The sequence below is a fragment of the Psychrobacter arcticus 273-4 genome, from assembly GCF_000012305.1.
GTDB lineage: Bacteria > Pseudomonadota > Gammaproteobacteria > Pseudomonadales > Moraxellaceae > Psychrobacter > Psychrobacter arcticus.
In genome coordinates this window covers 519,045-634,387 of sequence record NC_007204.1, presented here as the reverse complement: position 1 = coordinate 634,387, position 115,343 = coordinate 519,045, and the positions used below count along the sequence as shown (strand labels likewise).

Sequence of the window (115,343 nt, the reverse complement as noted above, 5' to 3'; positions counted from 1 at the left end):
TGCTCGCGCTGACCATTACTGATAACGTGGTGATGTTTAGCTTAGACCCAGATACCAATGATTATGTCCTAATAGAAGAAAATGTCACAGTCGATGCCGATACCAGTGAATATGCTATCAATGCCTCAAACTATCGCTACTGGCGCGCGCCGATGCAACAGTATATCGATGAGCTTATCGCTGGTGAGATCGGTGTACGTGGTCGCGATTTTAATACTCGCTGGGTTGCCGCCATGGTTGGTGATGTGCATCGCATTCTATGCCGTGGTGGTTTATTCACTTATCCATTTGATACTAAGTATGCCAATAAAGCAGGCAAATTACGTCTCATGTATGAAGCCAATCCAATGAGCCTTCTAATTGAACGTGCTGGCGGCGGCGCAACCGATGCGGTCAATCGTATCTTAGATATAGAACCAACTGATATTCATCAGCGCGTGCCTGTGGTACTTGGCAGCAAAAATGAAGTCGATTATGTCAAAAACCTACATTTAAACTATGCCGAAAAATAAATAAATAATTTAATCAGCCTTTTATGATTCGTGTCGAGTCAAGTGAATAGCAACTTTATACGAGTCATCCATATTTTCTACATTTTTCTCTAAGCGATCTACTATGGTAGCAAATCCCACCGAGCTTATTACCTCAGATAAGAATACAACGGTCAAGCTCGTAAAGTCACTATTGACGCAAGCTCGCCAGCGTAAGAAACACGGTCTAACCGTCATTGAAGGCGTCCATCTTATCGATGCCGCTCTTCGTAGCGACTATCCATTTGATCAAATATTGGTTTCTGAATCTACACATAAGAACCCTGAAGTTCAGCAGATTCTAACCCGCCTGCCCACTTATACGCCTATTTTGACCTTGGCAGATGCACTATATGAAAGCATTCGTAGTTTAGGCACTGGGATTGATATTATGGCAATGATTAAAGTGCCGGCGCCAAGCTTGTCGATGATTAATGAGGACTGCTTGATTCTTAACGACGTGCAAGACAGTGGCAATGTCGGCACCTTACTCCGTACTGCAGCCGCTGTTGGTATCAAAAACATCCTCTGCACCAGTGCTACCGCTCAAGCGTGGTCACCGAAGACATTAAGGGCAGGCATGGGTGCGCAGTTTGCTTTGAATATATATGAGGGGTTGAGTGTACAAGAAGTTTTAGACCATGTAGAAACCCCTCTATTTGCCACCAGCTCGCATACGGATACCGTCATTTATCAACATGATCTAAAATCACCCATCGCTTGGATTATGGGACATGAAGGTCAAGGCGTTTGTGATGAGTTGATGCAGTGTGCCACACCTATCGCGTTACCGCAGCCTAATGGGCAAGAAAGCCTCAATGTCGCGATTGCAGGCTCGCTATGTTTGTATGAGACGTTACGTCAAAGAAATTACGCTTCAAACTTGGTTTAACAGCTAATACACGGCACATGCTTATTACGGTAAAGATATGCCGATTAGTTTTTATAAAAGCGTACTTCACGAGCTGTCACTGCGGGCATAGCCCTACGTCTTGCGTCACTAAAACAGTCTCCCAGACTGTTTCTTAACGTTCCTCATTGGCAAAGTACGCGGTGGCCTCATTCAAGCATAGCTCTCATCTTGCGTAGGGGCGAAGCAGTGCTTCGCTTTATCCCTCCTCATTTAATATCTCTCGTTCCTCTTCAGCCACTTTAAGCTGCCGCTTGAGCTGCTTTATTTCTTGAAGGGCTGTCATAAGCTCAGGATCATATTGTTCTGTGCCGACAAGTTTGCCTTGGTTGGCTTTGTTATGCCAATTAGATAAGGTCTGCATGGTGATGCCAAGTTGCTTTGCGGTCGCTGAAATGTTGCCGTTATTGTCTGCTATCTTCTTAACGGCTTCGGCTTTGAATTCTGTGCTATAAGTTCTGATTTTCTTGGTCATGGTAAACTCCTCATCGAGTCGTTAGTTTACCAAGTTTATCTCTACGGTTTCTTCAGCATAGCTCATTCTGATCAGGGATGGCATTATCAAATGAAGCCGTTTAGGGAGATGCTTAAAAAGCATCAGATAAAACAGAGTATGAGCAGGAAAGGCAACTGCTTGGATAATGCGTTAATGGAAGGGTTCTTCGGTACGCTAAAGTGTGAGACTATCTATATTGAGAAGCCTAAAACAATTGAAGTTTTAGAGAGACAGATTCATGAGTATATTCATTACTACAATCATGAACGTATTCAGCTTAAACTAAAAGGAGTGTAGTGGTCAACTAATTTAGGACAGCTGATAAGAGGTTTGGTTAAAATAACGTTTCTCTTTCTCTGCTGGTGATAAATAATCGTTAAACGCATGCGGTCTTATGGTTTGATAATAGCCCCAGATATAATCGACAATAGCAGTTTTAGCCTCAGTCATATTTTCATAGCCATTTTTTGGCATCCATTCGGTTTTAAAGCTTCTAAAGAAGCGCTCAGTCGGAGCGTTGTCCCAACAGTTGCCCTTTCGGCTCATACTATGCGTCATACCACTGCAATCGGCTACTGCTTTTGCAAACGCCTGGGAGCTATAATGGCTGCCCTGATCTGAATGAAACAACACGCCACTGGGTTTCATTCTGCTGTGATATGCCATTTGTAGCGCTTTGACGGTAAGCTTACTATCCGGTGAGCTTGATATGGCAAAGCCCACCAAACGACGGGCGTACAGGTCTAAAACGACGGCAAGATAACACCAACCGCCTTTGATGCGAATATACGTCACATCCCCCGTCCAGACCTGATTGGGTGCTTCTGGGCTAAAGTTTCGATCTAATATATTGTCATAAATGCTATGTTTTTCATCAGCTTGTCTGTAGTGATGTCGCTTTATCTGACAGCTTTTGAGTCCCAGTTTTGCCATAAGCTTTGCTACTTTATATCGGCTAAGGGTGATGCCATGCTCATTGTTTAAGATGGCACGAATCGTTCGAGCCCCTGCCGAGCCGTTTGATTGCTTAAATATTTGGCGAATTAAAGCTTTGATCCTAATTAAGACAAGGCTGATGGATTTGGGATTTTTGCCATAGTAATAGCTGCTCTTATTCATGCCAAACAGCTTGAATAGTTGGTTTTTGCTCACCCGTTTATCCTGCTCTGCCAGCTGGTTTATTAGCGATAGTCGTTTAGATTGTCCAACGCCAGCAGAGCGGAAGCCTTTTTTAAGATGTCGCGCTCCATCCTCAAGCGCTTATTCTCTTTACGCAGTTCTTGGAGCTCTCGCTGTTCATCCGTTAAAGCATTGCCGACTTTAGGTGCTTGGCCACTCATTTCTTGACGGTATTGACTCAGCCATTTCTGCAAGGTGGATTTGCCAATGCCAAGTGAGCTTGCCACGTCAGTTATGCTACGGTTGTGATCAATCACTAAGCTTATGGCTTCTAGCTTGAATTCTCGAGTATATTGGTTGCGTTTTTGGCTCATACGGTTTTCCTCTTTGGGTTAATATAAACCTCTTATGCGCTGTCCAGTTTTATTATGCCACTACAGACTGTAGAGGTAAGTCATAGACGTAAAAAAAAGCGATACGTAAATAAAGGCGTGCCGCTGGTAAAAATTTTCTAGCATTCTGTGTGCTTCGCCAGACGGAGGCTTCAAATATTTTTACCAGCCACACTGTATCTGTCTTAAAGTGAACCTACTATATCAAATTTATTGATATACATTAGCAGGGACGCGATTATAAGTGTCAGCAAAAAAAGAGCGTGTGGTTTCAGGGTGGTGGGTTCATGCTCGCCTATTGTCACGTTGAGGTATAGTAATTTTTTACAAAGCTGTATCTCAATTAAAAAGAAATATCAAATTCTACAATTTCTTCAATAAATTTAGCTTCGATAGGTGACAAAGCGCGTTGTTTGTGCCAAAAAATATGAACAGGTATGTCAGCAATACCTTCTTTTGGAGGCAGACGTCTGAGCTTAGATTCTAGATGGGTCGCCGCAATAAATTGGTCAGGTAAGGCACCAATACCATATCCAGTATAAATCAGCCGAACCGCTTCATCTAAATTATTAGTATAGGCGCTGATACGACCTGTTAGGTCGTGATTTTCTTTAAATACAGTAATTGGAGAGAGAATATCCCCAATATCTTCACTATTAAAAGCAATAAAATCCTCTTTTAATAAACTTTCAAAACTCAAATCGGACGATGAGAATAAAGGATGATGATAGCCGCAGTACAAATAATAGCGCTGATTGAATAATAATTGTTGATTGAATAATAATTGTTGATTGAGGGTTTCGGGGATATGTTTGGCCAAACAGATACCGACAGCAGGGGTTTTTTGTTTGAGGGCATTTAAAATATCCATGCTTGATTTCACGGTCAAATCTAAGGTGATATTTGGATATTTCTTTTTAAAATAGACTAGGAAATCATTATATTTTGGATTGTGGAGACGACTGGCCACCAAAAGCTTAATGTCGCCTTCTAAGAGATGCGAGTTGCTGCCTTTCATGGCTTCGATAGAAGTGATTTCTGTAAATATGGTTTGAGCGACTTGCAGACAGTAATGACCGATGGGTGTAAGCTCTAAAGGCTTGGTATTACGAGCCTTTCCCAAACTCTGTGTAACTGCTTATAATCCACCAACCGGAGAATAAGCAATGACTACTCAATCTGACATTAAAAAACTGGCCGAGCAAATGGCTAGTAGCATGAACAGCTTCGATGACATCAAAGACTTCCAAAAGCAGCTCATGCAATCCTTTATCGATACTGCCTTAGAAGCTGAGATGGAAGATCATCTAGGCTATCCTAAGCATGAGAAGGCAGACAAGCCTAATAAGCGCAATGGTCACACTAAAAAGACAGTCCGCAGTGATAGTGGCGTGCTTGAGATCTCCACCCCAAGAGACCGTGATGGTGACTTTGAACCTGCATTAGTGCGTAAGCACCAAACCCGTATTTCAGGTCTTGATGATAAGATCATTAGCTTTTATGCTAAGGGTCAGACAACGACTGAAATTGTCGAAACCATCAAAGACATCTACGACGTTGATATATCAAGCTCTCTTGTCTCAAGAGTCACTGACAACATCTTAGAGGATATTACCGCTTGGCAGAACAGGCCTTTAAGCAGCATCTATCCTATCGTCTATTTGGACTGCATTGTCGTCAAAGTACGTCAAGACAAGCAGATTATCAACAAGGCTATCTATCTGGCTCTAGGTGTCGCTCTTAACGGTAAAAAAGAGCTCTTAGGCATGTGGCTATCAGAGAACGAGGGCGCTAAGTTCTGGCTTGGCGTACTCACTGAACTACAAAACCGCGGGGTTCAAGATATCCTCATTGCCTGTGTCGATGGTCTAAAGGGCTTTCCTGATGCCATCAACACTGTCTACCCCAAGGCTGAGGTTCAGCTATGTATCGTACACATGGTGCGCTATTCCATGAAGTTTGTGCCGTGGACGGATAAGAAGGCAGTAGCGGCTGATCTAAAAGCCATCTATGGCGCTGATACCATAGAGCTTGCACAAGCCAACCTTGAGCACTTTGATGAGACTTGGGGTAAGAATTACCCACATGTGGTCAAGTCTTGGCGCAATAACTGGGAAGGCTTGACGGTGTTCTTTAATTACCCTAAAGATATCAGAAAAGCCATTTATACCACCAATGCTATAGAATCACTGAACAGTGTGATTCGTACGGCGGTGAATAAGCGTAAGGTGTTCCCATCTGATCAGGCAGCATTCAAAGTGGTGTACTTAGCCACCCAGCAAGCATCCAAGAAGTGGTCGATGCCCATTCGTAACTGGACGTCTGCTTTAAATCGCTTTATGATTATGTTTGATGACCGTATTTATTACCTTTAATCAGACTGAAGGGGTAATCACCCCAGTAAACTGATGCTCACAACGCAAAAAATCCTCCAGTTCGTTGAACCAGAGGATTGATGATAATATAAAAAATATTGGATTACGGGAATCCAATATTAGCTATGATGCTTTAGACTTTGCTAGTTAGCTCAGGTAAGGCTACAAACAAATCAGCTTCTAAGAAGTAATCAGCAACGCTAGCAATCGGTGCTTCTGGATCATTATTGATCGCAACGATAACCTTAGAATCTTTCATACCTGCTAAATGCTGAATGGCGCCTGAAATACCTGCTGCGATATATAAATCTGGTGCAACGATTTTACCCGTTTGACCGACCTGCATATCGTTTGGTACATAACCTGCATCAACTGCGGCACGTGATGCACCAACAGCAGCGCCAAGTTTATCAGCCAATGGCTCGATGTACTTAGTGAAGTTTTCACCGTTCGCTAGCGCACGACCACCAGAAACCACAATACTTGCTGAGGTCAATTCTGGACGGTCAGACTTCGCCATCTCTTCATTAACAAAACTTGCTTTACCAGTTTCTTGGACGTTGTCAAGCGTTTCAACAGAGGCTGAACCACCTTCATTTGCTACTGGATCAAAGGCAGTAGTACGTACGGTTAATACCACTTTATCTTCTGTAGTTTTAACCGTTGCTGTTGCGTTACCCGCATAGATAGGACGCTCAAACGTTTGTGCGTCTACTACAGCAGAGATTTCTGACAGCATGCTGACATCAAGTAATGCTGCAACGCGTGGCAAGAAATTTTTGCCAGTAGTCGTTGCTGGAGCTAGGATATGGCTATAATCAGCAGCAATATCAGCGACCAATAATGCGATGTTGCCTGCCAATTGGTGCTCGTAAGCTGCATTGTCTGCTAGCAATACTTTAGATACGCCCGCCGCTTTAGCCGCTTCATCAGCGACAGCTTGGTTACCACTACCAGCGACCAATACGTGGATATCTCCGCCAATTTGCTGAGCTGCAGCGATTGTATTCAAAGTTGCCTTTTTTAGACTGGCATTGTCGTGTTCTGCATATACCAAAATTGCCATTGTTTTTATCCTTTATTTATTCGTATCATCTATTCATGCGATTGTTGGTATACAAAGACATTTTATGTCCAATTTTAATAAAATTTATTTAGGACATCATGTCTTTGTATTAGATAGGCGCTCAAAAAGTATTAAATTACTTTCGCTTCATTTCTTAGCTTATCGACCAACTCGTCAACTGAACCCACCTTGATACCAGCTTTACGCTCAGCAGGTGGCACAACTTTAATGATTTCTTGCTTAGAGGCCATATCAACACCAAAATCAGCTGGCGTTTTTTCATCAAGCTGCTTCTTTTTGGCTTTCATGATGTTAGGCAATTTTGCATAACGTGGCTCATTCAAACGCAAGTCAGTAGTAATAACCGCTGGTAAATCAAGCGCAACCGTTTGCAAACCCCCATCGATTTCACGCGTTACATTGACTTTATCGCCTTCCACTTTTACTTCTGATGCAAACGTACCCTGACCGATACCCATCAATGCTGCTAGCATTTGACCCGTTTGGTTGTTGTCATCATCAATCGCTTGCTTTCCTAGTAGGATAATATCTGTAGACTCAGATTCAGCGATATTTTTCAGGATTTTAGCGATTTGTAGAGGATAAGGTTTTGCATCAGTCACGACCAAAATACCACGATCAGCACCCAATGCTAAAGCAGCACGAATCTGCTCTTGCGACTCTTTTGGACCAATTGATGCCACAATGATTTCATCAATCACGCCCGCTTCTTTTAGACGAACCGCTTCTTCTACGGCAATTTCATCAAAAGGGTTGATTGACATTTTAGTGTTAGATAAATCCACGCCAGAATTATCAGCTTTTACACGAACTTTTACGTTGTAATCAATGACACGCTTGACCGCTACTAATGCTTTCATACGTTCCTCGTTTATTAATGTTATGAATTAAAATTGCCAGTTAAGAACCAAAGGTTCATTTTTTTAAAATCGTCGTTCGAAATAGCACTCAAGGTTTATGGTTACGTCAGCACATATAAGGTAATAAAAAATATCAAGCCATAAAAAATATATTGGCATCACACTCTCTATCCATAAAATCTGCCAAAGCTAAGCCAACCGTTATTATCAGACCTATGTATCTTGCGTGAGCTCAGCCCTAAGGTCAAGACAACACCGTGAATAATGCGTCATAATTTTGTCACTATTCTACAATAAATAGTTTATAAACGCCTAGTGACGCCATTTTCTTATCGTTATTCTTATTATTTTCTAATTTTTGCAATCTATCTAAGATATCTATAACAGTTAGCCAAACTAACATTATCTTATGGTTATAAGAAATAACTCAAAAAAAGAGCATAAAAAAAGCAACCTGATCAGAGGTTGCTCTTTTTTAAAGTCTAAACAGTATTTTTATTGTTTTAACAAACAAAGGCATCAATGCATATTGATAATCTTACTGTCATTAAGCGCGCTGAAAAACAGCTTACTCAATGTCAAATGAGATTAGATAGCTTCGATTTGCTCAGCTTGTGGGCCTTTCTTGCCATCACCTAAGATGAAAGACACTTTTTGGCCTTCGGCTAGAGTTTTGAAACCACCGCCTTGGATAGCGCTGTAGTGAGCGAATACGTCTTGTCCACCGTTGTCTTGCGCGATAAAACCAAAACCTTTAGCTTCATTAAACCACTTTACAGTGCCTTCAACTTTATCTGACATAAATTTTCCTAACTCTTTAACTGTTGGCGAGACGTGTGTCATCACCGATTAATTGATATATACCCAAGTTTTTCTTGCAGAATGCATAGATAAAATTCATTAAAACATCTCATAGACGTCTTAATATTTTTACCCGAAATCCTTTGAGTACAAGCTGATTATAACAGCTTTTACTAAGTACAACAGCTTAAATTGATGATTTTTGTAACCTATTTGAATCACTTTTAGATAACGATTACTTTTACCTAATCAAGACTTAATATATTGATATAAAATACTTTTTTATCAATATATTCTATGATTTAAATGCAGTCGCACATCTGATTCAATCACTTAAACCGATAAAAATCATATTTGGTCATGTATTAAAAGAAAACTATAGAGTAATCGGTAGCCACGGCGAGCTTAATACCAATAAACATAGTGCAAAGAATATCAGTGAAAACGATTGACTATAAGCAATATATTTAGCGGGTATGACCAAGTCTTTGGGAGAGTCAGGAATGCCTTTACGCTTCAATAAACGTGCACCATAGATCCAGCCAAAGGTCGTATAAAGACCGTAAGCCACCGGAACAGCAACTGCTAGTGGCGTCAAATCAATCGTGTATAACATCACTACTGAGATAAAAAACCATGAGGTATCTAGAATTGAGCTGATTTGAAAGAACTTAGAGTTAGGTAGTTTGCCACCGGTTTTTTTCAGCATCTCTCCTTCGATCCAAATCAAAACTGCAACCACAGCGCTAAGAGTGATATATACGAATTGTGGCGTTAGCCAATCAGGATAAGATATTTGCACAACAGACAACCTGTAATCTAAAGAAAAATAAAGAAATCTCTGGCATTGATAGCGCAAAGATAAAAATAACGATACCTATTTAATCGAGTAAGTCGTTAATATAGTCGGTGAAAAGTAATATCGATACAACACGTACTACTGGTGCAAATTTTTCTTGCTTGCTGTGCCTACGCAGACAGAGGCTGCAAAAAATTTACACCAGCAATACGGTAGCGACTTTAAAGTATTTCAACGATAGATATAATAACGCTTGCCTATATTAGGCAGCTACGACAGATTTTCAACCAGCACAGACTGGCTAAGATGAAAATATTTTATAAAATAGCGCCTATTAAAAAGCCCATGCTATCACTGATAGCATGGGCTTTTTTAGACTAATTTCTTTACTAATTACTCATTAGCAAATTAGTTTTTGTCTTTATCGATGATTTTATTGCCGCCAATCCAAGGCATCATACCGCGTAGCTTAGCACCAGTAATTTCGATTTGATGCTCAGCATTGTTACGACGACGTGCTGTCATTGATGGATAGTTGGTTGCGCCTTCAGAGATGAACATCTTCGCGTACTCACCAGATTGAATGCGTTTTAGTGCATTACGCATGGCTTCGCGTGATTGCTCATTGATCACTTCAGGACCCGTCACATATTCGCCGTATTCAGCGTTGTTACTGATTGAGTAATTCATGTCAGCGATACCGCCTTCATACATCAAATCAACGATAAGCTTTAGCTCATGTAAGCACTCAAAGTAAGCCATTTCTGGTGCATAGCCGGCTTCAGTTAAGGTCTCAAAGCCCATTTTCACTAGCTCAACTGCGCCGCCACAAAGAACCGCTTGCTCACCAAATAGGTCAGTTTCAGTTTCATCTTTAAATGTCGTTTCAATAATACCTGAACGTCCACCACCAACACCAGCAGCATAAGATAGTGCTAGTTGCTTGGCTTGACCTGATGCATCTTGATAGATAGCGATAAGATCTGGGATACCACCGCCTTTAGCGAATTCCGAACGAACCGTATGACCTGGTGCTTTTGGCGCAACCATGATGACGTCAAGATCGCTACGTGGTATAACTTGGTTATAATGAATCGCAAAACCATGAGCAAAGGCCAGTGTCGCGCCCTGCTTGATGTTCGGCTCAATCACGTCGTTATAAAGCTCTTTTTGGAACTCATCAGGCGTCAAAATCATGATGATGTCAGCAGCTTTTACTGCTTCTTCTACTTCAGCGACTTTCAAACCAGCATTTTCTGCTTTTTTCCATGAGCCTGAGTCTGCACGTAGACCAACCGTCACATCGACGTTTGAATCTTGTAGGTTAAGCGCGTGCGCATGACCTTGTGAGCCATAACCAATAATGGCAACTTTTTTACCTTGGACGATTGATAGATCACAATCTTTATCATAATAAACGTTCATAAACAGAGTCCTTTTCCTAAATCATGGCGTACCATGGATAAATAAACACTTAAATTATAGTCACCTTATCGAAGTGATTGGTGAAATAAGCGCTATGTTGAATAAATAAGTTTGAAATACCGTATTTTAATGACCATAAACGCTTATTATAGACTTAGCGTTTTATCGCCGCGAGCGATACCAATGACGCCTGAGCGTACTACTTCCATGATACGTTCACGACCAATGACATCAATAAAACCATCGAGCTTAGCTTTATCACCAACGATTTGAATCGTATATAAACTGGCATTGACGTCAACGATTTGAGCACGAAAGATATCTGCACTGCGTTTGATTTCTTCACGTACACCGCCCGTCGCACGTACTTTGATTAGCATCAACTCGCGTTCGACGTGTACGGTATCTGAGAGATTAAGCACTTTAACCACTTCAATCAATTTATGCAATTGCTTGGTGATTTGTTCTATTTTTTCAGGTGACGTAATTGTCGTTACTGTGAGACGTGAAATACTTGGATCATCAGTAGGCGCGACGTTTAGCGTTTCGATATTGTAGCCACGTTGTGAGAACAAGCCGACTACACGCGACAACGAACCCGCTTCGTTTTCCATCAATACCGAAATCAGATGTTGTTGTTGCATTAGGTACGCTCCCCTTTTGTTAACCACATATCACGCATCGTTTGCCCAGCGATTTGCATCGGATACACATGCTCATTACGATCGACATAAACGTCAATAAATACCAATCTGTCTTTTATTGCCATGGCTTCAGCCAACTGTGCTTCCATAGTCGCAGGATCGGTAATCTTGATACCGACGTGACCATAGCTTTCAGCCAGTTTTACAAAGTCTGGTAAAGAATTCATGTAAGAATGCGCGTGACGACCTTCATACAGCATATCTTGCCACTGTTTCACCATACCCAACTGTGCATTATTTAAGTTTAGGATTTTAACTGGCAAATCATACTGCAAACAGGTTGACAGCTCTTGGATATTCATCTGAATAGAGCCTTCACCGGTAATACAGACCACATCACGATCAGGGTTAGCAAGTTTCGCCGCCATTGCATACGGCAAGCCAACGCCCATAGTACCAAGCCCACCTGAGTTCAGCCATTGACGCGGCTCATTATAAGTATAGTACAAAGCCGCAAACATCTGATGCTGACCAACGTCACTAGTGATAATCGCGTTACTATTAGTCACTTTATCTAAGGCTTGAACGACCGCTTGTGGCTTAATACCATTATCGGTACTGGTGTCATAGCGCAGACCATGACGCTTACGCCACTCATTAATCTGTGACCACCAATCCAATAGCGCCGGTTGGTCTAGCTCTTTATCTTCGCCTATAATATCTATCATGTCAGTAAGCACTGACTTGACATCACCAACAATAGGAATATGAGCAAAGATAGTTTTTGAGATAGACGTCGGGTCAATATCAATATGAATAATCGTCGCATTTGGACAGAATTTTTTGACGTTATTGGTCACACGGTCATCAAAACGTGCACCAACTGCCAATATAACGTCAGAATGATGCATGGTCATATTGGCTTCATAAGTGCCATGCATGCCAAGCATACCCAAGAACTGCTCATCAGAGCCAGGAAAGGCACCCAAGCCCATTAAAGTATTGGTGACTGGTAAGTTTAAACGATGCGCAAGAGCCGTTAACTCTTTATAGGCATTACCCAAAACAACACCACCACCGGAGTAAACAATCGGGCGTTTGGCAGCAAGTAGGGTTTCAACCGCTTTTTTGATTTGACCACTATGACCTTTTAATGACGGCTGATATGAGCGAATAAACACCTCTTTTGGATATTCATAAGCAAATTTCTCGCTAGGCGCAGTCATGTCTTTTGGCACATCGATTACAACAGGACCCGGACGTCCAGATTGTGCAATATAAAAGGCTTTTTTGACAATCATTGGAATTTCGCTGGCATGGCGAACTTGAAAGCTATGCTTCACGATGGGGCGTGACACACCGATCATATCTGTTTCTTGGAAGGCATCCTCACCGATTAAACTGCTAGGTACCTGACCTGCGATGATCACCATCGGTACAGAATCCATAAAAGCAGTGGCAATAGCCGTCACGGTGTTGGTAGCACCAGGACCTGAAGTCGCTAGCACCACACCAGTGTTGCCAGTTACTCGCGAATAAGCATCTGCCATGTGACCTGCGGCTTGTTCATGACGCACCAGAATATGCTCAACATTGTCTTGTTGAAACAAGGCATCATAAATATGAAGTACCGCACCGCCTGGATAGCCAAAAATGTATTTGACGCCCTCATCCGTTAGTGCTTGCACCAACATCTCAGCGCCAGATAGCATCACAGGCTCATTGCTACCTTCAGCAAGAGGTTGCTGCTTTTCTTCGAAGTTTTTGGCAGCATGACCCGTTTGGGTATGTCCAGTCATATTCGGACTTTGCGTGGTTTGCGTCACTGTCGTCACCTTTTTTTTGTGGCAAGAATATGTGCCCACTACGTCTAAGTTACGCTGTGCTATAAGACAGCATACTACTCACACATAGCAATATATTTAAGGTCAGCTTTGCGACAGGATTTTATCGATATACAGTGACAAGATGCGAGTGCATCTATAAAAGAAGCTTCTTATTTGCAATGCATACGAGCTTGCGCTAATGATGAATAGATGGGTACAGAATGATAAAACAAATCTCAAAGCTTATATTTTATAGCTTATATCACGTTATATGATTGCGAAATCTTATAACATGTTTGATGAGGAGATGTTAAGAACACACATGACACTCTATTTTTTATAACAGCAAAATCTTATGAGACACAGTAATAACAAGTTTATCTTAGTCATTGTAGACAGATAAGTCCGGAGACAATAAATATAGATTTGAATAGCATGGTTACAACCGCTATTTATTTTATATCATTGTCACAAAGATAATAAGGCTAAGCAAGCTACCGATAAGCAACCCTTAGTCCTTATTTTCAAGTGCCACGGCAATATCATAAAAGCCGCTCACTGACCAATCAACTGCTATTATATTCGATGGTTTGTGAGCTATTGTCAAGAAAAACTTCTAAACCCCATCCCCAACTATTAGTTATTAAACAATGTACATTCATAAGTATTATTTGCTAGAATCAAGCAATTATGTATTTATATTGTTATCGAGTATCTTAACCATTATCCTTAGCTTATCTATACCTGCGTTTTTTATTCATTAAGAGGGCTGTTACCATGGCACAAGCGTCTACGATAAGCACCGCTGCCAAACTACTTATCAGCGTTAGCACTGCGTGTATGTTCATGCTACCAATGAGCGCTACTCATGCCATTCAGGTATACAAATCTATTGGCGCACATGGTGAAGTCAAATACAGTCAATATGCGCCGCAAAATGGTAGAAATATCGAGGTTATTGAGTTTCGTAGTGACGGTAGGCAGAGCAATGCTGGACAGCTAGCAGGCAAAACCGAAGCCAATCAAAGTGCACCGCAAAGCGCAGAAGAACAGCGCGTCGCCCAGTTAGAAGCACGTATCAAAGAGCAAGAAGCTCAAGCGAATGCCCAGCGTTGCCAGTCGTTACGTAATAATCTAACCAATCTAAATGTTGGCGGACGTATCTACGAGATGGATGCCAATGGCAAACGTCAATATCTAGATGGTCGTGAGATTGAGCTTAAGCGTGAACGTGTCCAACAGGCCATTACCCAGTATTGTAGTTAATTTTCAACTTATAGTCGGTGAAAAGTAATATCGATACAACACCTACTACTGGTGCAAATTTTTCTTGCTTGCTGTGCCTACGCAGACAGAGGCTGCAAAAAATTTACACCAGCAATACGGTAGCGACTTTAAAGTATTTCAACTTAGTATTTAAAACTATTTCGAATAGCTAAAGACTGTCTGTTATGAGCTGCATCACATGACGGATAGCCGCTGGCATATCCTGAGCTTGCAGACCTCGCTGCCCTACCAATAATGAATTATCATCGTTACTGCTCGTCTGGTTGACTAAAATATCTCCCGTTAGACCATGAATAAGGACCGCTTGGTGTAAGCTGCGCAGTTCATGTTTTAAATCTTCCTGTGCCAATAGTCCAGCAATTACGCCTGCGAGTACATCACCCATACCAGCAGTCGCCATGCCAGCATTGCCCACACCGCACACATAAATATGCGCTTGCCCTGATTGTTGCTCCAGAACCAATGACCCTGCCCCTTTTAGCACCCAATCACCGCCATAAATCGCTGCACACTGCTTTATCGCGGCTAATCTATCATTTTCTATTTCGTTTATCTTTTTATTTAATAACCTAGCAGCTTCCCCACTATGCGGCGTTAAACACACTTGATGAGTGGCGCTGTGTGTTTTTAGCTCAGCTATCAGTTTGTGATTCTTACTATGCAATGATGCCAAATGATAGAGACCATCAGCATCAATTATTATCGGCTTACCTACGGCTATGGCAGCTTCAATACAACTTATAAATACTATTTTTGCCTTCTCATCACGGCCCAGTCCCATGCCGATAGCAATAACGCTGGCTTGCCCAATAAGACGGTTTATTCCATCTTTATCGTGTAAGTCGATAGTCATCGCATCTGGTAGCGAGGTTAATAAAGCGCCATGAAATACCTCATGACAAGCGACAGTGATTTTACCTGCACCTGTTGCCATCGCACTTGACGCAGACAGTATGGCTGCTCCGCCCATGCCTTGTGAGCCCTCAATGCGATTGCCGCCGATGACCAATACATGCCCATAGCTGCCTTTATAACTGTTTTGACGGCGTGGCTTTAAAGAATGAGCGGAAGTAATGAGTGTCGCAACGGGTATTAGCTTCTCATTATTTACCTGATAAGGTATCAGCGGTATGTCAATAACTGCGCCGCTATAGTCGAGTCCGTCTTTGGTATGCAAACCAAATTTGCGTGCTATCAAACATAATGTCGTATCTGCTACTATCGCTATACGCTCAAATACTTGACCAGTAGAGGCAACCAAGCCACTTGGGATATCAACCGCGATGACCAATGCTTGGGCATTCTCTGCTGCTGCGTTAAAAGCGCAAATTGCCTGTTGATACATATTGTTCGGTGCACGATTGAATCCAATGCCAAATAACGCATCGATATAGACATTGGCTTGCAAAGCCCTCACGCTTGTATCATTAGTATTATTGTCGCTACTTTTAAAACATTGATACTCACAATCAACAGATAGTGCTAACTGTAACGCCCTTGCCGCAGCAGTAATTGATTTTTTATTTTCGTCAGCAGAAATTTCTAAATTACCTTTTACAACAAAATCTTGTTTCTCAAAGCCAACGGCTATCACTTGTACTTGCCAGCCCCTTTGCTGTAAGTAATACGCGATAAGCCATCCATCGCCGCCATTACTGCCTATTCCGACCCAAATACTGGCGCGGCGTTGACTAGTATTAAAACGAGAGGTTATTCCCTGCTTAGTTAATTGCTTATTAAGACATTTTTTTTCATAAAGCGATTCAATATGCTGTGCCATTTGCCAAGCCGCTTGTTGCATTAGCCCAAAGCTACCATTGCCTTGTGCAAACCATGCTTGTTCCATCGCATAGAGCTGTTCACTACTATATAGTGCGATAGGCATCGTATTTTTCGAAAATAAATTAGTTTGCACGTCCATGGCTGACCCTCGGTGATTTTTATAAGATTGGGGTGAATTTTCAACTTATCGTTAGTACAAACTAAAACTGATGTAGGTACTTTCTGCCATCAGTTTTAAGGTCAATTTATTATATTTAATCCATATAAACATAGATTTATTCACTTTGACACTTGCGCTCTTCGCTCACTGGCTTATCATATCTATATTCACATTATCATTGATCGTCAGATATGAGCAACAACTCTCAAGCAACCTTGCCCGCGCAGCTGTCATCAGTACTTACTAGCACCTCTGCTAAGAAGATTGCTATCAATAACACGCATGATTTTGCCACGACGGCAGATATTAAACGCTGGATTAAAGCAGAAGCACAGTCCTTAGGGTTTGCAGATTGTGGCTTTTTATCTGTGCATCACCCTCTGTTTGTTAAGCAGACTGAACAATTAAAGCAGTGGTTAGCGAAAGGCTATGAAGCGCAATTACAGTTTATGCACAGCAATCATCATCTGCGTGCGCACCCTGAGCAACTGGTAGAAGGCGCAAAAACCATTATCAGTGTCCGTATGGATTATCTCACTCAAACCCCAACACCGCGGGCTGTGACTGATAACGATTATCCTAACCAAGGTATCATTGCCCGTTATGCCAGAGGGCGCGACTATCATAAAACCATGCGCAGTCGCCTTAAGCAGTTAGCACTAAAAATAGAAGCCATGCTTCCTGAATGGCGACATCTAGATATTGGCGCTGACACTGATTTTATTTTTAGACCTTTTAGTGACTCAGCACCTATTTTTGAGCGACCTATCGCTGATGCTGCTGGTCTTGGCTGGACTGGCAAGCATACACTACTGATAAACAAACAAGCAGGCTCGTTCTTTGTACTCGGAGAGCTGTTTATGAGCCTTGAATTACCCGATGACGAGCCAGTCAAAGAGCATTGTGGCAGCTGCAGTGCTTGTATTGATATCTGCCCTACTCAAGCCATCGTCGCGCCTTATGAGCTTAATGCGTCAGCCTGCATCTCTTATCTTACGATTGAACATGACGGCATCATTGATACTAAATACCGCCGTGCTATTGGCAATCGTATCTTTGGTTGTGATGATTGTCAGCTGATTTGCCCTTGGAACCGCTATGCCAACCTTACGCCAGTAGAGGATTTTGCGCCAAGGCATCGTCTGGATAGCAGCAGTTTGCTTGAATTGTGGCAATGGCAAGAAGCAGAGTTTATGAAAAAGACCGAAGGTAGCCCACTCAGACGCACCGGTTATGTGAATTTTCTGCGCAATATCGCCATCGGTCTTGGCAATGCCACTGGCAATAAAGAAATCATTGAAGCATTACAAGTAAAACTTGGGCTACATAACACTATGCTTGACGAGCATATAGATTGGGCAATAGCCGAACAGCATCATAAATTGGATATCTTATTTATTAGCAAATAGAAGCTTAATTTTTAATTCCCTAATTTTTAAATAAAAAAAACACCTCTTATCATGAGGTGTTTCTCGTAGGACATATGTTAATTATATAATAATTAAACGATATGCTTATTTAGGAATACGTAGTACTTGACCAGGATAAATCTTGTCTGGGTCAGACAGCATAGGCTTATTGGCTTCAAATATCTTCATATAATCGCCAGTTGAACCATAAACGTCTTTTGCAATTTTAGATAAGCTGTCACCAGTTTTTACAGTATACATGGTCGACTCAGGTGACTGCTCTTCAATATCGATATTATCAATGACTTTAGCGACGTTTTGTACGTTACCAATGGCAATGATTGCTTTTTCACGATCCGCTTGGGTCTTAGCTTTACCGCTAATCTCTGCAGTATCGGTTGACCCGTTGTACTTAACTTTTAAATCGCTGATATTTAGGTTTTGCTGCTGAATACGACGAAGTAAAATATTGGCTACTGATTGCGCTGAAGGCTCAGTACTCTGTACTGGCGTATTGGCATCTGCCTTGGTTTCTACTTTAGCATCATGCTTGACGTCATCACGATTAAAAATCTTATCACCAATGTCTTTCGCAAAACTGAACATACCCATATAACTGCTCCTTAAAATATTATTACTTATTATGCATCGTTATTGTTTATTACGATGATAGCCCATATCGGTTACCACCCTTTTTTGCTTACCATTATGAGTATAAGCAAAGGTATGAGCGATGAACAGTAAGAGTATGTTGAGTAATGTTGATTTGGCGTAGCCAATGTTAACACTACTGTTAACATTGGCTATGAGTGCGATAACGTCAAAGAGAAATAACAAACATAAAAAAACCGCCTATCTATTAAGATAAGCGGCTCTATCAGACTTACTGAGCAAGTGGCTAATTATAGCTGTGCTTGTACGTAGTCGATTGCTTTTTGAACAGTCGTTAATTCTGCTGAATCTTCGTCAGGAATCGTGATGCCAAAATCGCTTTCAAATGACATAACCAACTCAACTAAATCCAATGAATCAGCGCCTAAGTCTTCCATAAATGAGGCATCGTTATTGATGTCTTCAACATTCATACCTAATTGTTCAGCTACGGCAGCTTTAACTCTTTGCTCGGTATCATTACTCATGTAGATTTCTCCTTTTTGATCTATTATTTTGACAAACTACCATAGTCGTGTGGTTAACTACTATAGCATTGTATATAAATGGGATTTTCAGATCCATATGGCCATCTGAGTGTACTATAACAAGTGATATATCTTGACTAATATCTAGTAAAGTCTTGCTATCATACAGGGCTTTGACTTAAAAGTATTCGACATTATAGCACTCTTTATTAGAGTTTACACTCGTTCACACAGTTTTTTATTATAAGTATGTAACGCTTGAGATTCAGCACTGATTGATATCGTGCTTAGGCAAAATCTGATAGCAAACTGCTACATATACATGCCACCATTAACAGGCAGAACTGCACCAGTAATATAGCTGGCTTCATCACTTGCTAAAAACAGTACGGCTGCCGCGATATCTTCTGGCTGACCAAGACGGCTGATAGGCACGGCATCTAACATTGAATTCAATAAGCGCTCATCCAGCTCATCCGTCATATCGGTTTCAATCAAACCTGGCGCGACACAGTTAATTGTTACTTGGCGTGAGCCTATTTCGCGTGCTAGCGTACGGCTAAAACCTTCTACACCAGCTTTGGTCGCGGCATAGTTAGATTGACCAGCATTTCCCATTTGAGCAATCACAGAGGTAATATTAATGATACGACCGCGGCGTGCTTTCATCATGCCGCGAATAGCACGTTTGCTCATACGATACACAGAGGTCAGATTGGTATCAATCACATTATCCCAATCTTCATCTTTCATACGCATCAATAAGCCATCTTGGGTAATACCGGCATTATTGACCAATACTTGCACGGCGCCATAAACGCTTTCTATCTCTTCAAATAGCTTGTCGATTTGTGCGGTATCGCGTACATCTAACACTCGACCAATACCACCGCTATCGTTCAGATATTCATCAATCTGTGCCGCACCTTTTTCAGTGGTGGCAGTACCAATGACAAAGTGTCCTTCTTTAGCAAAACGTTTGGCGATGGCTTTGCCAATACCACGGCTTGCGCCTGTTACTAATGTGATTGTACGGCTCATGATAATACCTCCAGCAATTTATCTAGACGAGCGGGCTTGTCAGTCGGGTAGCTTATAATGGGATGCGCTTGACGCTTCGCCAAATTACTCAAGACGTTACCACTACCACACTCGATTAAAATATTAATTTGTTTATCTGCCAGCGCTTGCATCGTTTTTGACCACAGTACTGGCTGACTTAATTGTTCAGTTAACGCCTCTTTGATACCTATAGCACTGGTTTCAACGCGCGCATGACGGTTCTGAATCACAGGAATCGTCGCCTGATCAAACTTGATAGTGGCAAGCTCTGCTGCCAACGCTTTACTAGCAGGCTCCATCAAGGCACAGTGTGATGGCACACTTACCTTTAATGGAATGGCCTTTTTACCAGTATTTTGTACTTTATCGATGACCGCATTAACGCCTGCGGCATTACCAGAAACGACAACCTGCCCTGGGCTATTAAAATTTGCTGCGCCAACAATCGCATTATCTACATGCTCAGTGGCTTGCTCACACAAATTTTCGACTCGATGATCTTCCAAACCCAGTACTGCTGCCATAGCCGTATCAATACCCACTACAGCGTCTTGCATCAACTGACCACGCTTATGTACCAGTTTTACAGCATCAGCAAGTGACAGCACGCCAGCGGCGCATAGGGCACTATATTCACCAAGAGAATGACCTGCTAGGTAACAAGGCTTACTTTCTATTTTTTGTTGTAAGATGCGCCAAATAGCGATGCTAGCCGTTAGCAATGCGGGCTGCGTATATTGAGTTTGATTGAGCTTGTCTTCGTCCTGACAGATTGCCCATAAATCCTCCCCAAGTGCCGCACTTGCCTCAGTAAAAGTCTCAATAATTTCAGGATAGATCTCAGCAAGCTCGCTTGTCATACCGACGACTTGTGAGCCTTGTCCGGGAAACAAGATTGCAATACGGGTTGGTTGTTTTTTTATCATATCGGGTACAGAGCCCATAACCAATATTCCTTATTTGATTGGAAACACCCCTAGCATGAATGGGGTTCATTGTAGAGTTAAAGACTATATAGGATATTTTTATATAGCGCTCACTGTCACTAGTCCTTTAAGACAATGTGCGCTTATGAAACTATACACTGACATCGACCATTAGCATAGCTGCCAGAAACTTAATTATGCGTCTTACTCTCATAAGTCTTATAACGCGATTTATGATGAGCACATTAAATATGCCTTGCATGACAGATTAAGTATGACAAACATTTATCAAAAGCTATCGTTCAATAAACCGTATTAAAAAAAGAGCACTAGAAACTAGCTACTAGAAAACCAATAACAAAAAGCCAAGTTATCTAGCCACATAATATATGATAGCGAAATAACTTGGCTTTCGTTAGCTCAAACCAATGGCTGGATTATAGCTTTATAAAGAACTTCGACAGTCATAAAAACCATCATAATCTTTAGCAGCCATCAAACAACAATAAATTAAGCGTCTTGACTTACTTTAAACAACTGACGACCACGATAGAAACCATCTTTGGTCATGTGATGACGACGATGTTTTTCACCAGTAGTAGCATCAATGCTTATCTCAGCAATTTCCATACGATGGTGTGAACGGCGCATGTCACGACGAGAACGACTTTTACGACTTTTTTGAACGGCCATGATATAGCTCCTATACTTAAAAGGGGATAAGCTTAAAATTCAGCTTTAATCGACACTGACAGAGGCTATATAATCACAACAACCTAAGTCTTACGCATCATTAGTTAAATAGATTGCCACGTATTAAAGTGCTGATTACGTCTAAAATCTATAGTTAGTTTGCAAGATCAGCTTCTACCTGCCAGCAGTAGATTACTAGAATGCAATAAACGGGACATTATACGCATGTTTAGCGGATTAATAAAGCCCTGCTTTTCACTCTTCTGCATAAAGCTGGCAAAAAGACAGTAGAAACTATTCTAATATATCTTTTATTGATGCAATGTATAGCGTTACAAATTGCCTTTTAAAGAGGCTAAAGCAGCAAAAGGATTTTCAGTTTCTTCTTCTTCAGGTATCTCACCGAACTGCTCAACACTCATTTCACAGTCGTCATGCTTTGGTGCCATTGGCGTTTTGAGCAATATCTCATCTTCAATTAACTTCTTAAGCGGCAATAATCGCTCTGGTGATTGCTCAGTGACTATCTCTTCAAGCAATAAGTAATCTTGCTCTTCATTAATTAAACGTATTTGGCTCTCGTCATCAAGTAACGCAATATTGTAATCATCTGTTAGTTCGATAACCACTGGTTGCAAACAACGCTGGCAAGTTAACCAGACTTCACCTGTTAAGGTAAAAGCCAGATGTAATACGTTATTACGGCGATATAAGTTGATGTTGAGCAAGATATTGGATTGCTCATGCTCGGTGTTCAACACAGTAACAAGACGCTCAAAAGAGCTAGGGACTACTTCACCTTCCCACTCAAAACCTGTGTCTTCCCATTTATTTAAGGAGATATTATCAGGCATGCTGGTTGACGTAGGCACTTGCAATTTACTAGCCTGAAGCGCTAATGACTTGTTATCTTGGGTACTTGACATGCGCGGCCTCATTGATCGAAAACGGTGTATAATATTGCCTGCCATACTAACGGAAAGCGCCTTATTGCGCTAGCGCTAGTATGTTAAATTTTTTGGTATTGAATATATTTTACTTATTACTTGCTTAAATAGATAGAACACCCTGCTCTGCTATTCTTTATTGGTTAAACTTTCACTTATGATGTCGTCTATCACTCAGCCTGACTTTTCAAGCTTACTATCTAGTATTGAGCGCAAAAATTTATTATCGTATCTAGATGAACACCAAAGTAAAAAAATCAACCTCGTTGATGACAGTATCAATTTTGAAACAGATTCCCAATTAAAAAAACTGTCATCACAGTGGCAGTATCTGGTTAACCAGCAATCTACCCACACCTCTAAAGCATTCGTTACAGACGTCAAAAAACGTGGAGTGGCTCAACATAACTTAGCTGAGGTTGCTTTACACGGTAAACCTTCAGCTGAAGATATCGAACAAGCAATGACAGACTGGTTAATCTTATTATTCAATCATTTATTTATCGATAAACCAGTGATATTGGTTCGTGGTGTGGGCGAGCCAGAATACTTCCCGGCACAAGAGCATCGACCCGCAAGAATTGAGTTTGCCCATGGATTTTTTGCCAGTGCTTTGCACGAAGTCAGCCATTTTTGCGTGGCAGGTCCGCAGCGCAGACTACTCCCTGATTTTGGTTATTGGTATGCAGCCGATGGACGTTCAGCGCAGCAGCAGCAGCTGTTTGAGCGCGTTGAGATTAAGCCTCAAGCTCTAGAATGTTTATTTACATTAGCCTGTGGGCGCTCTTTTCAAGTGTCACAAGACAATCTCTTTGCAGATTTTGATACTAGTAATAGTGCTTTTTCTGAGGATGTTTACCAGCAAGCCCAAACCTATCTCAAAAAACCGGATACCCTACCACCTGACGCTAAAACCTTGCTGCACGCATTATTAAAAGTTTGCAAAATATCTTAGGCTATATGCCTATATTAACGATTCTCTACTCATAGTAACGCCTTGACCATAAACTTATATTTGCTTTGCGCTATACTACTCAATAAAGCAGCATTTTGAGCACCAGCAAAGCAAGTAAGATTTATGCTAATCAACTTCTTATCATCACGATTTCTAAAACAACCAAAATCTAATAATTATAAAATAAGGAACTGTCATGCAAGTATTTTATATTCATCCAGAAAATCCGCAGCCGAGGCTGATTGAACAAGTAGCAAACTTATTACGTAAGGATCAATTAATCATTTATCCGACTGACACTAGTTATGCTTTTGGCTGTCGCTTAGGCGCAAAAGACGCGTTAGAGAAGCTTAAACATATTCGTGAGCTTGATGATAAGCATCAATTTACCTTACTTTGTCGTGATTTAAGTGAGATTGCCAATTACGCTGCGGTAGACAATGTACAATTTAAACAGCTTAAAGCACATACACCCGCACCTATTACCTTTATTTTGAATGCTACCAAAGATGTACCAAAGAAACTGGCGCATGCGAAGAAAAAAACCATTGGTATTCGCGTACCAAGCAATGCTATAGCTCAAGCGTTATTAGAGGCGATGGATGAGCCTATTTTGACCAGCTCATTAATATTGCCAAACCGAGATAACATACTAGATGACCCTTTTGAGATCGAAGAATTATTGGGTAATCAGATAGATGGGCTAATCAATGCTGGCATCAAAACCACAAAGCTCACGACCATCGTTGATATGACCAGTAGCCAGCCTGAAGTAATCCGGCAAGGTGCCGCTGATGTGGATTCATTATTGTATAGTTGAAATACTTTAAAGTCGCTACCGTATTGCTGGTGTAAATTTTTTGCAGCCTCTGTCTGCGTAGGCACAGCAAGCAAGAAAAATTTGCACCAGTAGTACCTGTTGTATCGATATTACTTTTCACCGACTATAGCCAATCATACAAAAATTTTAGACGAAAAAAAGCTCCAATTGAATTGGAGCTTTTTTATGTACATATTTTGGTTACTATAAAATTAGTCACGATCAACCAATTCTACATAAGCCATAGGCGCATTGTCACCATCACGGTAACCGCATTTTACGATACGCAAATAACCACCTGGACGAGCTTGGTAACGAGGACCAAGAGTACCAAATAATTTGCCTACCATAGCTTTGCTACGCATACGGCTAAATGCCAAGCGACGGTTAGCAACGCTGTCTTCTTTAGCCATAGTGATCAATGGCTCAGCAACGCGACGTAACTCTTTTGCTTTTGGTAAAGTTGTTTTGATCAGTTCATGCTCAAATAATGAGTTAGTCATGTTCTGAAACATTGCCTTACGATGACTGCCGGTACGACCCAGCTTGACTCCACTCTTACGATGGCGCATAGTCAAAAATCCTTAAAGTTTAACGGCTACGATAAGAAAAGCGATCATCAACACGTAAATCAGCTGGTGGCCAGTTATCCAGGCGCATACCAAGCTCCAAATCTTTAGACGCTAGTACGTCTTTGATTTCTGTTAATGATTTCTTACCAAGATTTGGGGTTTTTAGAAGTTCAGTCTCTGAACGCTGTACCAAATCACCGATATAGTAAATGTTTTCAGCTTTTAAGCAGTTGGCTGAGCGAACCGTTAGTTCAAGATCGTCCACAGGGCGTAATAGCACCGGATCAACCTCTTCTTTTTCTTTCACAGGCTCAGGCGCTTCTTCAGCTTCTAGGTCAACAAAGATAGAAATCTGTTGTTGTAATATAGTGGCTGCTTTACGAATTGCTTCTTCTGGATCTATAGTGCCATTTGTTTCAAGCTCAATGATAAGACGATCAAGATCAGTACGTTGTTCTACACGTGCGTTCTCAACCTGATAAGCAACACGAAGCACAGGACTAAAACTTGCATCAAGCTTTAAGCGTCCAATAGCTTTAGTATCGCCATCTTCACGGCGTTGGTTTGCTGGCTCATATCCACGACCCATTACTACACGCAAACGCATCTTTAGATGACCACGGTCACTCAATGTACCCAATACCAATTCTGGATTGATGATGTCTACATTGTGCGGTAACGTGATGTCTGCAGCAGTAATAGTGCCTGGACCTTGTTTATCCAAGGTCAAAAATACTTCATTTTGGTCATGAAGGGTGATTGCTAAGCCTTTTAAGTTCAAAAGCAAATCAAGTACATCTTCTTGTAGTCCTTCAAGCGTTGAGTATTCATGGTCAACACCATCAATCTCAGCTTCAATGACTGCAGCACCAGGTAATGAAGATAATAAGATGCGACGTAAGGCATTACCCAAGGTATGCCCAAAGCCGCGTTCTAACGGTTCGAGCGTGACTTTCGCAATCGTTTCATTAACCGTATCCACGTTGATGGCGTTCGGCGTTAGAAACTCAGTTGCATTTAGCATCATGATGTCACCTCGATTTATTAAACTGGTTTAATTAACGCTAATTGCTCAATGCCATGTGAACAGCATCGAGCAGTACGTTACTTACTTAGAGTATAGCTCAACGATCAAGCTTTCGTTGATTTCAGCAGGTAGATCAATACGATCAGGCGCTTTTTTAAACGTGCCCTGTAATTTGCTGTGATCAACATCTAGCCATTCTGGAATACCACGTTGGGTAGCCAGCTCAATTGCGTTTTTAATACGTAATTGCTCGCGAGACTTCTCTTGAATAGCGATGACATCACCATCTTGCAACTGAATTGATGGAATGTTCACACGAACAAACTCATCACGGCCAGCTTTTTTCACCATAACAGTACGATGGCTAACTAACTGACGTGCTTCAGCGCGCGTTGAGCCAAAGCCCATACGGTATACTACGTTATCAAGGCGGCTTTCAAGCATTGCTAACAGGTTTTCACCAGTAGCGCCACGCTTACGAGCAGCTTCTTTATAGTAGTTTGCAAACTGACGCTCTAATACACCATAGATACGCTTAACTTTTTGCTTTTCACGTAACTGTAGAGAGTACTCTGAGCTTTTGTTACGACTGACACCATGTTGACCAGGTGGACGAGCCGATTTTTTCGTTTTTACGTCGTATGGCTTAACACCAGACTTAAGTCCTAAGTCAGTACCTTCACGACGTGATAATTTGAGTTTTGGTCCAATATAGCGGGCCATTGTTATGTCTCCTATAAGCTCTTATTATAAAAAGCTTCGTCTTTAATATTAGACGCGGCGCTTTTTCGGCGCACGGCAACCATTGTGTGGGATTGGGGTTACATCAGAGATGCTATTAACTTTATAACCCAATGCACCTAGTGCTCTTACCGCAGACTCACGACCCGGTCCTGGTCCTTTAACCAAAACATCGATATTCTTAACACCATATTCTTGAGCCGCTTTACCAGCGACTTCAGCTGCAACCTGAGCTGCAAATGGTGTAGATTTACGTGAACCACGGAAGCCTTGTCCACCTGAAGTGGCCCAAGCCAATGCATTACCTTGACGATCGGTAATCGTAACAATGGTGTTATTAAAAGACGCATGGATATGGGCAATGCCCTCCGATACTGAACGACGAGCCACCTTTTTGCGACTGCGAGTGTCTTTTGCCATCTTTTAGCTTCCTAAGTTAATTATCTTTTGAGAGGGCGTGTCGGACCCTTACGAGTACGAGCGTTGTTCTTGGTGTTCTGACCCCTAACTGGTAGGTTACGACGATGGCGGATGCCACGGTAACAACCAAGATCAACCAAGCGCTTGATATTCATTGACACTTCACGACGAAGATCACCTTCAGTCATGTATTCTGAAACTTGTGCACGGATAGCATCTAACTGTGTATCATCTAACTGACTGACTTTAGTACTAGGGGCAATGCCAACTGCTTCTAAGATTTTCTGAGCAGTGGTACGACCTACACCAAAGATGTAAGTTAGTGAAATAACAGCATGCTTATTATCCGGAATGTTTACGCCGGCAATACGAGCCATTGATTTCTCTCCATTAAAGAAAAATACCCTTATCAGTTAAAATAAGGTGTTATTTTTCAGATTTGTTGCTGTCAATACTAAAGCTTTTATAATTATAATCGCTGCTTCGAGTTGGTAAACCAATCTATTCATTGAGCATTTTATAAAAGATTTTGCATAAACTACGGCAAGTGGCGGATGATATCGCATCCGCCGTCATTTTTCAAGTATTAATTTAATTAGAAAGCCAGACACTTAAGTCTAACTTGCTTAAATCATTAACCTTGACGTTGCTTGTGGCGAGGTTCTGCGGTACAAATTACATGTACACGGCCTTTACGGCGCACAACTTTACAGCTACCACAAATCTTCTTAACTGATGCTTGAACTTTCATAGCATATTCCTTGAAATATCGTACCGCTCATTTAAAGTTGAGTGGGCGATTGAATTAACGTCTGATCATGATATTGATGGGTCATCAAATGCGCTTGGATTTGCGAAATGAAGTCCATCACCACAACCACCATAATCAGTAACGACGTACCACCAAGTTGAAACGGCACACCAAACGATGACTGAACGACCATTGGCATTAAACAAATAACCGTCATATACATCGCGCCAATAAAGGTCAATCGGTTTAATACATGATCGAGGTAACGCTGAGTTTGTTGTCCTGGGCGAATACCTGGGATATACGCACCACTACGTTTAAGGTTTTCAGCAACTTCACGCGGACTAAATACCAACGCCGTATAGAAGTAACAGAAAAAGATAATCATTGCACCAAATAGAACCAGATATAGCGGCTGTCCTGGGGACAACACCAATGCCATATTTTGCAATATCTTTTGCGTCAGAGTAGGATCGGTTGATTGACCAACCCACTGCCCCAAACTTGCAGGAAACAACAATAATGAACTGGCAAAAATAGCAGGAATAACCCCTGCCATATTTAGTTTCAACGGCAAATGTGATTGCTGCTGAGCGTAAATCTTGCGACCTTGCTGTTGTTTTTGCGCATAATTGACAGGAACACGGCGCTGGGCACGTTCAATATAAACGATACCCGCAGTAACCGCGACACCTAACAGTGCAAAGATAAAGAGGACAATCAAGTTCATTTGACCTTGGTTGACTTGCTCAATAGACTGCGAAATCATACCCGGCGTACCAGCCACAATACTCGCAAAAATGAGCATTGAGATACCATTACCCACGCCGCGTTCTGTAATCTGCTCACCAAGCCACATCAAGAACATAGCGCCGGCTACCAATGAAGTAACCGCTGGAATATAAAAAGTCAGACCAGAAGATAAAGTAAGATTTTGGCTGATTAAACCAGCACACATCCCTAATGACTGTACTAAAGCCAATGCAAGCGTCCCTTGACGGGTATACTTGTTTAGCTTGCGTCGTCCCGCCTCACCCTCTTTTTTGAGGGCTTCTAGCGATGGCAATACTGCAGACATCATCTGTACAATAATCGATGCTGAAATATATGGCATGATACCAAGTGCCATAATGGACATACGCTCTAGTGCACCACCTGAGAACAGGTTAAACATGCTCAGAATGGTATTTTCGTTGCGCGAAAACAGATCAGCCAAGTTAACCGGATTGATACCCGGTACCGGAATATGTGACCCTAAACGATAAACAATCAATGCGCCGATTAAGAATAACAAACGCGTCCATAGCTCGTCATACTTACGTATAAAGGCAAATGGATTGAGCGGTATACCAGTCGATGACATTGATTGCTTTGACACGTTACTACTCCTCGATGCTACCACCAGCAGCTTCGATTGCTTGCTTAGCGCCTTTAGTCACTTTGATACCTTTAAAGGTATAAGCTTTAGTGACTTCACCTGACAACATGACACGCGCACGTTTCATGTCACGACGGATAAGGTTGGCAGCTTTCAAAGTTTCAATGCTAACCACATCGCCTTCGATTTGGTTCAGTTCAGACAGACGAACTTCAGCAGTCGTCATTGCCATTTTACTGGTAAAACCAAATTTTGGTAGACGGCGATATAAAGGCGTTTGACCACCTTCAAATCCTGAGCGAACGCTAGAACCTGAACGAGATTTCTGACCTTTTACACCACGACCACCGGTTTTGCCAAGGCCTGAACCGATACCACGACCACGACGTTGGGCAGTTTTCTTTGCGCCAACACCTGGTGATAATTCATTTAATCTAAGACCCATTACGCTTCCTCCACTTTTACCAAGTAGTTAACGCGATTGACCATACCACGAGTTGAAGGAGTATCTTCCACTATAACAGTATGATTAATACGGCGTAAACCCAATCCTTTCAAGCTCGCTTTGTGGCTCTTGAGGCGATGGGCACCCGATTTGAATTGAGTGACTTTCATTTTTTTCATCGTAACTCACCTAGTCTAAGTTAACCCAAGATTTCGTCTACAGATTTACCACGTTTCGCTGCCATCTTTTCTGGAGTTGACATATCACGTAAACCGTTAAACGTTGCACGAACAACGTTAGCAGTGTTGGTAGAACCATAACATTTAGTCAAAACATCTTTGACACCAGCAACTTCTAATACAGCACGCATTGCGCCACCAGCGATTACGCCAGTACCTTCAGATGCAGGTTGCATATAGACTTTACTAGCACCATGACGTGCTTTGATCGGATGATACAAAGTTGCATCATTTAGCTCAACAGTAATCATATTACGTTTGGCAGCTTCTAGTGCTTTTTGAATAGCAGCTGGCACTTCACGTGCTTTACCACGACCAAAACCAACACGGCCATTGCCATCACCCACTACGGTCAACGCAGTGAAAGAGAAAATACGACCACCTTTAACAACTTTTGCAACGCGATCAACGGTAACTAAGCGTTCGACTAGACCGTCAGTCTGTTCATTTTTATCATTTTTATCATTTCTAGCCATGATTAAAACTCCAATCCGTTTTCGCGAGCAGCTTCAGCTAAAGCTTTTACTCGACCATGATATTTGAAACCACTACGGTCAAATGCAACTTTAGTGATGCCAGCTGCTTTTGCGCGTTCTGCGATCATTTGGCCTACAGACGTCGCTGCATCAGCGTTACCAGTCGCGCCTGAACGCAAGCTGCTGTCTAAGGTAGACGCCTGTGCAATCACTTCACCACCGTTCGGAGAGATAATCTGGGCATAGATGTGTCTTGGCGTACGATTAACCGTTAGACGATGAACGCCTAAAAAGCGGATATGCGCGCGGGTTTTCTTAGCTCGACGTAGACGAGCTGCTTTTTTATCAAACATTTCAACTCACCTTATTTTTTCTTGGCTTCTTTGCGAATCACATGCTCGTCACTATAACGAATACCTTTACCTTTATAAGGCTCAGGTGGGCGGAAACCGCGGATATTAGCCGCTGCTTGACCAAGCTGCTGCTTATCGTTTGATTTTAAAACGATTTCAGTTTGCGTTGGGGTTTCAGCTGATACACCTTCAGGTAACGTATATTCTACTGGGTGTGAGTAACCAACGTTTAGCGTTACTTTATTACCAGTAGCTTGTGCACGATAACCAACACCAATTAACAGAAGACGTTTTTCAAAGCCTTCGTTAACGCCTATTACTAAGTTGTTTAGTAAAGAGCGCATGGTGCCAGCATGCATCATAGCTTCTTTTGAATCGACTGTAGGTGAGAAAATGATTAGATCATCTTCCTGTTTCAGCTCGACCAATTCATGCAGGCGTAAAGACATATTGCCATTCTTGCCTTTAACTTCGACCTGCCGATCGTTCAAAGTAACGCTTACGCCGTTTGGCAGCGTCACTGGGGCTTTAGCCACACGAGACATAGGAGTATTCCTTAGAAAATTAACTTCTTTATATTAGCGAAAAAACTAACAGGCTAAAAAGCGTGTTAGCTTAGCATAGTTGAGCGCGTTAGACACCTACCAATGTTAAATAATTAATCATTATTAGGTTGATAGAGGTCTAACAAACGTCAAATAGACTTTATCGTCGTATAGCTTACGCTACAAATGCGACGATTTCACCACCGATACCAGCAGCGCGTGCAGCACGATCGCTCATGATACCTTGGCTGGTTGATACGATAGCAACACCCATACCTTGCTTAACAGTAGGGATAGCGTCTTTACCGCGATGCTGGCGTAAACCAGGACGGCTAAAACGTTGAATCGTTTCGATGACAGCTTTGCCTTCGAAGTATTTTAATACGATGGTTAAAGTTGCTTTATTGTTGTTTTCTTCAGTAACAACAGCGCTAGCAACGTAACCTTCGTTAACCAACAAATCAGCGATTGATTTGCGTAGCTTAGAGCTCGGCATTGCTACCGATACTTTATTAGCCATTTGTGCGTTACGAATACGGGTTAGCATATCCCCAACGGTATCTTGCATACTCATATAGTTACCCCTTACCAGCTTGCTTTACGAACACCAGGCACATCGCCTTGCATGACACGCTCACGCAGCATATTGCGTGATAAGCCAAACTTGCGGAAGTAACCGTGAGGACGACCCGTGATAGCACAACGATTGCGCAGACGTACTGGTGATGCGTTGCGTGGTAAAGCTTGTAGCTCTAGCATCGCTTCCATACGAGTTTCGTCACTTGCAGTCATATCACTGATAGTTTCTTTTAGCTTGATACGCTTATCAGCGTACTTAGCAACCATTTTTTCGCGCTTTAATTCGCGGTTAATCATGCTCTTCTTTGCCATAACGTCTTTACCTTATTTAAATGGGAAGCCGAAAGCTTTAAGCAACGCACGACCTTCTTCATCAGATTGAGCTGACGTGGTGATTGTGACATCCATACCACGGATACGATCAATCTTGTCAAAGTCTACTTCTGGGAATACGATTTGTTCTTTGATACCCAATGAGTAGTTACCACGTCCGTCAAAGGCTTTAGGAGAAAAACCACGGAAATCACGAATACGAGGAATTGCAATGGCAACGAGACGATCTAAAAATTCGTACATTTGCTCACCGCGTAGCGTTACTTTACAGCCAATTGGCCATTCTTCACGAATTTTAAAGCCAGCAACCGATTTACGCGCTTTGGTGACTACAGGTTTTTGACCAGCGATAGCGGTCATGTCAGCTACTGCACCTTCAAGCAATTTCTTGTCTTGAGACGCGCCGCCTACACCCATATTTAGTGTGATTTTAGTGATTTTAGGCACTTGCATCACATTCGCTAAACCAAGCTCTTCTTTGATTTGCTGTTTTAATTCTTCGTTATATAAAGATTTTAATCTTGCCATTACCATTACACCCTTAGTGTCTTACGCAGTCGCCACTACTTCACCGTTCGAACGATAGACGCGTTGTTTCTTGCCGTCTTCGCCGAATTGATAAGTAATACGATCAGCTTTTTGGGTTTGCGCATTTAAAATTGCGACATTTGAGATATGCAGAAAAGCTTCTTGCTTAAGAATGCCACCTTCAACGCCAGTTGCCTGATTTGGCTTCTGATGTTTAGTGACAATATTAATGCCTTCAACTTTAATACGATCGTTTTTTACAGCTTGTACAGTACCTTGCTTGCCTTTGTCTTTCCCAGCAATCACGATAACTGTATCGCCTTTACGTAATTTTGACATGGATTACCTCACAATACTTCTGGTGCTAGTGATACAATTTTCATAAACTGATCACCACGTAGTTCACGAGTTACCGGTCCAAAAATACGAGTTGCAATCGGCGCTTTGTTTTGGTTCAACAATACCGCAGCATTGTCGTCAAAACGTAATACCGAACCATCAGGACGACGAACGCCTTTTTTGGTACGTACAACTACCGCATTCATCACGTCGCCTTTTTTAACACGACCGCGAGGAATGGCTTCTTTAACCGTTACTTTAATAATGTCGCCAACTGATGCATAACGACGATGAGAGCCACCCAGTACTTTAATGCACTGAACTCGTCTTGCACCGCTATTATCTGCAACTTCCAGCATAGATTCAACCTGAATCATAGCGTTACTCCACACGTATGAGCAATAAAAACCAGTTGCTGCCGCTAGCACAGTATGAGTAGTCGGCATTTTAATATTAATAACCGCTGCTACTCTTAATGTGAGTGATATACGCTCGGCGCAATCAGTGTCCTTAAAAAGGCAGCTATTTTAACAGCTTCTGGCTTTTAATGCAATTTACTTAGATTTTTTCTACTTTTTCAACCACATCAACCAAAGTCCAAGACTTGGTTTTTGAGATTGGACGCGTTTCTTTGATGCGGACAAGGTCGCCTTGTTGGCAAACATTATTCTCATCATGTGCTTTGATCTTAGTAGAACGACGAAGCTGCTTGCCATATAAAGGATGACGAACCAGACGCTCAATCAAAACCGTGATGGACTTGTCCATCTTGTCACTGACAACTCGTCCTGTCAGAACACTAGCATTGCTCGTTGCTTGATTGTTATCGCTCATGAGTCGCCTCGTTGTTTCTCGTTAATCAAAGTCTGAAGCTGGGCAATCGCACGACGATTGACACGTACTTCATGGGTATTCCCCAACTGACCAGTTGCTTTAGCCATACGAATACGGAAAGCATCAAGTTGCTTTTCATCAAGTAACTGGGTCAGTTCTTCTAATGATTTATCACGTAATTCACTGATCTTCATTACATTATCGTCCGCTTAACAATGGTAGTTTTAAAGGGCAGTTTTGATGCAGCAAGCGTTAACGCTTCGCGAGCAAGCTCTTCTGAAATCCCTTCAAGTTCATATAGTATTTTACCAGGTTTGATTTCGCATACCCAATATTCTACAGGACCTTTACCTTTACCCATACGTACTTCTAATGGTTTATTGGTAATTGGTTTGTCTGGGAAAACACGAATCCAAATCTTACCACCACGCTTAATTTTACGAGTGATGGTACGACGTGCTGCTTCAATTTGACGGGCAGTCATACGACCACGAGTCAAAGATTTTAGACCAATTTGTCCGAATGCAACGGTGCTTCCACGATGAGCTAGCCCAGTGTTACGACCTTTGTGCATTTTACGAAACTTGGTACGTTTTGGCTGTAACATAGTTTAACCTCTGTCTGTGTTTCGACGGTTTCCGTTTCCACGACCACGGCGTTTTGGCGCACGAGTCTGCTCTTCTTTAACGGGGTTATAAACACTGTTCATACCGTCAAGAATTTCACCACGGAAAATCCAAACTTTTACACCGATAGTGCCGTAAGTGGTTTCTGCACGTACTGACGAATAGTCGATATCAGCGCGTAGTGTATGCAGTGGCACACGACCTTCACGGTACCATTCAGTACGAGCAATCTCAGCACCGCCAAGACGGCCAGACAGCTCAACTTTAATACCTTTAGCACCTGAACGCATACTGTTCTGTACGGCGCGCTTCATAGCACGACGGAACATAACACGACGCTCAAGCTGGCTTGCGATACCTTCCGCTACCAAATGAGCATCAAGATCAGGCGAGGTGATTTCTTCAATGTTGACCTGAGCAGGTACGCCCATCATTTTGGTCAATTCTTTTTGAAGTCTTTCAATATCTTCGCCTTTCTTACCGATAACGATACCAGGACGCGCAGTGGCGATGGTAATCTTAGCAGCACCAGTAGGACGCTCGATCATGATCTTGCTAATCATAGCACTATCTAGTTTCTTGCGCAGATATTCACGAACCTGAATGTCGTTGATTAGGTATTCTGAGTATTGTTTAGGGCTAGCATACCAGTTTGCGTTATGCTTTTTTACAACACCAAGACGAATTCCGATTGGATGTACTTTTTGTCCCATAACTTATTCCCCTACCTTTATAGTGATGTGACAGGTACGCTTGCTGATACGATCAGCGCGACCTTTAGCACGTGGTAGGATACGTTTTAGCGTAATGCCTTCATCAACGTAGATGGTTGATACTTTAAGGGTATCGATATCTAAACCGTTGTTGTTTTCAGCATTGGCGATGGCTGAGTTAAGACATTTCTTAACAAAAACCGCGCCTTTTTTATTGCTATACGTTAGGATATCCAAAGCACGCTCAATAGATTTGCCACGAACTTCATCAGCAACGAGTCTAACTTTTTGTGCCGATATGGCGGCACCGCGTAATTTTGCAGTTACTTCCATGGTAAGCACCTTATCTCTTAGCTTTCTTGTCAATGCCGTGACCACGATATGTACGAGTCGGGGCAAATTCACCTAGTTTATGACCAACCATCTGTTCACTCACGATAACCGGTACATGAGTACGGCCATTGTGAACAGATAAAGTTAGGCCAACCATTTGTGGCAGAATCATCGAGCGGCGCGACCAAGTTTTAATTGGTTTGCGTGAGTTGGTTTCTAATGCAGTTTCAACTTTAGCAAATAAATGCGCGTCTATGAATGGACCTTTTTTCAATGAACGAGGCATGAAATTCTTCCTTTATTTCTTCTTGGCGCGGCGGCGGATGATCATACTGTCAGTACGCTTATTGTTACGCGTTTTAAGTCCTTTAGACTTCTGACCCCAAGGGCTAGTAGGATGGCGACCTTTATTACGACCTTCACCACCACCGTGTGGGTGATCAACCGGGTTCATCGCGACACCACGAACAGAAGGACGAATACCTCTCCAACGTGAAGCACCGGCTTTACCAAGTGATTTCAAGTTGTTTTCAGTATTAGAAACTTCACCGATAACAGCACGGCAATTTACGTGTACGCGGCGAGTTTCGCCAGAACGCAAACGAAGAATTGCGTAAATACCGTCACGACCTAGTAGCTGAACGCTAGCACCCGCAGCACGAGCCATCTGTGCGCCTTTACCGATTTTAAGTTCGATATTATGGATCACAGTACCTAGTGGTATGTTTTTCAGCGGTAAACAGTTACCTGGACGAATTGGTGATAATTCACCTGACATTACAGTATCGCCAACTGCTTGCTTTTTAGCAGCGATAATATAACGACGTTCGCCGTCAGCGTACTTAAGCAAAGCAATATGAGCAGTACGGTTAGGATCGTATTCAATACGCTCTACCGTTGCTGGGATATTGTCTTTAGTACGTTTGAAATCGATAATACGATAATGTTGCTTATGACCACCGCCGATGTGACGAGTAGTGATACGACCATTATTGTTACGACCACCGGTCTTGCTTTTTGATTCTAGAAGCGCTGCAAACGGACGACCTTTATAAAGGTGTGGATGCACTACTTTTTCAACAAAACGACGGCCTGGTGATGTTGGCTTTGCTCTTACGATAGGCATGAGTGTAATCCTTATTCGTTATTCGCTGTTTCACTAGTAGAAGCAGTCGTATTTGCGACCTCTTCACCAGCATCAGCCATTTGTACATCTTGACCAGCTTTTAAGGTAACATAGGCTTTTTTATAGTCGTTACGACGGCCGATACTTTTACCAAAACGCTTTGTCTTACCTTTAACATTCAATGTGTTTACTTTTAAAACTTCAACACCTTCAAACATCATCTCAACTGCTTTCTTAACTTCAAGCTTAGTAGCCTTAGAGTCAATTTTAAATACCTGCACACCAAGTGAGTCGCCAAGCATTTGAGATTTCTCTGAGAATACAGGTCCTCTTAGGATCTGATAAAGTCTTGCGTTGTTCATGCTAGTGCTTCCTCAAATTGTTTCGCAGCTTCAACTGACATGATTACTTTGTCAAAAGCAATCAAGCTCACTGGATCCACTTCACTTGTATCAAGTACATTGACATGTGGGATGTTGCGAGCAGCTAAGTATAAGTTCTCGTCAACTTCTTTAGTGACGATCAATGCACGAGGTGCACCAAGCTCATTTAACTTTGCGATCAGCTCTTTGGTCTTAGGACCAGAAACGCTTATCTCTTCAACCAAAATCAGACGCTCTTGGCGAATCAATTCGGCTAGGATACACTGCATCGCACCGCGATACATCTTACGGTTAACTTTCTGTGACCAATCTTGTGGCTTAGCCGCGAATGCACGACCGCCCCCACGCCAGATTGGGCTACGAATAGAACCTGCACGAGCACGACCAGTACCTTTTTGGCGCCATGGCTTAATGCCACCACCAGAAACTTCGGCACGGGTTTTTTGAGCGCGTGTACCTTGGCGAGCACCAGCAAGATATGCGGTGACGACTTGATGCACTAGTGCTTCGTTGAATTCACGACCGAAAGCCGTATCAGAAAGCTCAACTGCCGCCCCTGTAACTGTTTTTAAATCCACGTTAATCCCCTTGCTTAGGCTTTGACTGACGGACGTACGATGACATCGCCACCGGTGGCACCTGGGATAGCACCCTTGATGACAAGTAACCCTTTTTCGGCATCAACCGAAATCACTTCTAGGCCTTGAACAGTAACACGCTTGTTACCCATCTGACCCGCCATCTTTTTGCCTTTGAATACTTTACCTGGTGACTGGTTTTGACCAGTTGAACCATGTGCACGATGAGATACTGAGTTACCATGAGTAGCATCTTGCATGCTAAAGTTATGACGTTTTACAGGACCTTGAAAACCTTTACCTTTACTGCTTCCTGTGACATCAACCATCTGACCTTGTTCGAACAAGTCAGCTAGGATCTCACCACCAATCTCACGACCTTCAAGATCGCTGTCATTGGCACGAAATTCCCAAACACCACGACCAGCGGCAACGCCAGCTTTAGCGAAGTGACCTTTTTGTGCGGCTGTTACGCGGCTGTCACGACGGGTACCTGTGGTAACTTGAATGGCTTGATAGCCATCTACATCAGTATTTTTTACTTGAGTAATACGGTTCGCACTGATCTCAACTACTGTTACAGGGATAGATGCGCCTGCTTCAGTGAAGACACGGGTCATGCCGCATTTTTTACCGACTAAACCGATCGCCATTTTAGACCTCTTTATATCTTATATTAATGGGTTGGGTGTTTATGTGCATTAACCCAAAGCAATTTGAACGTCAACACCCGCCGCCAAGTCAAGCTTCATTAGCGCATCCACAGTTTTGTCGGTAGGTTGAACGATGTCAACCATACGCTTATGAGTACGGATTTCGTACTGATCACGAGCGTCTTTGTTTACGTGTGGTGAAGTTAGAACGTTGAAGCGCTCAATACGAGTCGGCAACGGTACAGGACCACAAACTTGCGCACCGGTGCGCTTTGCAGTATCAACGATCTCTTGTGCAGATTGATCAATCAGACGATGATCAAAAGACTTAAGACGGATACGGATTCTCTGGTTAGCCATGCCAGCAAGCTCCTAATATGTGCTTTTGCCATTCTTGCTTTGCAAGGATATGAGCAAAAGCCGTTTGGTTAAATATTCACTTAAAGCGGCCTTCTGTTCTTAACCAGAATGAGTTCTTTAACGGAACTTATAGCGTGCCAAAAGCAAAATAGTTTAAAGCCCCGCCGACCCTTCCATTATAGGATGTCAGCAAAGGCATAATGAAATAGTGCTAGAAACGATGCTCTAGCTGTCATAGCGCCAGCTGTTTGATTGGCTGCGCATATATAATTCAGTGGTGTGTATTATACATAATAATCAGACGATTGCAAGAGGCTTATTTACAATGATATACAGAACTATTTACTATAAATATTGGTTTTTAAACCAAATTCTCTCAATTTTTAATCGATTGGCTTACTAACTAGCAACGCTAAACCATTCAACCAAATGCACTCAATTTCCATGATTCGATATCAAGTCTTAATATAAAATTCAGTCGAGAAGCTCAGTCCATAATGTCAGTCCAACACAATATCATATTGCTCTTGGGTATATAAATTTTCGACATCAAAGGTAATCACTCTACCGAGTAGATACTCTAAATCTGCTACGGTATCCGACTCTGAAGTCAGTAATAAATCAATCACAGCTGCATGGGCGACAACGGTAAACTTTTTGGGAGAGTTGTAAGTACGAGCGCAACGCATAATTTCACGGAATATCTCAAAGCAGACGGTTTCAGCTGTTTTGACAAAACCACGTCCTTGACAGGTCGAGCACGGCTCACATAGCTGCTGCCCAAGCGACTCACGGGTACGCTTACGAGTCATCTCAACCAAACCAAGCTCACTGACTTGGGTGATTTTGGTTTTGGCATAATCTTGTACCAGCTGTGACTGCAAGCTCTCAAGGATATCATCTTTATGCTGCTGCTCAAGCATGTCAATAAAGTCTAAGATGATGATACCACCCAGATTACGCAGGCGCAGCTGACGGGCAATCGCGTGCGTGGCTTCTAGATTAGTCTTATAGACGGTATCTTCTAGTGAACGTCCACCAACAAATGAGCCAGTATTAACATCTATAGTTGTCATCGCTTCGGTTTGATCAATAATCAGATAGCCACCAGACTTTAAATCAACGCGGCGTTTGAGCGCATCACGTAAATCATCTTCGACACGGTGAACATCAAATAGCGACTGCTCAGCTGTGTAATGCACAATTCTATCATAAACAAAAGGGACAAATTCTTTGGCAAAGTATCTAACCTGCTCATATATCTGCGCATTATCAATAATCACTTTTTCGGTATCGGCATGTACCAAATCACGAATAGAGCGTAGCGGTAGTGACAATTCTTGATAAATAAGCTCAGAGCTTTGATGTTGTTTCATCTCTTGGTGACGGGCACAAATCGTCCGCCATAATTGCAAAAGATAGTAAATATCTTCTTCGAGCTTATCGACAGGTACCCGTTCAGCTGCCGTACGCGCAATCAGTCCACCTTTAAGATTGACGGTTTGCATAAGACTATTCAGCTCAGTCTTGAGGCGAGTACGCTCATCTTCACCATCAATACGCTGCGAGATGCCGATATGATCACTCGATGGCAAATAGACCAGATAGCGTGATGGTAGCGATATATTGGTGGTTAAGCGCGCGCCTTTACTGCCCAGCTGATCTTTGGTCACTTGTACCAAAATACGTTGGCTTTCATGCAGACGATGCTGGATAAGGGTTTTCGAAATCAGTACGGCTTCTGTACTTTGCGTACTTACTACAGGCGGCGTGACGGCTAGATCATCAGCAGTCGCCTCTATAATTGTGCGCTCATCATCAGTCTTTTCAATCTTGCTGCTTTTTGCGACTGGACGTGGTTCGCGCTGCATATCATTAACGTGTAAGAATGCGGTACGTGATTGACCAATATCGACAAAGGCTGCTTGCATACCCGGCAGAACACGCACCACTGTGCCCAAGTAAATATTACCAACCAAACCCAGCTTATGATGACGCTCAATATAAATCTCGCCCAAGATACCGTTATCTAATACGGCGACACGGGATTCCATGGGACTAATATTAATCAGCAGCTCTTCGGACATAGTGTTTTCTCTTATCACTTAGCTTTCTGGTGAAGCATTCATAGTTTGGTAGCCTGACAGTGTAACAAATGCCACTTGCTTTTGCCCATGACACAACCGTGTCATTATGTGCAGTGGAATTAATACTCAACTAAATATTAAGCAGAGCTGAATCAATAAATACCCCTACTCTAGCTTTTTGAGCATTTAAGCTTTATTAAGTATCTTTTATTTAGGCATCAAAGTTTTCAAGCATAGCAGTGTTGGTCATCTCTTTAATCAATGCCAGTGTTTGTGCAAGCGGCAAGCCCACCACATTGGTATAGCTGCCATTGATACGGCTAACCCAAGCCGCACCCAGTCCTTGTATACCATAGCCACCTGCTTTATCAGCAGGCTCGCCACCGTCCCAATAATCACTCATCATCTCTGGGGTAAGCGCTATAAAAGTTACTTCTGTACGTTCAATGATTTGTTTCTGATTGATGATTTGCCATACTGGCTCAGTATCGAATTCATCCGTATGTTTAGAATGCAATGAGAGTTGCGTCGCTTGTACAGCCGTCCATACCTCATGAGTGCTATCAGACATTTGCTGCCACATATGATAAGCATCTTCGCGATTGCTTGGTTTGATCAAGACTGTTTTGCCATCTGGTAATACGCCAATCGTATCAGAGGTCAATAAAATAATGGGCTGAGATAGGAGTGACTTAGATGAGTGAGCTTCATTATTCTTTAACTGTATATTTAGCTGCGTGGCTGCTGCCTCTGCTTTAGCGGCGACCATACGGACAATATAGTCTTTGGGCAACTCATCCTGATAAGGCGTTTCATCGATATCGACGCTGATAATAGTAAACTCTAGTTGCGCTCTACTTAGTAACTCGCGACGACGCGGCGAGCCAGATGCTAAGATGATATCCATGGCTACTCTCTTATTGTATAAAAATTGGGTATTGATAGGCTTAGCCCAAAGTAAACGAGCGTCGTTTATAGTAGATGCTTGTAAAAATCATTTTTAATTAAAATACTTGTGTTGATAATCGCTGCAATAACTACCCTGATTAGCGTACAAATTTTCGTAACGTCAAAAGCACCAATGGCCAACTGATGATGCTCATCAATAAAGAAAAAGTAGATTGGGCAACAAAGACATTTTGCACAAACATCTGTAGCATCCATAAACTCGCTTGAAACACAAACAATCCCAAACTGGCTATTATCCATGCACTAACCGTGTTTAGCTGTCTGATATAAATACTGGTGACCTTTATCATGAGCGCCACTACCACAGCAGAAAAAGCTTGTTGTCCTAAATGAGTATCCATCAGTAAATCAGCAATAAGGCCAATGGTAAAGGCGCTAAAAATGCCCACATAACGTGGCTGAAATAATAACCAATAAATCAGTATCATGATCATGATCATAGGACGCAATGTGGCCATACTAGGGCTTAATGGATAAACACTGAGCGATGAGGCAATAATAAAACTCAGTACAATCACGGCATGCAGCAGCCCATTTGCATGATCAGAATCAGGATATGCCATGAATACTTACCTTTGGCGGATGTTTAGCAGCTACTTAATGATAAATTGAGCATTGCAGGGAATAAAAAACGAGGCGTAAAACAAAACAGCGCGCTTAAATGAGATGACGGCTAAATATCGGACAATTATTATTTCGAATAATTATTATTAAGGCTCAGTGATGCCAATATTATCTTTATTAGCCAGCTTGTCTTGCAATATCAGCACATAAGCATTATTAACAAAGTTTGCCGCAGGAGTGACTTTAATACTTCTAAAATTATCTGCTTGCGTGTCTTCAATATGCGCGATACGACCAACGCGATAGCCTGCAGGGATACGCTCACCTAATCCAGATGATACCAGTTCATCACCGACACGCACATCTGAGGTTTTAAAAACATACTCAAGGCTCAATGAGGTAGGTATGCCTTGACCAGTGACAATAGCGCGCTGACCAGTCCGCTTGACAGTAACGGCGACGGACTGCCGCTCATCAGTAATTAGTAATAAACGGCTGGTATTAGGATAGACATTAATAATCTGCCCTAAGATGCCGTCTTCATCGATGACTGTTTGTCCAACTTGCACCCCATCTTGAGCACCTTTATTCAATACCACAATTTGACGCAAAAGATTGGTGTCGGTACCAATCACTTGTGCCAAGTTTAAATCAAATTGCTCTGGACTCGTGGTCGATAGAATACCTTGCAAACGGGCGTTTTGCGCCAAGATATAATCTTGCTGCTGTAATTTGGCTTGGGCGTGAATAAGCTGCGATTTGAGCTGCATATTTTCGCGGCGCAGCGCTTCTTTTGATTGCAGACTACCGCTTGACCAGTGTTTGGCATAACTGGGTAGCAATGACAGCTCATAAATAGGCTGCATCGCGGCGTGGCTGCTTGAGCGTATAGGATTGAACCATTCTGGATTTTTGCTATCAAACCACATCAGTATCAATGCCACTATCAATAAAACAGCAGTCATACGAAGCACGAGTGGCTGGCGAGCAAAAATACTTGGAGTCATAGTTCGTCTAATGTAGAGGTTTTAATGTGAGCAGTTGCCAGCACTGAATAGCACTATATAAAAGATGATTGTATCAAAAAATGCTAAGTATCTATTAGCGATAGATAGCTTTTATTAACAACATTAAAGGCAACCTTATTGGCTACCTTTAATGTTATTCATCCACCTTTTTTCATACCTATTTATCTTTAACTTCAGCCTTATCTAACATTGCCGATATAACAATGCTTGATAAACAATGCTTGATAAACAATGATTTATACAAAAATCATATTTAGGCTTTTGTTATTGATAAAATCAAGCGCAATGCCGCCGCCACGACTCACACAAGTCAATGGATCTTCAGCGACTGTCACTGGCAGACCTGTTTCTCTTGAAATAAGTTTGTCCAAATCACGGAGCAATGCGCCACCACCGGTCAAGACAATACCACGCTCAGCGATGTCTGATGATAGCTCAGGTGGCGTCTGCTCAAGTGCCGCTTTGACCGCGCTGACGATACCACTTAACGGATCACTCAAAGCTTTTTGTACTTCTTCTGAATTGACAGTAAAGCTCTTTGGCACCCCTTCTGCCATGCTGCGTCCACGCACTTCTACTTCTAACTGGCTATCTTCATTTAGAGCAGATCCTACTTCTTTTTTAATACGCTCAGCCGTGGTTTCACCAATCACGCAGCCATGAGTACGGCGCACATGAGTAATGATGGCTTCATCAAACATATCGCCACCGATACGGATAGATTCAGCATAGACACAGCCTGACAAGGCGATAACGGCAATCTCAGTAGTGCCACCACCGATATCAACGACCATTGAACCACTAGCTTCATGAACCGGCATGCCAGCACCAATCGCTGCTGCCATTGGCTCTTCTAATAGCAATACCTTGCTAGCACCCGCTGACGATACTGCTTCACGAATCGCTTTACGCTCAACAAGGGTGGATTTACAAGGAACGCAAACCACCACGTTAGGCTGTGCCATAAAACGCTTGGCTTTTACCTTGGCGATAAAATACTTAAGCATTTTTTGCGTCACTTCAAAGTCAGCAATTACACCGTCTTTTAATGGGCGGATAGCAGTAATATTGGCAGGTGTACGACCCAGCATCTGCTTGGCATCAATACCAACAGCAGCAACGGTAGGGTTCTGTGTGCGATTACTTCGAAGCGCGACCACCGTAGGCTCATCGAGCACCACGCCTTTACCAGGAATAAAAATAAGGGTGTTCGCAGTACCGAGGTCGATTGCGATATTATTTGATAAAAATCCAAACAGGTTCATGACTAATATTTCCAGCGCATTACAAATGAGGCGAATGAGAGTGACTGAGGGGTTACTGGTCAGTGTTGAGCAGGTCGTCTTTAGACATTACCTGTGGCGAGAGTTTATCATCGTAACAAGTCAAACCGAAGCTATAATGATGAAATGAAAAAACTGAGCTAAATTATACCGATTTGGCTCAAAAAAAACACAGATATTTGCATCAGTACGCTAGGATTTCACTCTTATTCGCTAAAAGTTGTTACAAAGTTTGAAATCACAGACCATACCAGCCGCTTTAATGAAACACCCTTTAATTCAATCATTAACAAGCAGCTAGCGTCTTATAATATTTACTAAGTACTTTGCTTGATGATTTGCTTAGCAGCAGCTACCCACTGTAACGTATTTCGTCATTGAATGGGGTGTAATTGACAGTCAATTTTTTACTATCCGGTCAACTTTACGAAATCGGTTATCTGGTTAATCCTTTTTTAATAAAGGAGTACTTAGTAAAGGAGTACTTAGTAAAGGAGTACTTAGTAAAGCCGCTTTGAGTAACGATCTGAGTAAAGATTGTGCCGCAATCAAGTGTCCTGCTCTGTAAACTTCGGTCAGATGCTTTATAATAAACCCACTGTATACCTACATCTTTATATAAGTCGCTTATTTTAGCGCTTATCTGTTTTAGTCATATTCTACTTTAACAAAAACTGTCCGTAACTGGAGACACTATGTCACAGCAACCATTAACGTCTGACAACACTGTCAGCCGTGAAGAAATCTTAGAAGTTGCCAACCTTGCCCGTTTAGGTGTCGATGAAAATACTGCCGATAGCTACGCTGCTGATATTACCAAAATATTAAAGCTGATGAATACGCTTGGCAATGTTGATACCACTGACATCAAACCTTTATCGAATATTCATGAAGCCTGTCAAGACCTGCGTGCTGATGTCGCCAAACACGATATTAACCGCGAGCGCAATCAATCGGTCGCCCCTGCCGTGGAAGATGGCTTGTATTTGGTACCGCAAGTGATTGAATAGGCGGCTGTCGCTCTCTGAATTCTTATCTTATTTTATGCTATTAACATTTTGACGGACGACACCTTATGTCTGAACTTCATCTCTTAAGTACCCAGCAGCTCATTACTGGTCTGCAAGACAAACAATTTAGCAGCCTTGAGCTGACTGACCACTATATCAAACGTATCAACGCCCTTGATAGTAAGATTAACAGTTTTATCACTCATACCTCTGAGACAGCACGCACACAAGCAAAAGCGGCGGACGAGATGCGCGTGCAAGGTGATAAGCGACCATTACTTGGCGTGCCAATGGCGCATAAAGACATTTTTTGTACCCAAGGCGTATTGACCACCTGCGGTTCTAAGATGCTGCACAACTTTATCTCTCCTTATGATGCGACCATCGTCACTAACATCGATAAAGCGGGCATGATCAGTCTTGGTAAGCTCAATATGGATGAGTTTGCCATGGGCTCGGACAACGAAAGCTCATATTACGGTGCTGTGCACAACCCTTGGAACATAGGACACGTGCCTGGTGGCTCATCAGGCGGTAGTGCAGCAGCAGTGGCGGCGGGATTTGTACCAGTCGCTACGGGCAGTGATACTGGTGGCTCAATTCGTCAGCCTGCCTCATTTTGCGGCTTAACCGGTATCAAACCTACTTATGGTCGCGTCTCTCGCTTCGGTATGATTGCTTATGCCTCCAGTCTTGATCAAGCCGGTAGTATGGGACGTAGTGCCATGGACTGTGCCTATCTGTTACAACCAATGATTGGTCATGACCCACGCGATGCCACTTCTATCAAATACGACATGCCTGATTATGTACAAGATTTAAATGACGCTGCTGCCAGCGCTGGTGATAAACCGTTTGCCGGCTTGCGTATTGGTGTTGCTAAAGAATACTTTAGTAAAGGACTTGATACTGAAGTCGAACAAGCGGCTCGTGCAGCGTTAAAGAAATACGAAGAGCTTGGCGCGACCATTGTAGAGGTGACTATCACTGATCCAGAGATTACTCTTGCCACTTACTATATGCTGGCACCGGCTGAAGCATCATCGAACCTATCACGCTTCGATGGTGTACGCTTTGGGTATCGCTGTGAAAACCCAAAAGACTTGATTGACTTATACACGCGTTCGCGTTCTGAAGGCTTTGGTCCTGAAGTACAGCGCCGTATTTTGTCAGGTACTTATGCGCTATCCGCTGGTTACTTTGACGCTTATTACATCAAAGCACAAAAAGTTCGCCGCCTCATCGTCAAAGACTTCGAAGATGCCTTTGCCAATTGTGATGTGATCGCCAGTCCAACCGCACCAACAGCGGCTTATAAACTTGGTGAAGACCTCGATCCTGCAACGATGTATTTGGGTGATGTTTATACCATTGGTGTCAACTTAGCGGGTCTACCTGCGCTTAGTCAGCCGGTTGGTTTAACCTCAGCAGGCTTACCTATTGGTTTGCAATTGATTGGACAATATTGGCAAGAAAGCAAATTGCTCTCTACTGCTCATTTATTCCAGCAGCATACAGATCATCATTTGCAACACTCTACCATCGCGAAGGAGACGGTATAATGAACACAGCACCTACTACTGACAACAATGCCGTTCGCAAACACGATGTTCGTCCAGAGCTATTCGTTGATGGTTATGAAGTGGTCATCGGTATCGAGATTCACTGCCAGCTTAATACTGAAAGTAAGATATTCTCTAGCGCACCGACTGACTTTGGTCACGAACCAAACACCCAAGCCAGTATCGTTGACTTGGGTTTGCCGGGTGTCTTGCCAGTACTAAATGCTGGTGTGGTCGATCGTGCGCTAAAATTCGGTATCGGTGTTAACGCTGAGCTTGGTTTATTCAATACTTTTGACCGCAAAAACTATTTTTACCCTGATTTGCCAAAAGGCTATCAAATCACCCAGATGGCAAACCCTATCGTTGGCGAGGGTTATATTGATGTCGTTGTCAATGAAGGTGAAAAGAACGAATACCCTAAACGCATGGGGATTACCCGCGCGCATCTAGAAGAAGATGCTGGAAAATCCGTTCATGATGCCGTCGATGGTATGACTGGCGTCGATTTAAACCGTGCTGGTACGCCGCTGATTGAAATTGTCTCTGAGCCTGATATGCGCTCAGCTCATGAAGCGCTTGCTTATATCAAAGCCATTCATCAGCTGGTGACTTGGCTAGGCATCTCAGATGCCATCATGGCAGAAGGCTCATTCCGCTGTGATTGTAACGTCTCTATTCGTAAGCCTGGTGCAGAATTGGGGACTCGTACTGAGCTGAAGAATTTAAACTCATTTCGCTTTATCGAGCGTGCTATTAATCGTGAAATCGAACGTCAAATCGATATCTTAGAGGATGGTGGCAAGGTCGTGCAAGCAACGATGCTTTATGATCCCGAGCGCGATGAAACTCGTGTTATGCGTACTAAAGAAGACGCCAACGACTATCGCTATTTCCCTGATCCTGACTTGCTACCTGTGCGCATTGAGCAGCTCACGGTTGATAGCATTCGTGCAGCGATGCCAGAGCTACCGGTTGCCCGTCGCGCGCGTTTTGAAGAGGCGCTTGGTCTCTCGGAATATGACGCTCGTATCTTGACTGGTAGTCGTCAAATTGCTGATTACTTTGAAGATGTCGTTGCTGAGATTGATCAGCAAGATGCTAAGATGGCTGCTAACTGGGTCATGGGCGACCTACTTGGTGCACTGAATAAAGATGACAAAGATATCATCGACTCCCCTATCAGCGCCAAGCAATTGGCTGGCATGCTAGCACGTATTAAAGACGATACCTTATCTGGTAAATTGGCTAAAAAAGTATTTGGCGCCTTGTATGAACGCGCGGGCGGCGATGCTGATGACGCGGCAGATAAAATCATCGAAGAAAAAGGTCTTAAGCAAGAAACCGATACAGGTGCTATCAAAGCCATCGTTGAAGAGGTCATTGCTAAGAATACAGCAATGGTTGAAGAGTATCGCGGCGGCAAAGAAAAAGCCTTTAACGGCCTGGTTGGTCAAGTCATGAAAGCCAGTCGCGGTAGTGCTAACCCGCAGCAAGTCAACCAAATCCTAAAAGAGCTTTTGGATTAAGGAGAACGGCTCATTGGTTATGCTGACTGTTATAGGCAAAATACGATTGTAGATTTGGGCTAATATAAATAGCCCTTGCAATATACATAATTTTGCGTAAAATAGTCAGTCATTCGGGGCGTAGCGCAGTCTGGTAGCGCACTACACTGGGGGTGTAGTGGTCGCAGGTTCAAATCCTGCCGTTCCGACCAAGAAATACTAAATAACTCAACGGCTTAGGTCGTTGAGTTATTTTTTTGGCACAAATTTGGCACAAATCAACAGCTCATGCCCCAATTTATAGCAATCTGCTGTATAAGGCTGCTCTTACATGCTGTTTCTAAGAAGTTGAGTACAAGAATCCCTATCAAAGCCATAAACCCAAACCAGATTGTTAGAGTTAGTGGCCAATTGGTTAAGCTTTGACTCTCGCAATCCCTGCACCGCCAATCATTCTTTCTGAGCCTATTTCCACAGTCTGGGCACCGCTTGTGATTAATAAACATCTTACCTACTCCCCGTATTTAATTTAGCAATCTCACTACGCGCTTTCGATACATCGATCCAGCGCGCATATCTAGTCTCAAGCGTTCTCACGCTATGGCCGGTTTGTTTGGCCACAAAGTATATATTCAATCCATCCGTTAAACAGTTAGTTATAAAAGTATGGCGCGTCGTATAAGTAGCACGATGTCGTATGCCGGTCGCTTTCATCGCTTCAGTCAGCGCCCGTCTTGGCGTCTTATCTGTTTGCCAAGCACTATTAATAAAGCGCGGCGACATAAAAAGACGATCACTCACAGCTGATTTGATACGTTTTAATCGCTTCAGCGCATCTTCACTGCGTGCATTAAAAAACACATCACGATATTCAGCTGTCTTGGTACGATTAACCAGCTCACCATCACTCATGACTTTACTGACTTTGATTAGTCCCGCATCCCAATCGATATCATCCCAAGTCAGTGCGAGCAGCTCGCCTGTGCGCATACCTGTCCAGAATGCCAATTCAAAATATAGCCAATATACCGCTTCATCTTTACCGTGTTTGTCATGCAACCAGGTAAGCAGACGCTCCATTTCATCACGGCTAAATGGGTCCGGTGGCGGTGATTGATGCTTGGTGTTTTTTATCTTATCGACTGGGTTGGTATGGATGACGCTATCATCTAATGCAATACCAAAAACCCCACGCAAGGGGATCAGATTGTTATTACGCGTCTTTTCGCTAGACCAAATAATGTCCGCTATCAATGTGCGGACTTCTTTTGCGGTAATGGTATGGATTTCGCGTTGGTACCAGGGCGGTATCCAGTATCTATCGAGGGACTTTGCGTATTCACGCAAGGTGGCTTTACTGACATCTGACTGTTTCAGGTAAAGCCTAGCGTAATCTAAAAAGGTAGGAGTGGTTTTTGGGGCATCATCGTTACCGCATAACTCATTGATGATATCTTCAGTAAGTGTGCCCCATTTGGCATGGTCTGCTAAGCGATTTCTGATAACAGACGCGGTGGTGTAGCCCCGATCAGTTGCGGGGAGCTTTTCAAGCGTTTGCCAGCGCCTCTTTTTGTGCCACATCCACCAGATACGGATAGTACCGTTTCTTTCGGTGACGCCTGTGGGCAGCGATTTGCTGCTTGCTGACTTGCCCAATTGTTATACCCCGCAATACTATAATAGAGGCGACCATCATCAAACTTAGCCCAGACAATGCCTTCTGGCCACATTTCATGCTTGCCGCGTAACGTTGATTGCTTGATACCAGTGATTTGCTCAAAGCGCTCAGCCTGTACCCAATCAATCAACCCGCCACCATTTTGTATTACTTCGATAAGCTGGTCAATAATTTGCGGAATATTAGTTGTATTAGCCATCTTAATCACTCCTCTTTTCTAAATTCAACCACTAGCAACCAAATGATGCTGGTGATAAGCATGCCTAGCGCTATCGATGCGCCTACGATGGCAAATAAAGTATTCATATAAATAAGCATCACTTACCCCTTTTTTCAAACACGCTTTGGCAATCCACACAGAGCGTAACCCCGCCCATCGCTTGGCGTTTAGCGGGGATATCTTCGCCGCATTCCATACATTCTGTCAGCGACGGTTTATCAAATTTTGGTGCGCGACTTAGGCAGTGAGCCATTGTTAAGTCAACATAGTCGTTTGCGCGATCAGCATCATCAGCCATTAGTCTGCCACCTCTTCAAATTCAATAACCCAAACCCACGGATTTGAATCCCAACCCGTGTCATCATCAAGTTGCTTAGCATCCCAATGACTCGAAAATACAATCTGCGCTACTGATAAAGGTTGATCCCGCAAAGGCGCTTCAATATCAAAATGATTTACGCCTTCAGCAACAGCATCTTTATGTGATATGTCCTGCAATTGCTCTATTCGGATAGCAGTTATTTTTAGACCTAATCTGATCATTCGTCCACTGCTTGCGCCTTGTAGATTTAAAATATCGCCTACCGCACCATAAGGACATTTAACCAACAAATCATCAGAGGGTAGTGTTGTGTCTGAATCATCCGTTTCATACGCTTTCCAGCCTTTTCCGTAGTCAATGAAGCGCAACCCAACACCTTCCACCTTCGGAATAATGACTGACCTATGCTGCGTCTTACCGCCATGTAAAATTGCTCTAACTTCTTGAGCATTTAAAATAACTGGCTGCTTTTCAATATTTTTTATACTCATAACTTACCCCATCTTCTCAACGTTCGCTTCGATACGCTTGTAGCCGATACCGTAGCGATATTCTATTTTCATGCCACGGTCAGCCAGGCGACATGCCCGACCGATTAAGTGACTACCAGCACCACACGCGCCTACGATTTCCCAGCTGTGCGTGTCTACTTCCAACCAGCTCAAACCGTAGCCATTCGCTGCAAAGGTGATTCTTTTAATCTTTTTTGTCATTACTTGTCTCACTTGCTTTAATCATTGCATCGGCCCAATCGCGGATCTCTTTTAAACGTTCTAGCTCAAATTTTTTGACAATGTAATAATCATCGCGCTTTGGATCTCTTTGATTTTGACGTTGCAGCTTGATAAAAAATTGGCCGTCTTTGATAAATAGGTGCGCTCTGCGCGTTAGAGATAATGTTTTACTCATCGCGTTAACTCCCGCAATATCAAGCTTTTAATCGTACCGGCTGCATATAACTGACCGTTTTTACCATCCGTCTCGACGACATGATGATTGCGTGTGCCGTAGTGCACTTTGTCAGTCGTCAGATACGTCTCATGCTGAGCCACTTTTTTATGCTTATCACTACGCTGACTGACTTGACGCTGATAATTAGCAAGGGAGCAAGTGAGTAAGATACTGATATCCGGCGTGATGCCTTCTTCTTCCCAAAGCGGCTGAATTAGACGACGTTTGATTGCTGAGTCAGTATTGCGATGCTTGTCAAACAAGATGACGTCTAAATGCATGTAGTTGCCAAGGACATAATCATCATCAAAATTCACAACATCGATACTGCGCTCGAGACTGAGTACATCGGTGAGGATGCCTTGAGCATTCAAGCAGCGCTGCACACGGTCGCATGCCGTCGTTACACCGATATGCGCCGCACCACTGACATTAATCAGTAAAGGGCCCGATTTACGCTTACTTATAGACATTACGCTACCTCGCTGTGTTCGCTATTGGCGGCTACAATGTCAAGTAGCGGCTCAAGGTTGATGTTTTGTGCGTATGCGCTACGCAAATCGGCTTCGAGATATACGAGTGTTGACCAACTCATTCTCTTAATACCGCACTGCTTCTGTGAGACTTGCCTAATGATCAGGCGTAATTGCGCAGCGACATCGAGCATGGTTTGCTGGTCGCGTAGTTGGCTTGGCTTGGAAATATGAGCCCGCCACTGTATGTTGGCATCGCGCAAGGCGATACGGCTGACAGTGTTGCTAAGCTTGGCGCTTTGGATAAGCGATACTAGGATAGCGCTCGGCTTGATGTTGGCGATATTACGCATAGCAAGCCTCCAGTGCCGCGCGGAATGCTGGCAGTTGGTCTTCGGTGATGGTGCGGACTTCACGGTTTCTCACATTTGATGCGGTATAAGATACGCTTACTGTGTTTTGTAATAGCCACGTGTCTTGAGATAAGAAACAAAAAGTGAAATTGGTTTTCTCTTCATTAAGTGCAGTTAAAAACCCAATTTTTGCGTTCCTATCAATAACAATATCCCACGCTATTAATTTATCACCGCCAATCGCATAGTCATCCTCGCTAAAACGATCCATGCTATGCATGCGCTGGATTAAAACGTCAGATAGGTTTTTGATAAAGATAAGCGGCATATCAGCTTGAGTGATTTGGGGTACTGATTTTGATAGCAATGCAGATTGCAATTCATCGACTATGATATAGCTAGCTTCCATGCCTTGGATAGTAGGCACGCTTTCGCTTAAATAATCGACATCGTTGACAGTTTCGCGGTCAATCGCGCTATCTTGCCAGTCGGTAGTGTCAAAGACCCCATCTATTTGGTGCATATCGCAACCCGAATCGATGAAGTATCTTTTCGCCTCCCCAAGTCTTAGTGCTGATTTTTTATATTGATAAAGAAAAGCCCTGCCATCCCCGTCGACGGCGGCCGATTGATATTTTTCATCTTGCCCTTCAAACACCCACTGACCCATCTGCTTAAGCGCAGGGTGTGGCGCATCATTTGCCGCGTCCGCTTGCATGGTTTTTAGCAAACCATCTGGACGTGACATTTCTTTTATTTGGTTAGAAATAGCGCCCGCTATAATTTGTCCAATTCGGCTATTAGACTTTTTCTTAGATTCAGACCATAAGCCACTGTCTCTAGCGCTTAAGTTCTTATTAACTTCGTCCAGCTTGTTTTTTAATTCGCCGATTTCAGCTTTGGTTTCGTCATCAAAGCGAATCTGAAAAGTGCTGATTAATTGGCTCATTGCTCACCGCCCAACGACATAACAACGATCAACAAAACGCACAAAGCCATAAGCATACGAGTGTTTTTGCACGCATGCTTATAGCTAAGTTGTGTATTAGTCAGTTGTTGTTCGACAGTTTGAAGCTGCTGATTTCGCTCAGCAAGTATGTTTTGGAGGCGATTGTTCTCGTATTGAGCACGCGGCGTTTGTACTTTATGATTGTTATCACCTTTAACTGAAGTTACGGTGACAGTATCAATATCGCGTTCAGGTTTATATTTATCTGACATGACGTTATACCCGTTTTGTTGATTACGGGTATATATTAATCATTTGTTGTTATTAATGTCAAATCTTTTGTTGTTTAAATTGAAAATAAATAAAGACAAACAACAAAATATGTTTAAAAATTCAAAGGATATCGCTAATCAAACTCGTAAACCTCAATATATACGCACCATCCGCGCTTTAAAGGGTTGTCTTTTGAGACTGGCTTAGCATACGCAAAGTAATGTTCAGCCCAATACTCTATCCATGGTCTTGAGCTCATTCTTACATCTCCTCACACTTAGTATCAAATAAATCTAAATCATCACGCAATCGACTTGGCGGTTGTATCTCAACAAAAGGATTTAACACATCAACATCTTCACAATTAAAAGATATTCTTTCCATTCCATTTACTGATATTAAATTAACAATACCATGTTGGCAGCTCACGTACTCTTTAACCATATTGCGACCATCTTTCAAAACGATATGCACATATTCACCTGAGCACGCCTCTCTGCTAGGATCAAAGACTATATACCAGCCTGAACGAATAGCGGGAAACATGCTATCGCCTACAGCACGTATAACATAAGCCGAATCACTGGCATTATTTACTTCTAAGTATCCATCGCCGCCAGCGCCCATATAATCTAACTCCGACCAAAAACCGTTATCCCCCATCTGGGCAGACCCTTTCACAGGTACATACTTAATTAATTTTTTAGCGGATTTAGCCTCTTTTTTCGTGTTAATCATTTCACCAGCGCCACTTATAAGCCAATCGATATCGATATCAAGTGCTTTTGATATTTGAGCCGAGTATGAACTTTTTTTACTATCTCTATTTTCTAGTGTAGATAGTGCTTGCTGAGTCCATCCAATAAGTTCAGCAAGCTCCCCTTGTTTAAGACTTCTAAACTCTCTCGCTTCTTTAACTCGATGTCCAAGTGCCATAACTGTTGCCCTCCGTAATTACTATTAATTTAAAACAAATGAAGTTGCAAAGCTAACAACAAAAGATTTGACATAATTAACAACAAATGATTAAATACAATAAAATTAACAACAAAGGATTTACATCATGAGTAGTAAAACAATCACACCTAAACAAGCTCTTGCCAAAGCAGTTAAAAAAGCTGGTGGTCAAACTGAGCTTGCAAACCTAATCGGCACTAAACAACAGAACGTTTGGCAGTGGCTAAACAGAGATGGCAAAGCCTCTGCACGATATGTCTCAAAAATCAGTGAAAAAACGAATATTCCTAGCTATGAGCTTCGTCCTGACATATTCCCCGCTCCAGCAAACGATCCAAGTAATCAACAACAACTAGCTTAACGCTAAAGCCAAAATAAAAGAACGACAATAACGGGGGCAATATGTCGAAGCAAAAATATACAGCAGCAGAGCGTGCTGAAAACTGCGTATTGGATTTGGAAGCAGCGGTCTATCAAGCTGCCATGAAGCCGCGTGGCACACTAGGCGGTATCTGTGAGACATTTGGTCTTAACTACAATACAGCTGCACTACAAGTTAATCCAAACCGCACTTCTCACACTTGTCCGCCTTTACTTATCGAGCAACTGCTAAATGCAGCGCCAAATTCAGGGCTAATCATGGATGCTATCTGTTGTGCTCATGGTAGAGCAGGATGGTTTTTATTGCCTGACCCTAACGACGAAAGCGAAATAATGACAGACATTGGCGAGCTTGGTCGTAAGTCAGCGGATGCTTTAGCAATAATACTACAAGCATATGCCGACGGAATTATTACACCAGATGAGTTCAAAGCAATGGAAAAAGTCGCTCATGCATTAATGAGCCAAGTCCAAACTATTATGGAAATCGCCAAGAGAGATATGGAGAAGAATAATGTCAGATAAACGTACTCCACTAGATTTTGAAGCCATACGCGCCGGAGCGGTTGGCAACTACGTCTCGACGATATTCCCTGCTGCTGGCATTGCTTTTAGCAAACCTGCACATCAGCATCAAGCGTGCCCTATGTGTGGTGGCTCAAACCGATTTCGCTGTGATGACAAGCGCGGCGAAGGCACTTGGATCTGCTCGCAGTGCGGCGCTGGCAATGGCTTTATGCTGGTTAAAGAGTTTACCGGTCTTGATGTGCATGAAACCAATAAGCTAATCGCAGGTGCTATCGGTCTTGACGCAAGCAGCGAAGTGACTGATGAGCAGCGCATCCAATGGCAATCACAGCAAGTCGAGCGTGAGGCAGTTGAGAAAGCCGAAAAGCGCCAGGCTCGCATCGATGCTGCCAGTCGCGCTCAAAGCATCTGGGATAACGCCAAACCTGCTGCTGACGATCATCCTTATTTACTGCGCAAAAATGTCTCAGCCATTGGATTAAGCCAAGACGCTAATGATAATTTAATCATTCCCATGTATTACCACAATGCTGATAAACAACAAATAACACTGGTCAACGTACAGACCATTGCACCTGATAGCGATAAGCTGTTTTTAAAAGGCGGCTTGGTCAGTGGTGCTTACTTCACCATTGGCAGCCCTGCCATGTTCAGCGCGGGTATCATACTGATATGTGAGGGCTACGCCACTGGCGCTACTGTGTTTGATGCAATGAGCTACAGTCTGCCTGTCATCGTTGCTTTTAACGCCCACAACCTAATTCCTGTCACTCAATCAATCCGTGCTCAATATCCTGATCACCGCATTATCATCTGTGCTGATGATGACAGCGCCACTGCTATCAAGATGCGTGATAAAGACATCGCAGCCGGTAAAGAACCAAAACCCCTTGTTGAATACAATGCTGGCATACGCGATGCCAAACTGGCGGCACTGGCAGTTAATGGCGAGTTAGTTGTACCCAGTTTTGATATGTCAGATATCGATAAGGACGCAGCATGAGCTTATTAGAAAAAATAGGCGTCTACCTATACTTAGTCGCTATCATCCATATCTGCGGGCTACAAGCCTACGCATTTATAACTAACCAACACAAAATACGAGTCGGCAAACGACTATACCGTTATCAAGTTTATGCTGTAACTTTATGGTCAATTGTTTTACTTGTAACACTGTTTTATAGCGAGGTCATCAACTAATGCAAGGCAAACAACATTCAGATTTCAACGACCTCGCTGCCGCTTCTGGACTTAATGAAGTAGCCCGTCAAATCAAGCATGCACTGGCGAACCAATCAATAGTGACCCAAGCTGCTAATGATGATCACAGCACTACTGATGCGCCTATACCACAGCATAACGGCAATGTACCCGCTGATGTTGAGCAAGAAATGCGCTTGGCCAATATGATCAAGCGTTACGCCCAAATCACCGATATCGGCAAAGTAACTAACAAAGTCTATGACACTGAGCAAAAGATTGAATACACCAAGACTCAGTTTGCTAATGAAATTGGCAATAAGAAATTAGCGGCGCGTTGGTGGGAAACGAAGCATCGTAAGATTGCAAAGTCAGAAGTCGCCAAAGACCTTGATGTGATGATGGCTGTTGAAGCTCAATCGATGTTTCAGCGTTACTTCCTTATTTACGGTACCAAAGAAGTATGGGATGACGTTGAGCGTATTCGTTTGCCAGTCGATACCATCAAGCTAGCGCGTCCTAATGAGTATGAGATTTGGCTTAAGTCAGAGGCACGCATTACTATCAAGGCGGATAACATCTGGTTTGACCCAACACGTACCAAATCACCCAAACACGACAAAGACATCGCTATCAATACATTTGACGGTCTACCATTAAAGCCGATTGAGACTGAGCTAAGTGACGCTGCTGCCATGTGCAAGCCGATCACCGACCTACTACTACACCTCTGCGAAGGCAGTAAAGAAGTCTATGAGTGGGTGCTTAGATGGTTAGCTATACCGTTACAACAACCTGGTACCAAGCTTGATACCGCCCTTATCTTTCATGGTGAGATACAAGGCGCTGGTAAGTCGTTATTCTTTGACCGTGTTATGACTCGCATCTATGGCGACTATGCTGTCACGCTGGGGCAAGGTCAGCTTGATTCTAGCTACAATGATTGGGTATCGGATAAGCTTTACGCACTATTTGAGGAGATATTTAGCGGTAACGATAGTCACAGTCAAATGGGCATGGTTAAACAACTCATTACCGGAAATACAATTTATATTAGCAAAAAATTTATGAGCGGTTGGCAACAAGACAACTTCGTCAATGCCGTCTTCTTATCAAATAATATGAAGCCGCTATCGCTTGAGCAAAATGATAGGCGTCATGTCGTCTGCTATCCACAACAAAAGATTCCCGAACCCATTCTAAATGATGTCGCGACAGCCTTAACGGACGCAGATGCTAAGATGTTACGGGCTTTCTACACTTTGCTTATGTTAACTGATTTAAAAGACCAGACAGCACATACACCTGCAATCATAACTGCCAGTAAAAATCAGCTTATCCGGTTGAGCCAACCTAATTGGGAAGTTTTCTACGATGACTGGGTAAAAGAGGAGTTTGATATTCCTTATTGTAGCTGCCTGAGCACTGACTTATATTTTGTATATCGCAACTGGTGCCACCGTAACGGTGAGAGGCCAACTACTGAAACCAAAGTAATGACATATATTGGTAGACGTGAGCACAAAACCCGCTTAAAATACAAAACACCAAATATGATGAGCGCCAAACAATCAACAATTATCGCTATCAATATGCCACATGAACATCCATCTGGTAAATGTAGCACCCAACAAGACTGGTTAGGCTCCCACATTCAAAAATTTAAGTCAGCAATCAACGCGACTTATGATCCAAAGTGATAAGTAGGTGCAGGGTTGTAGGGTTAGGTTCATAGTTAAATACAAACCCTGCACCTCTACAAGCCAATAATACCAAGCGATACAAGACCCTGTAGCATACGTTGCAGGGTTTTTGCTTGTGTGCGCGCGGGAAATAAATAAATAACTTAAATATATCTAATATTAATCACTATATAATTTTTATCCCGTGCGGAATTATAACCCTACTACCTATACAACCTATGCACCTATCTCTTATAAGTTAGTATTTACAAGGTCTGTAGAGGTTCAGGGTTTAAAGTACAACCCTGAACCTTTGACACAACCCTGCACCTGTATATATATTGGCTATAAATAACGGGGGATATTTATCATGAGACAAGAATACTTAAGAGCAGCAGCCGAAGCTTACGCAAACCTAAGCGACCTGCAATCAGATTGCTATCACTATCTAAACGATGGCTTCCCTGAGTCTGTCCAACCTCGTTTGGTGACTGCTTACACCGCGCTACTAACTACAGAGATACCCAGTAAATATATAAACAAGATAGTACGCACCGCTTTAGTAGAATGGCAGTACCCAATCAACGAGACAACCGGCTACGCTTTAAGTAATAATGAACGAGCAGCATTTGCTGGAATGTCTAAAGCAACATGGTCACGGCATCAGATGTCTGATTACATTAATTTTATCCTGAATAATATGAGCCTGAACGCAGCAGCAGCAAGGGCTAAGATACAGTTACAGCTAGTAGGCTACTCAGAGCCTACTTGAATAATGGAACAGTTTGACCTATTATTTCTCATATTCGAAGTACCTGCCCAATCATAAAGCAGACAATCAAACATCACCAGTTAAGCCCGTTGCCCCCGCAGTGGGCTTTCTTTTTGGACAATCCTTATGCCCTTGATGCCCACCACGCTTTGCAGCCATGCAGGTTGCAATGCTCGCGCGGTCGGCAATGGTGTGTGCAGGATACATAAGCCTAAAGCTAAACGCCAAGCGCCAAACCAAATCAAGCAAGCCGAACCCGCCAAGCTTAAGCGTATCGACCATAGACTGTCCGCCTCCCAACGTGGCTACGATGTCCGATGGCGCTCAGCTCGTTTACTATTTCTAAACGATGAACCATTATGCAGACACTGCATAACACAAGACATCACTAAAGGTGCTGATGTAGTCGATCACATCCTACCGCATCGCGGCAATCAGGAATTGTTTTGGGATCAGACAAACTGGCAGCCACTGTGCTATCCATGTCACTCAATCAAAACAACGACAGTCGATAATAAATTATCTGACTACGATATCGCCCAGCTTAGGCAGGGAGGGTGGGGTAAAAAGTAAACATGATTCCCCCCAGAGACCATCGCCCCCAAGCTTTTTTTCACGTGGTCAAAACTCTTTAGGGGGTATACCCCCTCAAATAATAATCATTATCAGGTGACACCATGGCCCGTCCACGCAAACCGACGCAGCTCAAAGTGTTGCAAGGCAGCCGTGTCCGTAGTGACCGTGAGGCTGCCAGCAATGCTGCACAGCCAACAATAGCAGTACCACCCTGCCCCGACTGGTTAGACGCCAAGTCGCGTAAGCAGTGGGACAAAATCGCCCCGCAGCTGGTCGCGCTTGGATTACTGTCAGTTATCGATGGCGACTTGTTTGGGGCTTATGCTGAGACCTCAGCGCGTTATGGTGACGTCTGCTCCAAGCTCGAAAATATTAAAGACTGGATTGGTACTACTCCAAACGGCTTTGAAGTTCAGACCGCATTGGTCAGCATCCGTAACACACTACAAAAACAGCTTATCTCATTAGGTCGAGAGTTCGGCCTATCCCCAGCTGCACGCTCCAGTATCAAAGTCGATGTCTCCCAGCCAGGGTTGTTTGGTGATGACGAATTTAAGGATTTTAAACAGGGTTAAAAAACTATGTCGGACGTTATTGCTTACGCTAATATCGCTACGCAATACGCCACAGATGTAGTTGACGGTACGACTGACGCTTGTGTATACGTGCGCCAAGCATGCCAACGTCACTTGACGGATCTCGACCGCGCAAAGAATGAATCCGCATTTGAGTTTGAATTCAACAGTCAGCTGGCCGCAAAAGCTTGCCGATTCATAGAGCTACTGCCACACGTCAAAGGTGAGCTAGCAAACCGGCGCGAACTAATACTACTTGAGCCTTGGCAAATATTTATCATCGCCAATTTATTTGGCTGGGTCGATTTTGATGGCAAACGCCGTTTCCGCTATGCATATGTCGAAGTACCTAGGAAAAACGCTAAGTCTACACTGGCTGCTGGCATCGGATTATATCTCGGATTTGCAGACGGTGAGATGGGTGCAGAAGTTTACTCAGCTGCTACCACCCGCGACCAAGCACGAATAGTTTTTGAAACCGCGCAAAGCATGGTACGCAAACGCCCCGATATGCAAAAAGCGATGGGCATAGAGGTGTCGGCTCACGCTGTCAGCTCTATTGCTACTGCATCAACATTTAAAGCCGTCAGCCGCGATTATGGTGGCAATCTTGACGGTCTAAACGTTCAAGGCGCTCTCATCGATGAGCTACACGCTCACAAATCAAATGATACGTATGAGGTAATGGCCACCGGTATGGGCGCACGTGAGCAACCACTCCTATTCGCTATTACGACGGCGGGGTTTATCTTAGATGGGGTCTGCTATGAACAGCGGACGCTAGTCACTAAAGTTTTATCAGGACTTGAGTCACATGACCGTTATTTTGGCATTATCTATACGATAGATGAGGCTGATGATTGGCGTGACCCACAAAGCTGGCGCAAGGCAAACCCAAACTATGGCATATCAGTACATAAAGATGCATTACAAGCGGAATATCAGCGTGCTGCGATCAGCCCTGATGCACAAGCTGACTTCTTAACCAAGCATTTATGCGTTTGGGTCGCCGCTCGTAGCGGTTGGCTCAACATGCAAGATTGGGATGACGCCGCTGACAAGACTTTAGTTGCTGGGCTTTTTGATAAATACCCATGCTTTGGCGGTCTTGATTTGGCGTCCAAAGTCGATTTGGCAGCGCGTATCAAACTATTTGTCAAAAAAATAGATGATGAATCTCATTACTACTTATTTGCTAACTTCTACATTAACCGCGCACAGTTGGACAACGCCAACAACGCAAATCAAAAACGTTTTATCGAATGGGAGCGCCAAGGTTGGCTCACAGTCACTGATGGCAACATTACTGACTTTGAAAAAATCGAACGCGATATCATTCACGATTCAACGCAGTATGACATGCAGGAAACGGGTTACGATCCTTTTAATGCGACCTATTTAGCCATGCGTCTTAATGAGCAAGGTCTCAATATGGTTGAGGTGCCGCAGCGTGTCGCTTACCTCAGCGAACCGATGAAACATCTACAAGCGCTATTAACATCCAAGCGCGTGCATCATGATGGCAATCCTATACTGCGCTGGTGTATGGGCAACGTCACTGTCAAAAAAGACGCCAATGACAATGTCTTCCCTCGTAAGGAATCAGATGCCAATAAAATTGATGGCGCTGTCGCTGCCATCATCGCGACCAACCGCGCCCAGTATTATGACGAGACAGGCGATTTGCCTAGTAAAGATTTTGAATCGCAGCTGGGCGACTACTTAACCGACTTTGTAAGCTTTAGGGGATAACATGGCAATCATACAAAGCGTCGCCGCATGGTTTGGTTACGCGCCGCGTGACCCCGTGGACGGTAATCAAAACGCGGTTAGAACAGTTACTAAAACCGCTAAGCCTGTCACCTTTGACAGCGCTATGACAGTCACTGCTGTCTTTGCATCGATAAGACTACTGGCTGAAACCATCGCTAGTATGCCCATCGAGATGTATACCAAAGATAAAGACGGAACGCTAGACGCTAAAGCGGATCACGATCTCATTAAGCTACTCAGATATAAACCCAATAAGCGTCAAAACCGTATTGAGTTTATGGAGCAGCTAATGCTGAACCTAGTCAGTGATGGTAATGCCTATGTCAGAATTACTCGAATAGGCGAAAAAAACTCTCGTATCATTAGCTTAGATATTATCAACTCTTCTAACATGACAGTCATTCTGAAAAATGATGAGCTTATATATCGTCATCAAATCACCTCTGCATTCAGTCGAGACTTTAAAGAATCTGACATCTGGCATGTAAAGCTATTTGGCAACGGCATAAAAGGCCTTTCGCCGCTGCAACATGCCACCAAAGCAGTCGCTGTCGCTGATGCATCAGACGACAAAATCACGTCGCTCATGCGTAATGGTGCTAAGCCCACTGGCGCATTGATGACAAAAGGCAACCCTACTGCTGAACAGCGTACCGCACTTCGTAACGAAATGGCATCGTTGACTAGCGGTGATGAAACTTTTATGCCAGTACTACCACTTGATATGAAGTTTGAAGCCATAAGCTTGACGCCAAGTGATATTGAATTATTGGCCACTCGTCGCTTTAGCTTAGAAGAGATTGCCCGTATGTTTGGGGTGCCAAGTATTTTGATTAATGACAGCACTCAATCAACGAATTGGGGCAGCGGTATTGCCTCAATCATCGAAGCTTTTCATAAGTTTAACTTGCGGCCCTATCTTGAGCGGCTTGAATTATCGATGTTGACTTCATTAGTACCGAGGAAAGATTGGGACCGGTACCAGTTTGAGATTGATGCTGATGCTATCTTGCGTTCGAGTCGAAAAGAACGGGTTGCAATGTATAACACTGAAATATCGACAGGTCAGCGCACACCGAATGAGATACGTCGCGCTGAAGGTTGGAAGCCACAAGAAGGCGGCGACAACCTTTATATGCAATTGGGCTTTGCACCGCTTAGTGTCGTCGCCAAACAGCCACCACCAAATCAAACAAAGGATACCAGCAATGAATAAGCACTCACTGCAAACGATGAGATGTCGAGATGGTCGCAGTGAGCTGCTGCAATCTGTCAGTACGCGCCGCATGCCTATCATTGATACTAAGATACGATTTGCTGAGCCTGGCAAAGACGGCGCCGCAACTTACACGTTTGAAGGCTACGCGGTCAAATGGGACAGCATCAACTTACATGGCGAAAAATTCGCCCGTGGCGCGTTCTCGGATATGATTACTGCATTCGAAAATGACGCTAAAACAGTGCATATGTACTACAACCACGGTTGGCGCAACATGTTTGACCTTAATGCTGCCATGCGTGTTGGTCGGTGGGTAGAATTTGAGGAAGACGACATCGGGCTGCGCGTCAAAGGCGAACTAACCCAAGGCTTGCCATTGGCAACCGCAGTCGGCGCCATGATGCGACACCTGACTGTTGATGGCTTGTCTATCTGTTTTTACAACCCAACTGAAATGGATTATGAAGAGCAAGAGGGTCACATTCTTATCAAGCGCGCAGATTTATTTGAAATCAGTGTCGTTGATGAGCCAAGCGACCGTAGTGCCCGCGTCAACCGACAGTCTGAGACCATTAACAATCTAGCCGATGAGCGTGATGCTTGCGACATGCTGACTAAGCTAGGGCTCGACCAAGCCGACGCACGACATTTTATTACCAAACTCGACAGCATCATGGGCACCAGCGCTGATGATACTAGCAAAGATAACGACCCGTTTGCCTTTTTAGACTCTTAACCCATCTTTTTTAACCCCAATCAAACCCTAACTAAAGCTGCCATTCGGTGGCTATTTTTTGCCTAAAGGAAAATATTATGCGTGATATCAAGAAAACAGCCTTAGTCTGTGCCATTGCTAGCATGGGTGTAGTGACCCGTGATGCTGGCGGCTCTAAAGATGAATATGAAAAGCTTGCTGGTCAGCTAAAAACTCGCTTAACAACGCTCGATAAGCTCATCGAAGATAAGCAAAAGCTACTTACCGACGATAAAGCAGACACTGAAAGCCGTAACGCTGCTATTAAAGATTTGCAGGATAGCGTCAAAGACGTCGGTGAATTGTCTGCCCGCTTTGAAGAGCTTGAACAAAAAATGGTGCGCGGTGTACAAGACGGCGATCTTGACCCTAATAGTATCGGTGGCCTACTCTCTCGCAACGAAGGCATCTCGCAAGAAATCAAAGCGATTAAGCATTCACGCGGCAAAGTACAGATTGATGGCGTCTCTGCGCGTAATACGGTACTGCTAGGCACAATCAACACGGCTGGCAATATCAACGATGCTAAGATGGTCGCCGCGACTGAAGATCCTCTGACCATCGTCACTATGATCAATTGGATACCAACGACTGCACCGCTTATCCCTTATGTGCGTGAAAGCGCTGTCACATTTATGGCTGACATCGTGCCAGAAGGTATGCTTAAGCCTGAGTCAAGCCTTACGTTTGGCGTTGACTCGCTAGAGATTGACGTTATTGCGCATTGGATACAAGTCAGTAATCAGGTGTTAGATGACGCTCCAGCACTAGCTGCTTATATCGAAGGTCGTATGGCTTACGGTGTGCGCTTGAAACTTGAATATCTGGTCATCAATGGCGATACCAAAAGTTTCAAAGGTCTGATGAAAGTTGGTAATAGCTTAACTATTGTGTCAAACGACAATGCAATTGACACGATTAGCACCGCAAAAGCCAAAGCTTACGCTAACTTTTTGCCTCCTGAGACCGTTATCTTAAATCCGCAAGACTGGGCTGGAATCGAACAAGTCAAAGGTACTGACGGCCATTATATCTTTGGTTCACCAGGCGCAGCGGTTCAGCCCGTACTTTGGGGCTTGAAAGTTATGCAGTCACCAGCAATGGCAATTGGTAAGTTTTGGGCTGGTAATATTACTATGGCGACTGAAGGCTATATCCGCCAAGATGTCACTGTTGAGCTGTCTACTGAAGATAGCGACAACTTCCGCAAAAACTTGGTAACTATTCGTGCTGAGATGCGAGCTGCCTTTGGTGTGGTCATGCCTGATGCTGCTGTGACGGGTGACCTCGTTAACGTAGGCCCCGTAGTCTAATTTAATAAAAATTTATCACTTAGATAATTGAAAATGGTGAGCAGCTGCAAATCTTCTACAGAGCACGCTGCTCATACATTTTTTATTTATTCCAATCAATATAGGCATCATCCATGATCACATCATCTATCACGCTTGACCAAGCCAAATCACACCTTCGCGTCATGCATACCATAGATGATGCGTATATTGCCGGTCTTATACCTACCGCTCACCGCCTCATCGCAGATGAAATCGACCGCGAGCTGACAGAGGATATTTGCCTAACGCCTACTGGTGAGTTATCAGAATCTTTACGCCATGCAGCCCTGCTGGTCATCGGTGACTTATACCAAAATCGTGAGGCGCAACAAACTGAGCAACTGCATATGAATCACGCGCTTGAGAGACTACTCAATAAATATCGCAAGATGGGAGTATGACATGGCAAAAATTAGTCGCGGTCGGCTTAGCACGCCTATTGGTATTTTGAGAGCCACTGCAACCGAAGATGATTATGGCGACACGATATCTAGCTTTGGCGAAGTCAGTCAAACGTTTTGCGAATGGCTGCCACTATCTGCCAACGCTGTCATCCAAGCCCATACAGAAGGCATGACGATCAGCGCAAAACTGCATGTTGACTTAAACACTGACATCAATCAGACCGACAAAATAAAAAACCTTGCTGACAATCAAGTCTATGAGGTCATTACTGTCATGCCGGTACCAGCTGATAATAAAAAAATTATCATATGTAAGGTGTCCAATGTCTAACGATTTGATGAATATTGAATTTGAAGTTTTAGGGCTCAGTGAGCTTGATAACGCCTTGGCAGAGTTAACTCTATCAATGCAAAAAAAAACGCTAGAAGGTGCTTTGATGAAGGCAGCACTGCCCATCATGAAAGCCGCTAAGAAAAATGCCAATAAGTCTGAAGCAGCTCACCAATTAAAATACAACGATGGTCAAACGTTCACTATCCAACCCGGAACATTAAAAAAATCCATTGGAAGACAACGGATGAAGAAAAGCAAATTACCGTCCGTCACTGTCCGAGTCAAAAAGAGTCGTGGCAAACCTTACCCTTATTACTGGCATTTTGTAGAGCGCGGCAACAGTAGGATGGTAGCGACTCCTTATTTAAGACCCGCTTTTGAACAGAACGTTGAGCTAGCTATCCAACTATTCAGTGAAGAGCTCACTAAACGCATCGATAAACTTACTCAAGACTAATGATATGAGCGATAAACATGGACGCATCCAAACTTATCAAATCAGTGCTAGACCCTATCGTCGCCGGTCGAGTTTATCCATTGAAAGTACCAGAGACTGCTGCCGCTATAGTCAAAGGCAAGCCATACATCGTTTATACGCCGATAACTTCTATCGATATTACTACCGACGATGGACACACTGGGCACGAGCGTGTGCCTATCCAAATCGACGTATACGCAACTACTTATGGCGAAGCCAACGACACGATGAAGCTGGCACTTAAACAGATAAGTAATAACATCGAAGGCGCGGCTTTTGACGGCCGCAGCCCATTCCCCGACCCTGACCTGTACCGCCAGACTGCTGATATCCGAATCTGGGGCACTATTTTTTAATCAATCACAAGGATCACCGCAATGGCTAAAGAAAATATCGTAGACAGTTTTTACCGATTAAACATGGATCTGATTGGTGACGGCCTTACGTTCACCAAAATTCCCCTGTTACAAGAGTGTGCACCACCAAAGGCTGAAAAGACTAGCGACACGATCACTGCAACAGATGATCAAGAAGAGGTTACTGTCGTTGTAGACTTTAAGAAAAACTCGCAGATTGACTTTGAAGTCGTCTATGACCCCACTGATCCGACGCATATGGCATTGGATGCAATGTGGGCAACCAACGGCTATAAAGACTTTGAATACGAGTTTGTAAAGTTAGCTCGTAAAAAAACCTTTACTGCCCAGCTAATGAAGTGGGAAGAATCAACTGATAAAGAGAAAAAACTGCGTATGAAAGGGTCGCTGACCATCTCTAATCTCATCACGACGACCGTATAACGAATCAAACAAAGCTAGTGCGATGCTAGCTTTGAATTTATATATAACCCCATTGAAAACTTAGGATAAGACTATGTCAAAACAATTAACTGCTGCCCTTATTGCTGCCTGTATCGCTGAACTGCCAACTGGTCATATTAGTATGCCGCACAAACATCTGGGTGGTAACGTCAATATCAAAATCCACAATGTTGCCGAGCGCGAAGCTTTTGAGAAAGCCGCATTTGGTGCAGATAGCGAATTTAAAGATTATCCCCAACGCGCTGTCACCTTTGCTCATGCAGTCGTGGATGAAAACGGCAAACGCTTATTTGGCGATGATCAAATTCCTGTCATTAGCGAATGGCCAGCTTACGTCACTATGCCTGTATTCCAAAGATACAATGAAATAAATGGCGTCGGTCCTGATAAAGTAGAGGCGGCTGAAAAAAACTCTTAAGCCGTCCTAACCGCCGCTTCTTATTTAAGCTTGCAATTCAACTGGGCAAGACTGTGGCTGAACTATCAGCCACATTATCCAATGAGGAGCTAGCGGAATGGATGGCATACTATAATATCGATCCGTGGGGCGGCTATCGTAGTGATATTCAAACTGCAAAAATAGAAGCTGGAATAACCAGCTACACAGGAAGCCTGTACGACATCCTTTCATTCAATCCCAACCCACTACCCGCTGAGCAGATAGAAAAGCGCGCTAAGGCAGCGCAAATCGCTAAACTGGAAAGGGAGACGCAACAGATGGCTAAGATGTTTGACGTTGCTTAATAATTGCCCAACCTTTGCTGATAGGTTATAGTATGTTTTTATAAAATTATTGGTAAGGATTGGGCATGGCTAATCTCATTCAGTGTAAAGATTGTGGCAATCAAATCAGCAAAAACGCTAAGAGTTGCCCCAATTGTGGTGCAGAAAACAAGCAAACTTCAATTATCACATGGCTTGCACTGATTTTTATCGGCATACCAGTCCTTTGGTCAGTATTTAGCGGCGCGGCTAACGATACGCCATCTGAACCAGTCGCTGAGGTGGAAGAAGTATCGCTATCTGAGACGTTGGAAACGTTTGATTTGGATCAGGATAACTTCGATAAGCGTGCTTGGGCAGCGGCATCTTATAGCCAGATGCTTATTAAGCAAAGTATGAAAGACCCTGCCTCTGCTGAGTTTGGGTCAATAAGATACGTTAAAGCTAGTAAAGAATTTCCAGCCACTATTTGTAGTCAGGTTAATGGTAAGAATAGCTTCAATGCCTATAGTGGTTTTAAAGACTACTATCTAATTCCAGAGTTAGGCATCTATAACATTGACGACGGCACTGTTGAATTTAAAAAAGCATATAATGACTTCTGTATTTTAAAATAATTAATCTATACTTTTTTAATGAAAGCTCACCTAGGTGGGCTTTTTTAGATACGCCAACCAGCAATTCAGCTTTGACACTAGCGACTTAGAATGGCCACATTAATAACCAATTAAAATACGCAAATAAAAAGCCCTTTCAGAAATGATAGGGCTTTTTAATGGAGAAATATAATGGCAGTCCTATCCTACCTCGAAATCGTACTAGCTGCCAACTCCGCCGCATTCAACCAATCAATTGCAGACGCCCGCACACAAACCGTCGCCGCTTTTAGCGATATGCGCGAATATGCAAATAAAATGGGACCAGCAGTAGGTGCAGCTATCGGCGTCGCTGCTGCCGCCACTACCGCCTTGGTCGTTGAGCAAGTTGCACTCGCTAATGAGCTTCAACACACCGCCAACGTTGCAAACTCATCTGTACAAGAAATTCAAAAATATACTGTTGGCGCGAAAAAAATGGGCATCGAACAAGATGCTCTGGGCGCGATATTTCAAGACACGTCAGACAAGATAGGTGACTTTCTTAGTACTGGCGGCGGCGGTATGGCTGACTTCTTTGAGAATATCGCCCCACAAATCGGTGTCACTGCCGACGAATTCCGCAATCTATCAGGTCCACAAGCCCTACAGTTATACTATGACAGCCTAGAGAAAGCCAAGATCGGTCAAAACGAAATGACCTTTTATATGGAGGCCATGGCTAGTGACGCAACTACATTAATCCCATTGCTAGCTAATGGCGGCGAAGGTTTTGATGTCTGGGCAAAAGCCGCAGCAAATGCTGGCGCTGTAATGGACGACGAAACAATAGTAGCCACACAAAAACTTCAAGCTACCACCGACTTGTTGGAATTGTCCGTTGATGGCGCAAAAACACAATTCGTGAAAGGGTTTATCCCTGTCTTAGCGGATGTCGCTACTAAGCTGACTGGTACTGAAACCGCATCCGATGCCGCCTATCTAGCAGGTCAAAACTTAGCTATAGGATTCAAGGGGGTCGCTAAAGTCGGCATTGGCGTGGCAGCTACATTTGACGCTGTTGGCAGCTCTATTGGCGGTGTCGCCGCCATCATAAGCACACTATTGGACGGTGTCGGTATCGCAGATAGTGGTCTTGAAATAGCCATAAAAATGGGTAGTAACATCAAAGCTGCCGGTGAAATGAATCGTATGGTCGATCAAGACATACGTGACAGCCTGTCAAGTTATGCTGATTTATTAAAAGGTGTTGATGAACTTGGCAGCGGCATCAGCAATGCAACCGTTGATGCTTTGATAGAACAAAAAAAGCGACTCGCTGAAATAAATCAAGAGCTTGGGAAAACTGGACAAGAACAACAGGAGCAACAAGAAGCCGCTAAAAAGGCAGCTGAAGATAAAGCCAAAGCTGATAAAGCCGCACTAAAAGCTGCCAAAGAATTAGGCGCTGCTTACGTCAGCAACACCGCACTTAGCGGGCTTAAACTTAAAGCTAACGAAGCTATCGCTGGTGGTAAAGTACGCGGTTATACCGCTGAATTTGCTGAAGTCACGCAGTCGCTACTTGGTAATGACCTTAAATATTTTAGCGCTTTGAATGACACTTACCACAAGGGGACTAATAGCAAGCACGCATCAGGACAAGCTTTTGATGTTGTACTTAAGAATGCTAATCAAGCCGCCTCCGCCGCCGCTATCATCAAAAAAGCCGCCGCTCAATACGGCTATAGCGTCAAAGTATTAAATGAATATGCCAACCCATCTAAGAATGCGACTGGCGGCCATCTACATGTATCTGTTTATGGTCAAAAAGCGACAAAAGCTGGTGGTGCTGATATTCAATATATCAAACAACAGAATAATGCCTTGGCGCAAGAACAACAGCGCGCTGCCTCAGAGCAAGCTCGTATACTTGAGCAGCAATCTAAAGACCGCACCGCCATTCGAATGGAGTATGCAAACGCAGCCACTCGTATTGAAATGCAGCTTGCCAACCAAATCGACAAGATTAATGCAAGCGGCTTTAATGATGATGAGCGCACAGCGTTCATCGATGATGCTATCGATGTCGCTAATACCAAGCTTGCACAAATGCAGCTCACTCACGATCAAGAAATGCAATACGCACAGCAATCTGAGCAAACAGACGCTGAGCGTATTCGCAATCAGTATGCCCTTGAGCGACGCGAAATCCAATTAACAATCAAAATGGATAAAGAGCTGCGCAAAGCTAAGATTGACGCGCTGAATCAAGCTGAACAACTGGCACTTGATGAACGTCGTTATGCGTTTGAAAGCGAACTGCGCCAACTAACTAGCATTGGCCAATCAGATTTAGCAGCCTTACGGCAATCTTATGCGGATCAACGCCGTGCCCTTGATATGCGTACTGATATTAATCCTTCGCAAAAGTCTGACTTGCGCAACGCAATGGCTGGCGCTCAGATATACGATACCGGTCAGTTGCAAAAAGGCGCGCGTGATGGGTTCAATGCTCAGCAAGCAGATATGAATGGCACCGGCGCAAATTACTCTATTGCACAGCAATATAAAAGTCGGTTAGACGTCATAAAAGCCGCCGAAGAAGCAGAGCTTAACTTGACTGTCAGCTATCAACAAGCCAAGCTCGATGCTCAACGTGAGTTTGTGATGGCAGCAACTCAACTCACGCTATCCACTGCTGAACAGACAGCCGCTAGTCTCGCAGGCTCATTTAAAACCATGCTTGGTGAACAAAATCTTGCGTACAAACTCATGTTTGCCGGTCAGCAATCCTTTGTTATGGCATCTGCCGGTCTGAACATGTATGAAGCTTGGGGTGATGCGATGGCCGAGGGCGCAACGCTATCTCAAAAAATAGCAGGCGCCGCAACCATCGCTACTGAGTTTGCCCGCATCATTAGCGCTGCATCATCAATGACATTGGAGTTACCAGGTTATCAAACCGGTGGCTTTACGGCAACCGGTCGCGATTCAGATCCTGCGGGTCTTGTTCACGCAAATGAGTTTGTCGCAAACGCACCCACTACCCGAAAATATCGCCCTGAGCTTGAGGCGATGCACAATGGTACTTATGATCGTCAATCTAGCGCGCCAAATATCAACGTCAATGTGACCGTGTCGATGGACGGCAACTCAAATGTCGAATCAAACAGTCAGTACGGCAAGCAAATCGGGCAAGGTCTGGCAGCAGTCGTCAGTAGCGAGGTCATGAAAATGATGCGGCCTAACGGGACGTTAGATAAAACATACGCCAAACGCTAGCAATTGTTAGACGCTGACAACAAAAGTCGGTATGATAATATTTTGCACACTTTGGAGATATTATTATTAAGACTTTATTTGCTGCTAGTGCTGCTATTTTAATAAGCGCGTGCTCAACCAACCCTGCTACCACTACTCGCCCAGTATCGTCAGCATTGTACAACGCATCTGCTGCTGATACTGCAATGGTCACTGTTACGCGGGACAGCGGCGTACTTGGATCAGCTTGCGCCATGAAATTGTCTATCGATGATAATGTTGCGGCCAAGCTCAAGCCGTCCGACGCAGTCACTCTGCACATTCCTAACGGCCGTCATATCATATCGTTTGATACGCGCGGCGGCTTATGTCCGTCTGTGACCGATGCTATCGATGTCAGTTTAAATAAAGGTGATGTCAAAAAATATCGCATACGCGCAGATATGAATGGTAACTTTCAACTGCTACCTACTCTCTAACCAACCCTAAACCAATCAACCATACGCCCACTATCCAGTGGGCTTTTTAGTGGGCAATCACATGATAAAAACTTTTCCCTGGCAGATTGATATGGGTGCGAGTGCTGACAAACAGTACAGAGTCAAAAAAACACAGTTTGGCGACGGCTACACGCAGCACTCATCAACCGGCATCAATAACACAACCAAAAACTGGTCAGGCACCAAAACCGGCGCACTTGATACCGTCATCAAACCCATCGAAGCATTCATTGATGAGCATGCGGGTGTGCTGCCGTTCTACTGGACCGACCCACACGGCAACACCAAACAATACACCTGCGCAGGTGCATCGATACCGCAACGCAAAGGCGACTATTGGCAAATCACGCTCAATTTTGAGCAGTTCAATAATACTTAAGGATCGTCATGCAAATACAAAAAATAAACCTTGGTGCCGAGCCCAGCGGCATCGGCGGCGACAGCGCCCGGACCAGCAACGGCAAAGTGAATACCAATTTTGACGCCGTGGTAGCTGAGTTTGCAGACGTCAGAGCGTCAATACCTAGCGTGACATCCGATTTGGGTCAATCAACAACCATAGCTATATCACAAAAGCTATTTACTGATACGCTGATGAGCCAATTTAACGACATAGGAGTCCAAGGTGCGCTCGGATTTGGCACTGGCATTACCAATAAACTACCAACTGGTATGTCGCAAATGCAAGGCACGGCAATAAAAGGTCATGAAAACTGGGGTAATTATCAGTATAGCGATGGCTCGGTGATGGTTTACGTGCCACGCTTTTATTATCGATGGGGACATGTTAACAGTCCTAATTATGCAAAGTATGGCGTTAATGCGCTAGATGTTAAGTCTATTTACGATTTTGTAGACGTGGTAGCAGCCAATGCAGCAGGGTATGCGCTACATCGTGCGTTTTATGATGATGGACAAATCAAAGATGGCTTTTTTGTTGATAAGTATCAATGCAGCAATAATGCTGGCAAAGCAAGCTCTATCAAAAATGGTATACCGTTATCGTCTTCCAGCGCCAATGCGCCATTCAGCGGCTTAACTGGCGCACCAGCAAATACCCTAGCTGGCGCAATTGATGCTGCTAAAACACGCGGTAGTGCGTTTTTCGCAACAACTATCTTTATTCAGCGCGCATTGTCATTACTATCAATGGCTCACGCGCAAGCTGCAACAAGTAGCGCAGCATGTGCTTGGTATGATGCAACAGGTGTCAATAATTTTCCGAAAGGCAATAACAACAACGCTTTACGTGACGTCAACGACACTGCCGTATTGTATGAAGGCACTGGATATTTAACAGCTGGAAAAACAGGCTCAGCTCAACCCTTTGCAAAGACCACTCATAACGGTCAATACAGCGGTGTCGCTGATTTGAACGGGAATATGTGGGAAGTTGCGCTAGGACTCACGCAAACAGCAGGTAGCTTCTATGTATTAAGAACCAGCGCTAAAGCTTCAGCGCTCACCAGCGGCGCTACTCTTGCGACCGATGCGTGGGGCACGGCGGCAATGACCGCTAGTTACGATTCATTAGGTGCAAGCTACGGAGAGCTGACAGGCGTTGTTAGAAACTTTGCTATCGGCTCTACAACCAATCAAGTGTTCTCAACCGCAAACAGCGGACTCGCTTGGTCAGCATCGTGCGCAGGCATTCCGCAGCTTGGAGGCGCTGGTGGGACAAATGCGTACGGTAATGATCGATTCTACGACAACCGCATTGAGCATTTGTGCCCGATTGTGGGCGGCAACTGGAGCTACGGCGCGTATGCTGGGGTCTGGGCAGTCCATTGCTACTTTTCTCGGACGAACGGCGACCACCACTTCGGTGTCCGGGCGGCCTTGTACTCTGTTTGACTGAGCGATAGCGAAGGAGTTTGAGTTGGCAGTAGATAGTGAGTCGAATTTAGATAAGAAGTTCATACAAACTATGAAGCTTTTAAATATCTATCTTAATCATTTCCCAAGCCATGAGAAACATGGCTTGGCGCTTAAAATAAGACAAACTGCTTACGATATGTATGACTACATTGTCGAAGCACAAAAGCGTTATCACAAGAAGACGACGCTTACCAATCTAGACATCAAGCATGAGCAGCTAAGAATGCAAGTCCGACTTGCGTTCGAGCTGTCCTATTTTGGTCATCCTAAAACCGAAAAGATGTCTGTGCAAAAATTAAATGCCAAACGTTATCTTGTGATATCAGCAAGTATCGATGAGATCGGTAAGATAATCGGCGGTTGGATTAAATCACTAAAACAATAAGGTGCTCCAAAAAAAGGGAGGCGTCTTAATATGTGCCCGATTGTGGGCGGCAACTGGAACAACAGCGCGAATGCTGGGGTCTGGACAGTCAATTGCAACAATTCTCGGACGAACAGCAACAACAACATCGGTGTCCGGGCGGACTCGGCATCACCTAAATCGGCAAGCTGCCGACTGGTGCCAAGGGAGACGTTTTCCTGCTTTAAGCGAAATCGGTTTAACCCCGCCTTTCTAGTAGCGTAAGCGAAAGTCAGGCGGGGTGTTTTTTTTAAGGATTGTTATGAAAAGGATTGGTAACTTATACGAATCCGTAGTCTCAGGCGAATCATTATGGGAAGGCTATTTGGGCGCAAAGAAAAGTAAGGGTGGTCGACGTGGGTGTTTTCAGTTTGAGAAAAGCCTAGGCCGCGAGCTAAATGAATTACAAGAAGAGTTGGCAAATAACACCTACAAACCAAGACCTTATTTTAAATTTATAGTATATGAGCCAAAAAAGCGGGAGATATATGCCCCAGCATTTAGGGATTGTGTTGTGCAATATGCAATCTATTTAAGAGTCATGCCAATATTTGATAAAACATTTATAGACCAGTCGTTTGCCTGTCGCACCGGACTTGGGACACACAAAGCAGCTGAGTATGCACAAGACGCACTTAGAAGAGCCGGCCCCAATACCTATACGCTACAGTTGGACATAAAGAAGTTCTTTTACAGCATAGACAGACCGACTCTCAGAAAATTATTAGAAAGAAAGATTAAGGATAAGCGCTTGGTCGATTTGATGATGTTGTTTGCGGACTATCCCGAACCCAAAGGCATACCAATTGGCAACCTACTATCGCAAATGTTTGCGCTGATATACATGAATCCTGTAGACCACTACGCCACACGAGTGCTGAAGCCAGCCGCCGGGTATTGTCGTTATGTGGATGACTTCTTATTGTTTGGCTTGACCAGAGCGCAAGCGCTGACTTACAGAAAGCTCCTAACGGATTTTGTAGAACAAAAGCTCAAACTGACCTTATCACGATCAACGATAGCCAATACCAAAAGAGGCGCTAACTTCTGTGGCTATAGAACATGGCGCTCCGGAAGATTTATTAGAAAGCATAGCTTATACAAAACTAGAAAAGCCGTAAGGGCCAATAAACTGGAATCTGTTATATCGCATCTTGCGCATGCTTCAAAAACTCATTCATTGCAACATCTACTAAATTACGCGGAGCAACAAAATCATGGCTTATATTGTCAGCTACCAAAAATTTATCACACGCGACATCACCAAGCAGTTGAACGCTCCGGAAGAATCAACGGAGTTATGCGCAATCGATGCAGTAACGTATGTTAGCGTGCCCGATGATGCGCCGCTATCTGACGACCAGCCAACAAAGATAGTAGATACTATCCAGACAGTTGTAATGACCGATGAACTGCGAGCACTTATTAAATCCCAATCAACGCATGTGCAACTGATAGATGAGCGAGTCAAAGCAAAGATTGCTGCGCGCTATAGTATCACTGATGAGATTAAACAGTTGCGTAGCGCACCGTCTAATGAGTTTGATGAGTATTCCGCATACGTTGAATCATGCCGAGCTTGGGGTCAGTCTCAAAAATTAGCACTGGGGTTATAACATGCTCTCATCCGACTTACAAAAACTATCGGTAACAGGACTTGTTACGCTGTATGAGCTAGACGCTACCAAACTTGGCGGTGCTATCTTTAGATGGCACGGTCATGTTAATTGGGAGGATTGGCGCAAGATATTTGTATGGGCAGGCAGTACGGAATCATTGGCTGGAGACTCTGAAAGTCTTGCGGGTGAAGACTACTTTGCAAGCACCACAGAAACTGAAATTTATAGAAATATCATCTGGCAAGGTCAAACTTACACGCCAATCGCTATTCAATCTGATGGGCTTGAGGTGCGCGGCGATGGTCGTCCGTCAGCGCCCACGCTAGTTATCGCAAATAAAATTGACGATACGCTAGGAGCGGTAACAGCGGTTTGTGCGTTTTATAATGATTTTGTCGGCGCTACGCTTACAGTGACTCACGTACTCGCTAAATACTTAGACGCAGCAAACTTTGCCGTGGGCAACCCTACTGCTAATCCTAGCGAGTCAATGACTCAATATTGGTACGTTGAGCAAAAGACAGAAGAAAACGAACAAACGGTCACGTTTGAGTTAGCAAGCCCCTTATCTGCTCAGCGCAAAAAGATACCGACACGTAATATCACGCCCTACTGTACGTGGGCAGTGCGTGGGAAATATCGCGGTGAATCATGCCGATATATGGGCACATCAATGTTTACTGAAGATGGTACGGCTACTGACGACCCCGCTCTAGATAAATGCGGTGGTCGTTTAGTTGATTGCAAACTACGATTTGGCGAAAACGAACCGCTTAATTTTGGCGGCTTTCCGGCCAGTCAATTAAGAGGTGGGTAATGTATATCTTAAAAGACGCTAAAGACGCAATGCTCAATCATGCCGCTGCTTGCTACCCTCATGAGTGCTGTGGCCTGTTGGTGAATCGTCAGTATATCGAGTGCGAAAACATAGCAGACAATGATAGTGAGTTTAAGATCAACCCTCGTGATGTTGTGCGAGCTGAGAAACTAGGTAAGATTGAAGCTATTGTACATAGTCATCCCAACGGCAGCACCAAACCCAGTACTTTTGATTTAATACAAATGCAACATCATAACGTGCCGTGGATCATCGTCGCTTATCCTGAGATTGACATAAAAGTACATGCTGTCAAAGACTATAAAGCACCTTTAATCAACCGTGAATACATACACGGTGTCTTGGACTGCTTTAGTATCGTGCGTGACTACTATAGCCGTGAGCTTGATATACAGATTGATAACTTTGAGCGTCAAGATAAATGGTGGGAATCAGTTAGCAATGCTGACTTGTACGTTGACAACTTTGCCTCACAAGGATTCGTACAAGTTGATAGTTTACAGCGCCACGATGTTATCTTATGCCGTGTGCAGCCAACTGAGCATGTTAATCATGCGCTGATTTATCTTGGTGACAATGGCAGCTTAACGAGCGAGCAATCAGAAAAAGTCATTAACGATCATTTGGTATTGCATCATCCCTATATGCGTCGCAGTCGTCGTGAAATATACGGCAATGTGTGGCAACAGCGCAAAGCTATCATTGTGCGGCATAAGTCGCTGATGTGATAAAAAATAACAAACAAGACCCACTTAATTGTGGGCTTTTTTATGGGCGGTCATTATGTTAAGACGCATTGAGCTACACGGCATACTCGCTGAAAAATTCGGCAAATCATTTGAGTTAGATGTAGCGTCACCCCGCGAAGCTTGCACCGCTTTAGGCTATCAAATCGACGGCTTTAAGCAATTTATGATGACTGCCCACGAAAGCGGTCTTTTTTTTGCGGTATTCAATGACGATGAAAACATCGGCGCTAATGAGATTGAGCATAATACAGGCGCGTCAATTATCCGCATTGTGCCCGAAATTGTGGGCGCTGGTGGTGATGTTGGCGGATGGTTGCAAGTTGTCGCGGGCGCTGCCTTGGTTGCTGTCGGTGTGTTTGTGCCTGGTATGCAGTGGGCTATTGGTGCTGGTGTCGGCCTAATGATTGGCGGCGCCGCAAGTTTACTGATGCCTACGCCAAACATTGAGTCGCAGGACGAGGCAGGCAATAAAGCGAGCTATGCATTTGGGGGTGCCGTGACAACCGTTGCACAAGGCAACCCCGTGCCAATACTGCTAGGTCGGCACGAGATTGGCGGTTTTATTATTAGCATATCGATAGTCAATGAGGACACGTAGTTATGAGCGATGTGATAACAATACAAGGCGCAAAAGCGGGTCAAGGGCAAGCAAGCCGTCCGTCTATTGCTGACGATACCATTGCCTCTATCAGTCGCCTAAAAATGATTATCGGTTTGTCCGAGGGCGAAGTTAAAGGTCTTGCGAATGGTGCCAAAAGCATCATGTTAGAGGGCACACCGCTGGAAGATGCAAACGGCAATCGCAATTTTGACGGCGTAGAGTGGGAAATCCGTCACGGCACGGTTGACCAAACTTATATCGCAGGGATGCCAAACGCATCAAGTGAGATTGGCGTGGGTGTCACGGTGCGTAGTGATACGCCTTGGATACGCAGTATTAACGACACTCAGTTATCCAGTATTAACGTCAATATATCATTTCCGATGCTCAAAAGCGTGACGGACAAAGGCGATGTCGTCGGGGTCACGGTTGACTACGCGATTGACGTACAGACGGATGGCGGCGGCTATGTGCCCGTTATTACTAAGTCACTGACTGCTAAGACCAGCGGTCGTTATCAACGCACTCACAATGTCGCTCTGCCAGAGGCGCAATCCAACTGGCAAATCCGTATCCGTAAAATCACAACGGATGGTAACGGTGAGACACTATTTAACACGATGCAGATTGATAGCATTGCTGAGATAATCGACGGTAAATTTAACTATCCACATACCGCGCATTTGTATCTATCGTTTGATGCCCGCACATTTAGCAGCATCCCAAAAGTCTCTGTCGATATGCTGGGCGTTTATGTGCAAGTGCCTATCAATTATGACACCGATACTCGTACTAGCACGGGTATTTGGAATGGCCAGTTTAAGCTTGGCTATACGACCAACCCCGCTTGGCATTATTACAACTTAATCACCAATGATCGCTATGGTCTTGGTGATAAATTGCAGGCGTTTATGATTGACAAGTGGGCGCTTGAGCATATAGCTCGTATCTGCGATGAGCCAGTAGATGACGGTAAAGGCGGTACTGAGCCACGCTTTGAGTGCAATCTCTATCTACAAAAATCAGAAGATGCTTATCAAGTCTTGCAGCATATCGCGGGAATCTTTCGTGGCATGAGTTTTTGGAACGGCTCTCAGATATTTGTTGATGCTGATACCTCGCGTGATTGCGAGTATGTGATAACTCGCGCTAATGTCATTGGTGGTCAATTTAGCAAGTCAGGTAGTGCAGCTAGTGACAGACATACGATTGCCCAAGTCGCTTGGTCAAATCCCGATAATACTTATGAGACTGAGTACGTGATGGTCCGCAATGAGCGAGCGATAGCGCAACAAGGCATCAACGTCTTAGACTTATCAGCAGTTGGTTGTACTAGCGAGGGACAAGCATATCGCATGGGCTTGGCGGCATTACTCGCTGAGCAAAACAGAACGCAAACGGTCAGCTTTGCAATGGGGCTTGATGGCTCATTACCTAATGTTGGCAGCCGAATTGACATAGCTGACATGATGTTCACTGGTGCCAATAATGGCGGCCGCATCTCGTCTGTAAGCGCGGATTACACGGTTATTACAGTCGATAGGGATAACATTCAAGCGACTGTCGGTGATAAGTTGGTTGTCAATCTGGAGTCCGGCAAAGCGCAAACTCGCGTTATCACTGCTATCAATGGACGCGCTATCACTGTCGCCTTAGCGTTTGACCCAGTCGCTAGTCAAAATGTCTGGGCTATTAATAGCAATGAGCTACCAACGATGCCGTTTATCGTAATGTCAGTGACTAGCGATGAGGACGGTACACAGTATAACTATACGGCGATGCAGTACGATCCAACCATGTATGCTCAGATTGATAATGGCACGATTATTGAGCAGCGCCCGCCCGTACCCAGTAATAATCCTTACATTATCAATGCGCCCGATGCTGTCACGCTTAGTAGTCGTCATCGTGTCGCACAAGCTATCACCGTTACTACGCTAGAGATAACGTGGTCACAAGTCAAAGATGCCGTTGCCTATGATGTTGAATGGCGTAAAGACGATGGCGATTGGATAAAGCTACCACGTACCGGCAATATAAGTGCTGAGATAGATGGCGTTTATAGCGGTAATTATCTGGCGCGTGTGCGTGCGGTTTCTGCTTTTGATGCGATATCAAAACCCACAACTTCGATGTTGACGGCTATCACTGGCAAAGCCGGAACGCCTCCTACTGTGGTTGGTTTAACCGCCACTGGTGCGCTATTTGGCATGGAATTGAAGTGGAGCTTTGATACTGGCTCGGATGATACGGCTTATACTGAGATTGAGGTAGGTTCAGCACCTGCCACTAACGTCACGCTGCTAGGGCAATTTGGCTACCCAACAAATACCATGACAATCACAGGTCTGCAAGGTAACTTGTCACAATCCTATCGCGCTCGTATCGTTGATAAATTAGGCTTTGCATCAGCTTGGTCATCGTGGGTTACTGCTACGACAAATAATAGTGTCTCAGATATATTTGATTTACTAACGGGCACTGAGTTTGATACTGATAGCCCATTTATCGACATCCCTGCCGGGACGGTCATCGGTGGCGTAGCAATCCCCGAAGGCGTTTATCTGCGGTCGACATTTATACAAGACGCCTCTATTGATAACGCCAAAATAAAGAACTTAGATGGCGACAAGATTACAGCTAATACCATCACGGCTAGCAAATTAGCAGCTAATACCATTACAGCTGACAAAATAGCGACTGGTACAATTACAGCAGCAAGTGGCGTGATAGGTGATTTAGCAGTAGATACATTGCAGATTGCAGGTAATGCAGTGACAGTACCGCTTGCTGTTTATACAGAGGCGTCAATAAATACAAGTTTTTACAGTGCTAAGTTTGATATACAAAGTATTGTTGTTCCGGATATAAGCGCCAGAAAAGCTGTTCACTTTAATTTTTCCTATACTATTAAGAGTGCTGGAGAAGTTTCGGCGCTCTCAATGTCTTTTGAGGTTAAGTTGGATGGCGTAGTCATTAGAAAAGGGGCAGTAGCATCGAGTTATAATAGTACTAGAGTTTATGGACAGTGCAGCTCAAGTTTATTACTAGATGATACGCAATTTGGAACCCTAACAATTGCTGTGTCCACGAGCGGTGACGGGGGTTTTATACCTTTAGATTCAGGCTCAGTTTCTAATAGATTTATTAGCGTAATTATAACTAAGAGGTAAGAATATGTTTTTTGTAATTTATAATACAGAAACAGGAAATATCACTCAAACGGTATCAGCACCTTTTTACATGCCTGAAATGTTTGTCTTAGAGGAAGGTTTTGCTGTTTTAGAAGTGGATAAACAACCTAATGATGATAAAGAGCATATAAAAGATGGTGTTTTAGTAGCCAAACCTGAACCAATTATTGACCCTAAAGTTACTAAGGTACTTGAACAAGATAAGGTTTGGGATAGCATAAAACGTAAGCGACTTAGTCAGATAACAAATGGCGTACTGGTTGAGTCAGTAAACAAGACATTCCACACAGATAGTATGTCTGCTATACAGTATTCTACTATCGCAGGTATGGCAGCTATGGGCACATATCAAACTGTTAATTGGAAAGTGATGGACAACTCGTGGGTGCTATTAACCGTTGAATTACTAAAGGAGCTGCAAGTGGCTATCAGTGTTAAAACCAATACAAACTACGAAGTAGCAGAACAACATAAAGCAGCGATGTTATTAGTAGATAATCCGCTTGAATATGATTACTCAACTAATTGGGTATAGCTCAACCAACCAAAACCAACCCCTTAACTGGGGTTTTATTTTGTCTAAAATTTGAGGAGAGACCATGCTCGACAAAGACCCAACAACATACAGCCTATTGACATATTTATGGGTGTTCCTGTTAGCACTCACGGGCGGACTCGTTGCATTTATCAGACGACTTAACCGATCACGTAAGCCACTGCCACTGACAGAAGTATTTGTGCGGTTAATGGGCGAATTAATTATCAGTGGCTTTGCCGGTGTTCTGACGTTTTACCTTTGTGAATACTGGGGATTTGACCAATTGTTTACAGCCGTATTAGTAGCAATCAGCGGTCACTTAGGCGGCGGTGCTATCGATAGGATTGCGAAGATTTGGGATGCCGCAATCGACAAGACACCTTAATCGGCAACTCAATTCACGCCTCGCATCTAGCGGGGCTTTTTTAGATCTAAAATAAGGTAAACACTATGACTACAGTCGTAATTACAGCAGGTCACAGCAACACAGATCCGGGAGCCGTAAACGGCAACATCACTGAAGCAGAAATCGCAACTGATATGCGAAATATGGTCACGCTTTATCTTGAGCGCAAAGACATCGATGTCGTTACGGACGGCAATGGTAGTGACAATCAAACGCTTCGCAATGCTATCAAGTTGATCAAACAAGGCAAAGTTGCTATCGAGTTTCACTGTAACGCGTTTCACTTGCCGACATCGGGTGGTGTCGAAGCCTTAGCACAGCCAAAAGACAAGGTCATCTGTCAAAAGCTATGCGAAGCAGTCAGTGATATTATGGGTATTCCAGTGCGCGGTCCTGCCGGTGGTTTTAAAGCCGAAAATAGTGGCCAACATTCACGGCTTGGCTACGTGCGCGGCGGTGGCATCATCTTAGAGTTGTTTTTTATCTCTAATCCCCTTGAACTCGCCACCTACCAGGCCAAAAAGTGGCTAATTGCTCGTGAGCTTGCTGATGTCATCGCTGAGCACGTCGGCATTGGCTGCAAAGCTTAAAACTGGAGCTAAAACTATGACAGTCAAAATATTAATAGAGTTGGCTTGGCGATACTGGCACTGGTTTGTGATAGCGGCACTCGTTGTCATTATCACAGCCTTATCTATCGTTTATGTGCAGCGCGGCTACGCAATCGATGCGATCAAAGCTAAGCATGAGCTCGTATTAGCTACTGAGCGCGCGGATTATGAGTCAAGCGCGCGGCAAATCGAACAGCAAAACTATCAAGGAGTCATCAATGCGGTCAATCAAAGCACAGTTCGACAAAAGCAGATTGCTGATAAGTATGATAGTGTTGTCGTTATCAATGACAGCTTGTCAGACAGTATCGCCAACATCGAGACCAGTCTTATCTCAGCAAATAGATCCGCCGTCATCGACTACACAAAGTCAGTCAACGGATTATTTGCAGAATGCTCAACTCAATATCTCGCAATGGCAAAAAGTGCTGCTAGAGAGCAAGAAGAAGCTAGACGACTCCGCGAAGCTTGGCCCAAGCGGTGATTGATATTTGGCACAGATTTTGGCACAGATTTCACAACAACTACTACATTCTATTGCACGTTAAATATTCAAGCCCTTGTGATTACTACGTTTAGCAGTGCAATATAATACTATTACGCGCGTTATACAGGTTCAAATCCTGCCGTTCCGACCAAACACAATATTAGGGTAGTCTAGCATAAGCTGGCTACCCTTTATTTTTGGCGTTTTTTAGCTATCAACAAGCTACAGCCTAGCCCCACCCCACCTCTATTGATACAAAACGACCTGACAAACACAGTGATGGTAACGGGCTGCAATTATGGGTGCGTTATACGGGCGTTAAGTCATGGATTAGCGCCTACCGCTGGCAAGGCAAACAGCAAACCCTCATATTGGCACTTATCCAGTAATGAGCCTTCAAAATGCACGCCAGCGCAATATTGAGATGAAACGCTTGATAGCTGACGGTAGCGACTTTAAAGTATTTCAACGATAGATGATTATAATCTTAACATATTACGATTGCCTATAGACTTTTAGCAAATGAGCCACTAGGATAAATACTTTACGTTTACTCTGGTTTGATCTATGTCTGAGCTTAACGCGCCACGCCCGGATAGTCTCGAAACTTATGCCACTTATGCGCCTTGGGAAGCTTACCAGCGACCTTACGTGCGTGATTTGGCGTATGTGCTTGCGTGCCCTAATGTTTTGACCCAGTGGCTTGACGTTACGCCCCACCAAAACACTCATGCTATCTCAGTACATAGCGCACACTTTTGGCAACAGCAATTTGAGGGATATCAGCAGCGTTTAAAAGAGCTAGATACCACCAATGCCTATCAGGCGCTAACCCGCTACTTATTAAAACGTCCTAGCCCTAATCGTTTAGGCTTTCACTTTGAAGGCTTACTGTCATTTTGGCTAAAGGATGGCTTTGCTCGCAGGTTGCATCCATACGAGACCCTTGCTAATAATGTGCAGTTATTTAATGGCAAACAAACGACTGGCGAGCTGGATTTAATCTTATATAATCATGCAGAAAATCTGGTTGAGCATTGGGAGCTGGCCATTAAATTTTTTATGGGATCAGCGCCTTTTGCCCCTGAGAACTGGGTTGGCATCAACTCCAATGACAATCTACAGCGTAAAATGACCCATATGCAAACCAAGCAGTTTTGCACCGTATGGATAGATACCGAAAATCATGGACAAGTCAGCATTGATAAGCGCTATGGCGTGATAAAAGGGCGTTTCTTTTTACCGATAAATACCAAGGGCTTTGATTATCCGACTTGGCTCACACCAAGTTTTCCCATGCACAAATGGTGTGATAAATATGACAAGCTCAATCTTGCAAAGATAAACATTGATACATTGCGCGCTGCTCATTATATTGAATGGTTTAGCAAACGCGATTTTTATGATGACCGTCAATCGCCAATTATCAATTCTGAAAACGGTATATTAAAGACCGGTTTATACTTTGCAGGCGATAGACCTATTGTCATTTACCCTAAGCTACGTGACGGAGCGGGAGATAAGTTTTAAGCTTTTATCATCATCTTAATAGCTCTCAATCACCTGCATCAGCTCATATCTCAGCATATCGGCACTCGGCATGCGCTCTGCATGAAAACGCACGATAGCAATGCCCGCACTGGCAAGCGCCTTATCTTTTTTGTCATCGGCTTTTTGTCGTGCCTTACTGCTATGTGTCCAATCATCAAGCTCAATAGCAACCAAAGTAGTCCGAGCATCGACATCGACAATCACATAATCGACACTTTGGCGGCAGATTCGATTGAACCAAAAGCTACGTTCAGACGTCTCATCACTGTTCGCTTCGATAATTCGTGACAGCTGAACTTGCACAAAGATATGATATTCAGGCAGCGCATTTTTTAACTTATTAAAAAATATCACTTCAGTCGCGGTCATGATAGGCATTGGCGCAAATGGCCAAATAGCCAACTCGTCGCCGCGCACAGGTTGCGGATCAGGTTCAATAGTTTGTTTATTGGAAAATAGCTTTGGTAAAGCAATAATTCCCAAAAACCCAACCGCCAAGATTAAAAATATAACAGCAAATGACATGGTTTTACCTTATACATTATCAAAGCAGTTAGATAACCCACGTAATAGGCTACCTTTAACTGCAACAGGTCAACCTTTATAGACTGACAGGTTATACATGGAGAAAAATAAAAGCGGCGCCCATCTTAGCCAAGCTTGTGCCAATCAGCAAACACTAAAACAAAAAACAAAAAACAAAAAACAAAAAACAAAAAACAAAAAACAAAAAACACGACAGTAGCTGTCGTGTTTTAATAATAAGAGTATTAAATTATAAAGAGCCAAGCAGATCTGATTTAGATTTCACACTTTACTTTGTCTTTATATGATTACCAGCGCAAGAGCATCTAACGCCAATATAACACCCAAGCACTGGTGGTGTTCACTTTAGGGTCACTATTAATCTTATCTTTTAAGGCTAAGGCAGCAACTTTACCGCGCTCAGGACCTACAATCACCCGTACACCGCGACTGGTCGGGCTGGTCTTGACCCGATAGCCTGCGGATTGGAATTTTTTTGCCAGCTCATCCGCTTTGGATTGGTCGTTTGCTAGCGCTACTTGTACCCCGAAGCTACCTTTAGCATCAGTTTCTTTGACTTCTTTACGCGCTTCACTGAGTTTTTGCTGAGCTTCTCGCTTAGCATCCGCCGATTTTTTTGCCAACGCTTCTTCTTGTTGGCGACTTGCTTCACGCGCCTGCTTGCCATTAGCGGCTTCACGCTCTAAGCGCTGTACTTGCTTACGTGATGGTATGGTGATATTTTGACCAAGCTGTAGCGATGTCGAGGGTGAGATATTATTGGCTTGAGCCAAGACCTCTACCGGCATATTATATTGTCGTGCCAGTTTAATCAGCCCATCCCCTCTTTTGACTTGATAATCAGAGGGCGACTTAGGTAGCAATTTTTCCGCAGCTACTTGTGCTTCAGCCTGCTTTTTAGCGGCGGCTTGTCTTTTGGCTTCTTGCTCTGCCTTTTGCTTATTGTTGGCACTTGCATTGGTAACTGATGCTGAATTAACAGGAGACGTTGGTGTTGCAAGTATTTTTGTTGTCGCTTCTTTATTTGTACTGTCAGTAGTATCGTCTTTAGCGTTGTCTTTAGCGTTGTCTTCAACACTAGGCATACTGCTCGCCATATATTGCTGACTTTCAGCCCGTGCTTTTGCCAATGCTTGTGCCTCTGCAGCTTCTTGTTCGGTTAAGAACTGCTGGGCACGCTTTTCTTGCTCTGCCACGCGAGCAGCTCGCTCTTTTTGTTTTTGTGCCAAGATACGTTTTTCTGTTTCGATATCTGTCGTCAGTGGCTGCACAGACGTAGGCTGCGCACTTGGTTGATCTATCATTGCCGACGCTGGCTGTGATTTATTGGTATCACCAATCTGTTGTACCATGGCGTATAGCATCACGCTACCACCGATAATCATCCCAATGCCCAATAAGGCTTGTCTCGAAAAACTCATCCGTTTACGTCTCTTAGTTGGTAATAAGGTTGATTGAGCGGCGCAGCTGTCATTTCAAACTATATTATAGATAGCTTAAATCAGCAAGCCATTAGCGCCGGTTGCGTCCATCCGTTTTAATACTGATGCGCTAGGTTTAAATCACTTTGATTATAAAGCATATTTTTCATGCTGTCTGCCACCACGCTACTACTAAGACTAACATTAAACGGTCACTATTTTAACGTAAATTATCGTGTCTCAAGTGCAGACAATGCCTCTCCAATCGTATGAAAAGAGCCACAGACCACGATTAAATCTTGTGGCTGACTGGCATTTATAATCGCATGAGTGGCTTCTTGCAAACGCGCAAACTCATGTATCTGAGCATCATCGACATAGCTCGCTAAGATACCTTGCAAATGCTCCGTAGTGGCAGCACGTGGATAATCAATTTCAGCGATAAACCAATCACTGATTGGCAATCCTGCTGTCGTCAAACGCTGTACCACTTTATTAATGTCTTTATCACCTAGCATAGAAAACAGCATTTTAATGGTGGCAGGTTTGCCTGTAGCTTGTTGAGCTGTATTTTGCTGTGCTAAATGCTGCTGCCAAAGCGGCACTAACTGTGCTAATAGAAACTCAACACCTTGCTCATTATGCGCCACATCAAATAACCAGTGACGCTCATGGACTTCACGATAATCAAAGCGACCGGCAAGCTTAACGGTTTGTAGCGCTTGCTCAATAGCATTGATATCCACTTTTAACGGACTGGCGAGTACCGCTGACAAAGCATTGGCAGTATTGGTCAATGACAATGCTGGTCGTGGCAACTGCAAAGTAACAGCGGCATTACTATATTGCCATGTAATCGAATCATTTTCGCGATAGCTGAAGTCTTTACCGACTTGATAACAAGTCGCCTGATGCTTATCTATCGTTTGCTGTACGCTATTTGGCATCTCTGCAGCACCGTAAATGACGCTAATACCATCACGTAAAATACCTGCTTTTTCCGCACCGATGGCTTCAACATTATCACCCAACCAGTCGACATGATCGATAGCAATATTGGTAATCACTGCCATATCAGGGTCGATGATATTGACCACATCTAAGCGACCCCCCAGTCCCACTTCTAATACCCAAACATCACAATCGGCTTCAGAAAATATGAGTAAAGCAGCCAATGTCGTCATCTCAAAAAATGACAACGTTAAATCACACTGCAACCGTGCGTTCTCTACTGTACTAAATGCGGCAATTAATATTTCATCGCTGACCATCTCGCCATTGATGCGCACACGCTCGTTAAAGACACTCAGATGCGGCGATTGATATAATGCGGTTTTATACCCTGCGGCTTGGCATATCTGCGCGATAACTGCAGTCGTCGAGCCTTTACCATTGGTACCTGCGACCGTAAATACATAAGCGTCATCTTTGGCTGATTGTATCACTCCCAATGCTTCAGCGACTGGCAGTACGCGCGACAGTCCCATGTCTATCGCCGAGACATGAATTTGCTGCATATAATTCAGCCATTCGGTCAAGGTGGCTCGGTTATCAGGACTACTGCTACTATGGCTATGAGACGCTAAAGAATCAGACATGGACAAAACCTATATCAAAATTTAAGATAAAAGATAACCTGTAAAGTAAAAGATGAAACTTATATAAGAAGATAAAGACAGTATAACGGGCTTGCTACAAAGCAAAAATAGCATTTACCGTTATTCACGATAAATGCTATTTGTTAGTTTTACATATTTGGCAGATATTAGCACGCAGCTCGATTGTTATGCAGTGAAATTATAAAACAACTGTTTGAATCGAACCCACGTATCTTTGCTGCCTACTGAGCATCAACATTGGGTACGCTGCACAGTTTTGCCAGCAGACGATAAATAGTATCAATCATCTGATGACGATGTACCACTTCGTCAACCACACCATGCTTTAGCAAGAACTCTGCACGCTGGAACGGCTCTTCTAATGTCTCACGTACCGTCTGCTCAATCACACGCTTACCAGCAAAGCCAATCATTGCTTTTGGTTCTGCTAAATGAATGTCACCAAGCATAGCAAGAGATGCGGTCACACCGCCATAAACGGGATTGGTCAAGACTACGACATACGGAATACCAGCAATTCTTAAACGCTCAATCGCTGCTGCCGTTCTTGCCATTTGCATCAATGATAGTAAGCCTTCCTGCATACGCGCACCGCCAGAAGCAGCAAAACAAACTAAAGGCACTTTATCTGCAAGAGCTTTTTCGGCAGCTTGGACAAAACGATCGCCAACCACCGAGCCCATAGAACCACCCATAAAACGAAAATCAAACGCACAAGTCACGATATCGAGATTACGCAATTTGCCATATAGCACAATCAACGCTTCACTCTCTTTAGTTTTGTCTTGTGCTTCTGCCATACGATCTGGATACGGCTTACTGTCCACAAACTTTAGCGGATCTTTGGCGGTAAACTCTTGCCCAAGCTCGCCTTCTACTTGATCGAGTAGCCAGTTTAAACGCTCACGAGCACTCATCGGTAAATGATGGTCACAATGCGGGCACACATAACAGTTAAAAATTAGCGCTGTATTGGTAATTACCGAATGGCAGCTGCTGCATTTTGTAGAGGGCTCTGTCTCTACAGCAGTCAATTGCGCGATCAGTTGCTGTTTTATGCCCGGAATCGGGCGCTCAAACCATGATTGACCAGCTTTATTGCCATTCTGCTGCAGGCTGGCACTATCATTATTGGTATCAAATTTTGTCATCGTATCAGTCATATTATTCGCCATTATCAAAGGCTTATTGGCAAGCTCACTTATGCACTTGTCCGTAAGAGTCCATTTATAAGAATCAGTTTAATCGTCACATACCCTCATAACTTGAGCAGTTGTGAGGCACGCTTATGCGTCACTGTAACAATTTATATGTGATGTTAGTTTACACACGTAAACTAACTTTAGCAAAGTCATTTGACGGTGTTTTTATAAAGAATGTGACGCCTTTATAAGTAGTGTGACAATAACATTTTAGTTAAACAGTATGACTACGGTTGCATTTAGCCATTTGAAGAAACGCTTAAACTATCTAATGCCTCGCGTAGCTCAGTCATTTTTGCCATGATTTTTTGTTGTGCATGTGCAACAGCCGTGGCATCATTACCATCGATATCAGCAAAGTTCTGCACCAATGCACTACCGACGATAATGCCATCAGCATGAGCACCGATTGCTTTGGCTGACGCCGCATCACGAATACCAAAACCCACACATACTGGCAAATCCGTCTCTGCTTTAATGGCTTGCACTTGGGTTGCGACATCGTCAGTATCTAGCGTTGCCGAACCCGTGACACCTTTCAAAGACACGTAGTAGATATAACCACCGCAATGGGTCAATACTTGCTCACGGCGCTCAGGTAAGGTAGTCGGTGAGAGTAAGAAAATCTCATTCATCGAGTGCTCAGTCAAATGCTGAGTAAAGCTACCCGCCTCTGCTGGTGGCAAATCAACCATTAAGATGCCATCAACCCCTGACTGCTCGCATAGCGCAACGAAGTTATCATAACCGATGATTTCAACGGGATTCAGATAACCCATCAAAATGATGGGCGTCTGCGTGTCTTGCTGACGAAACTCTGCGACCATCTTTAGCGCATCACGAGTACTGGTGCCCGCTGCTAATGCACGCTCGCCTGCCAGTGCAACGGTTGGACCGTCTGCCATTGGGTCAGAAAATGGCAAGCCCACTTCAATCATATCTGCGCCGTGCTTGACTAAATCATGTAGCAAGCCAACAAAGTTGCTAGGATTAGGGTCGCCTGCCATCACATAAGGGATGAGTGCTTTTTTATTTTGTGCTTTTAAAATTTCAAAAGTGCTTTCAATACGGGTCATAGTAGTCTCTTAATTATTACAAATTGGCTATTAGCGTCTTATTTGGAAATATTAAATAGTTTTTTAAGTGATATCTATTAAACAAAGGACGCTAAACAATTTCTCTTATAAAAAATGATTTAAAAACTTACAAAAGTGGCGACTACAACTCAATGCCTTCTGCCTTCATAACAGAATGCAAATCTTTATCGCCGCGACCTGACATATTGACAATAATAGTTTGGTCAGGGGTCATGGTCTTAGCGAGCTTCAGCGCATAAGCAACGGCGTGAGCAGATTCAAGCGCAGGGATGATACCCTCTTTACGCGTGACTTCATGGAAGCCTTCTAGCGATTCTTTATCCGTACAACCAACATATTCAACACGCTTCATATCTTTTAAGAAGCTATGCTCAGGACCAACGCCAGGATAATCAAGACCTGCCGAGATAGAATGCGTTTCTTGAATTTGACCCTCGTCATCCGCCATCAAATACGTACGGTTACCGTGTAATACACCGATACGACCTGCTGCAAGTGGTGCTGAATGGCGACCGGTTTCAATACCATCACCTGTTGCTTCAACGCCATACATTTTAACTTCCGTATCATTTAAGAAGTCAAAGAACAGACCAATGGCGTTAGAACCACCGCCAACACAAGCCACCAGCGCATCTGGTAATTTACCAGTCATTTGTAAATGTTGAATACGCGCTTCTTTACCAATAATCGCTTGGAAATCACGCACGAGTAGCGGATAAGGATGCGGACCTGCAACCGTACCAATAATATAATACGTGCTATCGACATTGGTGACCCAGTCGCGCATGGCTTCATTCATCGCATCTTTAAGTGTACGAGAGCCAGATGTCACCGGCACAACCGTCGCACCCAGCAAGCGCATACGGTAAACGTTCATTTTTTGGCGCTCAACATCATCAGCGCCCATATAAACGATACATTCCAGTCCCAAACGCGCAGCAATCGTCGCCGTTGCAACACCATGTTGCCCTGCTCCAGTCTCTGCAATAATACGTTTTTTGCCACTCATTTTGGCAAGTAACGCTTGTCCAATGGTATTATTCACCTTATGCGCGCCAGTATGATTGAGGTCTTCACGCTTGAAGTAAATTTGCGCACCGCCAATCTCATCACTTAAACGCTTGGCGTGATACAAAGGCGTTGGGCGTCCGACGTAATTGACTAAATCATTGTGATATTCTTCCCAAAACTTAGGATCTACTTTGACTTTATTATATAACGTTTCTAGCTCTTCTAACGCTGCCATCAGGGTTTCAGACACAAAGCGTCCACCGTGGACGCCAAAATGTCCACGCGCATCGGGATACTGGTTAAAATCTTGCACGCTTTCTGGATTGGTAAAGGTATTGATAGTTTGTGCGGTAGTAGATAAATCTTTGTTAGCGACATGACTCATGGTAATTCCTACTCTAATAAGTGGTATTTTTTAGGATAACTATTTTTTGGAAAAACTATAGGGAAAACTGTTTACATAGTCAGCTTTTGAAATTTGGAATTATAAAGCTAGCTACTTATATTCGAAGGTTCGCTAAGCGTCTCGTTTTGCCATCGATCGTGTTTCACTGCTTTCATAAAAGCGCGCATTTTGGTAGCGTCTTTTTTGCCTTTATCAACCTCAATACCTCCGCTGACATCGACTGCATAAATAGGTAAGTCATAAGTTGCAGCGACATTTTCAGCATCAAGTCCACCCGCTAAAATAATCGGTAGGGAGCTGTCTTTCGGTATCAAACTCCAGTCAAAGCGTGCGCCAGTACCGCCATACTTATGCTGATGGTAGGCATCTAGTAAGATGCTGCTCGCGCCTGATGCAGCAAAATTGTCAATCTGCATATTCACACTCTCAAGCGTATCTTGTTCAGTATTGACCCGCAACGCTTTAATCCAGCGCTTATTGACGCTACTTGCCAGCTGACGGCACTGCTCAGGCGTTTCATCGCCGTGAAACTGAATGATATCAAAAGGTACATTATTTGCCAGTTCAATCAGCTCATCTTCAGGCATATTAACGACCAAAGCCACCACGCTGATAAAAGCCGGTACCGCTGCACTTAATATTTGTGCCTGCTCGATTGTGACCGCACGAGGACTTGGCGGATAAAACACCAAGCCAATTGCGTCCGCATTGAGCTTAGCAGCGGCTTTAATATCATCAAGTTGAGTAAATCCACAAAACTTAACCTGCATAAGATGACCTTACGAGAGACTGAATATGATGATTTGTTAATGGAGGAGCAAATCAATTGCATCCAAAAACTTATCCTAGCATACTTTTATTCATAGTTTTGCTTATGATTGCGATTGATTAATATAGGGATAGATGAATGTCTAAAACGGCAGCAGCAATAGAAAATAATGCTAACAACAATGATGGGAATAATCACCAGCCCCACTACCTTATGTGGTTTCGCCGCGACCTGCGTGTTCATGATAATACTGCTTTGGCCGCCATTTGTGAGCGCGCAAACACAGACAACGCTAAGCTCAGCGCGGTGTTTTTTCTCACCCCTGAACAATGGCAAACACATGATATGTCGCTTACACAGCTTGACCATATCGCCCGCACCTTACCTATCCTCGCACAAAAACTACAAGCATTGAATATCACCTTAACCGTGCAAATTTGCCCTAGTTTTACTGATTGTATAGCTGCGTTGAGCGCATTATGTGAGTCAAATAATATCAGCTGCGTGATGGCAAATCATGAGTACGAAGGTAATGAGATTGCGCGTGACGAGCAATTAACCAAACAGCTGGCAAAAACTGATATTGAGTTTATCCGCTGGCATGACCAATGTATCTTACCACCACAAACCATCACTACCAATGACAATAGCATGTATCAAGTGTTTACCCCATTTTATAAAAAATGGCGGCATACCTTGGAGGTCGGTGATATACAAATCCATACAGCACCTGCCATCACGAATAATGAACAAATTAATTTAATATCATCAGAATTCAGTGCAAATACTATTCAGGCTATAGAGGCATTGTGCAAAGAAACTGTCCACGACTATCAACAATATCTACAGACTCATGAATGCTATCAATATATAGATACGGATAAGCAAATTAGCCAAGCTCGCACTGCCTATCCTGCTGGAGAAGCCGAAGCCTGTCATCGATTAACTCAATTTATCTCTGATGATATTAATCACTACGATGTGAGCCGCGATGTACCCAGCTTGCATGCCACCAGTCATTTATCAGCCTATCTTACTATTGGCGCTCTTAGTCCCAGACTCTGCTACTTACAAGCTACTAAGGCGCTAGGGGAATTACATAGAAATGACGGTGACAACTTTGACAGCGGTGATAATAACGACATCAATCGCTGGATAAGCGAGCTTGCTTGGCGCGATTTTTATCGTCACGTTTTAGACTATAAGCCTGAGCTTATCCGCCATCAGGCTTATAAACATGAGACTGATAAGAAGATTAACTGGTCGTATGATGAAGATGCTTTTGCAGCATGGCGTGAGGGCAAAACGGGTGTGCCATTAGTCGATGCGGCAATGCGCTGTCTGAACGCGACGGGCTTTATGCACAATCGCTTGCGCATGGTCACGGCGATGTTTTTGACCAAAGACTTATTGATTGATTGGCGCTGGGGTGAGCGTTACTTTATGCAGCAGCTGATAGATGGTGACTTTGCGTCTAATAATGGCGGCTGGCAGTGGAGCGCGTCAACAGGTACAGATTCTGCGCCCTATTTTCGTATTATGAATCCTTTTAGCCAAGCCAAAACCCATGATTCTGATGGAATATTTCTTAAGACTTGGCTACCTGAATTAGAACCGATTCCTGCCAGCATCTTGCATAGCGAAGATAAAATGCGCAAGGCACTGAGTAAAAACGGTGCCTTTGCAGACATTGATTATCCTATCCCCATGGTCGAGCATAAACTGGCACGCCAATTAGCGATTGCTGAATTTAAAAAAGAGTAGCATCTACAGCCATTATCTGCTGAAAATTGATTTGATTGTTTGTTAACCGTAGCGGCTGCCGGTGCTGAAGCGACTGACGGCATCTGACACGCGCCAGCACCTTGGTTAGTGACCGTATCAACACTGAACGCCACCGTTTCCAAACGATTTAACCTCTAGAGTTTTATCAGTTTATTTTTATAATGAAAAATGACATTCTAAATGATAAATGCTATTTTTAAGCAGCAACTTCAAGTAACGACTATAGTCGATTCCAAATAAAGTAGATACATCATGTTTTGACGCGGCACTGGTATAAATTTTTCTGGCGTGCTGTGCCTGCGCAGACAGAGGCTGCAAAAAATTCATTCCAGTCCCGCTGTATCGTTTTTATACTGGGCTTACTATACCAATACTCCACATAATTACTAATGATGCCCTTTGCAAAAAAACACCTTTTCATTTGCCATCAATACACTCAAAACCGGTAAATAATCGAGTTGAAGCCGTCTAATTCAATCCTTTGAGTCACGTTCGCTCTGAAAAAACAAAAAGTCATTGCGTCTTAGGCGAACTTTACCTAACATAGTCAGGTTGTATGCTTAAAATATCGGTATACAGGCATTTTTCAGGCTTTATGCTAGAAAAACTGCTCGGTAAAGACTGGTATTTTTATACAAAATAAAAAGTTATATCCTTTTTAAAATGCTGTTTATGAACGCACTGCTTCTAGCGTACTGTCTGTTGCAGTACTTTCTAGCGAGAGCATGTCCTACACTATTACCAAGTAATAAAAGGTAATCTTGCGTCGGCCATCAAACCACACGCTCAACATCCTACTATTTCTTATTTATTTTATCGTTGATAAGGTTATGCTTTATTTATGAAAGCCAGTCAATTTTTATTTGCCACGCTAAAAGAAACACCCAGTGATGCAGATATCGCTTCAAGCCAATTAATGGTTAGAGCCGGTCTGATTCGCAAAATTGCTTCTGGATTATATATCTGGTTGCCAATGGGTTTGCGCGTGTTGCAAAAAGTCGAGCGTATCGTTCGCGAAGAGATGCAAAATATCGGTGCTCAAGAAGTGCTAATGCCGATGACTCAGCCTGCTGAGCTTTGGCAGATGACCGGACGCTTTAACGACTATGGTCCTGAGCTGCTACGCTTTAAAGACCGTCATGACCGCGACTTTGTATTGGGCCCGACGCATGAAGAAGTCATCACCAATCTTGCTCAAGGCGAGCTGCGCAGTTATAAGCAGTTACCGATTACTTTCTTCCAGATTCAGAATAAATTCCGTGATGAGATTCGTCCACGCTTTGGGGTGATGCGCGCACGCGAATTTACTATGAAAGACGCCTATTCATTCCACGTTGATCAAGCGTCATTGGCTAAGACTTATGACGACATGTATGACGCTTATACGCGTATCTTTACTCGTTTGGGTCTTGATTTCCGTGCCGTACAAGCAGACACCGGCTCAATCGGTGGTTTTGCCTCTCACGAATTTCACGTCCTAGCAGACAGCGGCGAAGATGATATCGCTTTCTCTGATTCGTCTGAATATGCTGCCAACGTCGAACTTGCAGAATCTGTGTGCACGGCAGAACGCCAGCCTGCCACTATGGCTCGAGAGAATGTAGATACCGTCAATATGCCAACCTGTGAAGCGGTTGCTGAGTATTTAAACGTTGAACTTGCTACAACTGTCAAAACATTGATTGTGCAAGGTCATACCCCAGAAGGTGAGCCGCAGCTGATCGCTGTGGTATTACGTGGTGACCATACGCTAAATACCATCAAAGCTGAAAAAATTGAAGAAGCCAATGTCCCTTTAACGATGGCAACTGAAGAAGAATTAAAAGCGGCTGGTTTACATAAAGGCTATATCGGCGTTGAGCTTGACATGCCCGTCTTTGTAGATCGTGCAGCAGCAGCGCTATCAGACTTCGTTTCTGGTGCCAATGAGGTGAACAAACATACTATTGGTATGAATTGGGAGCGTGATGCGAATATCACCCGTATTGTTGATATTCGCAACGTCAATCAAGGTGATCCTTCCCCTGATGGTAAAGGTACGCTACAAATCAAACGCGGTATTGAAGTGGGTCATATCTTCCAATTGGGTAATAAATACTCACAAGCGATGAACTGCACGGTATCAGGTGACGATGGCAAGCCGGTCACCCTAATGATGGGTTGCTACGGTATTGGTGTCAGCCGTATCATCGCTGCTGCAATTGAGCAGAACAACGATGAAAATGGCATCATGTGGCCATTAACGCCAAATATTAGTGATTCTTTAGCACCATTTGAAGTGGCTATCGTACCAATGAAGTCCAAAGAAGAAACCGTCATGCAAACCGCTACTGCATTGTACGATGAGCTAAAAGCCCTTGGTGTCAATGTATTGCTTGATGATCGTAATGAGCGCCCAGGCGTGAAATTTGCCGACCTTGAGCTGATTGGTATTCCACATCGTATCGTGGTGTCTGATCGCAACTTGGCAGAAGATAAGTACGAATACATCAATCGCCGTGATACTGAAAAACAATTACTTAGCCGTGATGAAGTACTGGCTAAAGTAAGCAGTAAATAGTGTAAAGATAAAATTAGCACCATAAATAGTGTAAAGATAAAATTAGCACCATAAAAAGCGCCTATCTCATTAAATGAAATAGGCGCTTTTTTTCAGTTATGATTTTTGTCTAAGCCTTCTCTAAATATGATTAATCATTATTCACGCTTATATAGTCGGTGAAAAGTAATATCGATACAACACCTACTACTGGTGCAAATTTTTCTTGCTTGCTGTGCCTGCGCAGACAGAGGCTGCAAAAAATTTACACCAGCAATACGGTAGCGACTTTAAAGTATTTCAACTATATCTACTGACGAATCAAGCGACTAGGTACAGGCAACAAGGCAATATCGCTCACGCGGCAAGGATTGATATCAATGCCGCCGCGGCGTGTATACCAAGCGCGTACCATCAGCTTACTTGGCTCATAATATTGGCTCAAATCAGCAAATATCTGCTCAACGCACTGTTCATGAAAACCGTTATGCTGACGAAAGCTTAAAATATATCGCAGCATATTGGCTTGATTCACTACTTTCTTACTCGTAATCGATACCGCCAATGCAGCCCAATCTGGCTGATTGGTCACTGGACAGTTACTACGCAGCAAGTTAGAATAAAAGCTAAAGGTTTTACCATCTGATATTTGAGCGTCACTTGAATCACGTTCTAATAACGACGCATCAGGATGCAGCATTAATGCTACTTTCTCGGTGCTATTCACAAGCGCATCATCAATACAGATGCCATCAGGCTGAGCAATTAACAGCCCTGAATGCCTATCTGCTAAGTGAAACAACTCCACTTGTACCTCTGCCTGCACACATTTTGACAAATCTTCGGCAATGAGCTTTTGTACTTCTGCCCAACTGCCAAACTCAGTAAAGTTAATACTATTTAGATAGAGCTTCAATGACTTTGATTCGACAATAAATGGTGAATTTGCTGGAATACCAAAGCGCGCAATCGCAACCTGTGAGATGCCTTGCTGGTTTAACCATGACAGTTCAAATGCCTGCCACCAATCGACACCTACTTCTAGCTTATCATTTTGCCAGCCAATCACGTCTCGCCCCATACTACGGGCAATCGGATACAAAGTTTCTGGACTATACTCAGTTGGATAATCGGTGGTTTGTTCACCCAAGATACCGTGGATACTCATTGGTACTTCCTAATATTAAAACTTGAAATGAAAAAATATTGGCATGATAATGCCTTGCTTACGCTGAGTAAAATATAGATATAAGATAGTAAGCCCAGTATAAAAATGATACAGCGGGACTGGAATGAATTTTTTGCAGCCTCTGTCTGCGCAGGCACAGCACGCCAGAAAAATTTATAGCAGTGCCGCGTCAAAACATGATGTATCTACTTTATTTGGAATCGACTATATCTCTCAATATTATAAACGCACGCGCGAGCCGTCACTTAATAATCGATAGGCAATGGTATAGAATATCGCACAGAAGGCAAAAATAGCGCCCATCGAATACCAGACATTGACATCAGAATAGCCCAAAATCCCGTAGCGGAATGAGTTGACCATATAGACGATTGGGTTCAATAATGAGATATTTTGCCAAAGTGGTGATAGATTTTCCATCGAGTAAAACACCCCACCTAGATAGGTCAGCGGCGTTAATACAAAACTTGGAATGATAGAGATATCATCAAAAGAGCGGGCAAATACAGCATTAATAAAGCCGCCCAATGAAAACAAAATAGAGGTACCAAGGACGGTAAATATCGTCACAAATAAATGCTCGATACCCAAATTGGTAAAGAACAGTGCTACGATCGAGACAATGATACCAATTGCTAGTCCGCGAAAGATACCACCGCCGATATAGCCCATCAAAATAGCATGTTTCGATACGGGCGAGACCAAGAGCTCCTCGATACTGGCGGTGAATTTGGCACTAAAAAAGCTTGAGACCACATTCGAATAGCTATTGGTGATAATCGCCATCATAATCAAACCAGGCACGATAAACTGCATATATGGCACGCCGCCCATTTCACCCACACGTGGTCCAATCATCTTACCAAAAATGACAAAATATAGACTCATGGTAATGACTGGCGGTAATAAAGTCTGCGGCCAAATACGTATAATCCGGCGCACCTCTTTGACCAAAATAGTGCGAAATGCAATCCAGCGTTGTGCAAAGTTCATGCGATCTCTCTCCTAATTGCATATGCCTACTAGAGTCAAATTCTCTCTACTGCAAGCAGATTTGCCTATATGATTATTCTAATTGATATATATTTTAAATGACGTCTTGTGATTAATACAGTCTCGTTATCAAGGTCAATTATGCATAAAAACTACGAGCTTAAAGGTTCATGTAAGCTTTTATCCACCAGACGCATAAATAGCTCTTCTAAACGATTGGATTTGTTACGCATACTGGCCACCGTGATGCCTTGTTCAGACAGCTGATTAAAGACGCCATTCAGCGATTCACCTTCTGTCAATGTCACCTCAATCGTCAAATCATCAGGCTGCTCGACATCCGTCACACCAGTGAGCACTATTTGATGTGTTAACGGAGTTGCCACATCAAAGACAAAGGTCTCAACCGATAGCTGCGCAAGCAAATCTTTCATTTCAGTATTGATACGAATCTCACCGTGATCCAAAATCGCAATACGCTTACACAGCTGCTCAGCTTCTTCAAGATAATGCGTGGTTAAAATAATCGTGGTGTTTTCTTCAATATTAATCTGCTGCATGAACTCCCACATTGAGCGGCGCAGCTCAATATCAACCCCAGCAGTCGGCTCATCTAAGATCAATAGACGTGGTTTATGTATTAGTGCACGCGCAATCATCAGTCGACGCTTCATACCACCTGAGAGCTCACGAGATTTGCTGTCACGTTTGTCCCAAAGTCCTAAGGCTTTGAGCAGTTTTTCTGCGCGCGGTTTTGCTTCTTTTGCTGCAATGCCAAAATAGCCTGCTTGGGTAATAAGAATGTCTTCAACTTTTTCAAACTGATTAAAGTTAAACTCTTGCGGCACTACGCCCAAAAACTGCTTGGCTTTCGAAGGATCAGCCAGCAAGTCGGTACCAAAAATATGGACACTACCCGTCGTTGGCTTAAAGAGCGAGCTGATAATACCAATCATCGTTGACTTACCGGCACCATTTGGTCCCAATAACGCAAAAAATCCCCCTTGCGGAACCGTAAGACTGACGTCATTTAATGCCGAAAATCCGTTGCTATAAGTTTTGGATAAATTCTGAATCGATAGTGCTGGTACTTCAGACATGAATACCTCTTTATGAATGATTAATCTATAAAAGATTTTGAGAAATGAGTTATAAGCATGCTAGTTTTTATAGTAGTTGCTGTCGTGTATTAATGTGAGGCCAATGTGAGGCTATTTCAACGTTGGGATGCCATAAGTACGATATTAGTCATATCAATCATAGATAAAAAAAGCGTCCATCTCACTACTTGAGATAGACGCTTTAGATACGACACTTACTAAACCTTGCTTAATAGACTTATGTAAGAGGTCAAATAACCGAGATATCAGTATGCTGATCAATCACCCTAATACTTAATTGAAATACTAGGGTAATGATCATTAGCTGGCTTCAGCAACCATATAATCAACAGCATTTTGCACTTCTTCATCAGGAATGTCCGCGCCGCCTTTGGCGGGCATGGCATTGAAGCCATTGATAGCATGGGTATATAAGGTCTCTTTACCTTTTGCTATACGAGGTCCCCAAGCACCCGCATCACCAAACTTAGGTGAGCCAAGCAGTCCTGACGCATGACAAGTTTGACATACCGCGCTATACACCGCTTTACCATCACGAGGACCATCACCCGCTGCTGGACCAGCAGAACGAGCCGTCACGTCACAAACTTCATCTTCTTCAAAACATACTTTGCCAACAGGCTGAATACGAGCAATCAAATTTGGATACAATGCAATCAGTTTTTGTACTTGCGGCGTATCTTCTGGAACTGGCTCTTCGACAGCAGCTGGTGCAGCTGCCGCAGTTGCCTCGGCTGGTGCATCTGTTGCTATCGCGTCTGCTTGCGCAGTTGCATCAACAGTGCCATCCGCTGTATCTGCAGCTGCTTGGGGCTCATCACCCAGCTTTTGAGCGGCATTTTCGACAACATCTTTGCCTTCTGCAACAGCAGATATAGTAACAGGCGTATCTACAGCACTTTCAGCTTGGCTCACAGCGATACTAGCGATTCCTAGAATGGCAGCTGCCGATAACATAACTACTTTTCTCATTCGTCACGTTCTCTTATTACGTATACAAGGGTCAACACGACTTGGACATTCTGTCTGTCCTCCTTTGACAACAAACCGTTGTCAATAGCAAACAGCCATCCCGCATGCGAGCGCACTTGTAATCGGTGATTATAAATATGGATTCTCCCTGACATTATAAGGGAAAAGACGGGTAGATTGCCATGCCTGTTTGCTAACTATGCTGTTTTTTCTTAAAAAACCTCAATAGCCGGCTTCATTCATTGGCTTTATGACTTTTATTTGTTAGACTAAGCGGTCTTTATTTTTAGACACTTTTGCGCTCGTAGCTCAGTTGGATAGAGTATCGGTCTCCGAAGCCGAGGGTCGTGGGTTCGATTCCCGCCGAGCGCACCAATCATCGTATTACCCCCTTCCTAGCATTATTTCCTATTAATTAAATTTTTAGATGTATTTCGCTTTTTCACTGTTCACACATAACATGTCATACACCACTCTACCGATTGCAGTCATTTTTGCGGGATCTGAAAGTAACTGTATCATCTGTTCTTGATGCGCCGCACCGCTACTTATAACAGCATCATCTAGAGCGTTTGGAAAATCACCTAGCAGTGCTTGCGCCTTTGGGTTACTAGCAATTTGAGTCATTACGATAGTATTTTCAGATAGCTTGTCACGTAAAGTGTGTGCATAGTTAAGCATATCTTTATCTGTGAGATTGTCCGTTACAAACACCTCATTCAAGCGCTCAATGATCTGCGATAAAAACGCTTCTTTTATATCTTTAGGGGTTGCCGTACCTGCACCGCTGCCACCATCTAATTGATATTCAGATTTGCCCTCTTGTAGTTTCAAGTCCTGCTGATGGAGAATTGAGACGCGGTAATGGCTCATCACGATATTACTTAGATCAACATCCTCTTCATTATCTAGGCTTTCACGCAGTAACGGCTGTAGGTTACGCGCGTATAGGCTCAGCTTCTCTAAGTCTTTAGAATCATAGTCAACGATTTGCGACATAAACTCGTATTGACGGGTGAATGTACCCAAGTCCTTTTTAAAGATTTCCAGCGCATCTTGATCTGTCTTAAAGCCTTTGTAGTCGTTTTCAGCATTGGTCATCAGTACCACATCGCCCGTTGCTTTGGTGCGCTCAAGCATCGTTTTAGCATGCTGTGCTTTTGTACGCGCTTTATGATATTGCTTCTGCCAACGCTCGACCGCTGGCTTGCAGATATTGCTAATGGCGGCATTAGACTTATTCTTACTATAGAACGCTTCAACAAACTGCTCGACTTCGTTCTTAGTGAAGATACCACTAACGCGCAGCTTCTCATAAAGGTCAAACACCTGATCAGGGTCAGATACATCTGCTAGGTGTGCGGTCTCATAGTACGGCTGGAAGGCTTCAAGAATATCCTCAGGATCATTAAAGAAGTCGAGCACAAACGTGCCACTCTCTGCTTTGCCCTTATAGGTACGGTTCAGTCGTGAGAGTGTCTGCACGCAATCCACGCCTGTCAGCTTCTTATCAACATACATGGCACATAGTTTAGGCTGGTCAAAGCCTGTCTGGAATTTATTAGCCACCAACATCACCTGATAGTCATCACTATCAAACGCTTTACGTAGATCGCGGCCTTTTAGCCCGATGTTCATATTGTGTTCAGTGAACTTCTCACCGATAAGTGCGCCGCTATCAGGATCATTGTCGTTAAAGGTGACTTCACCTGAGAACGCAACCATAGCATTGATATTTCTGTAACCGTAATCAGCGATATAGTTATCAAAGGCTATCTTATAGCGTACCGCTTCTTTACGTGAACCCGTCACCACCATGGCTTTGGCTTGTCCGCCAAGTAAACCTTTGATGTTGTCATTAAAGTGCTCAATGATGATTTTTACTTTTTGGGCGATATTGTGTTCATGCAAGCGTACCCAGCTATTGAGCTTAATCTTGGCGCGGCGAGCATCGACTTCATCATCAGCGGCGGCCAGCTTTTGCTTAAGCTGATAGACCACTTTGTAGTTGGTGTAGTTTTTTAGCACATCTAAGATAAAGCCCTCTTCAATGGCTTGGCGCATGGAATAGACATGATAAGCGGCTGGTAAGTTATCTTTCGATGCTGGCAAGTCAGGATTAGGCAGACGCCCAAATAGCTCAATGGTTTTTGGCTTAGGCGTGGCGGTAAAGGCATAGTAGCTTAGGTTAGGACTACTACGGCGCGCGGCAAGCGTGGCATCCAGTATGAAATCAAGGCTATCTTCGCTAGATAGCGGCTTGTCATCGTCTGTATTACTCTCTATATCACCTGAGACCAACACTTCTTTAAGCTGGCGAGCCGTAGAGCCTGTCTGTGATGAATGTGCTTCATCAGCGATGATGGCATAGCGGCGCGACTTGAGCACACTTGAATCTTCAATCGCCTTAAGCACAAACGGAAAGGTTTGAATAGTGACAATGATGATCGGCTGCGAGTTCACTAATGCTTCGGCAAGTTTTTCAGATTTTGAGCCGTCACCTTCTTTTCTATTGATCTTGCCGACCACACCATCAGCATGTTCAAACTGATAGATGGTTTCTTGTAGCTGGTCATCAAGTATCGTGCGATCGGTGATGACAATGACAGAGTGAAACTGTTTATCGCCTTGATCGTTATACAAGGTTGAGAGCTGATGCGCTGTCCATGCAATAGAGTTAGACTTACCTGAACCAGCACTATGCTGAATCAGATACTTTTGACCAGCACCCTCAGTCACGGCAGCATTAACCAATTTGGTCACCACATCCCACTGATGATAACGCGGGAACATCAATATCTCTTTTTTGGACTTGCGACCGATTGCGTCTTCTTCCTCGTCGATCTGCAAGTGCATAAAATGCCCAAGGATCGAGAGTAAGTTCTCTGGCGTAAGTACTTCATTCCATAGATAATCGGTGGCATAGCGGCTGCTATCACTAGGCGTATCATTACCCGCACCGCCATGCTCTGTGCCTTTATTAAACGGTAAGAAATAGGTGCTATCCCCTGCCAGCTTCGTTGTCATATAGACTTCATACTGACTGACAGCAAAGTGCACCAATGCGCCGCGCTTAAACGTTAGTAGCGGCTCAGGTTTCTTAGTATCAGGGTCTTTAGGCAGGCGTGTTTTCTTATATTGAGTAATAGCATTTTGTACCGCTTGTTTAAACTCAGACTTTAGCTCCATCGTTGTGACAGGCAAGCCATTCACGAATAGTACGATGTCGATACGGTTACGCTTAGCGACCTTACCGTCTGTTTTGTCTTTTGGGCTATCTTTAAGACTGACATGAGGGCTATAGATCACCTCAGAGACAACACGGCAAATATTGGCCTCATAGCGTGTCATGGTCTCAGGGTTAAGGCTGTGCTCAGGCTTAAACTGGCATAATGAGAAACGCGCGTTACGAATCTTAAGGCCATGACGTAATACACCCAAGGTGCCATAAGTGCGCGAGGCTCTATCGGTTGAGTGCTCATCCGCTTTATTAAGCTGCTTGACTAATGCGGTGATAAAATGACGCTCAGAGTCGATAGGAAAGGTGCGGCAAAACTTTTCCCATTCCTGCGGCTGGGTGCTCTGTACAAAGTCCAGCACGTCTTGCTCATATAGCGCAGTCTCTGCCTGATAGCCACTGGCATGACCCAACTGCCAGCCTTGCGCTTGCATCTGGCTGACGATATCGGCTTGAAAGACAGATTCATAAGTGACGTTGTGCGCGTTGGCCATGTTAAGTCCGTTTAATTTTTATATCAATAAGAGAGATTAAAATGTCATAAACTGTTTTTGTAGTGTATTAGGGCGTGTTGAACATTGGGAATAAATTGCTGACAAAAAAATAGCAAACGAGTAATCTTTAAGTTCTCACACAAAAAAGACTTCGTTTGCTATGCCTCGCACCATGCTCAAAGATGAACACTGGACAAGACTAAGACCCATATTACTGGAACTTAATATTTATGACAAAGGAAATCTTCGATGTACAGTTGAAGGTGTGCTGTATCGTATGCGTGTTGGCTGTCCTTGGCGCGATCTACCGGCTTACTTTGGTAAGCCCAACACCGTTTATAAAGCTTACCAGTGTTGGTTTCGCAGTAATAAGCTGATTGCGCTGTTTGGCTTGTTAATCAAAGATTCCGACTGTGAGGGCTATGATTCTGAGGCTTTACGAGCGCATATCAAACAAGCGGGTTGCTTCAATAACATCCCTCGAAAACAGAACACTAAGTCCACCAACAACCATATGGACTGGCACTTGTACAAAACTCGCCACTTAGTAGAAAATGCTTTCGCTAAGTTAAAAAACTATAGTCGGTGAAAAGTAATATCGATACAACACGTATTACTGGTGCAAATTTTTCTTGCTTGCTGTGGCTTTGGCTTGTGCTTATCTCTGGTTGAAATTATGAATGTTCAACAGACCCTAGTAAAAACAGGGGAATTACATGACCTCAAAGCGTCCAGATAAAAAGTCGAGCGCCCAAGATATCCAAGCATTTATTGGCAAAGTCAAAAATACTCCGCTGGTCACTGGTGTAGACAAGGGTAGATTAATATTTGCAATGGATGCCACGGCAAGTCGTGAGCACTGCTGGGATATGGCTAGTCAAAATCATGCAGCTATGTTTATTGAAGCATATTTTCTGATACTGCTGAAGGTTTTATATCATAAAACTCAGCAAATGCTCGGGAATTTAGTCAATTAGGTGAGTGTCCGGCTATTTTTTGTCCCGCTATTTTCATGGTAAAGGTACCGTATTTGTATTTTAATAGGGTTGGTGGCAATAAAGCATGTAATATTGTTATTCAGTTTTTATAAAGCAGGATTTCAGGATGAAAAGCAGTATTACCGCCATTGGAACCGCAGTCCCGCAGCATAAATTCAAGCAAAGTGAAGCCGCAGCGATCATTTCAGAACGGTTGCAATTGATTCCCGCAAAAAAAAGACTGCTTAGATTTATTTCTAAAGCGACGGGTATTGAATCGCGGCATAGTGTCATCAGCGATATGGGGCATCTCTCAAATTCCAAAAGTGACATATCATCACCTGATTTAACCACAGCAGGCCGGATGGCACTTTATAAAGAGCATGCGCTGCCGTTAGCCGTTTCTGCTATCAAGCAATGTATGGAACAGTCCGATGCCACATTCGCCGATATTACACATGTTATTACAGTCAGTTGTACAGGCATGTATGCGCCCGGCTTAGATATTGAAATTGTGCAGCAATTAAAATTGCGCACCGATGCCAAACGCACGGCAATTAATTTTATGGGATGTTACGGTGCCTTCAACGCATTGAAGGTGGCAGATGATGCCTGTCGCGCGAATAAAGAGGCTGTTGTTTTAGTTGTGAGTGTTGAACTTTGCAGTCTGCATTTTCAAAATGATGATGATTTGGATCATCTACTTTCAAATGCGATTTTTGCAGATGGTGCAGCAGCGGCACTGATTCAGCCTATGGCTGAGAATCGGAAGAGCCTATCGATCGAGGCCTTCAATTGTGATTTATTACCACAGACCAGCGAAGATATGGCATGGCATATAGTAGATTCAGGGTTTGATATTGTTTTGAAATCCTATATTCCAGAAGTGATTGAGTCAGGGATTGCGGAGTTTATGGAGAAACTATTGAAACAGGAAGCGATCACCGATGTTAATCACTATGCAATTCATCCAGGCGGTATGAAAATACTGCAAGCCTGTGAAACAGCGTTGAATATTACAAAAGACAAAAACAAGCATGCTTATCATGTGATGCGTGAGTATGGAAATATGTCATCAGCCACCATTTTGTTTGTTTTGAAAGAATTGATGACCCACTTGACGAGTGAGAATCATCAAGAAACTATTTTTAGTTGCGCTTTTGGGCCTGGATTAACCTTAGAATCAATGTTACTTAAGATAAACCAGCCGAATTAAACATAATCAAGCTTTTTGAGTACAAGGTTCACCAGCTTAGGTGATCGTTTCAGTAAAGGAAGAGCCAATTGACCCACCTTTGGTTGCAGTAATGCGGCGTTAAATACGTTCCCTAATAGTACTTTTGTTTTAATCGATTTCGAATAGTTGATCCGATAGAGCTTAGGTTGTTGTTTTAAGTAAGACTGCACAGCTTGAATAGCACTATCAACACTATGTGCAAATCCAGAGCCAATAGCAGGGTAAAGCGACGCTAATGTATCCCCTATCCAGTAGCTGTTAGGCCAGTTAGGCGGTTTTTTTTGAGTAAATGCAGGAGCGCGCCCCGACAGAATATCGATAGCGCTAAGATCAAGCGGGGTGAATATTTTTTTAAGCACAGGATGAGATTGTGTTAGATGCCTAAAGTGTTCCTCTGGAGAAGTTGCAGCATCAACCGCTTCTCGTTTTGCCAAACAGGCACAGTTACTTATTGTCTCGGTGATCGGAACAATTCCCAAATAAGCTTTATCCAGACTGAACATTTTAAGACTATGATCATTTTCGGTATGGGAAAAATGCAATTTGAAACCAAAATAGGGCAGCGCAATTTTTTTATTGTCTTTGTTGTTGCTAAGTTTACCCGTTGCAAAAAAAGCACTTTTAGCCTCAATGATTTCACCAGTGGATAATTTGAAATAAAATGGCGTTCTCTCAGTGGCTGGTGTTGTGTACTCTAAATAGGTGTTTTCGCGTATGCGTCCACCCAGTCTGCGCGCTCGTGCCGCTAACTTTAGCTCAACGTCACTTCTTGATATGGCAGCAGAAGGCTTGGTGAAGTGAATATCTAATTGCCTGATTCCAGCATAAAATGCGGCATGAGGAATGGGGATAAGAGGATCAACGTCCCAAAGCTGTAGTTGCTGTGCCGCAATCGGTGCTAAGAATTCGCCACACATTTTAGGTGTGCCGATGGTTGAGCCTTCGATTAAAAGCGCCGATATACCTTGATCCAGCAAGGCATTTAGGCACGATAGTCCCGCAACGCCACCGCCGATAATGACTACTTCTTCCAAATGATAACCCTCCAACGAAATGGGAAACACCATTTAACTTGGTAGTGTTTCATGCCAGCTTGTTCTAACAGGGTAATTAATTCTTGACGGATAAAACCGCGTTTTATCGAGATAAGACCATCATAGGTGATGAGCCTATTGCGAAATAAGATTGGACTGAAAAGGCGATAAAACCCATAGGCAATGATGTTGCGGTGCAAATCATTAATGATGACTTTATCTTTTGTGGTGTGTAGTGCTTGTTTGAAAAATTCAATAATCTCTTCGTTGCTCATGTGGTGGCAAACCATGGTTGCCAAAATGACATCAACACTGTTTTCGCCAAATGTTAAGTTGGGCTCAGCCATTTTCTCAAATTTCACATTTGAGGTATCCGATGCAAATACAGACTTTTCATGATTGGCCATATCAATCGCTTCAGACGAGATATCAATGCCATGGAATGTCATCTTTGGAAAATAGCGACTGAGATTAAGAATAAATAAGCCTGCGCCACAACCAACGTCCATCACATGCGCTTTTTCCCCACCTTTCTTTAAAACATTCACTGTCCCGTGAAAGAATCCGAGAATTTTATTGATGCGATATAGCATTTTTTGACAATGAGTAAATTCTTCCGCAGTGTAGTTGCCCGGACCTAAATCGAGAATTTCCTTTTCATTTGAGCGATGTGATAGCACAGATTATTTCCAGAAATTCATGTAATGCCGTAAATAATAACACATTCACTATAAACACAGTACGGAGAGACTCGTTGCTCTAGATTTGGTTTATTTCACTGCATTATCCTTAGGGTTACGGGCCAAGAATCATTTTAATATCTTTAGCCGAGATTTTCTTAATAATCACTTTTACCTTTTTTTACATAAGAGTGTATTAGTCTGCATTTACACTAAGGCGTGTTGAACATTGGGAATAAATTGCTGACAAAAAAATAGCAAACGAGTAATCTTTAAGTTCTCACACAAAAAAGACTTCGTTTGCTATGCCTCGCACCATGCTCAAAGATGAACACTAAGTCCACCAACAACCATATGGACTGGCACTTGTACAAGGCTCGCCACTTAGTAGAGAATGCTTTCGCTAAGTTCAAAAACTACAGAGCGGTTGCAACCAGATTTGATAAACTCAAGCAAAGTTATGAAAATACCGTGGCTTTGGCTTGTGCTTATCTCTGGTTGAAATTATGAATGTTCAACAGACCCTAGTGATTAGGCTTTTTTATCGAAATTTTGTGGATATAGCGCCCGTGCGGCAACGTCATCAAATTCAGTCTTAAACTCGATATTTTTAGCAAGAGCGCGTGCTTTTTCTATCGTAGGACGTGCATTTACGTTTGCAAACCAGCGCTTTAGATTGGGATAATTCTCTAAACCCTCTTCGCCTAATACGAATGTTGCCTTGTCAATCCAGCCCCATGCTGAAATATCTGCAATTGAATACTCGTCGCCAACGATATACTCGCGGCCTTCCATGTGGGTATCGAGCACTTCATAATGACGTTCGGCTTCACGAAGATAGCGATTGATAGCATAAGGTATTTTTTCTGGCGCTTTATGTCTAAAATGAACGGATTGACCAGAAAAAGGTCCAAGGCCTGTCGCTAGAAACAGTAACCACGATAGCATCTCACCGCGATCTTCCGGCTTTCCTGCTAATTTTCCCGTTTTCTCAGAAAGGTACATTAAGATAGCAGTCGAATCAAACACACGCATGCCATCGTCTTCAATTGCCGGTGTTTTACCATTCGGGTTAATAGCGCGGTATTCAGGTGTGTGCTGCTCACCTTTTAAAGTGTCTACAGCAACCACTTCATACGGCAAGCCAGTCTCTTCGAGAAAAGCGGCCACTTTCAACGGGTTTGGGGTTTGGTGAAAATAAAACTTAAGCATAGTGTTATCCTATTATATAAAAATATTGGTTTGGTAACTATAAAAGTAATAAAGGGCTTGAGTCGTGCGTTGAACAATTTCTTTATTGTTTGATGTTAGAACCACTATAATCATAAATGAACGGTCGTTCAAATATAAACTTTAAATAACTACTTATTCAATTATCAAAATTAGGAACAACAAGCGTTGTTACTAATGAGAGGTTTAGAGAAGTTAATTACGTTGATAAGGCAGTAAAGAAAATATACGATGCGCCGTAACCGATAAACGCCAAGGCTAAATAAAATGTATCGACTTATTTTAGGACGGGTCGATTTAAACATTATTAAAATCAAATTAAAAAGCTTATCATTCTATTGGGAATTCATGTTTGCCCGCTCGCTGTTTCAAGTAGCAGACATGGAAGCGCAAGGCCCATTATTAAACCGTGTTTCTAACCTAATCAATCAAGGTCATATTCAAACCACGGTTGGTAATAATATAGGGGTTATTAGCGCCGCCAATTTACGCGTCGTAGGTAATATCGGTCATGTTAAGTCCGTTTATATTAATACTAATTTTGACTGTTTTTTATAGACTGCTTTTAAAGGTTTAAGACTATAGGCAGCTGAAAAATTGATAGAGTTAGGTCATCTCTGTATAAGGGTACGCAACAACTCCCCTAGTTTTACCAATCCATGTGGTTGGATCATAAGACTAGGGGCTTTTTATTGTCCATGTTTTTATTCGATTGATTAAAATAAAATCATTTACAATATAAGGATTTAAAGTACGTCAAAGTCATTTATTCAGGCGCAACCCAACCCCGCACGTCAATTTTTCCCGTGACGGCAGCGGAAATTAAGGCAGTGCGGCGTTCTTGCATCAGTTGGATGGCTTGTTCTGCTTTCATTACTAACGTATCAAAAACCTCTAAATTATAGTTGATATAAGAAATAATCTTATAACTCTCTTCTAGAGGCGGTACAGCAATAACGAACGAGTTATACTTATCTGCACTGACGTTTTGAATCGTAGCTTGAATTTGAATACTTTCAATCCACTTCCAATAAAAGTCAGTTAGCGTGTTTAAATAAAACCACTCTGCCGGAGTTATCTCTTCATCAATTTTCGCTTTTATCAGATAACCTGCAAAACAGCACTTACCCCATGAATCTCTATAAATAAAACTTTTCCCCACAGTTCCACCACTTCTAGCCAGCAGTACGTCACCATCCATTAACATATATGGCTCGGCAATTTCTTGAGGTAGTGACCTAAAAGTATCATCTTTCAAATTACCATTAGGCAACACATCCGTTATTCTTACAAATCTTGGTTGAGTTTTATCAACATCTTCTGCAGCTTCATTAGCACCATACTGTAGAGGCTCACTTATCAAGTATTTTAATTTAGAAACACCCCAATGCTCAGGCACTTCCCCCAACCATTCAACACCAGAGTCTTTCAACGGCGCGTCAGGATTTAAGCCTTTGGTCACCGCATGACTGATCACGGCTTGGCGCTTTTCTTTTAACAATTGAATAAGGGTTTTCTGCTTATCAATTAAGGTGTCGATTTGGGCGGTTTCAAAGTCGAGGAAGTTGGCTATAGTTTCTCTTTCATCTAAAGATGGCAACCAAATCCTAACCCCTTTCAAAATAGACTGGGTAATACTAAAAACTTTAACGCCTTTTACCATGTGTCTAACTTGAGTTCTTATTTCCTTAGAATCCATTAAATAGGCATAAAAGCGACTACATTGACGATCAAAAGGGCGAGCAATAACTGTGTGATAACCAGCAAAAATTAAATCATCACTAACTAACTGGGTAAAGTTTCCTGAACCTTCTATATCCTCAGAAGTATCAGCAAATACTAAATCGCCTTGAGTAAGCAAAGCATAAGGAGATGACTGTAAATACCCTTCATCAACACACTTTAAATAATGTCTCTTTGGATCAACCTCGAAACCATATTTTGAATGAACTTCTCCATAATTTACACAAGGTACACCAGTATCTAAGAGGTCTGCTTTAGTTATAGTTAAACCTCGACCAAACGAAAACATATATCTAAGCTTACTAAGCTCCCAGTGACTTGGAATCTTCCCCAACCACTCAACACCCGAATCCTTATATTCTGCATACCGCTGATACTTCGTTACCAATTCAGCCATTACGAATGCACCTCACCCAATAACTGCATAATCTCGCTACTGACCGCATCCAAGTCTGCATCAATATCTTGTAACGGACGCGGTGGCTCATACACATAGAAATGGCGGTTAAACGGTATCTCATAGCCCACGATACCGATCTCTTCATCGATAGCATCGGTCTTATCCGCATTTATCCACGCATCAGGCACATGCGGCTGCACTTCACGGGCGAAATAACTTTCAATTAGCTCAGTGGTAGTGACCTCAGGATTGAGCGGCACGTTTTCATAATCGCGCAAATCACTATCTGTTTGGAACTCTACTATTTTGGCTGGCTTGTCTGAGTTGGCAGGATCGGTATAGCTAAACGCACCATAGAGCGGATTGGCAACCTTGAGCGCTTTTTTGATGACCGGTTCTGCTTCAGGGTTTTTCCAAGTGATAGCGTCTAACAGCTGTTTCTTTTCTTTGGTATCAAGATTAACATCAGCCTCTTTTAACGCTTGTTTGAACACTTTTTCAAACTCATTAAAATCATCGAATTGGCTGTCGCCCCGCTCTTTATGAATGACCGCTTGCAAAGATTTGGCTTTATTCATGATTTCTAACTGATCCTGCCAGAGTTTGGCATCAAGCACGTCTTTAATTTGGCTTTCTTTCAGCTCGCTAAAGTCCGCCTTGATCATCGCTCGCGCTTCTAGGTTGACCGCTGATAAGTCACCGTAGTTGTTACTGCTATTACCGTTATTACTGTCACTATCAGTCGTCCAGTCAGTCGTCCAGTCATTACCAAATGCCTCATACAGCGCTGGCATGACCATATCAAACGGTTTAGGCGCATAACGTAGGCTATCAATGGCACTGTCAGATAACTGAGCGGATAAACGTAGCGGACGCTCAATGGTGATACGGCGATAGCCAAACTCATGAGTGGCAAATATCTTACTGGCAAAGGTCTTGGCAGCCTCAATCTTAGGATTGGCAGACTGACGGCCACGGTTAGACTTCACCTCTTCTGGCTTATCTAGTACGCGAGCATCAACCACTTCAAAGTCACCAAAGCTACGGATAATGGTCTTGATATCGTCATCGCTCATCTCATTACGCTTTGAGCCAAGTGATTTACGCATCTTGCTGTATAGGTTACTACCATCAATCAATTGCACTTTACCGTGACGCTCGCTCGCTTTCTTATTGCTTAATATCCATACATAGGTAGCGATACCCGTGTTATAGAACATATCGTTTGGCAAGGCGATGATGGCTTCTAGTAAATCGGCCTCTAAGATATAACGGCGAATCTCACTCTCGCCACTACCTGCGCCGCCCGTGAATAGCGGTGAACCATTTAAGATGATACCGATACGGCTGCCTTGGTTGCTGTTTTGAGTGCTGTTGTCTGTCGCTTGCTCGTTATTACTAACGATCGGACGCATCTTGCTCAGCAAGTGCATCAGGAACAATAGCGAGCCATCAGACACCCGCGGTAAGCCAGCGCCAAAACGACCGTCAAAGCCTTTTTGCTGATGTTCGTCATTGATCTCGCCGGATATCTTTTTCCAGTCCACCCCAAATGGCGGATTCGATAGCATGTAGTCAAACTTCTCACCTGCCAGCTGATCACTAGATAAAGTATTGCCCAGCTTAATGTTATTGACCTCTTGCCCTTTGATCAGCATGTCGGCTTTACAGATGGCATAAGACTCAGGGTTTAGCTCTTGACCATAGGTACGCATGACCGCATCAGGGTTCAGCTCTAGCACGTATTCCATACCAGAGGATAAGAAGCCGCCCGTGCCCGCCGTTGGGTCATAAATGGTGCGAATAATGCCGTCTTTGGTCAGCGCGTCATCATCTTCCATAAATACCAACGAGGTGGTCAGGCGCACGATATCGCGCGGGGTAAAGTGCTCCCCTGCCGTTTCGTTAG

At 43.4% G+C, this 115,343-nt stretch carries 127 protein-coding genes, 2 tRNA genes and 6 pseudogenes (2 of these 135 cut by a window edge); 56 read left to right on the top strand and 79 right to left on the bottom strand.

Annotated elements, in window-relative coordinates:
- On the top strand, positions 1–512 hold the 3' portion of the coding sequence (locus PSYC_RS02820) for a class 1 fructose-bisphosphatase (RefSeq protein WP_011279832.1). The gene continues 472 nt to the left of window position 1, outside the view; 512 of the gene's 984 nt are visible here — the last part of the coding sequence; the start codon falls outside the window, past its left edge; its stop codon occupies positions 510–512.
- A 103-nt stretch (positions 513–615) separates the two neighbouring features.
- On the top strand, positions 616–1,422 hold the full coding sequence (locus tag PSYC_RS02815) for a TrmH family RNA methyltransferase (protein ID WP_011279831.1): 807 nt from the start codon (positions 616–618) through the stop codon (positions 1,420–1,422).
- A gap of 226 nt (positions 1,423–1,648) precedes the next feature.
- Here PSYC_RS02815 and PSYC_RS02810 read toward each other — a convergent pair.
- A pseudogene (locus PSYC_RS02810) lies at positions 1,649–1,915 on the bottom strand (transposase); the annotation flags it as partial.
- Between the two features lie 57 nt (positions 1,916–1,972).
- Between PSYC_RS02810 and PSYC_RS11765 the strand changes: the two are divergent.
- Positions 1,973–2,233: pseudogene (locus tag PSYC_RS11765) on the top strand (IS3 family transposase); the annotation flags it as partial.
- A gap of 12 nt (positions 2,234–2,245) precedes the next feature.
- On the opposite strand, the gene PSYC_RS02800 reads toward PSYC_RS11765, so the two are convergent.
- From PSYC_RS02800 to PSYC_RS02790, 3 genes are all read right to left on the bottom strand, one after another.
- Positions 2,246–3,118 carry an IS3 family transposase gene (locus PSYC_RS02800; RefSeq protein ID WP_227500367.1) on the bottom strand — a complete coding sequence of 291 codons (873 nt, stop codon included), beginning with the start codon at positions 3,116–3,118 and terminating at the stop codon, positions 2,246–2,248.
- Positions 3,118–3,429 carry a transposase gene (locus PSYC_RS02795; protein ID WP_011279828.1) on the bottom strand — a complete coding sequence of 104 codons (312 nt, stop codon included), beginning with the start codon at positions 3,427–3,429 and terminating at the stop codon, positions 3,118–3,120. The genes PSYC_RS02800 and PSYC_RS02795 overlap by 1 nt, the downstream gene beginning before the upstream one ends.
- Before the next feature lie 361 nt (positions 3,430–3,790).
- Entirely contained in the window at positions 3,791–4,465 is a 675-nt protein-coding gene (locus tag PSYC_RS02790; RefSeq protein ID WP_148201648.1) for a LysR family transcriptional regulator substrate-binding protein, read from the bottom strand.
- A gap of 148 nt (positions 4,466–4,613) precedes the next feature.
- Here PSYC_RS02790 and PSYC_RS02785 point away from each other — a divergent pair, with 148 nt between their 5' ends.
- Positions 4,614–5,822: an IS256 family transposase gene (locus PSYC_RS02785; protein WP_011279827.1), complete on the top strand. Its 1,209-nt coding sequence runs from the start codon at positions 4,614–4,616 to the stop codon at positions 5,820–5,822.
- 133 nt (positions 5,823–5,955) lie between these two features.
- Here PSYC_RS02785 and PSYC_RS02780 read toward each other — a convergent pair whose 3' ends face one another.
- The 7 genes from PSYC_RS02780 to PSYC_RS02750 form a co-directional block, all read right to left on the bottom strand.
- Positions 5,956–6,888: an electron transfer flavoprotein subunit alpha/FixB family protein gene (locus PSYC_RS02780; RefSeq protein ID WP_011279826.1), complete on the bottom strand. Its 933-nt coding sequence runs from the start codon at positions 6,886–6,888 to the stop codon at positions 5,956–5,958.
- A 131-nt stretch (positions 6,889–7,019) separates the two neighbouring features.
- Positions 7,020–7,769, bottom strand: coding sequence for an electron transfer flavoprotein subunit beta/FixA family protein (locus tag PSYC_RS02775; protein ID WP_011279825.1), 750 nt, complete (start codon positions 7,767–7,769; stop codon positions 7,020–7,022).
- A gap of 588 nt (positions 7,770–8,357) precedes the next feature.
- On the bottom strand, positions 8,358–8,570 hold the full coding sequence (locus PSYC_RS02770; protein ID WP_010196799.1) for a cold-shock protein: 213 nt from the start codon (positions 8,568–8,570) through the stop codon (positions 8,358–8,360).
- Positions 8,571–8,946: 376 nt separating this feature from the next.
- On the bottom strand, positions 8,947–9,372 hold the full coding sequence (locus PSYC_RS02765; RefSeq protein WP_011279824.1) for a hypothetical protein: 426 nt from the start codon (positions 9,370–9,372) through the stop codon (positions 8,947–8,949).
- 405 nt (positions 9,373–9,777) lie between these two features.
- A complete protein-coding gene (gene ilvC, locus PSYC_RS02760; RefSeq protein WP_011279823.1) occupies positions 9,778–10,794 on the bottom strand; it encodes a ketol-acid reductoisomerase in 1,017 nt (338 codons plus the stop codon).
- A gap of 146 nt (positions 10,795–10,940) precedes the next feature.
- Positions 10,941–11,438, bottom strand: a complete 498-nt coding sequence (gene ilvN / locus PSYC_RS02755) for an acetolactate synthase small subunit (protein ID WP_011279822.1) — start codon at positions 11,436–11,438, stop codon at positions 10,941–10,943.
- A complete protein-coding gene (locus tag PSYC_RS02750; RefSeq protein ID WP_201500655.1) occupies positions 11,438–13,150 on the bottom strand; it encodes an acetolactate synthase 3 large subunit in 1,713 nt (570 codons plus the stop codon). The genes ilvN and PSYC_RS02750 overlap by 1 nt, the downstream gene beginning before the upstream one ends.
- 891 nt (positions 13,151–14,041) lie before the next feature.
- Here PSYC_RS02750 and PSYC_RS02745 point away from each other — a divergent pair.
- Positions 14,042–14,530 (top strand): DUF4124 domain-containing protein, encoded by a 489-nt coding sequence (locus PSYC_RS02745; RefSeq protein WP_011279820.1) that lies wholly within the window; start codon positions 14,042–14,044, stop codon positions 14,528–14,530.
- 169 nt (positions 14,531–14,699) lie between these two features.
- Here the strand turns inward: PSYC_RS02745 and PSYC_RS02740 are convergent, their stop codons facing one another.
- Positions 14,700–16,472 (bottom strand): NAD(P)H-hydrate dehydratase, encoded by a 1,773-nt coding sequence (locus PSYC_RS02740; RefSeq protein ID WP_011279819.1) that lies wholly within the window; start codon positions 16,470–16,472, stop codon positions 14,700–14,702.
- A 212-nt stretch (positions 16,473–16,684) separates the two neighbouring features.
- On the opposite strand from PSYC_RS02740, the gene queG reads away from it, so the two are divergent.
- A complete protein-coding gene (gene queG, locus PSYC_RS02735; RefSeq protein ID WP_011279818.1) occupies positions 16,685–17,902 on the top strand; it encodes a tRNA epoxyqueuosine(34) reductase QueG in 1,218 nt (405 codons plus the stop codon).
- Positions 17,903–18,007: 105 nt separating this feature from the next.
- Here queG and lysM read toward each other — a convergent pair whose 3' ends face one another.
- The 6 genes from lysM to PSYC_RS02705 all read right to left on the bottom strand — a co-directional run bounded on the left by lysM (position 18,008) and on the right by PSYC_RS02705 (position 22,648).
- Positions 18,008–18,514, bottom strand: coding sequence for a peptidoglycan-binding protein LysM (gene lysM, locus PSYC_RS02730; RefSeq protein WP_011279817.1), 507 nt, complete (start codon positions 18,512–18,514; stop codon positions 18,008–18,010).
- Positions 18,515–18,804: 290 nt separating this feature from the next.
- The gene (gene acpP, locus PSYC_RS02725) at positions 18,805–19,041 is read right to left on the bottom strand and encodes an acyl carrier protein (protein WP_011279816.1); all 237 of its coding nucleotides are present in this window, start codon (positions 19,039–19,041) and stop codon (positions 18,805–18,807) included.
- Positions 19,042–19,353: 312 nt separating this feature from the next.
- On the bottom strand, positions 19,354–20,088 hold the full coding sequence (gene fabG, locus PSYC_RS02720) for a 3-oxoacyl-ACP reductase FabG (protein ID WP_264622169.1): 735 nt from the start codon (positions 20,086–20,088) through the stop codon (positions 19,354–19,356).
- Complete coding sequence (fabD, locus tag PSYC_RS02715; RefSeq protein WP_011279814.1) at positions 20,079–21,047, bottom strand: ACP S-malonyltransferase; 969 nt, start codon at positions 21,045–21,047, stop codon at positions 20,079–20,081. The genes fabG and fabD overlap by 10 nt, the downstream gene beginning before the upstream one ends.
- Before the next feature lie 492 nt (positions 21,048–21,539).
- Positions 21,540–21,722 (bottom strand): 50S ribosomal protein L32, encoded by a 183-nt coding sequence (gene rpmF, locus PSYC_RS02710; protein ID WP_011279813.1) that lies wholly within the window; start codon positions 21,720–21,722, stop codon positions 21,540–21,542.
- Between the two features lie 332 nt (positions 21,723–22,054).
- Positions 22,055–22,648, bottom strand: a complete 594-nt coding sequence (locus tag PSYC_RS02705) for a YceD family protein (RefSeq protein WP_011279812.1) — start codon at positions 22,646–22,648, stop codon at positions 22,055–22,057.
- 178 nt (positions 22,649–22,826) lie between these two features.
- On the opposite strand from PSYC_RS02705, the gene PSYC_RS02700 reads away from it, so the two are divergent.
- Both PSYC_RS02700 and PSYC_RS02695 read left to right on the top strand, forming a co-directional pair.
- Positions 22,827–23,624: an elongation factor P hydroxylase gene (locus PSYC_RS02700; RefSeq protein ID WP_011279811.1), complete on the top strand. Its 798-nt coding sequence runs from the start codon at positions 22,827–22,829 to the stop codon at positions 23,622–23,624.
- A 196-nt stretch (positions 23,625–23,820) separates the two neighbouring features.
- On the top strand, positions 23,821–24,444 hold the full coding sequence (locus tag PSYC_RS02695; RefSeq protein ID WP_011279810.1) for an L-threonylcarbamoyladenylate synthase: 624 nt from the start codon (positions 23,821–23,823) through the stop codon (positions 24,442–24,444).
- A 212-nt stretch (positions 24,445–24,656) separates the two neighbouring features.
- Here the strand turns inward: PSYC_RS02695 and rplQ are convergent, their stop codons facing one another.
- From rplQ to PSYC_RS02530, 33 genes are all read right to left on the bottom strand, one after another.
- The gene (rplQ, locus tag PSYC_RS02690; RefSeq protein ID WP_011279809.1) at positions 24,657–25,016 is read right to left on the bottom strand and encodes a 50S ribosomal protein L17; all 360 of its coding nucleotides are present in this window, start codon (positions 25,014–25,016) and stop codon (positions 24,657–24,659) included.
- 19 nt (positions 25,017–25,035) lie between these two features.
- Entirely contained in the window at positions 25,036–26,043 is a 1,008-nt protein-coding gene (locus PSYC_RS02685; RefSeq protein WP_011279808.1) for a DNA-directed RNA polymerase subunit alpha, read from the bottom strand.
- An 81-nt stretch (positions 26,044–26,124) separates the two neighbouring features.
- A complete protein-coding gene (gene rpsD, locus PSYC_RS02680; RefSeq protein WP_011279807.1) occupies positions 26,125–26,766 on the bottom strand; it encodes a 30S ribosomal protein S4 in 642 nt (213 codons plus the stop codon).
- A gap of 48 nt (positions 26,767–26,814) precedes the next feature.
- Positions 26,815–27,204, bottom strand: coding sequence for a 30S ribosomal protein S11 (gene rpsK, locus PSYC_RS02675; RefSeq protein ID WP_010196728.1), 390 nt, complete (start codon positions 27,202–27,204; stop codon positions 26,815–26,817).
- 20 nt (positions 27,205–27,224) lie between these two features.
- Positions 27,225–27,581, bottom strand: coding sequence for a 30S ribosomal protein S13 (gene rpsM, locus PSYC_RS02670; RefSeq protein WP_011279806.1), 357 nt, complete (start codon positions 27,579–27,581; stop codon positions 27,225–27,227).
- A gap of 257 nt (positions 27,582–27,838) precedes the next feature.
- Positions 27,839–27,955: a 50S ribosomal protein L36 gene (gene rpmJ, locus PSYC_RS02665; RefSeq protein ID WP_011279805.1), complete on the bottom strand. Its 117-nt coding sequence runs from the start codon at positions 27,953–27,955 to the stop codon at positions 27,839–27,841.
- A gap of 31 nt (positions 27,956–27,986) precedes the next feature.
- Positions 27,987–29,318 (bottom strand): preprotein translocase subunit SecY, encoded by a 1,332-nt coding sequence (secY, locus tag PSYC_RS02660; RefSeq protein WP_011279804.1) that lies wholly within the window; start codon positions 29,316–29,318, stop codon positions 27,987–27,989.
- A gap of 19 nt (positions 29,319–29,337) precedes the next feature.
- Positions 29,338–29,778 carry a 50S ribosomal protein L15 gene (rplO, locus tag PSYC_RS02655; protein ID WP_011279803.1) on the bottom strand — a complete coding sequence of 147 codons (441 nt, stop codon included), beginning with the start codon at positions 29,776–29,778 and terminating at the stop codon, positions 29,338–29,340.
- The gene (gene rpmD / locus PSYC_RS02650) at positions 29,778–29,957 is read right to left on the bottom strand and encodes a 50S ribosomal protein L30 (RefSeq protein WP_011279802.1); all 180 of its coding nucleotides are present in this window, start codon (positions 29,955–29,957) and stop codon (positions 29,778–29,780) included. Before rpmD ends, rplO begins: the two co-directional genes overlap by 1 nt.
- Before the next feature lie 20 nt (positions 29,958–29,977).
- Positions 29,978–30,493: a 30S ribosomal protein S5 gene (rpsE, locus tag PSYC_RS02645; protein ID WP_010196711.1), complete on the bottom strand. Its 516-nt coding sequence runs from the start codon at positions 30,491–30,493 to the stop codon at positions 29,978–29,980.
- 2 nt (positions 30,494–30,495) lie between these two features.
- A complete protein-coding gene (gene rplR / locus PSYC_RS02640; RefSeq protein ID WP_011279801.1) occupies positions 30,496–30,846 on the bottom strand; it encodes a 50S ribosomal protein L18 in 351 nt (116 codons plus the stop codon).
- Positions 30,847–30,857: 11 nt separating this feature from the next.
- The gene (rplF, locus tag PSYC_RS02635) at positions 30,858–31,391 is read right to left on the bottom strand and encodes a 50S ribosomal protein L6 (protein WP_011279800.1); all 534 of its coding nucleotides are present in this window, start codon (positions 31,389–31,391) and stop codon (positions 30,858–30,860) included.
- 175 nt (positions 31,392–31,566) lie between these two features.
- Positions 31,567–31,965, bottom strand: coding sequence for a 30S ribosomal protein S8 (gene rpsH, locus PSYC_RS02630; protein ID WP_011279799.1), 399 nt, complete (start codon positions 31,963–31,965; stop codon positions 31,567–31,569).
- 11 nt (positions 31,966–31,976) lie between these two features.
- Positions 31,977–32,282, bottom strand: a complete 306-nt coding sequence (gene rpsN / locus PSYC_RS02625) for a 30S ribosomal protein S14 (RefSeq protein WP_011279798.1) — start codon at positions 32,280–32,282, stop codon at positions 31,977–31,979.
- 12 nt (positions 32,283–32,294) lie between these two features.
- Positions 32,295–32,831: a 50S ribosomal protein L5 gene (gene rplE / locus PSYC_RS02620; RefSeq protein WP_011279797.1), complete on the bottom strand. Its 537-nt coding sequence runs from the start codon at positions 32,829–32,831 to the stop codon at positions 32,295–32,297.
- 21 nt (positions 32,832–32,852) lie between these two features.
- The gene (gene rplX / locus PSYC_RS02615) at positions 32,853–33,170 is read right to left on the bottom strand and encodes a 50S ribosomal protein L24 (RefSeq protein ID WP_011279796.1); all 318 of its coding nucleotides are present in this window, start codon (positions 33,168–33,170) and stop codon (positions 32,853–32,855) included.
- An 8-nt stretch (positions 33,171–33,178) separates the two neighbouring features.
- Positions 33,179–33,547, bottom strand: a complete 369-nt coding sequence (gene rplN, locus PSYC_RS02610) for a 50S ribosomal protein L14 (RefSeq protein WP_010196702.1) — start codon at positions 33,545–33,547, stop codon at positions 33,179–33,181.
- A 181-nt stretch (positions 33,548–33,728) separates the two neighbouring features.
- Positions 33,729–34,004: a 30S ribosomal protein S17 gene (gene rpsQ / locus PSYC_RS02605; RefSeq protein ID WP_011279795.1), complete on the bottom strand. Its 276-nt coding sequence runs from the start codon at positions 34,002–34,004 to the stop codon at positions 33,729–33,731.
- A complete protein-coding gene (gene rpmC / locus PSYC_RS02600; protein WP_011279794.1) occupies positions 34,001–34,198 on the bottom strand; it encodes a 50S ribosomal protein L29 in 198 nt (65 codons plus the stop codon). Before rpmC ends, rpsQ begins: the two co-directional genes overlap by 4 nt.
- Complete coding sequence (rplP, locus tag PSYC_RS02595) at positions 34,198–34,611, bottom strand: 50S ribosomal protein L16 (RefSeq protein WP_011279793.1); 414 nt, start codon at positions 34,609–34,611, stop codon at positions 34,198–34,200. The genes rpmC and rplP overlap by 1 nt, the downstream gene beginning before the upstream one ends.
- Before the next feature lie 3 nt (positions 34,612–34,614).
- Complete coding sequence (gene rpsC, locus PSYC_RS02590; protein ID WP_011279792.1) at positions 34,615–35,343, bottom strand: 30S ribosomal protein S3; 729 nt, start codon at positions 35,341–35,343, stop codon at positions 34,615–34,617.
- Positions 35,344–35,346: 3 nt separating this feature from the next.
- A complete protein-coding gene (rplV, locus tag PSYC_RS02585; protein ID WP_010196689.1) occupies positions 35,347–35,676 on the bottom strand; it encodes a 50S ribosomal protein L22 in 330 nt (109 codons plus the stop codon).
- 10 nt (positions 35,677–35,686) lie between these two features.
- Complete coding sequence (gene rpsS, locus PSYC_RS02580; protein WP_011279791.1) at positions 35,687–35,962, bottom strand: 30S ribosomal protein S19; 276 nt, start codon at positions 35,960–35,962, stop codon at positions 35,687–35,689.
- A gap of 12 nt (positions 35,963–35,974) precedes the next feature.
- Positions 35,975–36,802 (bottom strand): 50S ribosomal protein L2, encoded by an 828-nt coding sequence (gene rplB, locus PSYC_RS02575; RefSeq protein WP_011279790.1) that lies wholly within the window; start codon positions 36,800–36,802, stop codon positions 35,975–35,977.
- An 11-nt stretch (positions 36,803–36,813) separates the two neighbouring features.
- Positions 36,814–37,164, bottom strand: a complete 351-nt coding sequence (gene rplW, locus PSYC_RS02570; protein WP_011279789.1) for a 50S ribosomal protein L23 — start codon at positions 37,162–37,164, stop codon at positions 36,814–36,816.
- Positions 37,161–37,763: a 50S ribosomal protein L4 gene (rplD, locus tag PSYC_RS02565; RefSeq protein ID WP_011279788.1), complete on the bottom strand. Its 603-nt coding sequence runs from the start codon at positions 37,761–37,763 to the stop codon at positions 37,161–37,163. The genes rplW and rplD overlap by 4 nt, the downstream gene beginning before the upstream one ends.
- 14 nt (positions 37,764–37,777) lie before the next feature.
- A complete protein-coding gene (rplC, locus tag PSYC_RS02560) occupies positions 37,778–38,416 on the bottom strand; it encodes a 50S ribosomal protein L3 (RefSeq protein ID WP_011279787.1) in 639 nt (212 codons plus the stop codon).
- Positions 38,417–38,464: 48 nt separating this feature from the next.
- Positions 38,465–38,776: a 30S ribosomal protein S10 gene (rpsJ, locus tag PSYC_RS02555; protein WP_010196670.1), complete on the bottom strand. Its 312-nt coding sequence runs from the start codon at positions 38,774–38,776 to the stop codon at positions 38,465–38,467.
- A gap of 500 nt (positions 38,777–39,276) precedes the next feature.
- A complete protein-coding gene (locus PSYC_RS02550) occupies positions 39,277–40,863 on the bottom strand; it encodes an Rne/Rng family ribonuclease (protein WP_011279786.1) in 1,587 nt (528 codons plus the stop codon).
- Positions 40,864–41,074: 211 nt separating this feature from the next.
- On the bottom strand, positions 41,075–41,770 hold the full coding sequence (locus PSYC_RS02545) for a Maf family protein (protein WP_011279785.1): 696 nt from the start codon (positions 41,768–41,770) through the stop codon (positions 41,075–41,077).
- Between the two features lie 139 nt (positions 41,771–41,909).
- Positions 41,910–42,395, bottom strand: coding sequence for a rod shape-determining protein MreD (gene mreD, locus PSYC_RS02540; protein WP_011279784.1), 486 nt, complete (start codon positions 42,393–42,395; stop codon positions 41,910–41,912).
- Between the two features lie 147 nt (positions 42,396–42,542).
- Positions 42,543–43,403 carry a rod shape-determining protein MreC gene (mreC, locus tag PSYC_RS02535; RefSeq protein ID WP_011279783.1) on the bottom strand — a complete coding sequence of 287 codons (861 nt, stop codon included), beginning with the start codon at positions 43,401–43,403 and terminating at the stop codon, positions 42,543–42,545.
- Between the two features lie 257 nt (positions 43,404–43,660).
- A complete protein-coding gene (locus PSYC_RS02530; RefSeq protein WP_011279782.1) occupies positions 43,661–44,689 on the bottom strand; it encodes a rod shape-determining protein in 1,029 nt (342 codons plus the stop codon).
- 713 nt (positions 44,690–45,402) lie between these two features.
- Between PSYC_RS02530 and gatC the strand changes: the two genes are divergently transcribed.
- From gatC to PSYC_RS02510, 4 genes are all read left to right on the top strand, one after another.
- The gene (gene gatC / locus PSYC_RS02525) at positions 45,403–45,717 is read left to right on the top strand and encodes an Asp-tRNA(Asn)/Glu-tRNA(Gln) amidotransferase subunit GatC (protein WP_011279781.1); all 315 of its coding nucleotides are present in this window, start codon (positions 45,403–45,405) and stop codon (positions 45,715–45,717) included.
- Between the two features lie 65 nt (positions 45,718–45,782).
- Positions 45,783–47,279 (top strand): Asp-tRNA(Asn)/Glu-tRNA(Gln) amidotransferase subunit GatA, encoded by a 1,497-nt coding sequence (gene gatA / locus PSYC_RS02520; RefSeq protein ID WP_011279780.1) that lies wholly within the window; start codon positions 45,783–45,785, stop codon positions 47,277–47,279.
- Entirely contained in the window at positions 47,279–48,808 is a 1,530-nt protein-coding gene (gatB, locus tag PSYC_RS02515) for an Asp-tRNA(Asn)/Glu-tRNA(Gln) amidotransferase subunit GatB (RefSeq protein WP_011279779.1), read from the top strand. Before gatA ends, gatB begins: the two co-directional genes overlap by 1 nt.
- A gap of 114 nt (positions 48,809–48,922) precedes the next feature.
- A tRNA-Pro gene (locus PSYC_RS02510) sits at positions 48,923–48,999 on the top strand.
- A gap of 295 nt (positions 49,000–49,294) precedes the next feature.
- Here PSYC_RS02510 and PSYC_RS02505 read toward each other — a convergent pair.
- The 11 genes from PSYC_RS02505 to PSYC_RS02455 form a co-directional block, all read right to left on the bottom strand.
- A complete protein-coding gene (locus PSYC_RS02505) occupies positions 49,295–50,368 on the bottom strand; it encodes a tyrosine-type recombinase/integrase (protein ID WP_011279778.1) in 1,074 nt (357 codons plus the stop codon).
- Entirely contained in the window at positions 50,275–50,664 is a 390-nt protein-coding gene (locus PSYC_RS11505) for a hypothetical protein (RefSeq protein ID WP_049750914.1), read from the bottom strand. The genes PSYC_RS02505 and PSYC_RS11505 overlap by 94 nt, the downstream gene beginning before the upstream one ends.
- Positions 50,665–50,782: 118 nt before the next feature.
- On the bottom strand, positions 50,783–50,983 hold the full coding sequence (locus PSYC_RS02495; protein ID WP_011279777.1) for a TraR/DksA family transcriptional regulator: 201 nt from the start codon (positions 50,981–50,983) through the stop codon (positions 50,783–50,785).
- Positions 50,983–51,498, bottom strand: coding sequence for a hypothetical protein (locus tag PSYC_RS02490; RefSeq protein WP_011279776.1), 516 nt, complete (start codon positions 51,496–51,498; stop codon positions 50,983–50,985). Before PSYC_RS02490 ends, PSYC_RS02495 begins: the two co-directional genes overlap by 1 nt.
- Positions 51,499–51,501: 3 nt before the next feature.
- On the bottom strand, positions 51,502–51,663 hold the full coding sequence (locus PSYC_RS02485) for a hypothetical protein (protein ID WP_187147102.1): 162 nt from the start codon (positions 51,661–51,663) through the stop codon (positions 51,502–51,504).
- 40 nt (positions 51,664–51,703) lie between these two features.
- Positions 51,704–51,916: a hypothetical protein gene (locus tag PSYC_RS02480; RefSeq protein ID WP_041757489.1), complete on the bottom strand. Its 213-nt coding sequence runs from the start codon at positions 51,914–51,916 to the stop codon at positions 51,704–51,706.
- On the bottom strand, positions 51,913–52,431 hold the full coding sequence (locus PSYC_RS02475; protein ID WP_011279775.1) for a hypothetical protein: 519 nt from the start codon (positions 52,429–52,431) through the stop codon (positions 51,913–51,915). Before PSYC_RS02475 ends, PSYC_RS02480 begins: the two co-directional genes overlap by 4 nt.
- The gene (locus tag PSYC_RS02470) at positions 52,431–52,784 is read right to left on the bottom strand and encodes a hypothetical protein (RefSeq protein WP_011279774.1); all 354 of its coding nucleotides are present in this window, start codon (positions 52,782–52,784) and stop codon (positions 52,431–52,433) included. Before PSYC_RS02470 ends, PSYC_RS02475 begins: the two co-directional genes overlap by 1 nt.
- On the bottom strand, positions 52,777–53,733 hold the full coding sequence (locus PSYC_RS02465) for a hypothetical protein (RefSeq protein WP_011279773.1): 957 nt from the start codon (positions 53,731–53,733) through the stop codon (positions 52,777–52,779). The genes PSYC_RS02470 and PSYC_RS02465 overlap by 8 nt, the downstream gene beginning before the upstream one ends.
- Complete coding sequence (locus tag PSYC_RS02460) at positions 53,730–54,005, bottom strand: hypothetical protein (protein ID WP_011279772.1); 276 nt, start codon at positions 54,003–54,005, stop codon at positions 53,730–53,732. The genes PSYC_RS02465 and PSYC_RS02460 overlap by 4 nt, the downstream gene beginning before the upstream one ends.
- Before the next feature lie 262 nt (positions 54,006–54,267).
- Positions 54,268–54,942: a S24 family peptidase gene (locus PSYC_RS02455; RefSeq protein WP_011279771.1), complete on the bottom strand. Its 675-nt coding sequence runs from the start codon at positions 54,940–54,942 to the stop codon at positions 54,268–54,270.
- A gap of 127 nt (positions 54,943–55,069) precedes the next feature.
- On the opposite strand from PSYC_RS02455, the gene PSYC_RS02450 reads away from it, so the two are divergent.
- From PSYC_RS02450 to PSYC_RS02270, 36 genes and pseudogenes are all read left to right on the top strand, one after another.
- Positions 55,070–55,324: a transcriptional regulator gene (locus tag PSYC_RS02450; protein ID WP_011279770.1), complete on the top strand. Its 255-nt coding sequence runs from the start codon at positions 55,070–55,072 to the stop codon at positions 55,322–55,324.
- Between the two features lie 41 nt (positions 55,325–55,365).
- Complete coding sequence (locus PSYC_RS02445) at positions 55,366–55,869, top strand: phage regulatory CII family protein (RefSeq protein ID WP_011279769.1); 504 nt, start codon at positions 55,366–55,368, stop codon at positions 55,867–55,869.
- On the top strand, positions 55,859–56,875 hold the full coding sequence (locus tag PSYC_RS02440; protein ID WP_011279768.1) for a primase-helicase zinc-binding domain-containing protein: 1,017 nt from the start codon (positions 55,859–55,861) through the stop codon (positions 56,873–56,875). Before PSYC_RS02445 ends, PSYC_RS02440 begins: the two co-directional genes overlap by 11 nt.
- 196 nt (positions 56,876–57,071) lie before the next feature.
- On the top strand, positions 57,072–58,772 hold the full coding sequence (locus PSYC_RS02430) for a primase-helicase family protein (RefSeq protein ID WP_011279767.1): 1,701 nt from the start codon (positions 57,072–57,074) through the stop codon (positions 58,770–58,772).
- A gap of 352 nt (positions 58,773–59,124) precedes the next feature.
- Positions 59,125–59,526: a hypothetical protein gene (locus tag PSYC_RS02425; RefSeq protein ID WP_011279766.1), complete on the top strand. Its 402-nt coding sequence runs from the start codon at positions 59,125–59,127 to the stop codon at positions 59,524–59,526.
- Between the two features lie 126 nt (positions 59,527–59,652).
- Positions 59,653–60,099 carry an HNH endonuclease gene (locus PSYC_RS11315; RefSeq protein WP_011279765.1) on the top strand — a complete coding sequence of 149 codons (447 nt, stop codon included), beginning with the start codon at positions 59,653–59,655 and terminating at the stop codon, positions 60,097–60,099.
- A gap of 104 nt (positions 60,100–60,203) precedes the next feature.
- Positions 60,204–60,677 carry a phage terminase small subunit P27 family gene (locus tag PSYC_RS02415; protein ID WP_011279764.1) on the top strand — a complete coding sequence of 158 codons (474 nt, stop codon included), beginning with the start codon at positions 60,204–60,206 and terminating at the stop codon, positions 60,675–60,677.
- A 6-nt stretch (positions 60,678–60,683) separates the two neighbouring features.
- Positions 60,684–62,429 (top strand): terminase large subunit, encoded by a 1,746-nt coding sequence (locus PSYC_RS02410; protein WP_011279763.1) that lies wholly within the window; start codon positions 60,684–60,686, stop codon positions 62,427–62,429.
- A 1-nt stretch (position 62,430) separates the two neighbouring features.
- Positions 62,431–63,666: a phage portal protein gene (locus tag PSYC_RS02405; protein ID WP_011279762.1), complete on the top strand. Its 1,236-nt coding sequence runs from the start codon at positions 62,431–62,433 to the stop codon at positions 63,664–63,666.
- Positions 63,659–64,405 (top strand): HK97 family phage prohead protease, encoded by a 747-nt coding sequence (locus PSYC_RS02400; protein ID WP_011279761.1) that lies wholly within the window; start codon positions 63,659–63,661, stop codon positions 64,403–64,405. The genes PSYC_RS02405 and PSYC_RS02400 overlap by 8 nt, the downstream gene beginning before the upstream one ends.
- A gap of 77 nt (positions 64,406–64,482) precedes the next feature.
- Positions 64,483–65,736 carry a phage major capsid protein gene (locus tag PSYC_RS02395; RefSeq protein ID WP_011279760.1) on the top strand — a complete coding sequence of 418 codons (1,254 nt, stop codon included), beginning with the start codon at positions 64,483–64,485 and terminating at the stop codon, positions 65,734–65,736.
- Positions 65,737–65,849: 113 nt separating this feature from the next.
- On the top strand, positions 65,850–66,158 hold the full coding sequence (locus PSYC_RS02390) for a head-tail connector protein (protein ID WP_011279759.1): 309 nt from the start codon (positions 65,850–65,852) through the stop codon (positions 66,156–66,158).
- Position 66,159: 1 nt separating this feature from the next.
- The gene (locus PSYC_RS02385; protein ID WP_011279758.1) at positions 66,160–66,492 is read left to right on the top strand and encodes a phage head completion protein; all 333 of its coding nucleotides are present in this window, start codon (positions 66,160–66,162) and stop codon (positions 66,490–66,492) included.
- Positions 66,485–66,952, top strand: a complete 468-nt coding sequence (locus PSYC_RS02380) for an HK97-gp10 family putative phage morphogenesis protein (protein ID WP_011279757.1) — start codon at positions 66,485–66,487, stop codon at positions 66,950–66,952. Before PSYC_RS02385 ends, PSYC_RS02380 begins: the two co-directional genes overlap by 8 nt.
- Positions 66,953–66,969: 17 nt before the next feature.
- Positions 66,970–67,329: a tail completion protein gp17 gene (locus PSYC_RS02375; protein ID WP_011279756.1), complete on the top strand. Its 360-nt coding sequence runs from the start codon at positions 66,970–66,972 to the stop codon at positions 67,327–67,329.
- Between the two features lie 21 nt (positions 67,330–67,350).
- Positions 67,351–67,773: a hypothetical protein gene (locus tag PSYC_RS02370; protein WP_011279755.1), complete on the top strand. Its 423-nt coding sequence runs from the start codon at positions 67,351–67,353 to the stop codon at positions 67,771–67,773.
- Positions 67,774–67,846: 73 nt separating this feature from the next.
- Positions 67,847–68,212 carry a hypothetical protein gene (locus tag PSYC_RS02365; RefSeq protein WP_011279754.1) on the top strand — a complete coding sequence of 122 codons (366 nt, stop codon included), beginning with the start codon at positions 67,847–67,849 and terminating at the stop codon, positions 68,210–68,212.
- 53 nt (positions 68,213–68,265) lie between these two features.
- A complete protein-coding gene (locus tag PSYC_RS02360) occupies positions 68,266–68,538 on the top strand; it encodes a phage tail assembly protein T (protein ID WP_227500347.1) in 273 nt (90 codons plus the stop codon).
- A 65-nt stretch (positions 68,539–68,603) separates the two neighbouring features.
- Positions 68,604–69,134 (top strand): zinc-ribbon domain-containing protein, encoded by a 531-nt coding sequence (locus PSYC_RS02355; RefSeq protein ID WP_011279752.1) that lies wholly within the window; start codon positions 68,604–68,606, stop codon positions 69,132–69,134.
- Between the two features lie 171 nt (positions 69,135–69,305).
- The gene (locus PSYC_RS11205; protein WP_011279751.1) at positions 69,306–72,377 is read left to right on the top strand and encodes a hypothetical protein; all 3,072 of its coding nucleotides are present in this window, start codon (positions 69,306–69,308) and stop codon (positions 72,375–72,377) included.
- A gap of 185 nt (positions 72,378–72,562) precedes the next feature.
- Positions 72,563–72,835 carry a hypothetical protein gene (locus PSYC_RS02340; RefSeq protein WP_011279750.1) on the top strand — a complete coding sequence of 91 codons (273 nt, stop codon included), beginning with the start codon at positions 72,563–72,565 and terminating at the stop codon, positions 72,833–72,835.
- A gap of 61 nt (positions 72,836–72,896) precedes the next feature.
- Positions 72,897–73,235, top strand: a complete 339-nt coding sequence (locus tag PSYC_RS02335; protein WP_011279749.1) for a phage tail protein — start codon at positions 72,897–72,899, stop codon at positions 73,233–73,235.
- Between the two features lie 8 nt (positions 73,236–73,243).
- Complete coding sequence (locus PSYC_RS02330; RefSeq protein WP_011279748.1) at positions 73,244–74,710, top strand: hypothetical protein; 1,467 nt, start codon at positions 73,244–73,246, stop codon at positions 74,708–74,710.
- Positions 74,711–74,735: 25 nt separating this feature from the next.
- Positions 74,736–75,119, top strand: a complete 384-nt coding sequence (locus PSYC_RS02325; protein WP_011279747.1) for a four helix bundle protein — start codon at positions 74,736–74,738, stop codon at positions 75,117–75,119.
- Between the two features lie 280 nt (positions 75,120–75,399).
- A complete protein-coding gene (locus tag PSYC_RS02320; protein ID WP_041757479.1) occupies positions 75,400–76,467 on the top strand; it encodes an RNA-directed DNA polymerase in 1,068 nt (355 codons plus the stop codon).
- A 1-nt stretch (position 76,468) separates the two neighbouring features.
- On the top strand, positions 76,469–76,753 hold the full coding sequence (locus tag PSYC_RS02315) for a hypothetical protein (RefSeq protein ID WP_041757476.1): 285 nt from the start codon (positions 76,469–76,471) through the stop codon (positions 76,751–76,753).
- A 1-nt stretch (position 76,754) separates the two neighbouring features.
- Positions 76,755–77,573 carry a phage minor tail protein L gene (locus PSYC_RS02310; RefSeq protein WP_011279745.1) on the top strand — a complete coding sequence of 273 codons (819 nt, stop codon included), beginning with the start codon at positions 76,755–76,757 and terminating at the stop codon, positions 77,571–77,573.
- Entirely contained in the window at positions 77,573–78,322 is a 750-nt protein-coding gene (locus tag PSYC_RS02305; protein WP_011279744.1) for a C40 family peptidase, read from the top strand. The genes PSYC_RS02310 and PSYC_RS02305 overlap by 1 nt, the downstream gene beginning before the upstream one ends.
- A 55-nt stretch (positions 78,323–78,377) precedes the next feature.
- On the top strand, positions 78,378–78,941 hold the full coding sequence (locus tag PSYC_RS02300) for a tail assembly protein (RefSeq protein WP_011279743.1): 564 nt from the start codon (positions 78,378–78,380) through the stop codon (positions 78,939–78,941).
- A 2-nt stretch (positions 78,942–78,943) separates the two neighbouring features.
- On the top strand, positions 78,944–82,117 hold the full coding sequence (locus PSYC_RS02295; protein ID WP_011279742.1) for a host specificity protein J: 3,174 nt from the start codon (positions 78,944–78,946) through the stop codon (positions 82,115–82,117).
- 4 nt (positions 82,118–82,121) lie between these two features.
- A complete protein-coding gene (locus tag PSYC_RS11200) occupies positions 82,122–82,673 on the top strand; it encodes a DUF4376 domain-containing protein (RefSeq protein WP_011279741.1) in 552 nt (183 codons plus the stop codon).
- Between the two features lie 64 nt (positions 82,674–82,737).
- A complete protein-coding gene (locus PSYC_RS02285) occupies positions 82,738–83,061 on the top strand; it encodes a phage holin family protein (protein ID WP_011279740.1) in 324 nt (107 codons plus the stop codon).
- Between the two features lie 65 nt (positions 83,062–83,126).
- Complete coding sequence (locus tag PSYC_RS02280; protein WP_011279739.1) at positions 83,127–83,672, top strand: N-acetylmuramoyl-L-alanine amidase; 546 nt, start codon at positions 83,127–83,129, stop codon at positions 83,670–83,672.
- Positions 83,673–83,688: 16 nt separating this feature from the next.
- Positions 83,689–84,177, top strand: coding sequence for a hypothetical protein (locus PSYC_RS02275; protein ID WP_011279738.1), 489 nt, complete (start codon positions 83,689–83,691; stop codon positions 84,175–84,177).
- Positions 84,178–84,428: 251 nt separating this feature from the next.
- A pseudogene (locus PSYC_RS11990) lies at positions 84,429–84,655 on the top strand (Arm DNA-binding domain-containing protein).
- Between the two features lie 92 nt (positions 84,656–84,747).
- Positions 84,748–85,710 carry a DUF1853 family protein gene (locus tag PSYC_RS02270; protein ID WP_011279737.1) on the top strand — a complete coding sequence of 321 codons (963 nt, stop codon included), beginning with the start codon at positions 84,748–84,750 and terminating at the stop codon, positions 85,708–85,710.
- Between the two features lie 15 nt (positions 85,711–85,725).
- Here PSYC_RS02270 and PSYC_RS02265 read toward each other — a convergent pair whose 3' ends face one another.
- From PSYC_RS02265 to PSYC_RS02235, 7 genes are all read right to left on the bottom strand, one after another.
- Positions 85,726–86,256, bottom strand: a complete 531-nt coding sequence (locus PSYC_RS02265) for a DUF2726 domain-containing protein (RefSeq protein ID WP_011279736.1) — start codon at positions 86,254–86,256, stop codon at positions 85,726–85,728.
- 326 nt (positions 86,257–86,582) lie between these two features.
- Positions 86,583–87,698 (bottom strand): LysM peptidoglycan-binding domain-containing protein, encoded by a 1,116-nt coding sequence (locus tag PSYC_RS02260; RefSeq protein ID WP_011279735.1) that lies wholly within the window; start codon positions 87,696–87,698, stop codon positions 86,583–86,585.
- A 230-nt stretch (positions 87,699–87,928) separates the two neighbouring features.
- On the bottom strand, positions 87,929–89,296 hold the full coding sequence (locus PSYC_RS02255) for a bifunctional folylpolyglutamate synthase/dihydrofolate synthase (protein WP_011279734.1): 1,368 nt from the start codon (positions 89,294–89,296) through the stop codon (positions 87,929–87,931).
- Positions 89,297–89,538: 242 nt separating this feature from the next.
- Entirely contained in the window at positions 89,539–90,492 is a 954-nt protein-coding gene (gene accD, locus PSYC_RS02250) for an acetyl-CoA carboxylase, carboxyltransferase subunit beta (RefSeq protein WP_011279733.1), read from the bottom strand.
- 266 nt (positions 90,493–90,758) lie between these two features.
- On the bottom strand, positions 90,759–91,595 hold the full coding sequence (trpA, locus tag PSYC_RS02245) for a tryptophan synthase subunit alpha (RefSeq protein ID WP_011279732.1): 837 nt from the start codon (positions 91,593–91,595) through the stop codon (positions 90,759–90,761).
- 142 nt (positions 91,596–91,737) lie between these two features.
- A complete protein-coding gene (gene trpB, locus PSYC_RS02240) occupies positions 91,738–92,940 on the bottom strand; it encodes a tryptophan synthase subunit beta (RefSeq protein WP_187147120.1) in 1,203 nt (400 codons plus the stop codon).
- Positions 92,941–93,119: 179 nt separating this feature from the next.
- Positions 93,120–93,803, bottom strand: coding sequence for a phosphoribosylanthranilate isomerase (locus PSYC_RS02235; protein WP_011279730.1), 684 nt, complete (start codon positions 93,801–93,803; stop codon positions 93,120–93,122).
- A 137-nt stretch (positions 93,804–93,940) separates the two neighbouring features.
- Between PSYC_RS02235 and PSYC_RS02230 the strand changes: the two genes are divergently transcribed.
- A complete protein-coding gene (locus PSYC_RS02230) occupies positions 93,941–95,566 on the top strand; it encodes a cryptochrome/photolyase family protein (RefSeq protein WP_011279729.1) in 1,626 nt (541 codons plus the stop codon).
- 862 nt (positions 95,567–96,428) lie between these two features.
- On the top strand, positions 96,429–98,147 hold the full coding sequence (locus tag PSYC_RS02225; RefSeq protein ID WP_011279728.1) for a proline--tRNA ligase: 1,719 nt from the start codon (positions 96,429–96,431) through the stop codon (positions 98,145–98,147).
- A 289-nt stretch (positions 98,148–98,436) separates the two neighbouring features.
- On the opposite strand, the gene queF is transcribed toward PSYC_RS02225, so the two are convergent.
- The 4 genes from queF to PSYC_RS02205 form a co-directional block, all read right to left on the bottom strand.
- Positions 98,437–99,294, bottom strand: a complete 858-nt coding sequence (queF, locus tag PSYC_RS02220) for an NADPH-dependent 7-cyano-7-deazaguanine reductase QueF (RefSeq protein ID WP_011279727.1) — start codon at positions 99,292–99,294, stop codon at positions 98,437–98,439.
- A gap of 240 nt (positions 99,295–99,534) precedes the next feature.
- Positions 99,535–100,308: an ABC transporter permease gene (locus tag PSYC_RS02215; RefSeq protein WP_011279726.1), complete on the bottom strand. Its 774-nt coding sequence runs from the start codon at positions 100,306–100,308 to the stop codon at positions 99,535–99,537.
- A 152-nt stretch (positions 100,309–100,460) separates the two neighbouring features.
- Complete coding sequence (locus PSYC_RS02210) at positions 100,461–101,408, bottom strand: ABC transporter ATP-binding protein (protein ID WP_011279725.1); 948 nt, start codon at positions 101,406–101,408, stop codon at positions 100,461–100,463.
- Between the two features lie 321 nt (positions 101,409–101,729).
- Positions 101,730–102,401 (bottom strand): c-type cytochrome, encoded by a 672-nt coding sequence (locus PSYC_RS02205; RefSeq protein ID WP_011279724.1) that lies wholly within the window; start codon positions 102,399–102,401, stop codon positions 101,730–101,732.
- Between the two features lie 298 nt (positions 102,402–102,699).
- Here PSYC_RS02205 and PSYC_RS02200 point away from each other — a divergent pair.
- Positions 102,700–102,776 (top strand) — tRNA-Arg (locus PSYC_RS02200).
- Between the two features lie 48 nt (positions 102,777–102,824).
- Here the strand turns inward: PSYC_RS02200 and PSYC_RS02195 are convergent.
- A complete protein-coding gene (locus PSYC_RS02195; protein WP_011279723.1) occupies positions 102,825–106,133 on the bottom strand; it encodes a type I restriction endonuclease subunit R in 3,309 nt (1,102 codons plus the stop codon).
- Positions 106,134–106,293: 160 nt separating this feature from the next.
- Between PSYC_RS02195 and PSYC_RS11195 the strand changes: the two are divergent.
- The 3 genes and pseudogenes from PSYC_RS11195 to PSYC_RS02180 all read left to right on the top strand — a co-directional run bounded on the left by PSYC_RS11195 (position 106,294) and on the right by PSYC_RS02180 (position 108,326).
- Positions 106,294–106,813, top strand: a pseudogene (locus tag PSYC_RS11195) (transposase).
- Positions 106,814–106,849: 36 nt separating this feature from the next.
- Positions 106,850–107,110: a hypothetical protein gene (locus PSYC_RS02185; protein WP_011279721.1), complete on the top strand. Its 261-nt coding sequence runs from the start codon at positions 106,850–106,852 to the stop codon at positions 107,108–107,110.
- A gap of 127 nt (positions 107,111–107,237) precedes the next feature.
- Positions 107,238–108,326: a type III polyketide synthase gene (locus PSYC_RS02180; RefSeq protein ID WP_011279720.1), complete on the top strand. Its 1,089-nt coding sequence runs from the start codon at positions 107,238–107,240 to the stop codon at positions 108,324–108,326.
- On the opposite strand, the gene PSYC_RS02175 is transcribed toward PSYC_RS02180, so the two are convergent.
- Entirely contained in the window at positions 108,323–109,381 is a 1,059-nt protein-coding gene (locus tag PSYC_RS02175; protein WP_148201644.1) for an NAD(P)/FAD-dependent oxidoreductase, read from the bottom strand. The two genes, PSYC_RS02180 and PSYC_RS02175, sit on opposite strands and share 4 nt — an antisense overlap.
- The gene (locus PSYC_RS02170; protein WP_011279718.1) at positions 109,369–110,061 is read right to left on the bottom strand and encodes a methyltransferase domain-containing protein; all 693 of its coding nucleotides are present in this window, start codon (positions 110,059–110,061) and stop codon (positions 109,369–109,371) included. The genes PSYC_RS02175 and PSYC_RS02170 overlap by 13 nt, the downstream gene beginning before the upstream one ends.
- Before the next feature lie 324 nt (positions 110,062–110,385).
- On the opposite strand from PSYC_RS02170, the pseudogene PSYC_RS02165 reads away from it, so the two are divergent.
- Positions 110,386–110,571: pseudogene (locus PSYC_RS02165) on the top strand (transposase); the annotation flags it as partial.
- A 21-nt stretch (positions 110,572–110,592) separates the two neighbouring features.
- Here the strand turns inward: PSYC_RS02165 and PSYC_RS02160 are convergent.
- Positions 110,593–111,273 (bottom strand): glutathione S-transferase family protein, encoded by a 681-nt coding sequence (locus PSYC_RS02160; RefSeq protein WP_011279717.1) that lies wholly within the window; start codon positions 111,271–111,273, stop codon positions 110,593–110,595.
- A gap of 285 nt (positions 111,274–111,558) precedes the next feature.
- Between PSYC_RS02160 and PSYC_RS02155 the strand changes: the two genes are divergently transcribed.
- Positions 111,559–111,849 (top strand): hypothetical protein, encoded by a 291-nt coding sequence (locus tag PSYC_RS02155; RefSeq protein WP_011279716.1) that lies wholly within the window; start codon positions 111,559–111,561, stop codon positions 111,847–111,849.
- A 208-nt stretch (positions 111,850–112,057) separates the two neighbouring features.
- Here PSYC_RS02155 and PSYC_RS02150 read toward each other — a convergent pair whose 3' ends face one another.
- Positions 112,058–113,431 (bottom strand): restriction endonuclease subunit S, encoded by a 1,374-nt coding sequence (locus tag PSYC_RS02150; protein WP_011279715.1) that lies wholly within the window; start codon positions 113,429–113,431, stop codon positions 112,058–112,060.
- Positions 113,431–115,343 (bottom strand): annotated as a pseudogene (locus tag PSYC_RS02145) (class I SAM-dependent DNA methyltransferase) (its annotated part continues 199 nt past the right edge of the window); the annotation flags it as partial. The gene PSYC_RS02150 and the pseudogene PSYC_RS02145, both read right to left, overlap by 1 nt.

Excerpts from the sequence above, each read along its gene's own strand:
- rpsJ (WP_010196670.1), bottom strand. The coding sequence starts at position 38,776 with ATGGCTAACCAGAGAATCCGTATCCGTCTTAAGTCTTTTGATCATCGT.
- mreC (WP_011279783.1), bottom strand. The coding sequence starts at position 43,403 with ATGACTCCAAGTATTTTTGCTCGCCAGCCACTCGTGCTTCGTATGACT.
- PSYC_RS02470 (WP_011279774.1), bottom strand. The coding sequence starts at position 52,784 with ATGCGTAATATCGCCAACATCAAGCCGAGCGCTATCCTAGTATCGCTT.
- PSYC_RS02210 (WP_011279725.1), bottom strand. The coding sequence starts at position 101,408 with ATGTCTGAAGTACCAGCACTATCGATTCAGAATTTATCCAAAACTTAT.
- PSYC_RS02230 (WP_011279729.1), top strand. The coding sequence starts at position 93,941 with ATGTCTAAAACGGCAGCAGCAATAGAAAATAATGCTAACAACAATGAT.
- PSYC_RS02155 (WP_011279716.1), top strand. The coding sequence starts at position 111,559 with ATGTATCGACTTATTTTAGGACGGGTCGATTTAAACATTATTAAAATC.
- PSYC_RS02295 (WP_011279742.1), top strand. The coding sequence starts at position 78,944 with ATGAGCGATGTGATAACAATACAAGGCGCAAAAGCGGGTCAAGGGCAA.
- PSYC_RS11505 (WP_049750914.1), bottom strand. The coding sequence starts at position 50,664 with ATGGCTAATACAACTAATATTCCGCAAATTATTGACCAGCTTATCGAA.
- rpsS (WP_011279791.1), bottom strand. The coding sequence starts at position 35,962 with ATGCCTCGTTCATTGAAAAAAGGTCCATTCATAGACGCGCATTTATTT.
- PSYC_RS02160 (WP_011279717.1), bottom strand. The coding sequence starts at position 111,273 with ATGCTTAAGTTTTATTTTCACCAAACCCCAAACCCGTTGAAAGTGGCC.
- gatB (WP_011279779.1), top strand. The coding sequence starts at position 47,279 with ATGAACACAGCACCTACTACTGACAACAATGCCGTTCGCAAACACGAT.
- PSYC_RS02270 (WP_011279737.1), top strand. The coding sequence starts at position 84,748 with ATGTCTGAGCTTAACGCGCCACGCCCGGATAGTCTCGAAACTTATGCC.
- rplE (WP_011279797.1), bottom strand. The coding sequence starts at position 32,831 with ATGGCAAGATTAAAATCTTTATATAACGAAGAATTAAAACAGCAAATC.
- rpmJ (WP_011279805.1), bottom strand. The coding sequence starts at position 27,955 with ATGAAAGTTCAAGCATCAGTTAAGAAGATTTGTGGTAGCTGTAAAGTT.
- PSYC_RS02740 (WP_011279819.1), bottom strand. The coding sequence starts at position 16,472 with ATGGACGTGCAAACTAATTTATTTTCGAAAAATACGATGCCTATCGCA.
- PSYC_RS02255 (WP_011279734.1), bottom strand. The coding sequence starts at position 89,296 with ATGTCTGATTCTTTAGCGTCTCATAGCCATAGTAGCAGTAGTCCTGAT.
- PSYC_RS02490 (WP_011279776.1), bottom strand. The coding sequence starts at position 51,498 with ATGAGTATAAAAAATATTGAAAAGCAGCCAGTTATTTTAAATGCTCAA.
- PSYC_RS02265 (WP_011279736.1), bottom strand. The coding sequence starts at position 86,256 with ATGTCATTTGCTGTTATATTTTTAATCTTGGCGGTTGGGTTTTTGGGA.
- PSYC_RS02180 (WP_011279720.1), top strand. The coding sequence starts at position 107,238 with ATGAAAAGCAGTATTACCGCCATTGGAACCGCAGTCCCGCAGCATAAA.
- PSYC_RS02445 (WP_011279769.1), top strand. The coding sequence starts at position 55,366 with ATGTCGAAGCAAAAATATACAGCAGCAGAGCGTGCTGAAAACTGCGTA.
- PSYC_RS02425 (WP_011279766.1), top strand. The coding sequence starts at position 59,125 with ATGAGACAAGAATACTTAAGAGCAGCAGCCGAAGCTTACGCAAACCTA.
- PSYC_RS02280 (WP_011279739.1), top strand. The coding sequence starts at position 83,127 with ATGACTACAGTCGTAATTACAGCAGGTCACAGCAACACAGATCCGGGA.
- PSYC_RS02205 (WP_011279724.1), bottom strand. The coding sequence starts at position 102,401 with ATGAGAAAAGTAGTTATGTTATCGGCAGCTGCCATTCTAGGAATCGCT.
- PSYC_RS02390 (WP_011279759.1), top strand. The coding sequence starts at position 65,850 with ATGATCACATCATCTATCACGCTTGACCAAGCCAAATCACACCTTCGC.
- rplR (WP_011279801.1), bottom strand. The coding sequence starts at position 30,846 with ATGTTTGATAAAAAAGCAGCTCGTCTACGTCGAGCTAAGAAAACCCGC.
- PSYC_RS02395 (WP_011279760.1), top strand. The coding sequence starts at position 64,483 with ATGCGTGATATCAAGAAAACAGCCTTAGTCTGTGCCATTGCTAGCATG.
- PSYC_RS02700 (WP_011279811.1), top strand. The coding sequence starts at position 22,827 with ATGATGTCGTCTATCACTCAGCCTGACTTTTCAAGCTTACTATCTAGT.
- rplN (WP_010196702.1), bottom strand. The coding sequence starts at position 33,547 with ATGATTCAGGTTGAATCTATGCTGGAAGTTGCAGATAATAGCGGTGCA.
- PSYC_RS02405 (WP_011279762.1), top strand. The coding sequence starts at position 62,431 with ATGGCAATCATACAAAGCGTCGCCGCATGGTTTGGTTACGCGCCGCGT.
- PSYC_RS02320 (WP_041757479.1), top strand. The coding sequence starts at position 75,400 with ATGAAAAGGATTGGTAACTTATACGAATCCGTAGTCTCAGGCGAATCA.
- rplO (WP_011279803.1), bottom strand. The coding sequence starts at position 29,778 with ATGGGTCTTAGATTAAATGAATTATCACCAGGTGTTGGCGCAAAGAAA.
- PSYC_RS02780 (WP_011279826.1), bottom strand. The coding sequence starts at position 6,888 with ATGGCAATTTTGGTATATGCAGAACACGACAATGCCAGTCTAAAAAAG.
- gatA (WP_011279780.1), top strand. The coding sequence starts at position 45,783 with ATGTCTGAACTTCATCTCTTAAGTACCCAGCAGCTCATTACTGGTCTG.
- PSYC_RS02465 (WP_011279773.1), bottom strand. The coding sequence starts at position 53,733 with ATGAGCCAATTAATCAGCACTTTTCAGATTCGCTTTGATGACGAAACC.
- PSYC_RS02430 (WP_011279767.1), top strand. The coding sequence starts at position 57,072 with ATGCAAGGCAAACAACATTCAGATTTCAACGACCTCGCTGCCGCTTCT.
- PSYC_RS02790 (WP_148201648.1), bottom strand. The coding sequence starts at position 4,465 with ATGAAAGGCAGCAACTCGCATCTCTTAGAAGGCGACATTAAGCTTTTG.
- ilvN (WP_011279822.1), bottom strand. The coding sequence starts at position 11,438 with ATGCAACAACAACATCTGATTTCGGTATTGATGGAAAACGAAGCGGGT.
- rpsD (WP_011279807.1), bottom strand. The coding sequence starts at position 26,766 with ATGGCCCGCTATATTGGACCAAAACTCAAATTATCACGTCGTGAAGGT.
- rpsH (WP_011279799.1), bottom strand. The coding sequence starts at position 31,965 with ATGAGTATGCAAGATACCGTTGGGGATATGCTAACCCGTATTCGTAAC.
- PSYC_RS02340 (WP_011279750.1), top strand. The coding sequence starts at position 72,563 with ATGGTCACTGTTACGCGGGACAGCGGCGTACTTGGATCAGCTTGCGCC.
- trpA (WP_011279732.1), bottom strand. The coding sequence starts at position 91,595 with ATGACCCGTATTGAAAGCACTTTTGAAATTTTAAAAGCACAAAATAAA.
- rpsQ (WP_011279795.1), bottom strand. The coding sequence starts at position 34,004 with ATGAGCGATAACAATCAAGCAACGAGCAATGCTAGTGTTCTGACAGGA.
- acpP (WP_011279816.1), bottom strand. The coding sequence starts at position 19,041 with ATGAGTAATGATACCGAGCAAAGAGTTAAAGCTGCCGTAGCTGAACAA.
- PSYC_RS02285 (WP_011279740.1), top strand. The coding sequence starts at position 82,738 with ATGCTCGACAAAGACCCAACAACATACAGCCTATTGACATATTTATGG.
- rpsM (WP_011279806.1), bottom strand. The coding sequence starts at position 27,581 with ATGGCTCGTATTGCCGGCGTAAACATTCCGGATAATAAGCATGCTGTT.
- PSYC_RS02695 (WP_011279810.1), top strand. The coding sequence starts at position 23,821 with ATGCAAGTATTTTATATTCATCCAGAAAATCCGCAGCCGAGGCTGATT.
- PSYC_RS02365 (WP_011279754.1), top strand. The coding sequence starts at position 67,847 with ATGTCAAAACAATTAACTGCTGCCCTTATTGCTGCCTGTATCGCTGAA.
- PSYC_RS02705 (WP_011279812.1), bottom strand. The coding sequence starts at position 22,648 with ATGTCAAGTACCCAAGATAACAAGTCATTAGCGCTTCAGGCTAGTAAA.
- PSYC_RS02225 (WP_011279728.1), top strand. The coding sequence starts at position 96,429 with ATGAAAGCCAGTCAATTTTTATTTGCCACGCTAAAAGAAACACCCAGT.
- rpsE (WP_010196711.1), bottom strand. The coding sequence starts at position 30,493 with ATGGCTAGAAATGATAAAAATGATAAAAATGAACAGACTGACGGTCTA.
- rplB (WP_011279790.1), bottom strand. The coding sequence starts at position 36,802 with ATGCCTATCGTAAGAGCAAAGCCAACATCACCAGGCCGTCGTTTTGTT.
- PSYC_RS02355 (WP_011279752.1), top strand. The coding sequence starts at position 68,604 with ATGGCTAATCTCATTCAGTGTAAAGATTGTGGCAATCAAATCAGCAAA.
- rplV (WP_010196689.1), bottom strand. The coding sequence starts at position 35,676 with ATGGAAGTAACTGCAAAATTACGCGGTGCCGCCATATCGGCACAAAAA.
- PSYC_RS02475 (WP_011279775.1), bottom strand. The coding sequence starts at position 52,431 with ATGTCTATAAGTAAGCGTAAATCGGGCCCTTTACTGATTAATGTCAGT.
- PSYC_RS02815 (WP_011279831.1), top strand. The coding sequence starts at position 616 with ATGGTAGCAAATCCCACCGAGCTTATTACCTCAGATAAGAATACAACG.
- PSYC_RS02460 (WP_011279772.1), bottom strand. The coding sequence starts at position 54,005 with ATGTCAGATAAATATAAACCTGAACGCGATATTGATACTGTCACCGTA.
- PSYC_RS02770 (WP_010196799.1), bottom strand. The coding sequence starts at position 8,570 with ATGTCAGATAAAGTTGAAGGCACTGTAAAGTGGTTTAATGAAGCTAAA.
- PSYC_RS02260 (WP_011279735.1), bottom strand. The coding sequence starts at position 87,698 with ATGAGTTTTTCGAGACAAGCCTTATTGGGCATTGGGATGATTATCGGT.
- ilvC (WP_011279823.1), bottom strand. The coding sequence starts at position 10,794 with ATGAACGTTTATTATGATAAAGATTGTGATCTATCAATCGTCCAAGGT.
- PSYC_RS02300 (WP_011279743.1), top strand. The coding sequence starts at position 78,378 with ATGTTAAGACGCATTGAGCTACACGGCATACTCGCTGAAAAATTCGGC.
- PSYC_RS02415 (WP_011279764.1), top strand. The coding sequence starts at position 60,204 with ATGGCCCGTCCACGCAAACCGACGCAGCTCAAAGTGTTGCAAGGCAGC.
- PSYC_RS02370 (WP_011279755.1), top strand. The coding sequence starts at position 67,351 with ATGGCTAAAGAAAATATCGTAGACAGTTTTTACCGATTAAACATGGAT.
- PSYC_RS02410 (WP_011279763.1), top strand. The coding sequence starts at position 60,684 with ATGTCGGACGTTATTGCTTACGCTAATATCGCTACGCAATACGCCACA.
- rplP (WP_011279793.1), bottom strand. The coding sequence starts at position 34,611 with ATGTTACAGCCAAAACGTACCAAGTTTCGTAAAATGCACAAAGGTCGT.
- gatC (WP_011279781.1), top strand. The coding sequence starts at position 45,403 with ATGTCACAGCAACCATTAACGTCTGACAACACTGTCAGCCGTGAAGAA.
- rpmD (WP_011279802.1), bottom strand. The coding sequence starts at position 29,957 with ATGAAAAAAATGAAAGTCACTCAATTCAAATCGGGTGCCCATCGCCTC.
- PSYC_RS02330 (WP_011279748.1), top strand. The coding sequence starts at position 73,244 with ATGCAAATACAAAAAATAAACCTTGGTGCCGAGCCCAGCGGCATCGGC.
- PSYC_RS02455 (WP_011279771.1), bottom strand. The coding sequence starts at position 54,942 with ATGGCACTTGGACATCGAGTTAAAGAAGCGAGAGAGTTTAGAAGTCTT.
- PSYC_RS02530 (WP_011279782.1), bottom strand. The coding sequence starts at position 44,689 with ATGAACCTGTTTGGATTTTTATCAAATAATATCGCAATCGACCTCGGT.
- PSYC_RS11200 (WP_011279741.1), top strand. The coding sequence starts at position 82,122 with ATGTTTTTTGTAATTTATAATACAGAAACAGGAAATATCACTCAAACG.
- PSYC_RS02750 (WP_201500655.1), bottom strand. The coding sequence starts at position 13,150 with ATGCTATCTGGCGCTGAGATGTTGGTGCAAGCACTAACGGATGAGGGC.
- PSYC_RS02215 (WP_011279726.1), bottom strand. The coding sequence starts at position 100,308 with ATGAACTTTGCACAACGCTGGATTGCATTTCGCACTATTTTGGTCAAA.
- PSYC_RS02380 (WP_011279757.1), top strand. The coding sequence starts at position 66,485 with ATGTCTAACGATTTGATGAATATTGAATTTGAAGTTTTAGGGCTCAGT.
- PSYC_RS02480 (WP_041757489.1), bottom strand. The coding sequence starts at position 51,916 with ATGAGTAAAACATTATCTCTAACGCGCAGAGCGCACCTATTTATCAAA.
- PSYC_RS02275 (WP_011279738.1), top strand. The coding sequence starts at position 83,689 with ATGACAGTCAAAATATTAATAGAGTTGGCTTGGCGATACTGGCACTGG.
- PSYC_RS02545 (WP_011279785.1), bottom strand. The coding sequence starts at position 41,770 with ATGGATATCATCTTAGCATCTGGCTCGCCGCGTCGTCGCGAGTTACTA.
- PSYC_RS02385 (WP_011279758.1), top strand. The coding sequence starts at position 66,160 with ATGGCAAAAATTAGTCGCGGTCGGCTTAGCACGCCTATTGGTATTTTG.
- rplF (WP_011279800.1), bottom strand. The coding sequence starts at position 31,391 with ATGTCTCGTGTGGCTAAAGCCCCAGTGACGCTGCCAAACGGCGTAAGC.
- PSYC_RS02235 (WP_011279730.1), bottom strand. The coding sequence starts at position 93,803 with ATGCAGGTTAAGTTTTGTGGATTTACTCAACTTGATGATATTAAAGCC.
- rpmF (WP_011279813.1), bottom strand. The coding sequence starts at position 21,722 with ATGGCCGTTCAAAAAAGTCGTAAAAGTCGTTCTCGTCGTGACATGCGC.
- secY (WP_011279804.1), bottom strand. The coding sequence starts at position 29,318 with ATGTCATCGACTGGTATACCGCTCAATCCATTTGCCTTTATACGTAAG.
- PSYC_RS02495 (WP_011279777.1), bottom strand. The coding sequence starts at position 50,983 with ATGGCTGATGATGCTGATCGCGCAAACGACTATGTTGACTTAACAATG.
- queG (WP_011279818.1), top strand. The coding sequence starts at position 16,685 with ATGAGCAACAACTCTCAAGCAACCTTGCCCGCGCAGCTGTCATCAGTA.
- rplW (WP_011279789.1), bottom strand. The coding sequence starts at position 37,164 with ATGAACAACGCAAGACTTTATCAGATCCTAAGAGGACCTGTATTCTCA.
- rplQ (WP_011279809.1), bottom strand. The coding sequence starts at position 25,016 with ATGCGCCATCGTAAGAGTGGAGTCAAGCTGGGTCGTACCGGCAGTCAT.
- PSYC_RS02550 (WP_011279786.1), bottom strand. The coding sequence starts at position 40,863 with ATGTCCGAAGAGCTGCTGATTAATATTAGTCCCATGGAATCCCGTGTC.
- PSYC_RS02400 (WP_011279761.1), top strand. The coding sequence starts at position 63,659 with ATGAATAAGCACTCACTGCAAACGATGAGATGTCGAGATGGTCGCAGT.
- rpsC (WP_011279792.1), bottom strand. The coding sequence starts at position 35,343 with ATGGGACAAAAAGTACATCCAATCGGAATTCGTCTTGGTGTTGTAAAA.
- PSYC_RS02195 (WP_011279723.1), bottom strand. The coding sequence starts at position 106,133 with ATGGCCAACGCGCACAACGTCACTTATGAATCTGTCTTTCAAGCCGAT.
- PSYC_RS02745 (WP_011279820.1), top strand. The coding sequence starts at position 14,042 with ATGGCACAAGCGTCTACGATAAGCACCGCTGCCAAACTACTTATCAGC.
- PSYC_RS11315 (WP_011279765.1), top strand. The coding sequence starts at position 59,653 with ATGCCCTTGATGCCCACCACGCTTTGCAGCCATGCAGGTTGCAATGCT.
- PSYC_RS02150 (WP_011279715.1), bottom strand. The coding sequence starts at position 113,431 with ATGGCTGAATTGGTAACGAAGTATCAGCGGTATGCAGAATATAAGGAT.
- rplX (WP_011279796.1), bottom strand. The coding sequence starts at position 33,170 with ATGTCAAAATTACGTAAAGGCGATACAGTTATCGTGATTGCTGGGAAA.
- accD (WP_011279733.1), bottom strand. The coding sequence starts at position 90,492 with ATGGCGAATAATATGACTGATACGATGACAAAATTTGATACCAATAAT.
- PSYC_RS02375 (WP_011279756.1), top strand. The coding sequence starts at position 66,970 with ATGGACGCATCCAAACTTATCAAATCAGTGCTAGACCCTATCGTCGCC.
- PSYC_RS02185 (WP_011279721.1), top strand. The coding sequence starts at position 106,850 with ATGACCTCAAAGCGTCCAGATAAAAAGTCGAGCGCCCAAGATATCCAA.
- PSYC_RS02785 (WP_011279827.1), top strand. The coding sequence starts at position 4,614 with ATGACTACTCAATCTGACATTAAAAAACTGGCCGAGCAAATGGCTAGT.
- rpsK (WP_010196728.1), bottom strand. The coding sequence starts at position 27,204 with ATGGCAAAAGACACTCGCAGTCGCAAAAAGGTGGCTCGTCGTTCAGTA.
- lysM (WP_011279817.1), bottom strand. The coding sequence starts at position 18,514 with ATGGGTATGTTCAGTTTTGCGAAAGACATTGGTGATAAGATTTTTAAT.
- PSYC_RS02505 (WP_011279778.1), bottom strand. The coding sequence starts at position 50,368 with ATGTGGCACAAAAAGAGGCGCTGGCAAACGCTTGAAAAGCTCCCCGCA.
- PSYC_RS02310 (WP_011279745.1), top strand. The coding sequence starts at position 76,755 with ATGCTCTCATCCGACTTACAAAAACTATCGGTAACAGGACTTGTTACG.
- PSYC_RS02450 (WP_011279770.1), top strand. The coding sequence starts at position 55,070 with ATGAGTAGTAAAACAATCACACCTAAACAAGCTCTTGCCAAAGCAGTT.
- PSYC_RS11205 (WP_011279751.1), top strand. The coding sequence starts at position 69,306 with ATGGCAGTCCTATCCTACCTCGAAATCGTACTAGCTGCCAACTCCGCC.
- PSYC_RS02775 (WP_011279825.1), bottom strand. The coding sequence starts at position 7,769 with ATGAAAGCATTAGTAGCGGTCAAGCGTGTCATTGATTACAACGTAAAA.
- PSYC_RS02795 (WP_011279828.1), bottom strand. The coding sequence starts at position 3,429 with ATGAGCCAAAAACGCAACCAATATACTCGAGAATTCAAGCTAGAAGCC.
- PSYC_RS02335 (WP_011279749.1), top strand. The coding sequence starts at position 72,897 with ATGATAAAAACTTTTCCCTGGCAGATTGATATGGGTGCGAGTGCTGAC.
- PSYC_RS02685 (WP_011279808.1), bottom strand. The coding sequence starts at position 26,043 with ATGATGCTAAATGCAACTGAGTTTCTAACGCCGAACGCCATCAACGTG.
- fabD (WP_011279814.1), bottom strand. The coding sequence starts at position 21,047 with ATGGGCTCTGTACCCGATATGATAAAAAAACAACCAACCCGTATTGCA.
- mreD (WP_011279784.1), bottom strand. The coding sequence starts at position 42,395 with ATGGCATATCCTGATTCTGATCATGCAAATGGGCTGCTGCATGCCGTG.
- rpsN (WP_011279798.1), bottom strand. The coding sequence starts at position 32,282 with ATGGCAAAGAAGAGCATGATTAACCGCGAATTAAAGCGCGAAAAAATG.
- PSYC_RS02440 (WP_011279768.1), top strand. The coding sequence starts at position 55,859 with ATGTCAGATAAACGTACTCCACTAGATTTTGAAGCCATACGCGCCGGA.
- rplC (WP_011279787.1), bottom strand. The coding sequence starts at position 38,416 with ATGGCGATCGGTTTAGTCGGTAAAAAATGCGGCATGACCCGTGTCTTC.
- queF (WP_011279727.1), bottom strand. The coding sequence starts at position 99,294 with ATGAGTATCCACGGTATCTTGGGTGAACAAACCACCGATTATCCAACT.
- PSYC_RS02305 (WP_011279744.1), top strand. The coding sequence starts at position 77,573 with ATGTATATCTTAAAAGACGCTAAAGACGCAATGCTCAATCATGCCGCT.
- rpmC (WP_011279794.1), bottom strand. The coding sequence starts at position 34,198 with ATGAAGATCAGTGAATTACGTGATAAATCATTAGAAGAACTGACCCAG.